General features: G+C 63.6%; 89 protein-coding genes and 15 pseudogenes (1 of these 104 only partly in view). 58 read left to right on the top strand and 46 right to left on the bottom strand.

Annotated features, from left to right (window positions below; all coding sequences use genetic code 11):
* Positions 1-417 precede the first annotated feature (417 nt).
* The 3 genes from GXN78_RS34550 (at position 418) to GXN78_RS34540 (ending at position 3,242) form a co-directional block, all read left to right on the top strand.
* Positions 418-873 carry a hypothetical protein gene (locus tag GXN78_RS34550; protein WP_106559189.1) on the top strand — a complete coding sequence of 152 codons (456 nt, stop codon included), beginning with the start codon at positions 418-420 and terminating at the stop codon, positions 871-873.
* A gap of 122 nt (positions 874-995) precedes the next feature.
* Positions 996-1,817: a universal stress protein gene (locus GXN78_RS34545; protein ID WP_106559190.1), complete on the top strand. Its 822-nt coding sequence runs from the start codon at positions 996-998 to the stop codon at positions 1,815-1,817.
* A 546-nt stretch (positions 1,818-2,363) separates the two neighbouring features.
* Positions 2,364-3,242, top strand: coding sequence for a universal stress protein (locus GXN78_RS34540; protein WP_106559191.1), 879 nt, complete (start codon positions 2,364-2,366; stop codon positions 3,240-3,242).
* A gap of 183 nt (positions 3,243-3,425) precedes the next feature.
* On the opposite strand, the gene GXN78_RS34535 is transcribed toward GXN78_RS34540, so the two are convergent.
* From GXN78_RS34535 to GXN78_RS34515, 5 genes are all read right to left on the bottom strand, one after another.
* Positions 3,426-3,998 (bottom strand): N-acetyltransferase, encoded by a 573-nt coding sequence (locus GXN78_RS34535; RefSeq protein ID WP_239143009.1) that lies wholly within the window; start codon positions 3,996-3,998, stop codon positions 3,426-3,428.
* A 288-nt stretch (positions 3,999-4,286) separates the two neighbouring features.
* On the bottom strand, positions 4,287-4,814 hold the full coding sequence (locus tag GXN78_RS34530) for a hypothetical protein (RefSeq protein WP_106559193.1): 528 nt from the start codon (positions 4,812-4,814) through the stop codon (positions 4,287-4,289).
* 370 nt (positions 4,815-5,184) lie between these two features.
* Positions 5,185-6,087, bottom strand: a complete 903-nt coding sequence (locus GXN78_RS34525; protein ID WP_164256174.1) for a universal stress protein — start codon at positions 6,085-6,087, stop codon at positions 5,185-5,187.
* Between the two features lie 1,148 nt (positions 6,088-7,235).
* The gene (locus GXN78_RS34520; RefSeq protein ID WP_239143068.1) at positions 7,236-7,562 is read right to left on the bottom strand and encodes a PDZ domain-containing protein; all 327 of its coding nucleotides are present in this window, start codon (positions 7,560-7,562) and stop codon (positions 7,236-7,238) included.
* Between the two features lie 15 nt (positions 7,563-7,577).
* On the bottom strand, positions 7,578-8,705 hold the full coding sequence (locus GXN78_RS34515; protein WP_106561340.1) for an ABC transporter substrate-binding protein: 1,128 nt from the start codon (positions 8,703-8,705) through the stop codon (positions 7,578-7,580).
* 430 nt (positions 8,706-9,135) lie between these two features.
* On the opposite strand from GXN78_RS34515, the gene GXN78_RS34510 reads away from it, so the two are divergent.
* The gene (locus GXN78_RS34510) at positions 9,136-9,411 is read left to right on the top strand and encodes a hypothetical protein (protein ID WP_106561339.1); all 276 of its coding nucleotides are present in this window, start codon (positions 9,136-9,138) and stop codon (positions 9,409-9,411) included.
* Positions 9,412-10,072: 661 nt separating this feature from the next.
* The gene (locus GXN78_RS34505; protein WP_106561338.1) at positions 10,073-10,708 is read left to right on the top strand and encodes a YkgJ family cysteine cluster protein; all 636 of its coding nucleotides are present in this window, start codon (positions 10,073-10,075) and stop codon (positions 10,706-10,708) included.
* Positions 10,709-10,879: 171 nt separating this feature from the next.
* Here GXN78_RS34505 and GXN78_RS34500 read toward each other — a convergent pair whose 3' ends face one another.
* Both GXN78_RS34500 and GXN78_RS34495 read right to left on the bottom strand, forming a co-directional pair.
* Complete coding sequence (locus tag GXN78_RS34500) at positions 10,880-11,326, bottom strand: SET domain-containing protein-lysine N-methyltransferase (protein ID WP_106561337.1); 447 nt, start codon at positions 11,324-11,326, stop codon at positions 10,880-10,882.
* A 489-nt stretch (positions 11,327-11,815) separates the two neighbouring features.
* On the bottom strand, positions 11,816-12,088 hold the full coding sequence (locus GXN78_RS34495; protein WP_106561336.1) for a hypothetical protein: 273 nt from the start codon (positions 12,086-12,088) through the stop codon (positions 11,816-11,818).
* A gap of 86 nt (positions 12,089-12,174) precedes the next feature.
* Here GXN78_RS34495 and GXN78_RS34490 point away from each other — a divergent pair, with 86 nt between their 5' ends.
* Positions 12,175-12,417: a hypothetical protein gene (locus GXN78_RS34490; RefSeq protein ID WP_164256172.1), complete on the top strand. Its 243-nt coding sequence runs from the start codon at positions 12,175-12,177 to the stop codon at positions 12,415-12,417.
* 41 nt (positions 12,418-12,458) lie between these two features.
* Here GXN78_RS34490 and GXN78_RS34485 read toward each other — a convergent pair whose 3' ends face one another.
* From GXN78_RS34485 to GXN78_RS34465, 5 genes and pseudogenes are all read right to left on the bottom strand, one after another.
* Complete coding sequence (locus GXN78_RS34485) at positions 12,459-13,991, bottom strand: recombinase family protein (protein ID WP_106561343.1); 1,533 nt, start codon at positions 13,989-13,991, stop codon at positions 12,459-12,461.
* Between the two features lie 563 nt (positions 13,992-14,554).
* Positions 14,555-14,986, bottom strand: coding sequence for a DM13 domain-containing protein (locus GXN78_RS34480; protein ID WP_106561334.1), 432 nt, complete (start codon positions 14,984-14,986; stop codon positions 14,555-14,557).
* A gap of 51 nt (positions 14,987-15,037) precedes the next feature.
* A complete protein-coding gene (gene msrA / locus GXN78_RS34475) occupies positions 15,038-15,685 on the bottom strand; it encodes a peptide-methionine (S)-S-oxide reductase MsrA (RefSeq protein ID WP_239143067.1) in 648 nt (215 codons plus the stop codon).
* A gap of 99 nt (positions 15,686-15,784) precedes the next feature.
* Positions 15,785-16,445, bottom strand: a pseudogene (locus GXN78_RS41700) (thioredoxin family protein); the annotation flags it as partial.
* A 49-nt stretch (positions 16,446-16,494) separates the two neighbouring features.
* Positions 16,495-16,653 (bottom strand): annotated as a pseudogene (locus GXN78_RS34465) (pentapeptide MXKDX repeat protein); the annotation flags it as partial.
* A 364-nt stretch (positions 16,654-17,017) separates the two neighbouring features.
* Here GXN78_RS34465 and GXN78_RS34460 point away from each other — a divergent pair.
* Entirely contained in the window at positions 17,018-18,052 is a 1,035-nt protein-coding gene (locus GXN78_RS34460) for an IS630 family transposase (RefSeq protein WP_106561525.1), read from the top strand.
* Positions 18,053-18,180: 128 nt separating this feature from the next.
* On the opposite strand, the gene GXN78_RS34455 is transcribed toward GXN78_RS34460, so the two are convergent.
* Positions 18,181-19,005 carry an NAD-dependent protein deacetylase gene (locus GXN78_RS34455; RefSeq protein WP_164256168.1) on the bottom strand — a complete coding sequence of 275 codons (825 nt, stop codon included), beginning with the start codon at positions 19,003-19,005 and terminating at the stop codon, positions 18,181-18,183.
* A gap of 59 nt (positions 19,006-19,064) precedes the next feature.
* Complete coding sequence (locus GXN78_RS34450) at positions 19,065-19,517, bottom strand: hypothetical protein (RefSeq protein ID WP_164256165.1); 453 nt, start codon at positions 19,515-19,517, stop codon at positions 19,065-19,067.
* Positions 19,518-20,262: 745 nt separating this feature from the next.
* Between GXN78_RS34450 and GXN78_RS34445 the strand changes: the two genes are divergently transcribed.
* From GXN78_RS34445 to GXN78_RS34425, 5 genes are all read left to right on the top strand, one after another.
* On the top strand, positions 20,263-21,444 hold the full coding sequence (locus GXN78_RS34445; protein WP_239143007.1) for a hypothetical protein: 1,182 nt from the start codon (positions 20,263-20,265) through the stop codon (positions 21,442-21,444).
* Positions 21,435-22,571, top strand: coding sequence for a hypothetical protein (locus GXN78_RS34440; RefSeq protein WP_106560200.1), 1,137 nt, complete (start codon positions 21,435-21,437; stop codon positions 22,569-22,571). Before GXN78_RS34445 ends, GXN78_RS34440 begins: the two co-directional genes overlap by 10 nt.
* 60 nt (positions 22,572-22,631) lie before the next feature.
* The gene (locus tag GXN78_RS34435) at positions 22,632-23,288 is read left to right on the top strand and encodes a hypothetical protein (RefSeq protein ID WP_106560201.1); all 657 of its coding nucleotides are present in this window, start codon (positions 22,632-22,634) and stop codon (positions 23,286-23,288) included.
* A 21-nt stretch (positions 23,289-23,309) separates the two neighbouring features.
* Entirely contained in the window at positions 23,310-24,761 is a 1,452-nt protein-coding gene (locus GXN78_RS34430; protein ID WP_106560202.1) for a CsgG/HfaB family protein, read from the top strand.
* Between the two features lie 214 nt (positions 24,762-24,975).
* Positions 24,976-25,326 carry a MarR family transcriptional regulator gene (locus tag GXN78_RS34425; RefSeq protein ID WP_106560203.1) on the top strand — a complete coding sequence of 117 codons (351 nt, stop codon included), beginning with the start codon at positions 24,976-24,978 and terminating at the stop codon, positions 25,324-25,326.
* Positions 25,327-25,481: 155 nt separating this feature from the next.
* Here GXN78_RS34425 and GXN78_RS40975 read toward each other — a convergent pair whose 3' ends face one another.
* Positions 25,482-26,174 (bottom strand): hypothetical protein, encoded by a 693-nt coding sequence (locus tag GXN78_RS40975; RefSeq protein WP_181360672.1) that lies wholly within the window; start codon positions 26,172-26,174, stop codon positions 25,482-25,484.
* 126 nt (positions 26,175-26,300) lie between these two features.
* Positions 26,301-27,086 (bottom strand): DUF4158 domain-containing protein, encoded by a 786-nt coding sequence (locus GXN78_RS34415; protein WP_164256162.1) that lies wholly within the window; start codon positions 27,084-27,086, stop codon positions 26,301-26,303.
* Between the two features lie 222 nt (positions 27,087-27,308).
* Between GXN78_RS34415 and GXN78_RS34410 the strand changes: the two genes are divergently transcribed.
* A complete protein-coding gene (locus GXN78_RS34410; RefSeq protein WP_106560205.1) occupies positions 27,309-28,673 on the top strand; it encodes an ISKra4 family transposase in 1,365 nt (454 codons plus the stop codon).
* Between the two features lie 361 nt (positions 28,674-29,034).
* Positions 29,035-29,142, top strand: a pseudogene (locus tag GXN78_RS41695) (3-oxoacyl-ACP reductase); the annotation flags it as partial.
* A 9-nt stretch (positions 29,143-29,151) separates the two neighbouring features.
* Here the strand turns inward: GXN78_RS41695 and GXN78_RS34400 are convergent.
* Complete coding sequence (locus tag GXN78_RS34400; protein ID WP_106560206.1) at positions 29,152-29,415, bottom strand: VF530 family protein; 264 nt, start codon at positions 29,413-29,415, stop codon at positions 29,152-29,154.
* A gap of 79 nt (positions 29,416-29,494) precedes the next feature.
* Here GXN78_RS34400 and GXN78_RS34395 point away from each other — a divergent pair, with 79 nt between their 5' ends.
* Positions 29,495-29,752: a hypothetical protein gene (locus tag GXN78_RS34395; protein WP_106560207.1), complete on the top strand. Its 258-nt coding sequence runs from the start codon at positions 29,495-29,497 to the stop codon at positions 29,750-29,752.
* Between the two features lie 144 nt (positions 29,753-29,896).
* Here the strand turns inward: GXN78_RS34395 and GXN78_RS34390 are convergent, their stop codons facing one another.
* Positions 29,897-31,333: a DUF6880 family protein gene (locus GXN78_RS34390; protein WP_106560208.1), complete on the bottom strand. Its 1,437-nt coding sequence runs from the start codon at positions 31,331-31,333 to the stop codon at positions 29,897-29,899.
* 239 nt (positions 31,334-31,572) lie between these two features.
* Here GXN78_RS34390 and GXN78_RS34385 point away from each other — a divergent pair, with 239 nt between their 5' ends.
* From GXN78_RS34385 to GXN78_RS34370, 4 genes and pseudogenes are all read left to right on the top strand, one after another.
* Positions 31,573-31,884, top strand: coding sequence for a hypothetical protein (locus GXN78_RS34385; RefSeq protein WP_106560209.1), 312 nt, complete (start codon positions 31,573-31,575; stop codon positions 31,882-31,884).
* A gap of 428 nt (positions 31,885-32,312) precedes the next feature.
* Positions 32,313-32,444: pseudogene (locus GXN78_RS34380) on the top strand (SAM-dependent methyltransferase); the annotation flags it as partial.
* A 100-nt stretch (positions 32,445-32,544) separates the two neighbouring features.
* Entirely contained in the window at positions 32,545-35,007 is a 2,463-nt protein-coding gene (locus GXN78_RS34375) for a hypothetical protein (protein WP_106560210.1), read from the top strand.
* On the top strand, positions 35,004-36,545 hold the full coding sequence (locus tag GXN78_RS34370; RefSeq protein WP_106560211.1) for a metallophosphoesterase: 1,542 nt from the start codon (positions 35,004-35,006) through the stop codon (positions 36,543-36,545). Before GXN78_RS34375 ends, GXN78_RS34370 begins: the two co-directional genes overlap by 4 nt.
* A gap of 98 nt (positions 36,546-36,643) precedes the next feature.
* Here GXN78_RS34370 and GXN78_RS34365 read toward each other — a convergent pair whose 3' ends face one another.
* Positions 36,644-37,078, bottom strand: coding sequence for a hypothetical protein (locus GXN78_RS34365; RefSeq protein ID WP_106560212.1), 435 nt, complete (start codon positions 37,076-37,078; stop codon positions 36,644-36,646).
* Between the two features lie 120 nt (positions 37,079-37,198).
* Here GXN78_RS34365 and GXN78_RS42085 point away from each other — a divergent pair, with 120 nt between their 5' ends.
* From GXN78_RS42085 to GXN78_RS34350, 3 genes are all read left to right on the top strand, one after another.
* Entirely contained in the window at positions 37,199-37,321 is a 123-nt protein-coding gene (locus GXN78_RS42085; protein ID WP_258187260.1) for a hypothetical protein, read from the top strand.
* A gap of 16 nt (positions 37,322-37,337) precedes the next feature.
* Positions 37,338-38,153 (top strand): SOS response-associated peptidase family protein, encoded by an 816-nt coding sequence (locus tag GXN78_RS34355; RefSeq protein ID WP_164256158.1) that lies wholly within the window; start codon positions 37,338-37,340, stop codon positions 38,151-38,153.
* A gap of 146 nt (positions 38,154-38,299) precedes the next feature.
* The gene (locus GXN78_RS34350; protein WP_164256155.1) at positions 38,300-38,542 is read left to right on the top strand and encodes a hypothetical protein; all 243 of its coding nucleotides are present in this window, start codon (positions 38,300-38,302) and stop codon (positions 38,540-38,542) included.
* Positions 38,543-38,737: 195 nt separating this feature from the next.
* Here GXN78_RS34350 and GXN78_RS34345 read toward each other — a convergent pair whose 3' ends face one another.
* Positions 38,738-38,917: a DUF3606 domain-containing protein gene (locus GXN78_RS34345; RefSeq protein WP_106560216.1), complete on the bottom strand. Its 180-nt coding sequence runs from the start codon at positions 38,915-38,917 to the stop codon at positions 38,738-38,740.
* 151 nt (positions 38,918-39,068) lie between these two features.
* Between GXN78_RS34345 and GXN78_RS34340 the strand changes: the two genes are divergently transcribed.
* From GXN78_RS34340 to GXN78_RS34325, 4 genes and pseudogenes are all read left to right on the top strand, one after another.
* Complete coding sequence (locus tag GXN78_RS34340; protein WP_146163175.1) at positions 39,069-39,263, top strand: hypothetical protein; 195 nt, start codon at positions 39,069-39,071, stop codon at positions 39,261-39,263.
* A 192-nt stretch (positions 39,264-39,455) separates the two neighbouring features.
* Positions 39,456-40,307 (top strand): non-homologous end-joining DNA ligase, encoded by an 852-nt coding sequence (ligD, locus tag GXN78_RS34335; protein ID WP_239143006.1) that lies wholly within the window; start codon positions 39,456-39,458, stop codon positions 40,305-40,307.
* 546 nt (positions 40,308-40,853) lie between these two features.
* Entirely contained in the window at positions 40,854-42,443 is a 1,590-nt protein-coding gene (locus GXN78_RS34330) for an adenylate/guanylate cyclase domain-containing protein (RefSeq protein WP_164256154.1), read from the top strand.
* 277 nt (positions 42,444-42,720) lie between these two features.
* Positions 42,721-43,430 (top strand): annotated as a pseudogene (locus GXN78_RS34325) (site-specific integrase); the annotation flags it as partial.
* A 112-nt stretch (positions 43,431-43,542) separates the two neighbouring features.
* Here GXN78_RS34325 and GXN78_RS34320 read toward each other — a convergent pair.
* From GXN78_RS34320 to GXN78_RS34295, 6 genes are read right to left on the bottom strand one after another with little or no spacing between them, the layout of a single operon-like run.
* On the bottom strand, positions 43,543-44,541 hold the full coding sequence (locus GXN78_RS34320; protein ID WP_106560219.1) for a site-specific integrase: 999 nt from the start codon (positions 44,539-44,541) through the stop codon (positions 43,543-43,545).
* On the bottom strand, positions 44,538-45,482 hold the full coding sequence (locus GXN78_RS34315) for a tyrosine-type recombinase/integrase (RefSeq protein WP_106560220.1): 945 nt from the start codon (positions 45,480-45,482) through the stop codon (positions 44,538-44,540). The genes GXN78_RS34320 and GXN78_RS34315 overlap by 4 nt, the downstream gene beginning before the upstream one ends.
* Positions 45,479-46,717 carry a site-specific integrase gene (locus GXN78_RS34310; RefSeq protein WP_106560221.1) on the bottom strand — a complete coding sequence of 413 codons (1,239 nt, stop codon included), beginning with the start codon at positions 46,715-46,717 and terminating at the stop codon, positions 45,479-45,481. Before GXN78_RS34310 ends, GXN78_RS34315 begins: the two co-directional genes overlap by 4 nt.
* 45 nt (positions 46,718-46,762) lie before the next feature.
* On the bottom strand, positions 46,763-47,620 hold the full coding sequence (locus GXN78_RS34305) for a tyrosine-type recombinase/integrase (RefSeq protein ID WP_106560222.1): 858 nt from the start codon (positions 47,618-47,620) through the stop codon (positions 46,763-46,765).
* A complete protein-coding gene (locus GXN78_RS34300; RefSeq protein WP_106560223.1) occupies positions 47,617-48,522 on the bottom strand; it encodes a tyrosine-type recombinase/integrase in 906 nt (301 codons plus the stop codon). The genes GXN78_RS34305 and GXN78_RS34300 overlap by 4 nt, the downstream gene beginning before the upstream one ends.
* Positions 48,519-49,766, bottom strand: a complete 1,248-nt coding sequence (locus tag GXN78_RS34295; protein ID WP_106560224.1) for a site-specific integrase — start codon at positions 49,764-49,766, stop codon at positions 48,519-48,521. Before GXN78_RS34295 ends, GXN78_RS34300 begins: the two co-directional genes overlap by 4 nt.
* 179 nt (positions 49,767-49,945) lie before the next feature.
* Here GXN78_RS34295 and GXN78_RS34290 point away from each other — a divergent pair.
* A pseudogene (locus tag GXN78_RS34290) lies at positions 49,946-50,770 on the top strand (IS91 family transposase); the annotation flags it as partial.
* Positions 50,771-51,438: 668 nt separating this feature from the next.
* Positions 51,439-52,218 (top strand): HEPN domain-containing protein, encoded by a 780-nt coding sequence (locus GXN78_RS34285; RefSeq protein WP_106560225.1) that lies wholly within the window; start codon positions 51,439-51,441, stop codon positions 52,216-52,218.
* A gap of 40 nt (positions 52,219-52,258) precedes the next feature.
* Here GXN78_RS34285 and GXN78_RS34280 read toward each other — a convergent pair whose 3' ends face one another.
* Entirely contained in the window at positions 52,259-52,597 is a 339-nt protein-coding gene (locus tag GXN78_RS34280; RefSeq protein ID WP_239143005.1) for a nuclear transport factor 2 family protein, read from the bottom strand.
* 508 nt (positions 52,598-53,105) lie between these two features.
* Between GXN78_RS34280 and GXN78_RS41690 the strand changes: the two are divergent.
* The 4 genes and pseudogenes from GXN78_RS41690 to GXN78_RS34265 form a co-directional block, all read left to right on the top strand.
* Positions 53,106-53,453, top strand: a pseudogene (locus tag GXN78_RS41690) (peptidoglycan DD-metalloendopeptidase family protein); the annotation flags it as partial.
* Positions 53,427-54,134, top strand: coding sequence for a serine protease (locus tag GXN78_RS41685; protein ID WP_239143066.1), 708 nt, complete (start codon positions 53,427-53,429; stop codon positions 54,132-54,134). The pseudogene GXN78_RS41690 and the gene GXN78_RS41685, both read left to right, overlap by 27 nt.
* 61 nt (positions 54,135-54,195) lie before the next feature.
* Complete coding sequence (locus tag GXN78_RS34270) at positions 54,196-54,645, top strand: Sbal_3080 family lipoprotein (protein ID WP_164256147.1); 450 nt, start codon at positions 54,196-54,198, stop codon at positions 54,643-54,645.
* Positions 54,646-54,699: 54 nt separating this feature from the next.
* Positions 54,700-54,999 carry a hypothetical protein gene (locus GXN78_RS34265; RefSeq protein ID WP_106560228.1) on the top strand — a complete coding sequence of 100 codons (300 nt, stop codon included), beginning with the start codon at positions 54,700-54,702 and terminating at the stop codon, positions 54,997-54,999.
* Positions 55,000-55,078: 79 nt separating this feature from the next.
* Here GXN78_RS34265 and GXN78_RS34260 read toward each other — a convergent pair whose 3' ends face one another.
* Complete coding sequence (locus GXN78_RS34260) at positions 55,079-56,074, bottom strand: ABC transporter substrate-binding protein (protein WP_106560229.1); 996 nt, start codon at positions 56,072-56,074, stop codon at positions 55,079-55,081.
* 808 nt (positions 56,075-56,882) lie between these two features.
* On the opposite strand from GXN78_RS34260, the gene GXN78_RS34255 reads away from it, so the two are divergent.
* From GXN78_RS34255 to GXN78_RS34245, 3 genes are all read left to right on the top strand, one after another.
* Positions 56,883-56,975: a YHYH domain-containing protein gene (locus tag GXN78_RS34255; protein WP_239143065.1), complete on the top strand. Its 93-nt coding sequence runs from the start codon at positions 56,883-56,885 to the stop codon at positions 56,973-56,975.
* 138 nt (positions 56,976-57,113) lie between these two features.
* The gene (locus GXN78_RS34250; protein ID WP_106560231.1) at positions 57,114-57,737 is read left to right on the top strand and encodes a tyrosine-type recombinase/integrase; all 624 of its coding nucleotides are present in this window, start codon (positions 57,114-57,116) and stop codon (positions 57,735-57,737) included.
* Positions 57,738-57,989: 252 nt separating this feature from the next.
* Positions 57,990-61,454, top strand: coding sequence for a DUF6531 domain-containing protein (locus GXN78_RS34245; RefSeq protein ID WP_106560232.1), 3,465 nt, complete (start codon positions 57,990-57,992; stop codon positions 61,452-61,454).
* A gap of 212 nt (positions 61,455-61,666) precedes the next feature.
* Here the strand turns inward: GXN78_RS34245 and GXN78_RS34240 are convergent, their stop codons facing one another.
* Together GXN78_RS34240 and GXN78_RS34235 are read right to left on the bottom strand one after the other, a co-directional pair.
* Positions 61,667-62,845, bottom strand: a complete 1,179-nt coding sequence (locus GXN78_RS34240) for an IS91 family transposase (protein WP_106561490.1) — start codon at positions 62,843-62,845, stop codon at positions 61,667-61,669.
* A gap of 12 nt (positions 62,846-62,857) precedes the next feature.
* Positions 62,858-63,778, bottom strand: a complete 921-nt coding sequence (locus GXN78_RS34235) for a site-specific integrase (protein WP_106561491.1) — start codon at positions 63,776-63,778, stop codon at positions 62,858-62,860.
* 265 nt (positions 63,779-64,043) lie between these two features.
* Here GXN78_RS34235 and GXN78_RS34230 point away from each other — a divergent pair, with 265 nt between their 5' ends.
* The 3 genes from GXN78_RS34230 (at position 64,044) to GXN78_RS34220 (ending at position 65,701) form a co-directional block, all read left to right on the top strand.
* Complete coding sequence (locus tag GXN78_RS34230; protein WP_164256144.1) at positions 64,044-65,021, top strand: RHS repeat-associated core domain-containing protein; 978 nt, start codon at positions 64,044-64,046, stop codon at positions 65,019-65,021.
* A 12-nt stretch (positions 65,022-65,033) separates the two neighbouring features.
* Complete coding sequence (locus tag GXN78_RS34225; protein WP_106561499.1) at positions 65,034-65,309, top strand: hypothetical protein; 276 nt, start codon at positions 65,034-65,036, stop codon at positions 65,307-65,309.
* A 158-nt stretch (positions 65,310-65,467) separates the two neighbouring features.
* On the top strand, positions 65,468-65,701 hold the full coding sequence (locus tag GXN78_RS34220; RefSeq protein ID WP_146163247.1) for a hypothetical protein: 234 nt from the start codon (positions 65,468-65,470) through the stop codon (positions 65,699-65,701).
* 38 nt (positions 65,702-65,739) lie between these two features.
* Here the strand turns inward: GXN78_RS34220 and GXN78_RS34215 are convergent, their stop codons facing one another.
* Positions 65,740-67,476, bottom strand: a complete 1,737-nt coding sequence (locus GXN78_RS34215) for an IS1634 family transposase (RefSeq protein ID WP_164255907.1) — start codon at positions 67,474-67,476, stop codon at positions 65,740-65,742.
* Positions 67,477-68,836: 1,360 nt separating this feature from the next.
* On the opposite strand from GXN78_RS34215, the gene GXN78_RS34210 reads away from it, so the two are divergent.
* Positions 68,837-69,910, top strand: a complete 1,074-nt coding sequence (locus GXN78_RS34210) for a M4 family metallopeptidase (protein ID WP_106561086.1) — start codon at positions 68,837-68,839, stop codon at positions 69,908-69,910.
* Between the two features lie 19 nt (positions 69,911-69,929).
* Positions 69,930-70,292 (top strand): protealysin inhibitor emfourin, encoded by a 363-nt coding sequence (locus tag GXN78_RS34205; protein WP_106561087.1) that lies wholly within the window; start codon positions 69,930-69,932, stop codon positions 70,290-70,292.
* Between the two features lie 151 nt (positions 70,293-70,443).
* Here the strand turns inward: GXN78_RS34205 and GXN78_RS34200 are convergent, their stop codons facing one another.
* Complete coding sequence (locus GXN78_RS34200) at positions 70,444-71,178, bottom strand: hypothetical protein (RefSeq protein WP_146163216.1); 735 nt, start codon at positions 71,176-71,178, stop codon at positions 70,444-70,446.
* A gap of 97 nt (positions 71,179-71,275) precedes the next feature.
* Entirely contained in the window at positions 71,276-71,848 is a 573-nt protein-coding gene (locus GXN78_RS34195) for a type IV secretory system conjugative DNA transfer family protein (RefSeq protein WP_164256140.1), read from the bottom strand.
* A 70-nt stretch (positions 71,849-71,918) separates the two neighbouring features.
* On the opposite strand from GXN78_RS34195, the gene GXN78_RS34190 reads away from it, so the two are divergent.
* Positions 71,919-76,601, top strand: a complete 4,683-nt coding sequence (locus tag GXN78_RS34190; RefSeq protein ID WP_164256137.1) for a GDSL-type esterase/lipase family protein — start codon at positions 71,919-71,921, stop codon at positions 76,599-76,601.
* Here the strand turns inward: GXN78_RS34190 and GXN78_RS34185 are convergent.
* The 3 genes and pseudogenes from GXN78_RS34185 to GXN78_RS41680 form a co-directional block, all read right to left on the bottom strand.
* Positions 76,544-79,525 carry an adenylate/guanylate cyclase domain-containing protein gene (locus GXN78_RS34185; RefSeq protein ID WP_106561090.1) on the bottom strand — a complete coding sequence of 994 codons (2,982 nt, stop codon included), beginning with the start codon at positions 79,523-79,525 and terminating at the stop codon, positions 76,544-76,546. The two genes, GXN78_RS34190 and GXN78_RS34185, sit on opposite strands and share 58 nt — an antisense overlap.
* 101 nt (positions 79,526-79,626) lie before the next feature.
* Complete coding sequence (locus GXN78_RS42080) at positions 79,627-79,758, bottom strand: hypothetical protein (protein ID WP_258187292.1); 132 nt, start codon at positions 79,756-79,758, stop codon at positions 79,627-79,629.
* Positions 79,752-80,627: pseudogene (locus GXN78_RS41680) on the bottom strand (transposase); the annotation flags it as partial. The pseudogene GXN78_RS41680 and the gene GXN78_RS42080, both read right to left, overlap by 7 nt.
* Positions 80,628-80,954: 327 nt before the next feature.
* Between GXN78_RS41680 and GXN78_RS34175 the strand changes: the two are divergent.
* A complete protein-coding gene (locus tag GXN78_RS34175; protein ID WP_106561092.1) occupies positions 80,955-81,083 on the top strand; it encodes a flagellar biosynthetic protein FliQ in 129 nt (42 codons plus the stop codon).
* A gap of 13 nt (positions 81,084-81,096) precedes the next feature.
* Positions 81,097-81,690, top strand: coding sequence for a flagellar biosynthetic protein FliR (locus GXN78_RS34170; protein ID WP_239143004.1), 594 nt, complete (start codon positions 81,097-81,099; stop codon positions 81,688-81,690).
* 740 nt (positions 81,691-82,430) lie between these two features.
* On the opposite strand, the gene GXN78_RS34165 is transcribed toward GXN78_RS34170, so the two are convergent.
* Both GXN78_RS34165 and GXN78_RS34160 read right to left on the bottom strand, forming a co-directional pair.
* Positions 82,431-83,708: a pentapeptide repeat-containing protein gene (locus tag GXN78_RS34165; protein ID WP_106561091.1), complete on the bottom strand. Its 1,278-nt coding sequence runs from the start codon at positions 83,706-83,708 to the stop codon at positions 82,431-82,433.
* Between the two features lie 542 nt (positions 83,709-84,250).
* A pseudogene (locus GXN78_RS34160) lies at positions 84,251-84,622 on the bottom strand (response regulator transcription factor); the annotation flags it as partial.
* 472 nt (positions 84,623-85,094) lie between these two features.
* Between GXN78_RS34160 and GXN78_RS34155 the strand changes: the two are divergent.
* Positions 85,095-85,997: pseudogene (locus tag GXN78_RS34155) on the top strand (IS4 family transposase); the annotation flags it as partial.
* 31 nt (positions 85,998-86,028) lie between these two features.
* Here GXN78_RS34155 and GXN78_RS34150 read toward each other — a convergent pair.
* Both GXN78_RS34150 and GXN78_RS41675 read right to left on the bottom strand, forming a co-directional pair.
* Positions 86,029-88,080 carry a recombinase family protein gene (locus GXN78_RS34150; protein WP_106561492.1) on the bottom strand — a complete coding sequence of 684 codons (2,052 nt, stop codon included), beginning with the start codon at positions 88,078-88,080 and terminating at the stop codon, positions 86,029-86,031.
* Complete coding sequence (locus GXN78_RS41675; RefSeq protein ID WP_239142847.1) at positions 88,061-88,234, bottom strand: hypothetical protein; 174 nt, start codon at positions 88,232-88,234, stop codon at positions 88,061-88,063. The genes GXN78_RS34150 and GXN78_RS41675 overlap by 20 nt, the downstream gene beginning before the upstream one ends.
* 309 nt (positions 88,235-88,543) lie before the next feature.
* On the opposite strand from GXN78_RS41675, the pseudogene GXN78_RS34140 reads away from it, so the two are divergent.
* A pseudogene (locus GXN78_RS34140) lies at positions 88,544-88,816 on the top strand (IS4 family transposase); the annotation flags it as partial.
* 336 nt (positions 88,817-89,152) lie between these two features.
* Positions 89,153-89,449 carry a hypothetical protein gene (locus tag GXN78_RS34135; protein WP_146163182.1) on the top strand — a complete coding sequence of 99 codons (297 nt, stop codon included), beginning with the start codon at positions 89,153-89,155 and terminating at the stop codon, positions 89,447-89,449.
* Between the two features lie 425 nt (positions 89,450-89,874).
* Here the strand turns inward: GXN78_RS34135 and GXN78_RS34130 are convergent, their stop codons facing one another.
* From GXN78_RS34130 to GXN78_RS34120, 3 genes are all read right to left on the bottom strand, one after another.
* On the bottom strand, positions 89,875-91,110 hold the full coding sequence (locus GXN78_RS34130; RefSeq protein WP_164256131.1) for an IS4 family transposase: 1,236 nt from the start codon (positions 91,108-91,110) through the stop codon (positions 89,875-89,877).
* A 103-nt stretch (positions 91,111-91,213) separates the two neighbouring features.
* Complete coding sequence (locus GXN78_RS34125; protein WP_106560443.1) at positions 91,214-91,657, bottom strand: HAD-IA family hydrolase; 444 nt, start codon at positions 91,655-91,657, stop codon at positions 91,214-91,216.
* Positions 91,657-93,435, bottom strand: a complete 1,779-nt coding sequence (locus tag GXN78_RS34120) for a M4 family metallopeptidase (RefSeq protein WP_164256128.1) — start codon at positions 93,433-93,435, stop codon at positions 91,657-91,659. The genes GXN78_RS34125 and GXN78_RS34120 overlap by 1 nt, the downstream gene beginning before the upstream one ends.
* Before the next feature lie 239 nt (positions 93,436-93,674).
* Between GXN78_RS34120 and GXN78_RS34115 the strand changes: the two genes are divergently transcribed.
* Both GXN78_RS34115 and GXN78_RS34110 read left to right on the top strand, forming a co-directional pair.
* Positions 93,675-94,130, top strand: coding sequence for an NAD(P)H-dependent oxidoreductase (locus GXN78_RS34115; RefSeq protein ID WP_343231037.1), 456 nt, complete (start codon positions 93,675-93,677; stop codon positions 94,128-94,130).
* Between the two features lie 536 nt (positions 94,131-94,666).
* Complete coding sequence (locus GXN78_RS34110) at positions 94,667-96,295, top strand: hypothetical protein (protein ID WP_164256125.1); 1,629 nt, start codon at positions 94,667-94,669, stop codon at positions 96,293-96,295.
* 119 nt (positions 96,296-96,414) lie between these two features.
* Here the strand turns inward: GXN78_RS34110 and GXN78_RS42300 are convergent.
* Positions 96,415-96,522, bottom strand: a pseudogene (locus tag GXN78_RS42300) (cupin); the annotation flags it as partial.
* Between the two features lie 245 nt (positions 96,523-96,767).
* Between GXN78_RS42300 and GXN78_RS34105 the strand changes: the two are divergent.
* The 4 genes and pseudogenes from GXN78_RS34105 to GXN78_RS34090 all read left to right on the top strand — a co-directional run.
* Positions 96,768-97,451 (top strand): hypothetical protein, encoded by a 684-nt coding sequence (locus GXN78_RS34105; protein WP_106560447.1) that lies wholly within the window; start codon positions 96,768-96,770, stop codon positions 97,449-97,451.
* Between the two features lie 86 nt (positions 97,452-97,537).
* Positions 97,538-98,074: pseudogene (locus tag GXN78_RS34100) on the top strand (IS5 family transposase); the annotation flags it as partial.
* Positions 98,075-98,249: 175 nt separating this feature from the next.
* Positions 98,250-99,081 (top strand): annotated as a pseudogene (locus tag GXN78_RS34095) (tyrosine-type recombinase/integrase); the annotation flags it as partial.
* Between the two features lie 144 nt (positions 99,082-99,225).
* Positions 99,226-100,011 (top strand): annotated as a pseudogene (locus GXN78_RS34090) (IS91 family transposase); the annotation flags it as partial.
* Between the two features lie 404 nt (positions 100,012-100,415).
* Here GXN78_RS34090 and GXN78_RS34085 read toward each other — a convergent pair.
* Positions 100,416-101,813 carry a trypsin-like serine protease gene (locus tag GXN78_RS34085; protein ID WP_106560449.1) on the bottom strand — a complete coding sequence of 466 codons (1,398 nt, stop codon included), beginning with the start codon at positions 101,811-101,813 and terminating at the stop codon, positions 100,416-100,418.
* Positions 101,814-101,846: 33 nt separating this feature from the next.
* Entirely contained in the window at positions 101,847-102,920 is a 1,074-nt protein-coding gene (locus GXN78_RS34080; protein ID WP_106560450.1) for a hypothetical protein, read from the bottom strand.
* Positions 102,921-103,638: 718 nt separating this feature from the next.
* On the opposite strand from GXN78_RS34080, the gene GXN78_RS34075 reads away from it, so the two are divergent.
* The 6 genes from GXN78_RS34075 to GXN78_RS34050 all read left to right on the top strand — a co-directional run.
* Entirely contained in the window at positions 103,639-106,152 is a 2,514-nt protein-coding gene (locus GXN78_RS34075) for a DNA phosphorothioation-associated putative methyltransferase (RefSeq protein ID WP_239143003.1), read from the top strand.
* Positions 106,153-106,598: 446 nt separating this feature from the next.
* Entirely contained in the window at positions 106,599-106,769 is a 171-nt protein-coding gene (locus GXN78_RS34070) for a hypothetical protein (protein WP_164256122.1), read from the top strand.
* A gap of 170 nt (positions 106,770-106,939) precedes the next feature.
* Positions 106,940-107,587 carry a hypothetical protein gene (locus GXN78_RS34065; protein WP_146163183.1) on the top strand — a complete coding sequence of 216 codons (648 nt, stop codon included), beginning with the start codon at positions 106,940-106,942 and terminating at the stop codon, positions 107,585-107,587.
* A gap of 258 nt (positions 107,588-107,845) precedes the next feature.
* Entirely contained in the window at positions 107,846-109,753 is a 1,908-nt protein-coding gene (locus GXN78_RS34060; RefSeq protein ID WP_239143002.1) for an AAA family ATPase, read from the top strand.
* Positions 109,750-111,303, top strand: coding sequence for a hypothetical protein (locus tag GXN78_RS34055; RefSeq protein ID WP_106560452.1), 1,554 nt, complete (start codon positions 109,750-109,752; stop codon positions 111,301-111,303). The genes GXN78_RS34060 and GXN78_RS34055 overlap by 4 nt, the downstream gene beginning before the upstream one ends.
* On the top strand, positions 111,297-115,343 hold the 5' portion of the coding sequence (locus GXN78_RS34050; RefSeq protein WP_106560453.1) for an FtsK/SpoIIIE domain-containing protein. 1,356 nt of this gene lie beyond the right edge of the window; 4,047 of the gene's 5,403 nt are visible here — the first part of the coding sequence; the start codon lies at positions 111,297-111,299; the stop codon falls past the right edge of the window. Before GXN78_RS34055 ends, GXN78_RS34050 begins: the two co-directional genes overlap by 7 nt.

Here is a 115,343-nt window from a genome sequence, read left to right as displayed (position 1 = left end):
TCACTGCATCTCAGGTTCGCAGCAGCCGGTCGAACGATTGCGCCCCTGCGGTCCGAACTTGGAGCCCTGCAGGAGGCATGCTTTCGCACGCGAATGTTCGGATGGCTTGAGGAGAATGACGAATGACTTTTATTGCACCTTCGATCCAATATTCTTGCTACCACGCGCTGCTTAGATTCGAAAGGCAGTCGCAGGTCCAGTCATGGACCCGCGGCTGCGCCGAATGCGAACGCGTAGTCTGTGTCGAGTGGTTGGTCTTTCGGAGGTACCTAATTGGCATGCACCGTGAGGCCATTGTTCGAATGGCTGCACGACCGCTCGTACACTGGGTCGCATTTCGACCGGGGACGACGATGGTTCGAAGCGTCGCTGGGTTGGAGAGTGTCCGGTCGCAATGAAACTCAGATTGGTGGACTCATGAGCAGATTCGATGGCGCGCGGAATGAGAAGATGATTGAGACGGGGTTTGGGTTTCGAGCGTCGTTTCTCATTCATCAGCTTGAATGGATGGCCCTCAAAGGGATTGTTTGCGATATCACTCTCAAGAGCGGGAAGCCCCACATCGACGTCACCATTGAGCCAAAGTTCAGTTATGCACTGAGGTATGGCGCTGGCGCGCAGGATGTACGGGAGATGCTGTCGCAGATCAAGTTGTCAAACGGACAGACACTTGACTTTGCTGATATCTGGACCATCCACCCCATGCCGAAGGGTGGGGTCGACCCTGAGAAACTTGCCGCCGTGGATCTGAGCTATGCGGAGGAGAAGTCGGGGCCAAATGGGGAGACGATCCGGGAGATGATTTCCGCCACGTACCACTGTGAATCACGCGGAGAGGAGGATCGCTACCTCCGGCGGTTCTTCGCGTCATAAGGGCACCGCTCGGCTTGGTGCGGGTTGCGCACCGGAGGATCTGAGGGCGGCGACGCATCGCGCGTGAGGCCTTCGCGCAGGTCGCAGCGCACGACCCTCCGGCGGCCGGCTTCAGGCGGGCGTTGCCTGCCCATGCCAAAATCACACTCGCGACGCTCGCCGCGCACGCAACGGCGCATCATTCGATCCGGGTGAACACCCAGGTCCTGGCTGGCTCGCTGCTCGACGAGATTCTTCGCGAATCGGCGGCAGGTGATCTCCTCGTGCTGGGTGCCCGTGGCTCAGGTCTGGTCCGGCGCGCGCTGCTGGGCACGACAGCGCGCCGTCTGCTGACCAAATGCGATCGCCCCATCCTGGTGGTCAGGCAAGATCCCGCGGCCGCGTACCGGCGGATCCTGGTGCCGGTCGACCTCAACGACAACGCCGATGCGACCCTGCAAGCCGTCCTCGCCCTGGCCCCAGAGGCCGAGGTCCATGTGCTACACGCCTACGAGCTTGGATACGAGGGACAGCTGCGGCTGGCGGGCCTCAGCGAGTCGAGCATCCGTGCGTACCGGCAAGGGGCCACAGCCAGGGTATGGACCCGCCTGCGGGCGATGCTGGCGCGTCATGAGCTTGGCACGCCACGTTTTCATCCGCATCTTGAGCGCGGCCAGGCGGGCCGCTCAATCCTGGCTCGCGCGACGCGGATCGACGCCGATCTGATTGTCATGAGCAAGCGAAGCCGGTCAAAGCTCGAGGACATCATTCTCGGCAGCGTGACGGAGCGGGTGGTCATTGACGCACGAAGCGATGTGCTCTTGTGCCGCTCTTGCCGGGTGACCAGCCCGCGGCTTGGTGAGGTGTCCGGCCCCGGTAGCGCCCGACTCGACCAGCTGGAACTCCCCCCCGAAGTTCAGTCCGAAGCCCGGATGGTCGACATTGCCGGGTACTGGCATTCCTGATGCCCGTCGCTGGCCAATGCACATGTCTGGCACTACGTCGAGGCTGGTTCTCTATCTGGCAAGGAAGGTGGGGGCTTGGTTGCCTATTGTGAGCGGACTTCTTAACATACTTGCATGAGCTTCCTGGCTGTCCCTCTCGGCACTCTTGCAACCGTCCTGATCTTTCTGACGGGGACGGCCGTGCTGGTGCTCACGGCGGCAAGCAGGGCGAGATCTCGCCAGCTGGCCGCACATTCCTCAGCCCGGCGATAGGCTTTCTTCCTCTTTAGCGCAATCCACCAATCGCCGGGCCCAAGCCCCCGCGCCGCGGCGGCCACCGCTTTCCGCGGTTCGGCCGCATTCGTGGGAGTGCCCGTGCATGCCGCTTCTGACGATATGCGGATGCTCACTTGGCTGATCTCGAACAGCCGATGAAGCCGCACGGCGGGCAATGGCCGCGCGAAACCGGCGTCAACTGCACACCCTAAGGCCACTGGCCTCAGTTTTTGTCATGCCTTCCCCCGCGCGTGCTGCGAGGGGGTGGTATCTGTTTGCCAAGGAATCATCATGACCATCAGATCAGTACTTGCACTCACGGACTTCTCGGCGCAGGGGGAGCAAGCACTTGACCGCGCTGCGCTGGTTGCCGTTGAGCATGGTGCTGAACTTCGCATCATGTATTTCGTCGATGTGCCGAATCCGAATCTCAGAGATCCTTTCGAACGCCTGGCGCAGCGTGCACAACAGTTGGCTCGGCGCCACGGGATTTCCGTAGAAGCTGTCTCCAGGCCGAGCGACACCGTCGATCGAGTGGTCGAGGAAAGCGCCTGCGCCGATTTGCTCGTCATCGATCATCGACACCATCGCATCTTGATGAGGTTCTGGCAGGGGTCAACGTTTGACCAGTTGGTGCGCCGCTGCCAATGCCCGGTGCTGGTGGTCACGCGGGAACCATCCTCGCGATATCGTCGCGTGCTTGTCGCCGTCGACGTCAGCGATGAGTCGAGGGAGCTGGTGCGGTACGCCTGCGCCTTCGACGTCGAATCGGAGCTGGAGCTCTTCCACTCTCAAAGCACGCTGCACGAAACCATGGAGTCTCGGCGCCATGCCGAGGAACGGCTAGTCCGGCTCTCTGAGTCGCTCGGCCCGACCAGGTATCGGGTGAGGACCTCCGTCGGGCACGGGGACCCCTCGCGCCAAACCTTCGTCCAGCAACAGGCGACGGGCGCGGACCTGGTTGTTGTCGGCAAGAACAGGGTTTCGACGTTGGCTGACTTTCTGTTCGGCGGGTTTGCGCAGCGGCTCCTGAGTTGGGCGACAAGCGACGTGTTGGTCGTGCCCCATGACCATCGCACCTCCTCTCGAGCCGCGGCGAACCTTCGTATCAAGGCCGAGCTGGGTGACGGACGGGGCGCATTCTCCGTCGTCCAGCGAAAGACGCTGTGACATATTCGAAGCGAGTGGGCGGGGGCGCGCGAGGCAGGCAGCGCAACAGGTCGATGGGCACTTGTTCGCTGCCTCCCCCAGACAGCCAATGAGAAGTCCAACGAATCACGCGGGCGTCGTTTGGCGGAAGCCGCCGGGCAGCATTGTGGATTGCGCGCAGTAGCGGCCCGGACAAGTGAGCTGCTACGACATTCTCACCGCTTCCTTGAACTGGCGCTGCGTCCATCCACCCCCAAGCAGGAACATGCGCGTCTCGAATTGGGCGAGCGTCGAATCTGACACCTTGCGTCCCAGGTACGTCAGATGCTTATGGCGAAGGTCAACGAAGCCCGATTCGTAGTGATGGGCCAGGCTCCGCCAAAGGGCATGTGCTGCGTGTGACTGCCGCGCGCCTGTCATCAGGCATAGTCCGGAATCCAGGGCCCATCGATAGATGCCGGAAGCCAACCCGCGTCGCTGGTAGTTCGGTTCGTACCGGGAATGCGGTGCTCTCACGTAGCGGTCCGCCTGGCGGCCCAGCTCGACCAATCGATTGAAGACGGTGTAGCCGGCCAAGCACCCACGACGGACGTCTTCGACATACACATAGAACTCTCCGTCTGCCTCACGAAACCGGATCCGTAGTTCTGGATCCTCCAGCCGGATGGAGGGAATGCCGTGAAGGCGGTCGCCCGGGGTGTTGATGCGTTCGTAGACAGGGGCCAGTGCGCCGCTCGTACTCGTCGCTGCCGGATCAACGTCGATACGCAGTGCCATGGGGCGTCTGACCCAAGAAGCGAAAAGGTTCGGCAATACAAATGTCAACGGTCTCTCCATACCGTACTGAGCTGCTGAAGTAGGGGCCGGAGGTCAAACGCCCCGAGCAGGCCGACGTGACAACGGGTGGTCAAGGTCGATGCCGTCGTGCGCAGCGTGTCTTTTCCTTTCGGTAGACACGGCTGAGGCCAGAGGCGCATGCTCTCCAGCCTCGCCACGGGTACGCCGGCCTGCGCTCGAGCTTGATGATTCCTTTGTGAGACAGGCCGGATGGCGCTGGCTCGTGCACTAGGCGTCGCTGATGCCGTAGCGCAGCAGCCAGCTCCAGATGACCGCCGATGCGTTGGTCATCGCCTGCGTCGCCTCTGAATAGCCCATGAGGTCGGCGAGCCGGGCTTCAGCCCGGATCACGATGTCGGAGTTTTGAACGTATGTTTCCTTGATGCTTGCGCGTCGTCTGTCGAGTTCCTCCAGCAGCGCCGTGGTATAGCCCCTTGGGCTCTTCAGGCGCAGAAACATGATGGGCTCGACCATTGCATTCAGTTGCGGATCGACGAACGTATGGATCTCCGGCGCGCGTGAGATGACCTGATTTCCGTACGCAGCCTTGACTACCTGCTGCGCTTCTTCCAGCGAGGCCTCATTGGCGGCGTAGATCTTCCCGCCCCTGCCTTCGCAAACGATCTCATACCGGTCTGGCCGGGAAAGCCACTCGACCAAGCCGCGCGTGGCAAAGATCGCCAGGCCTTTTGCCCCCGGCAGCAGCTGTTGCCGCAACGGGTAGATATCGAACTTCTCTTGATACTCAGCAAACATCCTGAACCTCCTGACGTTCTCATTGCGGAATCTCCGCACACGCACGCCTCCTGGTGGCCAGCTTGCGGAGATCGATGGCGCCGTCGCGAGCGCAACTCGCACTACGGCGCCGACAACACACCCGACGACTCGGGCCTAATGAATTCGGCGTCGAGTCGTCTCGGCGGAAAAGTTGTCCGCTCCCCCTGGGACGACAGGCCAGTGTCCGATCCGCGGCGCACCCGCGCCCTGGCTGGCCTCGGAGACGCCCGGGAAGGGTAGCTGCGGGGCGAGCTCCCCGGACGGCGTTTTTGCAGACCCCCGGTGCGCTGCCGCCACCCCTCGGCAGCGTTCCCCAGAAAGGTCGCTCGGTGACCCTGACGTGCAGCGCTCATAGTGCTTCCTTTCCGATGTGCAAGGGCGCTTCTCGCATCCGCTCTTTCGCGAGGGACGAGCCTGGCGTGTCGATGGCGCGCGTTGAAGCGCGGGCATCGTGAGGCACGATGAGAACGTCACCCGTGGACCGCTCCAGGACGCGCTTGGCCATGCTCCCGAAGATGAAGTCCTGTAGCGCCGAGCTTTTGCGCTTGCCGACCACCAGGAGCTCGGCCATCGTGCACTGCTGCTGGGTGGCGGCCTGGCGCGCCGGGTCGCCGTGTCTGATCGTGGAACGCAGGTGGTCGCGCCGCGCGTCCCATGAATCGGTAAGCCAGCGCATCCCGTCGATGGCTTGGCGTACGCAATCCTGTCGATAGGCCTTGATGATGTCTTCCGAAACGCTTGCGTAGCGCAGCTTGCCTTCAGTGAGCGCGCTGACGAGGGCATGGAAAACTTCCACCTCGGCGGCGCTGTCCAGCGACGATGCAAGCTTGACAAGGTCCTTGGCTGCCGGCGTGAAGTTGACGGCCACGAGGATGCGCCTGTACTTTGCGCGGGCCGGGAGCCTGGTCACGAGCACGGGGCAGCCGACCAGCCGCAGCAGGCGTTCGACCGGTTGACCGTGAAAGAACGCCGTGGCGGTGCGTTCGTACGCATGCTCCAGGACGACGAGGTCGACCCAGCGGGCCTCGTCTGCAACGTCTTCCAGGCGACCGGCCGCTTCCGTCACCTTCTTGACCAGCACGCCATGCCTGGCGGCTATTTCCGAGGAAAGCTTGGCGAGGCTGCTGGCTGCGTCGACGCGAAGGCTTCGGGCGGCGGGTGCGTACATGATTTTGAGGAGCGCGTCGTGCTCCACTGCGAGCAAGGCGGCCCGCTCCACTGTTCGATTGCCACGCGCCGACAGGTCGGTCACGGCAAGGATTGATCGAATGTTCATCGTTATCTCTTCCTGCGTGAGAAGGGCTGGCCAACCGCCATGCGAATGGCAGCAAGCCGGGGAGGGGAGGGCGGTTCTTCGCTGGGGCGGTACAGGTCGGCGCCCTCAGGCTGGGACTGCGCCGCCGAAGCAGCTTCCCGCTGTTCATCGCTCCCGCGTGGGCGGGCGAACCGGCGACGCTCATGGTGGAGACGGACATGCCGCACCGTCCAGCCATGCCGCCGGTTCTGGCCGGGCAGGCGTTCAGTTCCTGGCGAAGGTGGAACTGCCCAATGGGAAGTTGCACATCTGGCCGATCGGGTGGCGCCTCAAGAGCGCTGCGCCTTACTGCCTGGGCTGCGTGCCTCGCATACGCGGGCGGTACGCGTTGACGGTTGGATGTCTTTTGGGGCTGAGCGAAAGCTCTTGCAAGGAGTGTGGACTCCCCGCGAATCGTTGCATGCATGTCGCACTCCACTCGAACGCGACCGGCCGCATGTCAGGGGGTCGCTACCGCGCGGGTCTGGTGCCCGACGGTCGAGGGTTTGCGCAAAAAGAAAGGTTGACCGCCGGGCTTAAGAATGTGCGAGGGTCTGCTGAGACCCTGCCGTCATCACCACGAGCAAAAGCGCGCCCATGTCGCTGCCTGCCGATGACAAGCGATCGAGAGCTGTGAGATTCTTGCCGGGGATGTAAGCCGTGACTTGCATGCATCGAGTGTAAGGCGACATCGGTAAACCTTCAACAGAAGCCACACACGGTTTGCCAGATAGAGATCCTATTCCGGCACTGAACTCGCAAGGTCAAGTATCAGTGCGGCGAACGGCCCGTAGAAGCTGTGGGCGGCGAGAGTGATTCGCAGCCACAATGAGGACGAGGCGCGCCTGATTGCGCAGCAGGGTGATGGCGACCGGGTTGCTGGGTCAGCAGGAACTCACGAAATCGATGGCGCAAGACCATCTGCGCCGTCCAGCAGATGGCCGGTCCTCGTCGCACACTGCGTGCGCGAATCGAAGCGCAGCATCCCCAGGTTCGTCGCCTTTGCACATGTTCAGAATGCGCTGGCGATTCGATGAGAGGGCCCAACGGCATGGCGTAGCCGGCTTTCGTGAGGTGGGAGATGAGGGCGTTTGAAAGCGCGGCCTTCAAGGCGAAGCGGGCCTTGCAGTAATTCTCACCGGCACGTAGGCCAGCCGCAGGTCGCGCATGACCAGCAGTGCGACCGTGTGGCCGGTCGGCAAGCGCGATAAGGTGTGCCGAAAATCCTCCACACTGTCGAGACGCTGCGAGTTGATCGCAAGAACGAGGTCTCCGGCTCGGATGCCCTCGCTGCGAGCAAGCCCCGTGGAATCGCGCACGAGCAGCCCGCCCCCGATCGTCCCCGGGGAGCAGGAGCGAATGGTGCCGGCGATTGAGCTCGCCGGCTGAAGGGGCGAGGTGCTGGAGCCGGCCGGAGGCTCAATGAGCGTCACCTCCAACCGAAAAGCTCAGCGAAGGTATCGCCCGTCGGCCTTGAGCATCGACAACTCGGAGAATGTCAGGCCGCGGTGCTCGCCCGGCCGGTACGACACCGCAATGCCGCCGATGTCGAGCGTCTTGAACGACTCGAGGCCCTTCTGCAGCGACTCTGCCGTTGGTTTCGGTCCGGCCCGCTTCAGCCCCTCGACCATGACCTTGGCCGCCACATAGCCCTCGAGGCTGGCATAGCTGAACTCGATTGCGCCGATCTTCTTCATGGCCGCTTGGTACTCGGCAATCACCGGCATCGCGCTGTTCCACGGGGAAGGCACGACCTGGGAGATGACCACGCCGGCCACGTCCTTCTGGATGTCCTGGAACAGCTTCTGACCGTTCAGGAACGAGAACGAATAGAACGCCGTCTGGCCGCCAGCCGCGCGGTATGCCGTGATGAACTTCGCCGCCACTTCGTTGGTCGCCGCCAGCACCACCGCTTTGGGCTTGAGCTTGGCCAACTCCGCGGCACGCTCGGCGGCGTCGGAGCCATCGTTCTTGATTGCCACGCTGCCGACCATTTTCTCGCCACGCTCGGCAATGAACTTTTCCGTGCTCTCCTTCGCCGAGCGTGCGCCGGGGTTGTCGTTGTGCGCGAACGCGATGCTTGAGATGCCGACCGTGAACAGGTGGTTGACGATGCGGCTGTACTCCTCGTCGAAGCTGATGCGCACCGGGAAACCATATTCGGAGAACTTCGCCACCGGCCCCGCGCCGGTGTAAGGGCCGATAACGGGAACCTTGAGTTCGTTGGCCGCCTTCAGGACGCCGACCGCCGACGATGTGCCAATGGGCATGAGGATGCCAACGGCGCCATCCTTGACGAAGGTCTTGACGTTCTCGGAGCCCTTGGCGGGGTCGTAGGCGTCGTCGAGCTGGCGCAGTTCGACCGGCCGGCCGTTGACGCCGCCGTTCGCATTCAGCGTCGTCAACATGGCACGAATGCCGACCAGGGGCTCGGTCGACAAAGACGCCAGGGGGCCGGTCTGCACGAAGGTTTGCCCGATCACGAGCGGCTGGGTCTGCGCCTGTGCCGCCGGCGAGAATCCCAGTACGAAGACGGTCACGGCCGAAGCCAGCAGATGAATCTTTTTGTGTTTCATGGCACAAGCTGTTGATCAATTCATCTTAAAGCGCGAGCCCTCCAGCCAAGATTCGCTCTTTGGTCACGGCGGGGAAGCAACTGTGCAGAAATGCACGTAACCCTGCATTGACTTTTTCCTCGGCGCCTTCCGCACTACAGGCCGTTTTGTCCGGTGCCCCCGTGAACTCCCCTTAGCCGACGCAAAGAGTCTCGAACTACGGAACCGCTGCAAAAGTGCGCCCGGAGTTACTACGCCATCTCAATGCTGAAAGGCGACATTACTTTACTCCCACAATTTTTGTGTTGGATGCCTTGTTATGTTTTTTCATTCTCTCCCCCCTGAAAGGCCGCCCGCGCAGGGGAGAAGAGGGCGCCACCACATCGCGACAAACTGACATGGCCTGGCAGAGCCGGCACACCGACGTCTCGCCGTTCGCAGGAGGTCCTCCATGCCATTCCTCGCCTCCTCATTCGCACGGCTGCCGACCCTGACCTGTCTGCTCGCCGACCAGATGGAGTCGCGCAAGAACATCGCCCGCCATCTGGGCGTGAGCCTGCGTACCCTGCAGAGATACCAGGCCAGCGGCAACGCGCCCCGCGCGGTCTACGCCCTCTGGTTCGAAAGCAGATGGGGCATGGCCGCCCTGCACGCGCAGCGTTCAACGAAGCCCAGCACGCCCGCGCCTGGGTCGCCTCGCTCGAGCGCGAGCGCCTGCGCGGCGTGATCCGGGCGCTCGAAAACGCTCAGGGGCAGGCCGCGGCCAACTCGGCGGTGTTTACGTGACCTAGGCCGGGCAGGGCGTTGGGGCAGGGGCGCGGGAGCTCGGCTGGGAGGTGCGGGTGCAGGCCCCGCAGCCACCGCCACCACCGCCGCCACCGCCCGCGGTCATCGTGAGCATGACCGCCTGCTTGGCCTGCTCGTCATAGATACTGCGACCATCGCGCTTGTGCCCGACTACCAGGCGCCTGGCCGAATCCGAAATCAACTCTGACATTCCGTGCCCACGTTGTAAATGGGCACGAAGCCTCACACTTCGTCGCGCTCGAAGGAAGGTCGTGGTTTATTGCCCGCATACAGAACATCCACACCCGCTTGGACCAGGGCAATGCGCCGTGGAAGGACTACGCCGGCGCCGCGCAGGCCATCGGGGCCGCCATGAAGACACTTGGTTTTCGAAGTGGCGGCTGAATGTCGTGCCGGTGGGTGGCATTGCGCGCGGCCTTGCGTGACGGCATCGCGCGCGACGTCGGCGCCCCAACCACCGAGGTGCGCACGTGCACGATCGTTCCAGCACTCGCAATGGATTGGCGCCCCCGTGGGCCTCCTTGTGATTCGCCGCGCTGCGCTTTGCAAATCCTTGCAGCGGCTGACGGTAAGCTCCCGGCATGACGGCCGACATTGCTTCAACGAACCTGTCTCAACAGCAGCGCGAGCGCCTGCCGCTTGCCATGCAGCGCGCCCAGGCCAAGCTGGCCAGCCTCGCTGTCGATGCCAGTGCCGGGCCGTTGCTCAAGGCCTCCCAGAAGGCAAAGACAGTGGCACAGCGGGTGATCTGGCTGCAGCGGGCGGCCTCGGCCTGGGCCAAGCCGATGGAAGCGGTCTCGGCATGCCGGACCAGCTGCAGCCACTGCTGCCACATCCCGGTGACGATCTCGCTCGTCGAGGCACAGCTGCTGGGCCGGACCGCCGGCCGGGTGCCGAGCGCGCCACGGCACAGCATTCGCGTCACCGACGAGAGCTCGATGGAGGCCCTGGCCGCGATGGAACGTCAGCTCCAGGCGGGGCCGCTCGCGCCTTGTCCGTTCCTGCGGGCAGGGCGCTGCTCGGTCTACGAGCTCCGACCGATGGCGTGCCGCACCCTGCTGAACCTGGATGACGACGACCTCCTGTGCCGCCATGCGGAAGGAGCGCCGGCCGATGTGCCCTATGCCGACGCCACGAAGCTCAAGGCCTTTGCATTGATGGCACAGCCCGGTACGCAGTATGCGGACATCCGAGAGTTTTTCCCCGGGGTGTCTTAGGTCTAGCTGGCGGTTGAGCGGCCTCGCCATGCGGTGAGAGGAGCGTCTAGATGCCACGCGTCCTGCGACGGGCGCTTGCATGCATCACCTCGCCTGGAGCATGTTTGTGCAGCCAGAAGGACGGCAATGCTGGAATAGCGTGCCCTTCCGCGTGAAGGCAGGCAACGCCAGTCAGGCCGACGCCGCCATCGTTCCCCGGCATTCGACAGATGAGCAGGCGCAGGGATAGGCCTCCGGCGCATGGGTCGTGTCGATGGTCAACGCGTAGTCGAGGCACAGTTCTTCGCCGGCGCGCACGTCGCACAAGGTGATGATGTCCAACCGCAGCGTCCCGTCGAGCGCCCATGCCTCCACCGCTTCGCAGTTCGGGCTGCAGCTGTGGTTGAGGTGACGCAATGCGTTGCCGCCCTGGGCACCATCGATCACGGTGCCATCGGACAGACCGAACAGGTACGTCAAATGGCTTTCCCAATCCGTCGCCTCCACCTCGGCCGGAGACATGCTCCGTCCCTCATACGCGCCCAGCCTGGTGTTTGCCTGCAGTGGCAGCGCTGCAAAGAGCCCGACGCCATGGATCTCGCTGGTGCGAACGTGGAAGAGGGGAGTGGGGCACGGCATCGGGCTTGGAAGTGGAGATTGGCAACAACGCGCGATTATCCAGCGGCGGGAACGAAGGCCATCCGCAGCAATGAAGAGTTTGAGGAAAGGCGATCGGCAAGTTTTGGCGTCCGGCAGCCGAGAAAGCTCAGCAGCACCAGGTGACAACAGCCTGTACCGCGGGACGTATGTGCGATCGCTGCTTGCGTGTGTTCTGCTGGCGCAGTCATCAGGGCATCGCCGCGCCCCCTCACACTCGCACGCCTGCCTCACTTCACCAGAGCACGCGCACGCTGCCCTGTGCGTTGTTCTTGACGCGAGTATCGTCACCCAAGGCCCACAGCTTGCCAACCTCGCCGCTGATCGCCGGCGTCAGCGCGAGCGCGGCCCCGGTCGCCGACTCGGGCGAAGGCGCTACCGGCGGCCGTCCGAATTGCAGTGCAGCCGGCCGGCTTGTAGAACTTCGTGATATCCGTGCCGCGAAGCCCTCGCCAAAGGTGCGACCGATTTTTAGGACCAGACAATCAGCTGGTCGGGAATGTGGATGCCATGATGCTGGCGCATCGCATCCACAAAGAGCAGCCAGGCAGTTCGATCTGCAGGCCCGTGCGTGCACATGAGGCACTCCGGTGTGCCAGCCAACTGCTCGGTCGCAGTCGTATGAACATCGACACCGAATCGCTTGCTGAAGCGGCCCACGCACGATCCATCGCCAGCGTTGACCCATACCGTTGCGCGGTCCGGGGCGACGGTGATTTCGTGGGCGGGGCCGATATGATTCATCGCGCCGATTCTGACAGGCCGGCCTCGGTGCGCCTCTGAGCAAGGAGCGAAATGTGCCCGCGACACCTGAAGAATTGAAGACCCTCGTGGATGCGTACGACCAGGCGCATCCGTCCCTCGCGCGCGCGATGGCCGAGCTGCTGGTCCGGGGCAATGTGATCCTGGAGGACCACAGTCTGCTTGAAAGCGAGGTCGGCGACCGATTCGAGGCGTTCGTCTTTCACGTGCTGGCCGAGCACAGCATCGGCAAGGAAGCCTTCGCGGCGACGCTGATTGCGTACGAGCGCCTGCGCGACACGATCGATCAACTGGACCAACTGCCGCCATGAACCTCGCGCACTTCAGTCGCAGATCAGGCCCGATGATCGATCTACCGGTTCGCCGTGACTTGAGGTTCCGCATAAGTCTCGACGCCGCCAGAGAAAATGGCCGGCAGCATCACGCCAGCCAGTCTGACGCGCACGGCCTGGGCAAGCTCCACGCCCGTGGCAATCGGCTCGAGGTACGGAGGTAGTTCTTCATCGAGCCACGGCGCCGTGTCCCGATACTCCTTGGGATCGAGCAGTACGAACCGGATCGCGCTCTCGCTGTTATCCATCTGGGCGAGCAGCACCAGGTGCGCGATCGGCCGCCGCGACTTCAGTACATGCCACCGCTGAACGCCCCGGTAAGTTCGTGGCCAGAGCACCTGCAGGCGGATCTTCACGGTCTCTCCCAACACCAGCACCCGGCTTCGGGGGTGTACCCGGCAGTCCATTCCAAGCTGCCGCAGCAAGTTCGCGATGTCGGAGGTCATGCGGTCGCCCACCTTTCTGCCGATCAGCTTTCTTCGCTCGTGGAGGGCTCGGACTGCCACGGGGTCACGGCCAGCCAGCTCCAGCGCGCGTGACACGGACCCAAATGCGTTGGTATAGGCCTTCTTCGAACGGAGACCCAACGCTTCGAGATCGAGCGCGTTCAGCTCGGGGTGCTCAGCCAGCCTGTCGCGAAGCACTTGGATCAACTGCTCCTTGTCTCGTCGAAGTCGGCGGCGGGTCCACAGCTTGTCCTGCACCCGTTTCCACAGGTCTGCCGAGACCACCGGCTCGATCACATGGTTCGCGCGCGTGGCGGGACGCTTCTTCATGGCCGGGGCTGCGGTGTAGCGCTCGCTGCCCCACACAAAATTGCCGGCCAGCGCCTCGCAGCGCAGGAGTCGATGGACCCTGGATTCTGTGAACGGCCGCCCGTTTTGTGCGACCAGCCCCTGCGCACGCAGCTGACGGGCAACGCCCCTGATCGTGGCGTTCGTGTCGGCGTACATGCCGAAGATCCGGCGGGTCAACGCGACTTCCGTCGGCGGACCAGGCACCCACGCGATCCGCTCACTCTGCATGGCCTTGGACTGTCCGCGAGCCAGCGGCCGCCTATTGCCGAATCGGTCAATGGCGACGCGTGTCAGGCCAATGCAGGGGAGAGGTCCCATCTGGTAGCCGAGGTGAACTGCGCGGTCCTGGCCGGCACGACTCTTCACGCCCAGGTCACGGGCATACTCCGCCGCCATGGCGCGCTTGAGCGTCTTCAGGAGCGCGGTCATGGGTTCCTCGTCCGAGCCAAAGGCCTCCTGGACGTAGATCACCTTGGCCCCGTGCAGCCGACAGGTGTATTCGTAGTAGGCGGCCGCATCGATGTCCTGGAAGCGTCCCCAGCGGCTCACGTCGTAGACCAGGACCACGTCGAAAGGCCGAGGCTCGTCCAGCACGTCTCTCAAGAGGCGCTTCATGCCCTCCCGGTTCGAGATTTGCAGCCCACTCTTGGCGGCATCTTCGTAGATCCGGATCACTTCCATGTGGTGCGCCTCGGCATAGGCATGAATCGCGGCCAACTGCGTGCCGATGGACAGCTCTTGTCGGTCACTGGACATGCAAACGTAGGCTGCGGCGCGCGTAACTTGCTCTTGGTCGAGGTGGGCCACAAGCCGCACGCTAGCGCTCGTTCGCAAGTTGCGCAACTGCAAAGCGACAAAGTTACCCCGCCGCCGACCGGTGGACGGCGTACGCCAACACTACCCAAGCAACGGGCAGGACGTGGCCCTCGTGAATTGCATAGGAGCGGCGGCCGCGAGTCCAGTGTATTGGAAGCTCGCAGAGGCGCGTGCAATCATCGAGTCCATTGCCTTTGACTGAGCGGCCGCTTCGGAGGAAACCGAACACACGGAATTGGCCCGCTGCTGCAGAACAGTGGCCGGGACGCCAGCCGACAGCGAATTTGCACGCCCCAGCCAAGGGCTGCACCGCGTTGGAGCCGTCGCTGTACTGGCCGATTCCTTGAGTGGACTTCCGTGGGTACGCGCCAGACCTTAGGCGTCGAGTCGCCTGTGTGCAGGAGGCAGGGCCCGCGTCGCGCTGCTCCAGACGTGAACAAGGTTTCTGGGCCAGTAGCGCCGCCCATCCGCTTGCACTTAACGCGCGACCTCCAACAACGCCATCATCGATACTGAGCCGCGGTGATGAACTGACCGAACGATTCGCACCAGACGATGACCGTGTTGTAGGCCGCCGGATCGGCCGATGCCGGCATCGGCACGATGAAGTTCTCGAAGGTTTTCACGTCGCCCACGCGCAGCATCTTCGGCTTGAGCCGCAGGAAGTCGGCCTCGGTCTGGACGAACTCCGGCGCGAGGTAGAGCTTGTAGTCGGGCCCGGGCGCAACCCTGCCTTGCAGTGACACCGCGCTGCGGCTCACAGCCACCGTGCCTTCACCCCAGTGAAGGGCATCGCTGTCTGTCAAGTCGCGCCTGAATCGGCCGGTGAACTGCGCTTGTGCGGCCAGTGCAGTGACATCGGCCTGCGCGGGTGCGCGCGGCGCCGTAAGGATGGGCAAGGCATAGATGCCCGCGCCAAAGCCCAGGCCCGCCATGACCGCATGCGAGACGATAAGAAGGAGAATCCTCTTCACGCGTCGATTGCGCTACTGCAAGGTGCCGGTGGCACCCACCAGCACAGGCTCGGCGCGATAGCGGTCGGGAAATACGCGTTTCAGGTTGTCGACTTTGGGCAGGTCGTTGATCACGATGTAGGGCTGCCGCGGGTTGCGCGTCATGTAGTCCTGGTGATACGCCTCCGCCGGGTAGAAAGCCTTCGTCGGCTCGACAGTGGTGGCGATCGACCTGCCGAACACCTTGGCCTTGTCAAGCTGCGCAATGTAGGTCTTGGCCACCCTCGCCTGGTCGGCATTCGCCGGAAAAATCGCCGAGCGGTACTGCGTGCCGCTGTCCGGCCCCTGGCGGTTCAGCTCGGTCGGGTTGTGCGCGACGGAAAAGTAGATCTGTAGCAGTTGTCCATAACTGATCTGCCGCGGATCGTAGGTGATGCGAACGGCCTCCGCGTGGCCGGTCCGTCCCGAGCCGATCGCCCCGTACCTCGCCGTGGCTGCATCGCCGCCGGCATAGCCCGACACGGCGCTGGTCACGCCCTTCACGTGCTGGAAAACGCCCTGCACGCCCCAGAAGCAGCCGCCGGCGATCACGGCCGTCTCCGATGCAGCGCCTGGCGCGGCGGCCAGATCCTCCGCCGGCGCCGGAATGACCACGGCCGCCTCCGCTGCGAGCGAGGGCATGGCATGCCACACCGCCGCGCCGCCGAGGAGCGCGAGCGCGACAATTGCGAGACGTCGCGGCGAACCGGGGTTCGATGGATTCTTCATATCGGCCTTGCGTGATTCTTCCAGGAGTTGCTGGATCACCTGCTCCGATTTTTCGTACTCGCCTTCGCCCAAGTGATGAAAGCGGATGCGGCCCCTTGGCGTCGACGAAGTAGTGCGCCGGCCAATAGTTGTTGCCCAAGGCGCGCCAGATGGTGTAGTTGTTGTCGATCGCCACCGGAAAAGCGACCTCGAGCCTTTCCACCGCGCGATTCGCATTGTTGATGCTTTTCTCGAAGGCGAACTCGGGTGAAGCACGCCGACCACGACCAGGCCCTGGTCTTTGTACTTGCGGTGCCACTCGCGCACGTGAGGCAGCGCATTCAGGCGGTTGATGCACGAGTAGGCCAGAAGTCGACCAGCACCACCTTGCCGCGCAGCGCCTCGGCAGTGAGCGGTGGCGAGTTGAGCCATTCGACGGCGCCGGTGAGCGGTGGCATCGGCCCCTCGATCGGAAGCGTTGGGAGCTGAGCGCCGACGGCATTGGCCTAGACGGTCATGAAGCCGCTTCGCACGGGCGCCGCCGTGCGCAGCGGGGCAGCCGGCGCGTTCTCCATGGGAGGGGGCGAGGTCGCTGGAACAGGCTCTTCTCGACCGACGCGCCGCCGCTGCCCGATGACACCCGCGCGAGCAGGCCGGTGTCGACTCCGAGCGCGACCGCCGTGACGCCGGTCAGGAGGGTGAACAGGATCACGATTGATCTCCCCGGGCGCGCGTGGCCGCTACTTCTTCATCTCGTCCTTCTTCATGCCGCCTTTCGCCATGCTGTCTTTCTTCATACCGTCCTTGGCCATACCATCCTTCTTCATCTCGTCTGCGGCGAAGGCCGAGACGGAGCCGACGGCCATGCAGGCGGCCAACAGGGTTGCGGTGAGCCTGTTCATTTCTGTGTCCTCTAGGGTCAGGTTTCAAATGGCATGGTTCAAGCGAACGCGGCCGCGCGTTTCAACAACGCCGAGTCCGCCATGGGGACTCAGCTGCCGCCGAACCAGTTGTAGCCTGGTTTGGCCAGTAGCCGCCAGGGTCCTCTATCTGTATGCGGACCCAGGTGCTCACGGCCGCACCCGCAGACAGTGGATGTGGATGGTTTTCTCACAGGGAAAGTGTCCGTCCCGAACAGGTGCGCCAACGGTGGGCAGCAGGCGCCGGACAGGACGCCGGGGCCGCAATACGCAGCGGCTTACTCATGAGTCAGTAATTTAGCGGACGATTGTGAAACTTGCTCGGCCTCATAGAGTCCAATGGCTGATGAAACGAGACGGTCGCACTCTGGCCCACAACACGCTTGAGGAAATGCGTGTTGTGGCTGTTCAGCGCATGAACGAGGGAGAGCACCCCGCGGCTGTGGCCGCATCCTTTGGCATGAACCGATCGTGGGCGTACAAGTGCAAAGCGGCGGCGCGCGGACGTGGCCGTGGACTGAAGGCTCTGCGGTCGACCAAAGGGACGGGGCGGCCTCGAAAGCTCACCAGCGCCCAGGAGCGGCAAGTCTTTCGATGGGTCAATGGCAAGCGCCCCGATCAGTACGGCTTTGACTTTGGACTGTGGACCCGGCAGATCGTCCAAGAACTTCTGCTCGCGCGCTTTGAAGTGAGCCTGTCGCTCGCCTCGATTGGCGCGCTGCTTGCACGCTTGGGGCTGACCACGCAAAAGCCACTGCAACGCGCCTATCAGCGCGACCCCGCTGCGGTTGCTCGATGGAAAAGCGAGATCTTTCCCGCGATTGCCACCGAGGCGCAAGCCAGTGAGGCGGAAATCTTGTTCTGGGATGAATCCGGATTCCGAGCCGACTCGGTGCATGGCAAGACGTGGGCCAAGAAAGGACAGACCCCCGTCATTGATCGGCCGGGGCAGCGTCAGAGCATCAGCGCGGCGTCCGCCGTCACCGCAAAGGGCGCTTTCTGGTTTGCGACTTATTCCGGCGCGTTGACTGGTGAGTTGTTTGTCGAATTGCTCAAACAGTTGATGCGAAAGCGCAGAAAGCCGGTGCGCCTGATTGTGGATGGACTTCCCGCGCACAAGAAGGCCATCGTGAAGGAATACGTAGCCAGCACCGCCGGCAAACTCACGCTGCACTTCTTGCCCGGCTATGCGCCTGACCTGAATCCCGACGAGTTGGTCTGGAGCCATGCCAAGCGCACAGGAGTTGCTCGCTCGCCTTTGAAAGCGGGCGAGAAGCTGCAGTGCCGAGTTGACGGTCAACTGCAGGCCATCGCCGAAGACAGCGCCTTGGTTCGTTCCTTTTTCAGGCATCCATCTGTCTCCTATATTTCTGACCTATGAGTAATGCGAGGGGAGAGCCCCCTTCATTCGGTCATCTTGAAAAGCCCAATGCGCGACAACCACTTATCGATGTGAACCATGCCGCACCAGTGGCAGCGGTCGCCACGTCGATCGCTGAGCCTTGACGCTCATGCCACCAACTGCTCCGCCAGGGCCGTCAATGCCTCGCCCACCGGCTGCGCGACCTTCAACGCCAACAGATCGTCGGCACGCGTGCGTCCGAGGTTGATCGCCGCCACCGGCTTGCCTGCGGCCACGGCCGCCTGCACGAACCGTAAGCCCGAATACACCATCAGCGACGAGCCGGCGACCAACACGGCATCGGCTTCACTCAGTGCCGCATAGGCGGCTTGCACGCGCTCGCGCGGCACGCTCTCGCCGAAGAACACCACGTCGGGCTTAAGCATGCCGCCGCAGACCGGACAGGTCGGCACGTCGAAGGTGGCGAAATCCTGGTCTTCGACGTCTGCATCGCCGTCCGGCGCGGCACGGGCTTCCAGTGCGGCCCACGCGGGGTTGCGCGCACGCAGCGACTGCTGCATTACGGCACGCGGCGTGCGCGTCTCGCAGCCGAGACAGCGTACGGTGTCGATGCGGCCGTGCAGGTCGATGGTCTGGCGGCTGCCTGCGGCGGCGTGCAGGCCGTCGACGTTCTGCGTGAGCAGTAGTCCCACGCGGCCCGAGGCCTCGAGGCGGGCCAGCGCGCGGTGCGAGGCGCCAGGCTGGGCTGTCGCCATGGTCGGCCAGCCGACGAGGCTGCGTGCCCAGTAGCGGCGGCGCGTGAGCTCGTCGCCGGTGAAAGCTTGGAGGGTGACCGGCGACGGCCGCTTCCAGTCGCCGTTGACGTCGCGGTAGTCGGGGATGCCCGAGTCGGTGCTGCAGCCGGCGCCGGTCAGCACGAAGAGGCGCGGATGGCGCGCGGCGAAATCGGCGAGCGAGGTGGAGGCGTCCATGGCAACCGAGCATACGGCGGCCGGCGTCGCCGCGCAGGCGGCGGGGCTCTCCGCGATGTTCAGCGGAACTGCTTGCGCAGCAGGGGTTTGTGCCTGGCGATGTGCGCGAGCTGAGCCTCGGCAAGGAGGCCGCCCAGATCCACGCCGTCGCCGTTCAGCACCTCGTTGGCGTGCACCAGCGCACGGGCCACCACCTCGTCCTCGCTCACGCCGAGCTGCGCAGCGAGGTCGAGCGCCACGCGCTTCATCGCGCGCTGCGACAGCATCCACATGGCGCCGAAGGCGTCCCACGCAGCGGCCGATTCCTTGAAGTGTTCGCGGTCTGCCAGAATCTCGTTGAGCGGCTTGGCCAGCAACTCGTTGACCGCGTCGAGTTGCTCGGCCAGCACCGCGTGCTGCGCCTGCGCGTCGCGCAGCGCGTCGGCCGCGCTATCCGCCGGCGGCGGCACCGGCGCGGCAAAGCTGCCGTCCGCGTTCGCCGTGGGGATCTGGAGCTTGTCGGTCAGGGACATGGCGTTGCCTTTCGTGGGGCGGCGTGTTGGGGTTCATGCGCCAGTGGCGCGCGGCAGGCGTTGCGTGCTTTGACGACACCGAAGAGTGTAGTGACCGCGCCGCACGGAACCGCGCCGCGCCCGTCGTTGTGCCTCACTTCGGCAACAGCATCTTGTCGACCACGTGGAGAATGCCGTCCGACTGGGTCACATTGGTCCGCTGGTGAAGGCGCTTGGTATCACATCGAACTTATATGGCTGCATCCGCGTAAGCGTGTTACATGCAGCGGGATCAGTGTCGGCAAAGGCCGCTTTTGTGGCATCGAGAACAATGAAGACGACCGGTTGAATCCGCAGCCCCACAGACGACGGTCGATGGCCAAAATTCGAGGAGTTTAAGCTGCCGTTCTCCGCGATGAACAGGGGCAACGCCATCTGACGGCCAGCGCCAACGACGTCGCCACAGGGGTGATGGTCCTTTCGGCGGAGATTGACACGGTCAACCGCCGAAAATTCGAAAGGTCTTCGATATCAAGCGCTTGTGCTGGAGCACCAATCTCCAAGTTTCCGTGACAAATGCCGCACGTCACCATCGGGATGTGAATTCGCTCGTCATTTTGGCAATGATTGCCAAAATGGCATGTAACATCGGCGTTACGAACATCGATGCGGTGAGCGCTGAATCCGGAACCTTCGTTTTCGATGGGTCCTTCCAGTCAAGGCTTGCGCGGACGGCGAAATCTCGATAGTGACTGGAGACCTCTGTTTGAAAAGTTTTGTTCGCGCGCTTTGCGCATGCTTGCTCTCGGCTGCTGCGCTGCTGCCGATCATCTCGTCTGCACAGGTCACCCAGGTTGCGTTCGCCGGCTTGGCCTACGCGGGTGACGCAGCATCCCTCGAAAAGCGCTTTCCCTTTTCACGCGAATACGAAAAGCGCCTGGAGGCGGCCGACGCTCGCGTGGATGCCCAGATCCGCGCCGCGATCGCCAGGGCCGCGCCACGCAATTTCGAAGTTCTTCCCGGCCTCATCGATGAACTGAAGGGCCGCGACCAGGCGATCGTGACCTCCCTCGTGGTGAACTCCGAGACCGTGTCCGTCGAGACCTTCGGCGAGCTGCACAAGCTGTTCGTGCTCATTCGCGGGCAGGCACTGTTCTTCGATTTCAAGACGCAAACGGTCATCCGCTCGTATCCGCTCAGCTTTGCCTACATCGACGTCTTCGACCGTCAGCCGACGCAAGACGACATGCTTGCGCGGGTGCGCAGCGTCTACGAAGGGGCAGCGGGCAAACCCGGCATCTTCGCGCGCTATGCCGAAGTTCTGGCCAACGCCACGATTCCCTCCCAGGTGTCGCGCTTCCTCAAGGTGACCGACGTTACTGTAAGCGACGCCGTCTCGGCGAGCCTGCCCGCCTACCTGAAGGAAAGTCCCGGCGTCGCGCAGACCTGGGCAGCGGACATGGTGAGCGAGGCGATCTCGACCCGCGCCGGCGTTCCGATCATCCCGTACACCAAGGGCTATGCGGTCGGGAATGTGTTTCCGATGCGCGTCTCCGACGGCACGGTCTTTAACCTCAAGCTGCCGGAACCCGACTACGCGATCTCGGTGGACCTGACCAACGTGAAGAAGGTCCAGTTCGGCCAGGTCCCCGCAGGCAGCAGCTTCATCTACGGCACCTTTGCCACGGTGAAGATCGAGTTGCCGGGCATGGGCACCCGCTACCTGGACTCTTCGTTCAAGAACGGCGAGACCAAGGTCGTGCCGGCTACCCAGACCTACGTGGACGACTTCCCGGCGTACTACGACTCTTGGAACGCGCTCTTCCGGCGCGTGGCCGAAGCCATGGCCGGCAAGGACCAGGCTTCCTGGCTCAAGGCCGCAGCGTCTGCGCCCGATATCACCTCCCAGCTCCTGAAAACCAAGGAAATGATCCAGCAATGCAAGTAATCCGCAATCTCACGTTGGCCGTGTTGGCGTGCTTCGCCATCACTTCGATGGCCCAGGTCCAGCAGGCGCGCGGCAAGGCCACCGTGACCTACCAAGGCAGGAGTGCAACGGCCGAGGACAAGGCCAAGGCCACCCAGGCCGCCCAGCTCAAGGCGGTGGAGTTCTACTACGCCGAGGCCGGGGAGTCCGAGTCCGAGAACTTCGACGCCGTGCGCGAGAAGATCATCTCCAGCCCGGACCGGTACATCCTGGAGTCCACGGTCCTCGGAGAGGAAGACAGCGCCGACAAGAAGCAATACACGGTGGCCGTGCGCGTGGCGCTGAACGTGGCCAACCTGCGCAACCTGGTGAAGTCGAACTCGGCGGTGGCCAAGGCCGGTGCCACCGAGAAGTCGCCCTTGGCCTTCCTGTTCGTCTCTCGGCAGGTCGCCTCCGTGAAGTCCTTCGACGACCGCGTCTACAAGCGCGTCGACGACAGCGTGAGCGGCGGCCGATCCGAGTCGAACGTCAGGACGGGCGCCGAAGGCGAGTCCATCCGCGGCGGCCAGATCCGCACGAACGAGTCGACCTCCAGCAAGACGGACATCGCCGCCAACCGCACGCGCACGATCGAGACCGGCGGCAGCACGGTCAAGCGCGCCAGCGAGGCGACCTTTCGGCTGATTCCCAGTGCCAACCTGAACCAGGTCTTCACCGGCCTGTTCAGCAAGGCGGGCTTCCGGGTCGCCGAAGCCGCCTACATCGAACCGATGTCCGGCGGCGCGTTCAAGGTCGCCAATGTCGAGAACGACTACCAGTCGGGCAACGACCTCCAGTCGGCGACGCTGCAGTCCATGGTCACGGGCATGCGCAATGCCAAGATTCCGTACCTCGCCTACGGCACGCTGGACGTAGGCGCCGCCGACAAGGATCCCGCGACCGGCCTGGTGCGTGTGTCGGTCACGGTCAATGCCAAGCTGCTCGATGTGACGCAAGCCTTCCCTGAAACCAAGGCCGCCGTCGGCCCGGTGCAGTACGCCGGGATCGGCCCTTCGGAAGACGAAGCACGCGGCAACGCACTCAAGCTGGCGGCCAACAACGCCGCTCGCGAACTGACCAGCCAGATCACGGCCCTGCGCGTGCAGTAGATCTGGGTGTCAGACGCATTTTTTCCTATCAACAACAAGCATTCGAACGGATTCCAGCTCATGAACAGAACTCACACCACCATCGCTGCAGCCGCCATCCTGGCCACTGCCCTGACTAGCGCGGCACATGCCCAGTTTTCGATGCCCTCGATCCCGGGCGTGAGCAAGTCCAGCGGCGCGGCAGCACCCGCTGCCGACCTGCCGAGCCAGCAGGACGCCCTGGTGCGCGGCTACGTGGCAGCCAGCAAGGACGTCCTGTATGCCAACGCCAAGCTGGCCGAGGCACTCGGTCTGAAGGACGAGGCGGCCAAGGTCAAGGCAGAAGCAGACAGCTTCCAGGAAGGCGCGACCAAGGACAACGCCGAGGCCGCCAACAAGGCAGTGGCGACTTCCACGGACCTCGTTGCCAAGAAAATTGCGACGCAGCCCGCCATGGATGCCCAGTCCAAGGCCGTGTACAGCCAGGGCCTGGTGCTGCTGGCCACCGGCGTGACCAAGTACGTGGCGGTCGGCAAGGACGTGACGAACATGGGCAACGGCCTCAAGGGCGCTTCGCCCCTGCAACTGCCCAAGCTGCAATCGGCCGTCTATGTGGTCACGAAGTTTCCCGACGCGATGACGAGCGTCTCCGGCGCCATGAGGAACGCCGTGTCCTTCGCTCAGTCCAGCGGCGTGCCAGTGCCCTCTGACGCCAGCGCCGCAGCGGCCGCTCTGTAAGTGGCCAGGAACCATCTCCCGATGCGCCAACTCCTGTGCGTGACCGCGGTCGCCGCGGCAGCCCTCCTGGCCGCGTGCGGCAAGCAGGAGCCCGAAAAGGCGCCGGCGGCACCGGCAGCCACCAACGTGGCTGCGCCCGTGCCCGATGCAGGGAAGGTCGGCAACGTCGCCGCGACCGCGCAAGGCTTCGGCTCCACAGCCGGGGAGGCCGTGGCCGAAGCGATGAAGCTCGCGCTGCTCCAGGTCAACGGCGCAGCCCTTCAATCCGCCAGCGTCTCGGCCAAGTACGGCCTGGACGTGAGCCTGGATCAGGACGCCGCATCGCTGCGCGCCAACGCCTTCGCCGAAGTCGTCGCCCAGCGCTCCGGCGGCGTCATCCAGAACTTCAAGCTGGTCGAACTGCAGGAGCCTTCCGTGTTGGGGGGCAAGCGCTACAAGGCGACCATCGAGGCCCAGATCGCCAAATTCACCCCTTCTGCGGAGATGCAGAAGCTGAAGGTCGTCATCGGGCAGATTCGTTTCGACGGTCCCAGCTTGCCCATGGGGGACCGCACCGTGTCCTCGGCCGAGGTCGGCGCCACGATTCGCCAGCGCATCAGTGACGCGCTGGTGCAGACCGGCCGCTTCGCAGTCCTGGACCGCGAGTTCAGCGCCGACATCGAGGGCGAGCTGGACATGATCAAGACCGGCCAGGCGCCCAGTGCCGAGCTGGCCAAGCTGTCGCAGGCCGCCAGCGCCGACATCATCTGGAGTGGGCGCGTCAGCAGCCTGGCGTACAACCGCCATGCGCGCCAGCTCAAGACCAGCGACCGCGAGCTCGTGAGCTATTCCGGGGGCTGGGCCCTCACGGAGAAGCTGGTGAACGTGGCCACCCGCCAGGTGATGGCCTCGGACTCGCTGCGAGGCCAGGCCCCCTCCGTGGCGCCCACCACGCTGAGCGCCGGCGTGGACTCTCACAAGATCCTCGAGGACATGACCACCGACATGGTGAACCAGGTGGTGACCTCGGTCCTGCGACGCACCTTCCCCGTGACCGTCGTCTCGCGCGATGGCACGAACGTGGTGCTGAGCCAGGGCGGCCAGGCGTTGAAGGAGGGCAGCCGCTACCAGATGGTCGCCATGGGTGCGGAGATGAAAGACCCGCAGACCGGCCAAAGCCTGGGACGCGTCGAGCAGCCGTGCTGCGAGCTCGTGATTGAACGCGTGACACCGAACCTGTCCTATGGCCGGCTGGAGAACGTGCGCTCGAACCTGGAGCAACTCCCGGTGGGCGGGCTGCAGCTGCGCGACGAACTCAAGAACGTCGCAGTTGCCAAGGCGCAGCCGACCGCAGCCCCTGCGGCTGGAGAGCCGCAGGGCACGGCTCCCCAGGCAGCGGCAGCCGTGGTGGGCGCGGCGGCGTCCACGGGCAAGGTCGTGCAACCCCGTCCCGCGCCGGCCGCGGCACCCGCGAAGAACGACGACAAGTGGTGAGCATGGCGGGGCCCGCGGCCCTGCCTTTTGCAGCGGCCTGGGCGCCCCGCGAGGGGGCGACTGGAAGAGCCCGCGGCCGGCTGCTGCCTTGATTTCGGGGCAGCCAGCGCGCATGATCTCCCGCGCCTGCTCGCAGTGCAGGCGCTGTCGTTCGGCCTGCTTCCTTCAAGGTTTGGCTCGGATGGTTTCAACCGAACCCGCTCGTCGCGCCGCCATGCTCAAGACCGCAGGATCCGCCGCAACGTATCTGCAATTCGTCCGCCTGGCTCGCGCCCTTCGCGACATCCCGTCGATGGACGCGATGGAAGAACGGATTCTCAATGGCTTGGCGGCGAAATGGGCAGCAGGCGAGAGCGTGCGAGTCCTCGAGGCCATGGACCTGGATGTCGCGTCGTCACCAACGACGGTGCACCGCCGGCTGCGGTCCCTGCGCGAGAAAGGCCTCATCACCTTCGCCGACGATCACGGCGACAGTCGCATCAAGTACATCGTTCCGACGGCTCAGGCCCGTGCGTATTTCGCCAAGCTGGGGCAGGTGATCGACAAGGTCGCGCGAAAGAAATAGTCCGCTGGTGGGCATCGTGCCGCGTATTCGAACCCAACCCTCTCCGCCGGAGACCTAGCATCTATGCGAGTCTTCAGGCGATTGGTGTCTTCTACACCATAGAGCAGGCCAGTCATCTAGCCGATTGCCTCAATATTATTAAAGTGCTGCGGTTGCTATTGCAAAAGAACGCACTTGCCGAACTCGCATCGCACCGCCATCAGTGTGCCGTTGGCACACGGAACGGTGTACGTCTCGAAGATGGTGCTCTTTGAGAACAGCGTGGCGTATGGCGTTTCGGCGCAACGATGATCCTTTGCCAGGCGTTCTGCACCTGCAGCGCCGCCTGCAGTACCCATCAACGTGGAATGGGGAACGGGAGATCTGTCGGGAATGACGAAAGACGCCGTCGGCGCGACCTGCGAAGGGACAGTGCTGCGCGCGCCAAGGATTTGATCCAGCGTGCCAGCAGGCTGGGGTCCCGGCTCCAGCGCTACCGTAATGAGCGCTGGATAGTCGTAGGCTGAGCCGGTCGCCACGTCGACGCCGACTCCGATGAGCCCGCCAAAGAGGATGTTTCCGAATGCCATGCCTTTTGTGCTCGACGTAGCCGAGGTGGTGCCAGGCTCATAAGCAGCTTTTTGGCAACTGATCCCGAGGTTCTCGTAGCTGCGATGAACCGTCGTTGAACCCGGAGTGGTGACGTACCACGTTCCTTTGTCGTTCACCAGCTTGCAGGTCGCTCCAGCGACAGAGCTACCGCCAGATCGTGTCTCGACTGTCACGCTTTGGTTGGCGCCACTGACGATAGAGGCACAACCGACCACTTGAGTCAATGCGGCAAGTGCAAGGTACGGACGAAGATTCATTAGAGCTCCTCAGGTAGTTTGCTACCTAGAGTAAGCGTTAGGCATGCATGGTCCTATAGGCGTTTTGTCATGACGTGCAGGGTTGCAATGTCCCGAATCACTTGGCGGGCGGGCTCACTTTTACGGCTACAAAGCTACCGTCCAAAATATGCGATCACATTGTTCCAATGCGATGGAATCCATTGCCCAGTTGTGCACCCCCAAGGTCTTGAGAGCGCGGATCTTCTCCAGTGTATCCACGGTCGTGCTCGGGGCGTTGCGCTGGGGTGGCGTCTTGAGCCACTCCAGATGGCTGCCCGAGGTCGCGGGGGAGGGTGCATAGGCCCAGTCGATGGCTTGGCGCAGCGCCGCCTTCCCAATCGCCGCCTCGATCGTTGCGGCCATAGCCGCCTCCGTGGCGTCGAATGCCTTGCGGGCCCAGTCGGCAATTCGGCGTGAGCCCGGAATGATGATTCGCCTGCTGTACAGCCAGATGCGTGCGGTTCGCACCAGGTCGTCGGGGTGAGCGGCCTCGAGGGCAGCGACCGCGAGAACCTGTTCGAGCTTCTGCAACTGGACCTCATCCAAGTCGCCCAGGCCAAGATACATGCGGGCCCAGGCCTGGTGCTCGTACAACGTCTGGCGACGTTCATAGAGTGATCGCAGGCTGGCGATGCTCACGCTGAGCGACCCCGACGCTTCGCACACTGAACGCAGCAGGACCTTCGGTACCGTGGCGAATCGGTCCATCGGGCGGCCGCTCGCCCGCAGAAAGAGCAACTGGATGGCTGCTGCGACGCGGCGGTCGTCGCGGAAACGTTCGCAGACCCCGGAGATGTCGTGCTTGCTCAGGCTGAAGAACTGTTGGACATCGAGCTCGGACATCCTGGCGGGAAGGGTCTCCGCGCCAATGAAGCGCTGGGCGAACGTCACGGCAGGATCCTCCATAGGGATGGGGCCCGCCAATCTACTCCTTCGGCGCGCGTTGTGGCTGCGGGTTCCTGTCACCCCGTCGAAAGCGTGCGGGCGTCGGCGACAACTACGACGAGAGCGTTCGATTTGGTGGGGTGGGCAGCCACTAACATTGTGTCACGGCCAGAGGCGCCGCCCTCGCCGGCAGAGAATGTCGTCCCTGCTCGCTTGGAGATTTTGGCCATGCGCATAAAGCTCAGTCTGGCGGTCTGTGAAGGAGAGGTCGATTCGGATCCGGAGCCGCTGCTCACGCTGGAACTGGATTCGCGACCGAGCATCGAGACGCTGGGCTTGAGCCTGGCGAATGGCAAAGCGGCCCTCGCGCAGTTGCAGTCCCAGATTGTCAAGCGGCAGATCGAACTGATCTCGAAGAGCCAGCGGCGATGCGACGCCTGCGGCCTGAATCGCGCCGTCAAGGATTACCACGAAGTCCATTACCGCAGCTTGTTTGGCCGGGTTGCCGTACGAGTACCGAGGTGGCAGCGCTGCGCATGCTCTGCCCCCGCTGAAATCGCTATTCACCGCCGGCCCTGGCTGTCGGCAGAACTGGAGTACGTCCAGAGCCGCTTGGCCGCCACGATTCCCTACGCCAGATCATCCGAGTTGCTGGAGCTGTTGCTTCCGGTGGCCGCAGCCAACGCGCCAAGCACGGTGCGAGAGCACACGCTGCGCATCGGACGCCGACTGGATGCCCAGGGGCTCAAGCCCCGGCCAGAGGTTGCCAGCATGGCGAGCAAATCGAACGTCACCACGGTTGGTCTGGACGGCGGATACCTGCGGCTCTGCCACCCCGACGAGGAGAAATCGTTCGAGGTCGTAGCCGGCCGAGCCATGCGCGTGGACGTTGGTCAGCGCAGCGTGGCGTTCGTTCGAACCGTGGATCCAAACTCGCACGAGCGCGTGCGAGGTGTCTTGGCTGCTTTCGGCCAACACGACAGCTCGATGGAGGTCTTCACCGACGGTGAGATTCAACTTCGCCAGTGGCAACTGTCGACGCTGCCGCGCGCGAGGCACATCCTGGACTGGTACCACCTGCGACGAAGGGTGGAAAAGCTCAATGCCCTGGTACATGGTCGGCCAACGGCCAGCCAGCTCAGAACTGCTGACCACGACTGGTTGTCCGGGCTGGTCGGCGGATTGAAATGGCGGCTGTGGCATGGTCGAGCACAGGAAGCGACGCGGCGCCTCGCCGTCATGCTCTACGTCCTGGGCAAGTCGACAGCGTGTCGCAAGCCGGCCGCGCGTCAGATCCGAAAGCTCACCCTCGAACTGCTCGGCTACCTGCGCAACAACTCGGACTCGCTGCCCAACTATGGACGGCGATATCGAGCAGGCCGACGCATCTCGAGCGCCTTTGTGGAGTCTGCGGTCAACCAGATCATCGACAAGCGCATGTCGAAGTCGCAGCAGATGCGGTGGGATCAGCGCAGCGCGCACCTCCTGCTGCAGGTGCGGGTGCGCGTCGTCGATGGCCAACTGCGCGATGATTTCGCCCGCTGGTATCCAGCATTTCCCTCGAATGACCCAACACTGTCACTCTTGGCGTGACCCCACCAAATCGACCGCTCTCGCCGCCCATCGGGGCGCCGTATCACATCTGAATCCGTCGGGTGGAGAAAATCGCAATGAAATCAACGAGTTACTTTACACATTTTGCTGGCTCCTCTCGGCGGCCCGTCAGACCATCACAGGCGCAGGATGTCCCTTGCCTTGGCCTTCGCGGCCTTGTGTTCCGCGCGGGCAACACCAGGCCCTCGTTCCTGTCGACGTGCAGGGGACCGCGAAATCGCGGTCGTGGAACTGCCCGGCATCTGCGCCTTCTGCGTGCCGCGCCGCCAGCGTCGAGCGAGTCAGGTCGGCGCCGCGCGCAAGTGCCACTTACTGCCAAGTCCAGGCACGAGAGACGTATGGCCGCGACACCGCCAGCGCGGCGCTGTTCCCGGCGAGCGACGATGCTCGCTTCATCACTGGCACCGAGTTGGTGGTCGGCGGCGGCATGACCGCGCGCTGCGTCTGAAATGCGCTCTCAGTCAGGAAGCCGCTGCCTGCGCCTGTCTTCCCGAAGCATGTACAAATAAAGCCCTTCCACCTTCTCTCGTGCCCACGGCGTCTTGCGCAGAAATTTCAGGCTCGATTTGACGCTGGGGTCGTGCGAGAAGCAGCGCACCGGTATTCGCACCGCGAGATCGTCCCATCCGTAGCGGGCTTGCAGGGCGAGAACAATGGCCTCGAGCGTCACGCCGTGCAGGTGGTTCCGCGGCTGGGCTGGATGGGGAGAGGCGTCTTGCATGGGGACATTCTGCACCCCCCCGCATCGACCGCCGTGGGCGGAAGACCGCCATAGCGAACATTGGAGCGAGAATTGCAAGATGGCTACTGCAAGGTCTTTCGAGACCACCGACTACAAGCTCTTCCCCTCGCCGCGCAACGTGCACCGGGTCGTGTTTGAACATCAAGTGTTCGTGCCGCAGCCGTACGCGCTGATCGACCTCCCAAGCTATGCCCTAAGGGGCCGCTACAGCCTGTTCGCCGCCTGCCGACTCTCCGACGGCAAGATGGGCCAACTCGTGACCCTGGAAGAGGCGGATGACATTGCGAAGTTCAAGGCGAAGTTCGTTCCGGATTAGCCCTTACGCCGTACTGCTTTGCTACCGTCAATGCGACGTACTCACCGTTGGCCCGAAGACGGGGTTGAGTGCGGGCCCCGCGATAGGGTGCTCGGCAGGCACGCCACGATCGCGCGGCGGATCTAGAGATGAGGAACTCTGCCTTCAGAACTCTAACCCTTCGTCGCGACCATCTTCCATGTCGGAGACGCCGTCGCCGCTGGCGTCCACCTGCGCCCAGAACGCGTGCTTGCGTCCGTGCCGCAATCGGACCTCCGTGACGAAGCTCTCATGCGATTTCAGCAATCCCAGGTTTGGGCTCGAGGCGGCGATCTCGCCCAGCCGCGCCCAGTAGCGGGCGCCGTGGCGATAGGCCTTCGCGTACGCGCGATCGAGGATTCCCAGCAGCAGTGCGCGATATACGACTGTCTCGCCGAGCCAGCACGCGTGTGTCCGAAACGCCTTACTCAATGATTCCAGCGAGCCGTAGTACTCGCCACTGAGACGGTCCGCGTCCGCCACCACCCTTATTTCGGCCGCTTCGACGTCCCCCAGTTCGATCAACAGGCTCGCGGCCGTTACCAGATCCTCGTGTTTCACCGCGAGTCGCCGGACGCATTCCTCCGCTTCGGCGCGATCGCCGTCCGGCATATGCGCAAACCAGCACTGCAGGTAGAAGAACGAGGGGCTGCGCTCGAACACCTGTCGCCGAACTGGGACGCTTTCCTTGAAGCGGCCCAGTCGCTCCAGCACGTGCGCGAGCAGACTCCGGCGGTCGTCTTCCCTGTCGTTCCAGGGTTCCCGCAACCATGTCAGTGCGTCATCCGGACGCTCGGCGCGCAAATAGGCCTGAACAAAGGACTCCCGCTGCAGGGCATTGGGCTCGGGGCTGTACCGCAAGACCGCGCGGACTATGACATCCGGATCGCCGAGTGCCTCAGACAACAGCGACAACGCCGCAGAGATCGTGTACACCTCGTGAGGCAGGCCGCGCGACTTGGGTGCACCGCTGAGAACATCGGTCAGCCGTGATTCGAAGCGAGCAATCAATGTGCGAAGCCCCGGCTCCGGAAGAAGCAGGTTTGCGCTTCGCAGCAATTCTTCCCGAGCTCCGTAGTCATCTGCGAGGTACAACCCCATGAGCCGTTCGGGCCAGGCATCCGGGGGCGTTTCGCAAAGTGCTGCGGCCTGCAGCCAGTGGCGGCATGCTGAGCGCATCGTGTTCCCGATGTCGGCTGCGGAATCGTCGGCATGTTCGAACCACACCTCGTCCGTCTTAATGAAGGCCTCGAACAGGGCCAGGCCGGCCGCGGGATCCTTTGGGACCAATTCACGTCCCACTTGGTCCAGCCACGCCTGGAGCATCTGGCCATACGCGGGCGCGTCGCGGTAGCTGTAGTACTGGGTCGAGCGTTGCCAGGCCATCAACGTCTTGCGGAAGCCTGCGGCCAGCTTGTCCGGTCGGTCGGCCAGCTGAAGCCGAAGCAGACGTTCCTTGACCGCTTCGTCGACCTCTGCCAGTTCGAGCAGAACAGCCGCCAGCTTCAAAGCCGGCTGGCGATGCACAAAGGCTTCGAGGGACTCCGCTGGGGTTTTCGGCATGACGGCCGTATTGTCTCAACAGCGACAGATCGCGGGCCCGCCATTCGCCGTTATGTCAATGGCCCCATGGAGCCTGAAAAGCCCGAACGGCAGGGCAGAAGAGGGCGCCACCTCACCGCGACAAACTGACATGGCCTTGCAAGGCCGGCGCCGCCGGCCTTCGCGCACGTCACCCCTCGCTGGAGCCTTGCCATGCCCTTCCTCGCGCCCTCGTTCGCACGACTGCACGACTGCCGCCATTGGACTTTCTGCTGGCCGACCAAACCGAGCCGCGCAAGAAGATCGCCCACCATCTGGGCGTGAGCCTGCGCACCCTGCAGCGCTACGCGGCCAGCGGCAACGCCCCGCGCGCGGTTTATCTAACGCTGTGGTTCGAGAGCCGCTGGGGGCTCTCCACCCTCAACGCGCAGGCCGTCAACGAAGCCCAGCACGCCCGCGCCTGGATCACCTCGCTCGAGCGCGAGTGCGAGCGCCTGCGCGGCATGATCCGGGCGCTCGAAAACGCTCAGGGGCAGGCTGCGGCCAACTCGGCGGTGTTTAGCGCGTTCTAAGCCGGACAGGGCGTTAGCAGGGGCGCGGAGCTCGGCTGGGAGGTGCGGGTGCAGGCCCCGCTGCCACCGCCACCACCGCCACGCCACGACCGCCCGCCGTCATCGTGAACATGCCCGCCCATTGTGAGATGACCGGTGATGCGGGTCTGCGGCTCCCAGCGTGAGGGGTTGGCAATGCAGTATGTGGGGAGGGCAGTTGCCCGTGAATGATGGCGCGCGACAGCCTGCTTCGCAGCGATTGCCGCCGCTGGCACGGGAACGTCATGCGCACGGTCTAAGCCGATTCGCGGTCATTGAATCTCTGTCGCTCGCGTGGCGCGAACGACCGGACTGGATCGGATTGCGGACATCGCAGTTGTCGTGGCCGAACTAGCTCAGAACTCAACCTACGCAATGACCGCTGTTGAAGGCGGGAAGTGGCGCTCCGCGAGATCGAGGCGCGCGATGCCAGCCTGCTTCAGTTCGCGACGGACCTCGCGACGGAGGCGATCGCCAGCCGTCATGGCGAAGGTCCAGTGGCCGGCAAGAGCCAGGCGCATGTGATCGTAGCGGCGGGATAGCTGGAACGCGGCTCACCCCTTCAAACGAAGGAGGACACGGGCCCGCTTGCTTGCTAGCATCGGGCAGCGACGCGGGACGTCGCTGCCGAGGGGGAAAAGAATGTCCATCGCAATTCCCAAGGTCAAGAATCTGCATCCACCGAACGCACTGCTTTTGCTCGGGGCTGTTGCGTTGCTGGTGATCGGCCTGTTTCTGTTCGTGCCGCAGATCATTCCAGGGCAGAAGCCACCGGAAACTGCGGGGCCTCCGGTTGCAGAGCGCGACAAGGACGAGGCCGAGCTGGCGTCGCGCGGCGCGCCCGATCGCGACACCGGCTCCACTGCCCCGCGCCCCACCGGGCCAGCGACCCAGACGCTGCCATCGCCGCCGACCTCGGTTCCTGGCACTACCACCCAGCCGCCGCGGGACCTCGCGCCCGCGCCGCCGCCTGTTGCGGCCGTCGGCCCGGCACCGGAAGCCGTGGCGCGGCGTGCCGCGCAAGCAAGAGCATTTGAGCAGGCGCGTGCCCGCCAGACAGAGCGTGCGGTGGCCCGGGCGGCAGCCACCGACGAGCGCGAGACATGGATGGCGGCAGTGGCGCCACCGCCGCCCGCCGCACTGGTGCTGCCAGACACCGGCACGGCATCGGTGGCCTCCCAGGATCAAACGCAGACACCCACCGCAACGCCCGGTGCGAGCGACAACGAACCCGTCGTGTGGAACTACTGGCTCACGCGTCCTTCGCCGCCTGTTGCTGCGACACCTGCCGCGCCAGCGACCCAGGGAGCCAGGCCGCGGCCTGAAACGGGCGAACTCGACCTGCAAGCCCTTCATCATCTGAATCTGCGGTTGTCGACGCTCGACCTGTCGACTGTCCTTGGAGGCGTGGCCGTGGTGAGCGCATCCCCCGCGTTGAAGGAAACGCTCGAGGCTGCGCTGGCCGAAAGCTCGCGCAAGCTGCTCGAGCTGGATGTGCTGATCACGCCGTCGGACGAACAGCGGCTGCGGATCCCGATGAATGCCAGGCGCCTGGGGATGACCATCGACCTCGACGGCATCCGGTCATCGGGCTACGCCAGTGCTGCCGGCACAACCACCGTGACGGACGCGGAGATCCAGAAAGCCACGATTGCGGAGTTCGGCTTCGACTTCCGCATCCTGGTCGCAGGAACGCACCAGGCCAGCGTGACCATCGTCGACAAGCGCACGGCACTGCCGGTGCAGTCGATGGTGATCAGCCTCAAGTCGGGGGTGCCGTGGCCGAACAGCGTCGCGGTCGATGCAAGCCCACAAGGCTACTTTCGTCCCGCCGGCGCGCCTCCTGCCGATCTTGTGCTGGTGCTCGACGCCCTCGGAGGGGAGGCCGAGGGCACCGCCTATACCAGCCTGACAGCCAAGCTCTACCACCGGAAGACCGGTTCGCCTGCGTTGAAGGAGGGCGGCGACTACGACGTCACCACCTGGATCAGCAAATACGACCTGACAGCGCTGCAAAGGGCCTCGAAGGGCTATCGAGAGACTATCGGCGACAACGCCAATGCGCAGGCACTGCTGGAGAAAGGCGCCGAGTTCGGGAGCACGCTGTTCAATCCGTTCGACGACGTCGAAGAAGGCGCGTTCACACTGCGGGATGCCAAGGAAAACAGTCGAAGGGCGGCGAAGGCCAGGCAGATCATCGTCGACACCGCCAACGATCCTGCCGCGAAGCTGCCACCGTCGATGGTGGTCCAGATCGTCAAGGATGGCCTCAAGCGCAAGCACGCGGCTCCAGTCCTGCCGATCGGTGCCATGGGCATCGCCAAGGAGCCCGGGCAGACGCCCATCTACCTGGGCGAACGGTTCGCGCTGTCGTTGAGCCTGACCGACCAGGACTACAGCGCCAGCCGCCCGTGCCCGCGCGACTGGTATCTGGCGCTGCCCGCATCGACGCAGCTCAAGGATGAGGCACTCATCAAGGCGCTCGACGGACTCAAGCCGATGGCAGCGGGCTGGCAAACGCACGTTCAGCTGCAGACGCTGGAGCTCTCACCGCTGAAGACGTGGCTTTTCGCGCCGGACGAGCGTTCGAAGAACCTGCCCTTCGTGCTGAGTTACCTCGGTCATCACGCAAGCGGCTCCCTCTCGCTGGCGAAGAACACGGCCGGAATCGGGCCGGGCGGCATCCGGCGCAACTTCCAGGGCTCTTCGATTGCGATCCTGAATGCGTGCGACACAGCCATGGACGAGATCGACGTCGGCACGCCGATCGGATCGCTGGCAGAACGCCGCGTCGCGGCCATCGTGGCGACGACCTCACCCATCGGCGGCGACCTGGCCGGGGACTACTTGGTGTGCATGTCTTCGGTGCTCGCGGAGCATCAGGACGACCTGACCATTGGCCAGGCGCATGCGCTGACCACGCGCTGCCTGTTCGCCAAAACCGGGGACAAGCCGGGGCTCTTCAACTACACCGGCTCGGCGCTCAAGTACCTGCTGATCGGCAACCCGTTCCAGCATATCTGCGCGCCCAACCCGGGAGGCGCGCCGGTCCTGCTGCCGGCCACCGCAACGCCCATCGACAACGACGAGGACCAACCCACATGATGACGAACCTGCTGCGCTGGCTGGCCCTTCTGGCGATGATGCTGTGCCTGGCACCGGCATGGGCGGCGAGCGATCGCCATGTGTTCTTCGTCAGCGATCTGCACGTCGGCGCCGGCAAGGAAGGCAAGAAGTGGAAGCAGGTCGAGGACTTCCGCTGGCAGGCGGACTTCGATTCGTTCCTCGACTGGGCAGGCGGCCAGCCGGGCCCCGGCACCGACATGGTTTTCGTCGGAGACACCTTCGAGTTGTGGCAATCGCCGACCATGGTCTGCTCGGGCGATTTCTCCAACCCGCAGTGCAGGATCGACGATTGCAATGAAGCCCATTCCGAGAGAGGGTGCACCGAGGACGAGGCGCTGGCGCGATTCGAGCACGTGCTGAATGCGCATCCGGATTTCGTCGATGCTGTCCGGCGGTTTGCGGGCAAGGGGCGCAATCGCGTGTTCTTCATTCCCGGGAACCACGATGCGGCGCTCCTGTTCCCCAAGGTGCGCGCGCGCCTGCTGCGCCCCTTCCAAGGCCAGCCCGTGTCGGTGATGCGGGCCGGCTACTGGATCAGTGCGGACGGGGCGATCTTGTCGGACCACGGCCACCAGTTCGACGACCTGAACACGTTCAAGGACTGGCCCGCGCCCTTCGTCACGAACGACGGCGTCCAGCGCCTGCGCAAGCCCTGGGGCGAGAACATGGTCCAACAGTTCTACAACCAGTACGAGTTCGTCTTCCCGATCGTCGACAACCTCTCGGACGAGATGACCGGCATCAACTACGCACTCGAGCAGGCCAACCGTTCGCAGAAGGTGGTTGCGATGCGGAAGCTGTTCCGGTTCCTTCTCTGGCAGCAATCCACACGGCAAGCGGGCATCCTCCTGGGAGACCCGGGCAAGGCCCCGGTATGGGACCACACCAAGGTGAAGGAGCAGCCGCCTGCGTTCTTCGTCGAGGCCCTGAAGAAGCAGCCCGAGCTGTATGCCGCAGCGACCGAGGCGCTGGCCAATGGTGGGCTGGAATTCGATCCGAAGGCACTCAGCGAGGAGGACATCGATGCGATCTGCATCACGAAGTCGAAGATCGAGGGCGCGACCGAGTGCCCCACCACCGGACAGCTCGGCGCCATCTACAAGAACTGGGCCCTCGGCAGGGAAAAACTGGAGGTCATGTATCTGACACAGGAATTGCCCCGCCTCCCGCGCAGGCCGGGGCCGGTGGCGCTGTACGTGTTTGCACACACGCACAGTGCGTTCGAGCCGACGCCCCTGTCGCTGGGCGAGATGAAGGGTGGCTCGGTCACCCTGAAGCACGCCAACACGGGCGCGTTCCAGCGCGTGGCGTCGCCGCCCCAGATCGCGGCCATCCTGGCGAAACCCGAGATGGCCGGACGGACGGTCCTGGACCTTCAGCCGGAGGACCTGCCCGCTTGCTACAACGCCATCTGGGTCAAGCCCTATCAAGCAACGCCGGACGCGACGCTCGTGCGGTGGTCGAAATCGGGTGACGGCGCGTTCGCCGCATCGACCGGGCCGTGCCTCGGGCAGTAGATGCCGTCATACGCGACAACATCCTTCCTCGCTCCCATCACGCACCGCGTGCGATGGCCGCGGCCTTCTAGGGCAGGCGGTCAGCAGGTCGAGCTGGCTCATGTGATTTCTGCGGGTGGCTCGTACGGGCCGCCGCGCCTGGTCGGCCGGCGCACGAGCGCGCTGCCAATGTCGCGAGCTTGGCGCTCACGCTCCCGCCGGCGCGACTCCGCAGGGTCTGCGGCGGCTGGCCGTCCCTTCGGACTCAGCTCGCACCACCAGGTCTGCGGGAACATGGGGCCGGTGCCTTTGGCGCCGCGGGTCGGGTAGATCTCGATGCCGGTGAGCAGCACGCCGCGCTCGTTGATCGCGAGCAGCTTCACCTTGTCGAGCAGCGGAAGCACGTAGCTCTCCCTGTCCCGGCCCAGCAGCACGGCGACACGCTTCATGCCCTTGCGATAGACCTGCAGCTCGCCATGCGCGGGCTCCGCCTCGATGTCATCGCGGTGCAGCGGTTGCCCCTCTCGGCGGCAGCGGTAAACGATCGCGAACACATGCGAAAATAGTGGATGGATGTACAGTCTGTATGAACGTACAGTATATGACATGGACAACGTCCCCGCTGACATCTGGATCGCCGCCTGCGCGCATCGGCTGCAGCAGCAGGGGCGCACGTGGACCCCCTGCACCTCGAAGAGGTGGCGGCCGACCTCTGGAAGGATGAGCGGCTGCGATCGCTGCCGCCCGGCGCGGCTGCGGTGGCCTGGCTCGGGCCCGTGCTTCCGTTGCCGTTCTGAGCCGCTACATTCCGACATGTGCAACCGCTACGAATCCCCGGAGATCAAGGAGATCGAGCGCTTCTGGCACGTGGGTGCGCGACAGGCGCCACCGTGGGTGCGCGACATCTTCCCCCGGTCGCCCGGGCCGTTCATCCGCCGCCGGCGCGATGCCGCAGGCTACGAGCGCGAGCTGGCCGTGGGCCAATGGGGCCTGATCCCCTGGTTCGCGACCGAGCCGAAGCTCAAGTACCCGACGAACAATGCGCGCAGCGAGGAGTTGGCGGAGAAGGCCAGCTACAAGGATCCGTGGAAGCGGGGCCAGCGCTGCATCATCCCGGCCGCCAGCTTCGATGAGCCGGACTGGGGTCCGCACGACCAGCCGTTCCCAAGGTGCGAGTGGTGGCGCTTCCGACGCGCCGACGGGCAGCCCTGGGGCCTGGCTGGCCTATGGAACGTCTGGGTGGACAAGGCCACGGGCGACCAGCACGACAGCTTCACGATGCTGACGTTGCGAGCCAACGAGCATCCCCTCATGCGCCGCATGCACAAGCCCGAGATCGACCCGAAGACGAAGCGGGTATTGCCGCTCGAGCTCCAGGACAAGCGATCGGTGATCCCGATCGAGGCGGCGGACTTCGACCAGTGGTTGGAGGGGACCGTGGAGCAGGCGCAGCAGCTGCTCAAACTGCACCCGTTGAGATCTTCGACGCCGCCCCGGCGCCCCGATCCCCCGGCAGCCGAGCCCGCCGGAGCGCGCCAGGCCGAAGGAGCCGCCGCTGGCCGAGGAGCCATCGCTCTTCTAGGCCATCGAGCCGGTCGACCCACGCTGCCTGGAATCGCACTACTCTAATCGCGCGTTAGTGGTTGCACCTGCCTACGAATCGGCCTGCCGAGGCGACTCATGGAATAGCGCTCCACCCCGCTGCGGCTCATGGATCTTCCAGGAGCCGCCATGAACAACCCGGTTCCCCACGGATTTTCGACTATCGCGGCTCGGTGATCCGTATCGAGCTCACCGCCGTCGGCGATCAGCTCTCCGTTGGCGCCGCCGTGGTCACTGATGGCAAGCTCGTGGCCCGTGTGGCCTTGACCGCAGGCGATGGGAACGGCGACTGCCTCGTGGCCCTTATCGACAAGCTCGCCGACAAGGCGAAGGAACTGGTCGATCGCGCACAGGTCAGTGGCGAACCCGCAGCGTCTGGGGCCGCAGCGGGTCAACTGCTGGAGGCGACCTGCTGACCCGCTCCTGGTCGACGGAGGCGAATATCTCCACCCAGCCGTTGAAGACAGCCTCAGGGTTGCAGGTGCACGGCACCGCGGCGCCTGCGCAGGCGCAGCCCCCTTTGGTCGTGACCTCCGAGGGGCGATCCGTGTGGTTCTCGCACACCCAGCCCGACCAGGCGCAAATTGGGCAGCCCATGGCGGAGGGCGCGGCTACTTCTTACCGAGGTACTCGCGCACCTTGTCGGCTTGGTCGCCAACTTCGGCAACAGCTTTGCGCAGTTCTTCTTCGCTCACGCCCAGGCTCTTGCACCAGTCGCGGACCTCGTAGTCCTCGTTCACGTTGATGCGGGCGCGATCCTGGCCGCCCACTTTCGTCTTGTCGTCTGCCATTCGTCTCTCCGATTTGTGGTCCGACACGGGGCAATCTGCCGCCCCGAACGAGTAGGCGCTGTAGGTTTGTGTCGTCGATCTGTTGTCACGTCGGCCGACAATTTCAGCGTGCGTCCATCGCTACCTTAACCCCCGCACTCGGGAGACCCCCATGAAGCGGAGACAAAACGATTTGGCCGCCGGCCGCGCCTTCAGGCGCATGGCGCTGTTCCTGGCCATCCTGATCATTGGCGGGGTCACCGCGCTCTTTATCTGGGTGAAGGAGCCGCCAGGCACCACCAACCCGCCAGACGGCGGGCCAACGGCGGCAGGCGCTTCATCATCTGGTGGTCCGACGGCCAGGTAGTCGGTGCAGCGCGCCGTCCGCTCGACTTCTGCCAAGCCGACATCGCCAGGTAGGAAAACCCTACGGATGCCAGTCGGCGCCGCCGAGGGTGAGATGCCGGCAAGGCTTGCCCCCATGCTGGCCACCCTCGTCGACAGGCCGCCGCCGCGAGCTGAGGACTGGATTTAAGAGATCAAATTCGACGGCTACCGCATGCTGGCGCGGGTCGACGCCGCCGGCGCCGCGCGACTGATCAGCCGTAACGGACTGGACTGGAGCTCGAAGATGCCGCACCTGGTGCGGGCGCTGGAGGGCATGAAGCTGCGGCCTGGCTGGCTCGATGGCGAGGTCGTGATGCTCAACGACCGCGGCCTGACCGACTTCAACGCCCTGCAAAACGCCTTCGACAACTCGCACACCCAGCGGATCATCTACTTCCTCTTCGACGTGCCGTTCTATGACGGGTTCGACCTGCGCGGCGTGCCGTTGGTCGAGCGCCGGGCGCTGCTGCAGTCCATCCTGCGCAAGCCTCCGCCTCCGATTCGATTCAGCGAGGCCTTCGATGCACCGCCGCAGGACATCATTGCCTCGGCGTGCGAGCTCGGCCTCGAGGGAATCATCGGCAAGCGCAAGGCGAGCCGCTACCCGTCACGGCGGTCGCCAGACTGGATCAAGCTGAAGTGCAACCAGCGGCAGGAGTTCGTCATCGGCGGCTATACCGACCCCCAAGGTTCCCGAACGGGCTTCGGCGGTCTGCTGGTGGGCTACTACGACGACGCCGGCGCCCTGATCTACGCCGGCAAGGTCGGCACCGGCTTCAACGAGCAGATGTTGCGCGATTTGGTGAAGCGGATGCAGGCGCTGGGCACCGACAAACGACCGTTCAAAGACAAGACGGAGAACGACCGCCGCGCGCACTGGGTCGAGCCGAAGCTCGTGGCCGAGGTGGTTTTCACCGAGTGGACGGCGGACGGGTACATCCGGCACCCGTCATTCAAGGGCCTGCGCACGGACAAGCCACCACGGTCTATCAGAAGAGAAAAGAATACGGTCGCCGCCGTGTGAATTGCAAGGGTGGGCGTCTGAAACACAGGGTTCTGTGGCACATGATCTGATCTTTCGAGATCGTCAGAAGCACATCGGTGCCTTCATTCCACGTCGTCGGGGCGGAAGGTCAATCAGGCCTCGAGTGCTACGCCCAAGTGGGCTTGCCCAACCTTGTTCGGCTAGTAGGGAATCAGCCGTCGCACGAAACGTTGCAGTTTGAATCTGAGGATGTGCCGCTTCATTTGCTCTTTGCTCGCGACGGCCAAGAAGCAACGGCGACCGCTAGATTTGGAAAAGGAGGGGCAACCCAGGTAATGCGCCGTACCCAACCTGCGGCCGGTCAGGCCGCTCATCCGTAAGGCGGACGCCGGCCATAGGCGGAACTTTGTCGCCCCCATCCAGTTTTCCTGCCTGCAAGTTCCGAACAAGGGCAAAGGGACTCAACAGCAGTTCTTCCGATCGGCCAAATCCTTACCGCCAGTCCCCCCTAGACTCCGCCACCCCTTTTCTTTCTCCGTTGAACGGCGGAGGATGTGCGATCTTTTGCTGCACCGAGGTGAGGGAATGTCGAGGCAGTTGGGAAGCCCGAGGTTTTCGACCGTCGCCGCCGACGGCGATCCATGGCTGAGGCGGCCGCTCGAGGCGCGAGCTTTGTTCGTGTGGCGCAGCGCAGCTGTCGCCTTTGTGGTCCTGGTGCTGTATGTGTACTTCCGCTGGCTGCCCCAGTGGATGGATGGACGGCTGACCCAGGCGCTGGCCGCCCAGATGAAAGCGGGATCCGCGCTGCCTTATGTTGGCGCCGTTTGGGCCGCTGGCGTGATGGGGATGGTTTGCGTGTCGTCGTGGTGCGCGATCGCCTTCATCATCCTCTGGAAGCGCTCACGAGATCGTTTCGGAATTCTCTTGGTCGTCTGTTTTGTCTCGATCGGAGTGTTTAACTCGACCGACATCACAGCGTTTGTGGGGCAGCATGTACGAGATCCCACGGCGCCGCTGTCGTTTCTAGTGGTCCTTGCCGCCAACGCGCTGACGATCACGTGGATATTTGTGTTTCCAGATGGCAGGTTTGTGCCACGTTGGGCTGCATGGGCGGCCAGCGCCTGGGTTGCCTGGAACGTTCTGCGATTCCTTTTATACGTCATGGGTACGACGCCACCCTTGATGCTCATGAAAATGGTTGCGGTCTCGTTCGTCGTGATCAGCATGTGCACCTTGGTTGCTAGGTACTTCGCTGACTCGAGCGCAGTACAGCGCAATCAACTGAAATGGCTGCTGCTGTGCGGCTTGGTTGCCTTAATGACCTACCTTGCATTCTTTCTGGTCAAAGCCGCTCCCCTCGACAATGAAGGCTCTGGTTTCCTTGTCGCGGTCGCCTCTCAGGCGACGCATGCGGCCGTCATGGCGGCGGTCCCGGTGGCCATGTTCATCGCGATATTCCGCCAGGGCTTGCTGGATGTAGAGCGATGGATCAGTCGAACGCTCTTCTATTCGGCGCTGACGGTAGTAGTGCTGGCTGCATTCTTCATCTTGAGCGCTGTGGCATCAAGGCTGCTCAAGGACGCTGCCGGCCAGACCTCGGATCTGGTTCTGGTGATACTGGCTCTACCCATGGCGATGGCCTTCATGATTGTGCGCTCCAGACTTTCCAAGCTTCTGGACAGTCTGCTGAGCGAGCGGCGCATTCTGAGCGTGATGTTCATCGACATCGTCAACTCAACGGTGCTGGCCGTCGAGATGGGTGACGAGGGCTGGAGTGACAAGCTCGAGCGATTTCGTGCTGTCGTAAGGAGAGCCTTGGACAACTTTGGCGGCGTCGAGATCGACACCGCAGGCGACGGGTTTTTCGCCACCTTTGCGGGCCCGGCTGGCGCGATCCGATGCGCAGAATGCATCATCAACGAAGTCCAGGAACTGGAGATCTCGGTGCGGGCCGGCGTGCACACTGGTGAAGTCACTCGTCGCGGTGATAGCGCGGTCGGAGTGGCGGTGCACGTGGGTGCGCGGATCATGGGGCTGGCCGGCCCAAGTGAGCTACTGGTCTCCAGTGTCGTTCGCGACCTGGTGGCTGGCTCGCGTATTGGGTTGATCGACCGGGGAGATCACACGCTCAAGGGCTTGCCTGGGACGTTTCGGTTGTATGGGTTAACTCGCTGAGCCTGCCGCTCTGCGTTGTAGCGATGAACCCAGACGCCTCCGCTTCAACTGCTCATGGTTGTGTGAGATTGTCGATGGGGCGTTGCGTATGCCCTGGCTCTTGGGCGCGCAGTTGAACCTCGTACAGCCGCCTGGCCCGGATGCCTGGGTTCGGCCAAAGGACTAAACCGCTCTCGCGGTAGGCGCTCCGCGCCAAGCTGAGGTGTTGCATTTCCTGAGTTGCTGCCACCGTTGACGGCGAGGCAATCCCGCCTCGTTCTTCGACGGAGCACCAACCATGGACACGATCATCTCGGCGGTCAGCCCGCTGCGTCAACGCATGCTCGAGGACATGCGCATTCGCAAGCTGGAGCCTCGAACGCAGGAAGCCTACGTGCGCGCCGTGCGCAAACTCGCGGCGTTTCTTCATCGTCCACCCGACACGGCAACCGTGGAGGACCTGCGCAACTTCCAACTCCACCTGGTCGACTCGGGCACTTCACCCATCACGCTCAACGCCACGCTGACCGGCCTGCGGTTCTTCTTCGACATCACCGTCTTGAGCTGATGGCCAAGATGCAGCCGGTCAAGCTGCCGCGCACGCTGCCGGTGGTGCTCAGCCCGCTCGAGGTCGCACGCCTGATCGCCGCGGCGCGCAACGTGAAGCATCAGGCCGCACTGTCAGTGGCCTACGGCGCAGGCCTGCGCGCCAGCGAAGTCATCGGCCTGAAGGTCACCGACGTGGACAGTCAGCGCATGACGCTTCGGGTGGAGCAAGGCAAGGGCCGCAAGGACCGCTACGCCATGCTCAGCCCGGTGCTGCTGCAGCGCCTTCGCACGTGGTGGCGCATCGCCCACGCCCAAGGCCGCATGCTGCCTGGTGGTTGGCTGTTCCCGGGCATGAACCCGACGGACCCTCTCACCGCGCGCCAACTCAACCGCGCTGTACATGCTGCCGCCGAGGCGGCCGGCATCGACAAGCGCGTGTCCCCGCACACGCTTCGGCACTATCTACCCTTCCTGACTATGTCTCGTGAAGGACGCGCACGGACCGGTATGACGCGATTTCGGTGGTTGCGCCGCGCAACTGCCGCGCGCTTGCCCGACATAGTCCGGCGACCTATAGGCTGTTGAGGAACTCCATGAGCTGATCGCTGGGCCGATATCGACTCGGTCGCCCCTGAAGGGGTGTGGCTTTGGCCAGAGCCTGTTCCTTCATCGCGAGGGATGCGTCGAGATAGATCTGCGTGGTCTCCACGCTCTCATGCCCGAGCCAAAGGGCAATCACGGAGCGTCTCACGCCGGATTGCAGAAGGTCCATGGCCATGGTGTGCCTCAAGCGATGGACGGTAACGCGTTTCTGTCGCAGCGACGGACAGGCGCTCGATGCCGTCGATCGATGTTTGTTCAGCAGGTACTGCACACCATGAACGCTCAGGCGTTCGCCCTTGGCACTGGGAAACAGGACCTGCCCGTCGCCGCGCTGTCGCTCGCGCAACCAGGCGGTCAAGACGGCCTGCGTGGGCTTGGCCAGCGGCGTACAGCGCTCCTTGCGGCCCTTGCCGATTACGCGCAGGTGTGCCCCTGTTCCGAGGACAAGATCGTCGCGCGTGAGCGCGGTCATCTCGGACAGCCGCAAGCCGGTCTGTACCGCCACCAGCATGAAGGCGTGATCGCGCCGCCCGGACCATGTGTGCCGATCCGGAGCAAGCAGCAAGGCGTCGACCTCCGCACGGGTCAGGAACGGGACCAGGGTGCGCGTATGGCGCTTGCTGGGAATGGCCAGCACGCGCTGGATCTGTGCCGAGTGCGCCGGCGCCTCGAACGCCGCAAAGCGAAAGAAGGAATGGATCGCGGTGAGTCGCAGATTGCGGCTGCGAACACTGATGCCGCGCCGCTTCTCCAGGTCATCGAGGAACGCCACAATCAAGGGCGCATCGATCTCCTCGAAGTTCAGGCGTGACGGCGGCTTGTGCAGCCGCTTCTCCGCGAACTTCAAGAACTGGCGGAAGGTGTCGCGATAGGAAGTGATGGTGTGCGCACTGGCCTGGCGCTGCAGCATCAAGCGCTGTGTGAAGAAGCGCTCCAGCAGCGGGGCAAGGCTGGCGGGTTGGATCATGGCCGCCCCTCCCAGCAGTGTTCGAGGCGACGCATGGCCTCACGCATCAGTTCGGGGGACGCGTTCAGATACCACTGCGTATCGGCGACGTGGACATGCCCGAGATAGGCCGACAGCACCGGCAGAAGGCGCTCAGGGTCCTGGTCCCGTTGGTACCAGCGCACGAGCGTATTCGTCGCGAAGCGATGACGCATGTCATGCAGGCGTGGCCCGTGGCTGTCGGACAGGCCGCGCAGGCCGATCTGCCGCGACAGCGCATAGAAGGTCCGATGCACCTCCGCGCCATCTAGGCGATTGCCCCGGTTCGAGACAAATACATACGCCGACACCGGACGGTCGGCCCAGTGGTGGCTGCGCTTGGCCAGGTACTGCCTGAGCACTTGGCAGGTGGATGTGTGCAAAGGCACCAAGCGGTCCTTGCCAAGTTTGGCGCCGCGAATGGTCAGCACAGCGGAATGCAGGTCGACGTCTGGAAGCTTGAGGTTGAGCGCCTCGCTCAATCGCAGGCCCGTGACGCTCAGCAGTCCGAAGAGGCAGTGGAACAGCTGCGGTCTGATCGCGTCGCGCTTGTGACGGCAGGGCATGACCAGCGCCTCGCGCAGCAAGCGGCGAATCTCTTCGTCCGAATACAGATAAGGTCGAGCCCGCCGGGGTTGGAACGGCAGCAAGCCCGGCGGCGGAATCTGCGTGCGCGGATCAATCGCACTGCGGTAGCGGGCGAACCCGCGAACGAAGCTCAGTCGTTGCGCCCAATGGGCCGGCGTCGCATCTCTGGGCTGCTGCGCCCAGGCGAGAGCCAACTCTGAGGTGATGTAGGCCGCGTGGCGCTGGCGCATGAAGGCGGCGAAGTGGTGCAAACCCTTGCCGGCCTCCCTGAGCTTGAAGCCCAGATCGCGCCGCATCGTCAGATACTCTTGAATGGCTTGATGCAGGGTGTTCATGGCGCACTCCCCGGCCACGGCGGCGCCAGTTCGCGCAGCGCCTCGAGATCGACCTTCGTGTAGATCATTGTTGTCTGAAGATGGCGATGTCCCAAGAGGTCACCGATCTCGCCGAGCGAAGCGCCGCGGCGCAGCATCTCGGTGGCCAGTCCATGACGAAACTGATGCGCACCGAAGGTAGGGGCATCGACATCGCTGCGCTGCAGGCGATGCCGCACGATCGAGGTTATTGCACCGCCCCCTTGGAAGGCGCACGCCGGCGCTCGCACGCGCAGAAAGACGTACCGGCTGGCACTGTGCGGTCGGTCTCTCTTCAGATAAGCGGCGATTGCCTTACCGACGTCGGCAGGCAACGGCAGTTCGTTGCGATGGCCACTCTTGCCGTGCACGCTCAGCAGTCCCGCCTTCCAGTCGATGTCCTCGAGCTTCAAGGACGCCACTTCGCCGGAACGCAGTCCCAATCGCGCAAGCAGGAGCATGATGGCGTAGTCGCGACGCCCGGTCGCGGTGCGCCGATCGATGCTGGCCAGCAACTGACGCACTTGCTGCGGAGCGATCGCGCGCGGAATTGACGCCATCGACCAGTTGGGGACGACGGGCACAGCGGCCGCCAGATCCGCATCGACATCGCCGCAATATCGGACGTAACGCAGGAACGAGCGCAGCGCGGTGGTCATGAGCTTGGCGCACTTCCTGTGCAGCCTCGGCGCCTGGTGTCGAACAAAGCGCACGACGTCGGAGGCGCTCAAGCATGAGAGCTTGGCCGCCTTCGCGCCGAAGCGATACTTGAGGAAGTCGCGGGCGAACCGAACGTAGTAGACAATCGTCGCTGCGGCCAGGGCACGCTCCTCGCGCAGGTACACCTCATATGCGCGGACTCGGTGCTCCACCGAGAACGGCTCAGGCACCGCGAGTCTCTCCTCGGGAACAACCCCCTCTCGTCGCAGAAACTCCACCAAGTGCACGAGCGCCGCATGGTCACCACACCTCGGTTGCAGGCGTCGAGCGCGATACCTCAGGTATCGCGTCAGATGGTCGGTCGTGATGTCTTGCAGCGCCACCGGCTTCCGCCCGAGCCATTGGCTGAAGCACGCTCCGAGCAGCACATGGCGGTGAATCCACGCCACCGAATACCCCGTGGCACTCAACGAGTCTGCAAACATGACCAGATACGGCGCGATGGGCCCTTCCGGCACTCGCGACAGGACTACTTGGCTGTTGACGACGACCTTCATGGTGGACCCCTTTGCCCCACCGGGGCTGTGTTGAGGGGTCCCAGACTATGTCGAGCTTCTCGAGCGCAAGTCCGCGCAGCACAAGGCCGCCGGCCATGCACAAGACATAGTCAGGAAGGGTAGATAGTGCCTTAGAACATGTGGCGAGACCTGCTTGTTGCGGAGCGACGGGCAAACGAGGCTTGCGGTATCGGCGTGGCTTCGTAGGACGTACGCGACACCCCAACGACTGAAGGGTTCGCCGCGGGTGTTGACGAACACTTCTGGCGAGGCAACCTCGCCGCGCACGGCCAACCAAGCTCGCAATGCCGACGCGGTCGGCTTCCAAAGGGGCAAGGCTCGCTCGCGACGGCCCTTACCAAGCACGTGAATGCTCTTGCACTGCGCCGCGACGTCGGACATACGCAACCCCGTCAATTCCGAAACCCGCAGCCCGGCGCAGACCGTCAGATGGAGCAAGGCCCGATCGCGAATCCCTTCGCGGGTCGTCGGGTCCGGCGCATCGAGCAAGGCTTGGAGCTCCGTTTTTTCCAGGTGGGCGACCAGCCGGGTGTCGGTCTTCTTGTATGGGATCGCGAGGATGCGGCGGATCTGCTCGAGCGCGCCGGGTTCACGATGTTGCACAAAGCGGAAGAACGATCGGATCGCCGCCAGACGGATGTTGCGCGTTTGCGCCGAGTTGCGGCGTGCACTCTCGAGATGCTCGAGAAACGCGGCGATCAAAGGCGCGTCCAGCTGCTCCAACATCAGAGCCGATGGCATCGTTCTGAGCCTGCGGGCAGCGAACTCGAACAGCGACTGGAAGCTGTAGGCGTACGAATCGCAGGTATGCGCACTGGCGGCACGATGGCGAGCCAGGTGCTCGCGCAGAAAGGCCTCGATATGCGGCGCGAGGGAGTTCATGAGTGACCTCCGCCCAGATAGGCCTCGCCGGCTGCGGCGATGTCGGTCAACAGTTCCGGCGTCGATTCCAAGTACCAGTAGGTCGAGTCGATGCTGACGTGGCCGAGATAGGTGGTCAGCGCCAGCATGTGCTGTCCAATGCGTTGGCGGCCGGCAGGCGTTGACTGCAGTGCACGCAGGGCGAACGTGTGCCTGAGCTCATGGAGCCGTGGGCGATGCCCGCGCAATGGCGCTATACCCGCAGACTCAGCCAGCCTGCCGAAGACTCGGTACACGGTCCCATATTCGAGTGGCTGACCGTTGTCGTCGACGAACACGTGGTCCGTGGCGAGGTGTACGGTGCTACGCTGCGCCAGATACCGGCCGAGTCCCGCCACTGCGGTCTCATGCAGCGGCACCAACCGGATCTTCTGGAACTTGGTCTTGCGGATCAGCAGACCGTCCGGCGTCACGTCGCCGTAGCGCAGGTGCAAGGCCTCGGAGATCCGCAGACCGGTTGCGGCAAGCAGGCTGATCAGCGTCGCATAAGTCTGCGGCCGAAGGGCGTCACGTGCAGACAACTGCGTCGCAGCCAGGATCAGTCGATCGATCTCTGCGGCTGTGTAGATGCGAGGGACACGGCGGGTCTTCCTGTGGCCGAAGTGATTGGACGGTGGCAGGTCGTGTCGAGGGTCTTCCAGGCGCACGTGCTCCGCAAACTGGCGGACGGTCTGGTAGCGGGTCTGCCTTTGATCCGATGACGGTGCTCGGCTGGCCCAGTCGATCAGCGTTGCTGTGCGGATGTGTCGTTCCCGACGGGCGGCGGCGAACGCAGCAAAGCTACGCAGCAGGTACTGCGCGTTGCTCAAGACGAAGCCCGCACTGCGTCGCAAGGCCAAGTACCGGTCGATGGCGGCGATCATGGATGCGCCCCCGGCCAAGGCTGGGCGACGCCGCGAAGCAAGGCAACATCGACCTTTGCGTAGTAGGCGCTCATATCGATGCTGCGGTGGCGCAGGACCAAACCGATCTGGTCGAGAGGAACGCCACTGCGCAACATCTGCGTGGCCGCCGTGTGCCGCAGCAGATGGGCGCCCTTGACCGGGGCCTTCACGCCGGCACGCTGCAGGGCGTGCTTGACCACCGATGAAACGCCGTCGCCGTCGGCAAAAGGTGTGGACGGTGCCCGGCTGCGAAGGAACACGTGATCCGAATCGCCGCCGGCGGGGCGGCGCGCAAGATAGGCGAGCAGCGCGTCGCCGACTTCTTGGGGCAAGGGCAGCCCCACCTCATAGCGGCCCTTACCCGTCACCCGCAAGGTGCCGTTGCGCCAGTCGATGTCGCCGAGACGAAGTCGAGCCACATCGCCCGCGCGCAGGCCCAGCCGCGATAACAGCAACACGATCGCGCGGTCGCGCAGTCGCCCTCGCGTCGTCCCATCGCACGCCGCGATGACGCGCGCCAGTTCGTCTTGCGACAGACAGCGCGGCAACCGTGCCAACCGCCAGCTGGCCACGGCGGGAACAGCCAGCGCAAGGTCGTCACGTGACTCGCCCGCGAAGCTGACGTAGCGCAGGAACGCCCGCAGCGAGGTGATGAGCTTCTGCGTGGTTGGAGGCCCGCACCTGGCGGCACGGCCGAGCAGGAAGTCCCGTACTGACTGCGCAGTCCAGCTCGCGACATCGGCGCCGAGTTCGTGGATCAATTCGATGGCGCCGCGGCTGTACTGCCTCAGCGTCGGGTCGCTTGCCCCGCGATGCACACGCAGCCAATCCCTAAAGGCGGTCACCAGCGCCGGCTCTGCGAACTCAGCGTCTGCGATCACAGGGCACTTGCAGACTCCGAGTCGAACCAGGTGTCGGTGGAACAACTTCGCGCCGAAGCTCGCGTGGTACCCGGTCGCTCCGCCGTTCGATCGCGGACAGCGACAGCGAGCAAAGTGGCGGCCGAATGCCGCCAGCGTGCCAGCATCGACATCGGGCCAGGCGCCACCCTCAACATAGACGAACCAGCCCAGGTGAGCTGCCGACCTCAGGTAGCGAACCGCGCTCGCGTGAGCGTAGCCATCGCGTTCGAGCGAGTCTGCGAAGCCGTCGATGTACGGGGCACTCGGGCCGGCACGCAGGCGACGAAGCGTCTTGGGGGCGCAGAAGTAGCTGTCAAGCATCGAGATCTCCTGGGTTGGGTTGAGCCATGAATGGCTCGACGACCGTACCCGGGTGGTCTGAAGAAATGGTGAGCTGCGCGCGGCAAGCGCACGCTCGAGTCCAGGGCAACACCACGCCTTCGACTTCCTCGAACTCCCCGTATCGGGAGACTCTCCATAAGGCAGGTTCTGGAGAGCTCTCCAGAACCTGCCGCAACCGCCACTGCCCCAAGTGCCAGAGCGCCGCCGCGCAGCGTTGGCTCGACGCGCGCCAGGCCGATCTGCTGCCGGTGGAGTACTACCACGTGGTGTTCACGCTGCCGGCGCCCATCGCCGACATCGCGTACCAGAACAAGGCCGCCCTCTATGGGCTGCTGTTCGACCTGGCTGCCGAAGTGTTGATGACGATCGCCGCCGATCCGAAGCACCTGGGCGCCAGGATCGGCGCCACGCTGGTCCTGCACACCTGGGGCTCGGCGCTGACCCACCACCCGCATGTACACGGCATCGTTCCTGGTGGCGGGCTCGCGCCTGATGGGAAGGCCTGGGTGGCGTGCCGTCCGGGCTTCTTCCTGCCGGTGCGGGTGCTGTCGCGCTTGTTCCGGCGGCGCTTCCTGGAGGAACTGCTGCGGCGGCACGGCGGTGGCCAGCTGAAGTTCTTCGGCGAACATGCTCAGCTGGCCGACGCGCGGGCCTTCAAGGCCTGGCTTGCGCCGTTGCGCAAGGTCGAGTGGGTGGTCTACGCCAAGCGACCCTTCGCCGGCCCGCAGGCCGTGCTGGCTTACCTATCGCGCTACACCCACCGGGTGGCGATCTCCAACAGCCGGCTGCTTGCGCTGGACGAGCGCGGCGTGAGCTTCCGGTGGAAGGACTACCGCGCCAAGGGCAAGACGCGCTACAAGGCCATGACGCTGTCGCCCCAGGAGTTCATGCGCCGGTTCCTGCTGCATGTGTTGCCGGACGGCTTCCATCGAATCCGCCACTACGGCCTGCTGGCCAATGGCTCTCGCAAGGCGAGTCTGGCTGCCGCGCGCGAGTTCTTGATCACGGCGACCGTGCCGACCGCTGCGGCTCGCAGCGCCGACGGCAGCACCGAGACTCACGCAGTAGACCACCCCACCTTCATCTGTCGCACTGCGGCCACGCCATGGCCATCGTCCAGACCTTTACTCACAGTGCGGCGATCCGCGCACCTCCACCGTCATGATCGGTTGTGCATCCCACCCGCGCTCGGTGCCGATAAACGGTATGTGCTCATCGGCAGGGTCGGTGCGTGTCTGCAGCAGCCATCAGTTCAATGCAGCCGCTGTAGCGCGCCCCTGCATGCGCGACGCAGAACTGCGAAGGCTCGCTTCCAGCCAGGCTCGGCATGCGCGCATCACTCGCGCGACAACCCAAACCACCTCGCGTCTGCCCAAATCCCCATAACGTCGGCGCCCCGGACATCCGCTGTGGACTCGGTCCGCGGTTTCCTCCCTCGAGGCTTGTGAGACACCTGCCCTCCGGTCGTCGTCATCATCGCGCTGCGCCAGTCTCCGGGCAGGTATCTCACAACCCTAAACAACACCGGACGTTCAGGCCCTCGGCCCAAATGTGGTCGTAAGCGGCCGGTCGGCTTCAAGGCAGAATTCGCCGCAACCGGACGTTCAAACAGCAAACCCGCACGAATGAGCAATCCGCTATAGGGCGCGTGATGGACAAGAAGAAGGATCAGTTGGACCGCAGAATCAACGATTTTGCTACGCGCTCGTTTCGAGACATCGCGGATGGTGACTATATCGCCGCCAGGCTTGCCTATCGCGCGGAGCTCATGCCTCAGGCAATGTGGTCTGCACAACAGGCGCTAGAGAAATACCTGAAGTACATCCTTCTCGTGAATCGCATCCCAGCAGCAGATGTGCGCCATGACGTCAATGCTGCCTTGCGGCTCGTCGAGCAGCTGCCGTGGAAGCCAGTCCTCCGGCCGCAAAGCCGAAAGTTCCTCGAGCACATCGCCGCCTATGGCGAGTATCGCTACCTGGACGTGTCCTACTTCGTGGTTGGATACCCCATTCTTGAACTCGACATGACGGTATGGGACATCCGCAGGTATTGCCAAGTGCTTGATGTTTTCGGAAAGGCCTTGCCGCCGGTAGAGAAGCGGCTACTGGAAGAAGCTCATTCGATGTTGAGGGGAAGCAGGAAACGTCCACCGCATGAGTTCCGTCTTCATGGCGGGTACTTGGAGAAGGTCATCGCCAACCCGAAGCATCCGTCCAGGAGCGCGCTCCTTTGGCAAAACGCCTTCTTCGGCAACCGCCGGCGGCCGATCGTGAAGCTGCGACTCAATCTCAATGCCGCAAACTCGCCGCTGTATTTGTACCCGGACATGCTTGAAGAGCTGTTGAAGTACGTGTACATCCCCAAAGACCTACGTAACGCATACCGGGAGCACCTTAGGCAAATAGCTGCAGACCCATCGAAACGACCGTAGCCAAATTCGGACATTCCATGAACACTTGGTCAGGGCGTGGTCAGGGCATGTTAGAAGTCGCCGTGGTGGCTTGAGTCATGACGGCGGCCCACGCACCGTCGATGCGCTTCCAAACTTCCACTACCCATAGCCCGCCGCTGAAAAAGCGAGTGACTGCAAGGTCGCCTTGCTGTTCGTGTTGCTCGCGTTCGCGTGGGACGTGGGGCCGCTGCTTTTGCGTTTGAAGGTTGCCGATCCGTTCGGCCCGAGACATGAACTGGCCGTTCTGCTGGACAGTCGTGAAGTCGCTCGCGGTGTACTTACCCCACTGCGCCGAATCGACGGCATAGAAGGCTTCGTCTCGTGCACGCATAGCGGCTTGAAGGTCAGGAGGGAGCATGTTTGTGCCAGTCATGAGAGCACTGTAGCGCCCATGGCCGAGGTCTGCTGTGGGCCCCGCGCTCCCGGAAGTGCTTCGCCTGCAGTGGCCAAGAGCAGAAATTCGTCACGAGCCTTCAGTTTTTCTATCGCCCGGCTTCGAAGCCGCGCTAGCAATGGCTACAGTGCGGCTGACAGCGCTCACCAAGTCCTCCACTTGCTCCCTCGCCGTCTTCGAGTACGTGCCTTTGGACGCCGACATTTGCCGGGCGTGCCTCGGACTGCGCAGGGCAGAATGCTGGCAGGATGGGACACTGACACATGCAGAACAGCGACGGCCACGCCACCGTCACCCACAAGAGGAAAGAGGGATACGGATGAGGACATCTCGAGCCACTTCGGCCATGAAGATAGTACCGGCGGTGCTTTGCGTCCGGTTGAGTGCAGCGGTAGCGCTTTGCATAGGCCTAGCGGCCTGCGTCGCCCCACCGCGGCCAAATGTGCCATCGGCAAGTTCCGGGCAATTCGGGTCGTATGTCTGGCCGGCGTACGGAAAGACCATCGCTCGGTTTGATGGTCGTACCAACAGGGGCATCGACATCGCTGGGAACGTCGGAGACCCGGTTGTTGCGGCGGCCGCCGGACGGGTCGTCTATGCCGGCTCGGGTTTGAGGGGCTACGGCAACATGATCATCATCAAGCACGACGACACGTTCCTCACTGCGTATGCGCACAACAGCCGCCTACTCGTTCGTGAGCATGACGCGGTGCATGCCGGCCAACGGATCGCGGAAATGGGCAACTCAGACGCCGACACGACGAAACTGCACTTTGAGGTAAGGCGTGCCGGTATGGCAGTCGATCCGGAGCCATATCTCCAGATCGCAAAAGGGCGTCCCCCATCATCGCCGACTGCCCAGACTGACGAAGTCGCCAAACCGAAAGGGAAGGCGACCGGATCTGGTTTCGCCGTTACTGGGGCTCAAGTTGTCACCAACGCCCATGTCGTAGAGGGATGCAAGAAGATCGACGTGGCGGATCGTGGCTCCGCTCGCGTCAAAGCATTGGACGCGAAGAACGACCTGGCCTTGCTCGAAGTGGATGCGGTCATGGCACCCGCGGCCACCTTAAGCCAGACGCGACTGCGCCAGGGCGACGCAGTGACAGTCGTTGGTTTTCCGTTGCGTGGCCTGCTCGCCGCTGGGCCTCAGGTTACGGCGGGCAACGCAACTGCGCTCGCGGGTCTGGCCAACAACACGGCGATCATTCAGATCTCGGCGCCGGTACAACCCGGAAATAGTGGAGGCCCGGTCCTTGACTCGAGTGGGAACGTCATCGGGGTCGTGACGAGCAAGTTGAACGTCCTCAAGACTGCTGCCGTTACGGGTGACATCGCCCAGAATGTCAACTTTGCTGTGGCACCTTCGACGCTGCGCGGTTTTCTCGAGGCGAATGACGTTAGGTACAACGCTGCGCCATCGACCAAGAGCCTTGGAACCGCAGATGTCGCGGACATCGGCAAGAGGTTCACAGTGCTCGTGGAGTGCAAGACGGAATGAGGTGCCACCGAAGGCGACCATCGGCGCCAACTGGCATGCAATCCTTTAGCTTTGGAGATCAATGAGAGCCATGCGTCCTTTTATCCTCGGTGCTGCCGCACTCCTGACGGCGTGCGCTAGTACGTCAACGGTCAGGCCCGTTTCGGGAGCCAAGTTTGAGACCGTTTGTATAGAACGCAACGCTGACGTGTACGTGGAGGACTTGTTACCTGCGATTGAAGATGCCTTCAGGCGAAATGGCATTGCTACACGAGTGTTCGATACCTCTCCGGCACCCTGCCCATACCGCGTGACTTACGCTGCGTCGCGGCGATGGGACCTGAAGCCGTTTATGTCGGACGCAAGAATATCGCTCTATCACGACCGTGAACTCGTCGGCGAGGCCACTTACGCCTTGCCGTCTGGCGTGTTCGGCGGCGGTGGCATCAACCCGGACAAGTGGCGAGGGGCTTCCTTCAAAATCGACCCAATATTGGACAAGATGCTGGCAAGCCTGAAGTCCCCTGGCTAGGGCGTCTGTCGGCCAGAACCGGACCTTCAACCGACCGTCTCAATTGACCCTCGCATGGCACACGTCAAAGACATCGAGAGCCTGTACAACTTCATCGGTTACGTGGTGCTGACGGCCCCCGACCGCTTCCCACGCCGAGACTACCTTCGGGAAGACGAGCAGATGACCTTGGAGAAAGCGTTCGCGGAACTCCGCCGCGGAATCGACCTGGTCAAAGCGCAATCTCCCGACCTTCCAAACGCTGACAAACTGACGGGCGTCCTTGAGGACGCCTTGGCGCTGTACCGCGCAGGCGAGGAGACCCGTGGCGCCCATCGGCTCAACGACCTTGAAGCGATGATTTTCAAGGGCTGACCGCAGTCGGCCAGGAGCCGACATTCGCAACAGTCGGCTGCAGGCAAAGAGGCCGGCGGTCAAAGCGCCCCGCAGCCTCTCAACGTACGACCTCGTCGGCGCGCAACAAGAGTCTACTGGGCACCGCGACACCGACCGCAAGGGCAGTCTTCAGGTTAATCAGCAGTTCGAACGTTTGCGGCTGCTGGACTGGGAGGTCGGCGGGCTTGGCGCCCTTGAAGATCCGGTCGACGTAGCCGGCGGCGCGGCGCGCCAGCGCGGCGATGTCCGCCCCGTACGTCAGCAAGGCGCCACCGGCATGGTGGTAGCGCTCCACGCCGATGGTCGGCAGGCGTGCCTGCGTCGCTGCGGTCACCAGCTCGGCGCTCGAGTAGACATGCCAGGGCGCTGGGAGGATGAACAACGCGTCGGTGCGCGTGCGCCCTAGTGGCGGGATGACAGCCGCGATGTCCTCGACACGATTCAGCTCGACCCGCCGGATGCGGATGCCGAGCCGTGGCGCCAGCGCCTCGATCTGCGTCAGCTCGTTGCGGTTGACCACCCAGTCGGGCATCCACAGCACCGCGACCTCGCGGGCCTGCGGCAGCAACTCGCGCAGCAACTCGAACCGCTTGCCGTGCAGCTCGTCGTCGACGGCCGACATGCCGGTGAGGTTGCCCCCGGGGCGCGCCAACGACGGGACCAGGCCGCTCATGACCGGATCGCTCACCCCTGAGAACACGATCGGGATCGCGCTCGTCGCACGCTTCGCGGCCATCGCCGCGCCGGTGGTAAGACAGAAGAAGAGGTCGACGCCGTCCGCCACCAGTGCGGCGGCGTGCGCGTCGAGACCCTCCGGCTTGCCCCCGGTGTCCCGCCAGTCCATCACATAGTCGCGGCCCTCCTCGTAGCCCTGCTCCCGCATGCCGGCGAAAAAGGCATCGAAGACCGGCACGGCGCCGGAGCTTGGCCGCGGAAAAAACGAGATGTAGCCGATGCGCCGCGGGCGGTCGGCTGGCCAGACGCCAAGCGCGACGCCGGCGGCCGCACCGAGGACGATGAGCCGGCGTGCAACGACGGCCGGACGCGGATTCATGCGCTGAGACTACCTCCGAACCGCCCTCACCGCGAAGCGGGTGCGGGACGACGGAGCGCTCCGCTGGTCGGGGTGGTCTTCGCAGATCCAGCCGCTGCCTTAGCACAAGGGGCTGCTCGAACGCCAAGCCGTCGTCTCGCAGATGGGTGCTGGCTATGGTGTCGGCTTGCGGGCTGCCGGCATTAGCCCATTCGCCGGCCCCTTCCGGCAGGTTGCGCATCTCAAGCGAGCTGACTGTCGGGCTCCGCGCCAGGGAAGCGCTGCTGCGCCTTCTCGGGTGACAGGCGCGTTATGGAATGGGAGCATAGGGCGCATGAAGGTCGAGGAATGCCCGCTACCTTCGCCAATGACGCGGCCCTGAGCTGCTAACTAATGCTTCGTTGGCCTGCGGCCGCTTTGCGGAGTCGAACTAAGGTCGGCGTACGTCTGCTCCGGGCCCGATGCCGCGGCACCATCAGCCGCCCCATGCGGCCGGACCCGGCTCCGGACATTCACGGTAGCCTTTCACCATCTACCCTCCAAGAGTTTGAGGAGGCTCTTCGCAACTACTGGTTGGCCGAAGGTGGTTGCGATTGTGACTTCTTCGACGCAGGCGGAAGGCCGCCGGCCGCTGACCGCTGACCGCTGGCCCCTCGAGGGCCACAGATTTGGCTCGAAGAACGAAAGACTTCGTCCTCCCGCGACAAATGTCTCTTCGGTGCAGGCAAACCCTGAGGGCACCGCCATCGACGCTCATCGATGCTCTCTGAGCCCGCTACTGGGCGAGGAAAAACACATGAAGAGATTTCTGGTTGCGGTCGTTGTGCTGATGATGAGCGCTGGAGTTTGGGCCCACTCTGGCGGCACCGACCGGCAAGGTTGCCACGTCGACCACAAGAACGGAGGACGGCATTGCCACTAGTTGCGCTAGGTCACTAGGACCTGCGGTCTTCGATTGGCCGAGCTGGCCCGCCTACGCGCCCGCTTCGGGCCCACGAAGCTTCGACCCGCAAATGCCGCCGGCGCAGACTGGCGCTCCATTCCACTTCATGAGCGCATCATGGAAGCAGCAACCTCGGCCTGTGGCCGCGAGCCGTGGAACAAGGGTAAGCTGATCGGTCAGAAGGCCCCCTTCAGGCTCAAGGAAATTTGGGCCATCCGGGTGCGGCTGGAGCTGCAGGGCCGGATGCGCGACCTCGCGCTGTTCAATCGCGGCATCGACAGCAAGCTCAGAGCATGCGACCTGGTGCAACTACGGGTCCGCGATGTTTCCAACGGCGAGCGCGCGGCTGCCCGCGCCAAGGTGATGCAGCAGAAGACCGGGCAGCCTGTCCAGTTCGAGCTGACGGGGCCGACGCGCCTGGCCGTGGAGGCGTGGATTGCGGCGGCGCATCTGAAGGCGGGAGATTTCCTGTTCCCGAGCTGGCTTCATGACTCGCCGCACATCGGAACCCGGCAGTACGCTCGAATCGTTGACAGTTGGGTTGAGGAAATCGGACTCGACAGCTCAGCCTACGGCACCCACTCAATGCGAAGGACGAAGCCATCGTTGATTTACCGGCGTACGAAGAACCTGCGTGCGGTGCAGCTTCTCCTCGGCCACAGCAAGCTTGAAAGCACTGTTCGCTATTTGGGCATCGAGGTCGAGGACGCGCTGGAACTGGCGGAGCAAACGGATGCTTGACGGCCATTGGCGGCCCTGCACAATGCGTGGGGCCGCCGGCCGCGTCCGGCCAACAGCGGAAGTTCGTCACGGCCTCCCAGTTTTCCTCCAAACTGCTTCCAAACCGCACGCGAGCTGGCTTGTCGAGCGGTCTTCCTCTACCGTCTAAATCTGGAATAACCCGTCGCACCCACTAAAAAGTCGAGATTGACGCAATCCCCTTCTAGCAAGTAGAGTGCTGCGGCCACAGCACGCACTGCGGCGGAGGAAAACATGAAGAATCAAGAGTCCGCACACGGTGCGCTTCGTGCGCGCAACTCCAACATGCTTGCCTTGTGGGCTTACCGTATCGCGCTGGTCGTAGTCTCACAGCTTTTTCTTCTTTCAAGCGCGAGCGCAGCCTTCTTTTCGACCCAGCAATGGGTCACATATAGCTTCGCATTCCCTTTTCACATCGTTTGGGGCCCGGGGCCGATGCCCGACGCCAATGCGTGCATTGCAACCTACAACGCGTGGAATGCAGAGATTCAAGCTGGAAGCTTCTTTGTTGCCGGGGTCGAGTACGTCGGATTCAGCAATTCGGAGCCATGGATTTGCTACCACAACTCTATAAGACCAGATGGCAGCAAGCAACCAGGTAGCATGCAAGTTCGTGCGGGTGGAACTGCTTGCCCCGCAGGCAGCACACTCACTAGCACTTACTATTGCGACTGCAACGCCGGGTATGTCCAAGAGGGCAACGGATGCATCGTCCCTAAGTTCGATAGCGCGCTTTCATGCAGAGCTGACGGTCTTCAGAAGGGCCATCCAATCTTGCCCGCGACAGCTGAGAAATATCGAGCCGAGCTAGATTGGTCGGATCGTGGTGCTGCCGCACTGTCCTTCGAGCGCTATCACCGCAGCAGGTGGGTGACAGGCGCTGTAGGGCCGCAGGCCGGAATGGGGAAGTCTTGGTCACATAGCCATCATTTCAGCCTGTCAATCACTTCAAACAACATTGACGCAACGGCAGTCATTGCTTTCCCCGACGGGGATGCGCAGACCTTCACCAAGCCGTCCGGCTCCTCAGCATGGAGCACTAGCAATAGTGCCGATACGCTTACGGAGGCCGGCCCAAACTCGCTGGTCTACAAGCGCGCCAGCGATGATGTGACATTCAATTTCGATGGAGGTGGAAAGCTGCAAAGCAGGTCGGAACGCAATGGCTGGGCGACTGCCTATGCGTACGATGCCTCTGGCCGACTGGCCACCGTAACTAATCCATTTGGCCGCGGCTTGACCTTCGGATACAACGGCGGGGGGCAACTTATCAGTGTCACGACGCCGGGCGCCCGCACTATCGGCTACGGCTATGACACTCAGGCCCGTCTCGCCTCCGTCCAATACTCTGATGGAAAAAGCCGCGGCTTTGTCTACGAGAACGCGTCCTTTCCGCATGCTCTTACCGGCATCCTCGACGAGAGCGGAGTTCGATGGGGCACCTTTGCATACGACAGCATCGGGCGTGCCGTCTCGACCGAACTCAATGGTGGTCTCCAGCGCTATCAGGTCAGCTATGGGGTTCCCGGCACTGCGACCGTCACCGATCCATTGAGCACCAACCGAACGTATCAGTATGGGCACAATTCCGGCAGGATCGCGGTGACGTCGGGGACCCTGCCGTCCGGAGAAGGCGAACGCGATGCCAGGACGCGCATCCAGGACACAAACGGCCTGGTCACCAGCGAGACCGACTTCAAGAACGTTCGCTCGGATGTCGTCTGGGATGTCGCACGTCGTCTGCCGACCTCTGTGACCCGGGCGGCCGGCACCCCCGATTCCCAGACCATCACGACGCAATGGCACGCAAGCTTTGGACTTCCTGTGTCGATCACCGAGACGGGGCGGACCACAGCTCTCAGCTATGACGGACAGGGCAATCTCACGAGTAGGGCCGTCACCGACACGTCCAACTCACCCAATACAACGCGCACTTGGCAGTGGACCTATAACACCCAGGGCTTGGTGACAACGGAGGCCGCGCCCAACGGAACTGTCACAACCTTCGAGTACGACACATCCGGCAATCTGACAAAGTCGACCAATGCGCTGGGCCATGCCACGCTCTACGCCTACGACAGTGCCAACCGCTTGCTCACCCAGACCGAAGCCAATGGGCTTGCCAGCACCTACACCTGGGATGCGCGTGATCGAATGCTCACAACGACAGTTGGAGCCGGATCACCTGGCGCTCAAACCACTGCATTAACATATCTGCCGACCGGCTTGGTTGGCACGCTGACCTTGCCCAGCGGCCTGGTGCTGAGCTACACCTACGACGCGGCGCATCGGCCCACGGGTTGGAGCAACAACCGTGGCGAGACAGGCGCCTACACGCTCAATGCCATCGGCAATCGCACCGCCGAGCAGATCAAGGACAGTACGGCCGCCGTGGCCTGGACGGTTGCGCGCAGCATCAACAACATCAATCGAGTGACCTCGCTAACCGAGGGCCCTAATCAGACATACAGCTTCCTTTACGACGCTAACGGCGAACGAACCCGCGAAACTAACGGATTGAACCAGAGCACCAGCTACGGATTGGACAATCTCCGGCGTGTTAAGACCATCACCAACGCGGTCAATGTCGCCGCTTCGTTGAGCTACAACGCGCTCGACGCGGTGACCAGCGCCATCGATTTCAAGGGGGTCGCCACCAGTTACGGCCGCGATGCGCAAGGCAATGCGACAACTGAAAACAGTGCCGACACAGGATCTCGCGGCACACAGTTCTATGCCCAGGGCCTGCCCAGCCAGATTGTTGATGCGCTAGGCCAAGCCACCCAGATCCAGCGCGACGCTTTGGGCCGACCAATGCAGATGAGCTTCGCCGACGGCAAGACAACCACCCTGAGCTATGACAGTTCCCAGGCCGGCATGGGCTACCTGGCCAGCATCACCGATCGCTCCGGCACCACCAGCTACACGCGGGACGTGTTCGGGCGCGTCACGAGCAAATCTCAGCAGCTAGCGAGCGGCATCACGCAGCAGGTCGGCTATGCCTACGGCGCCGCGGGCCAGATCGCAGCGATCACCTACCCGAGTGGCGGCGTGCTTGGCTACCAATACGATTCGACCGGCCGGTTGGTGCAGGTGACATGGAACGGCCAGGTGCTAGTGAACAACATCCAGTGGAACCCGATGGGCCAGCCGACGGCCTGGACCTGGGCGTTCACGACCACCTCGCCGCCCCTGAGCGCCAGCCGCAGCTACGACACCGCGGGGCGCATGACCGCGACCGAGTTCAGCAGCTACGTTTACAACGCCGCCGGGCGAATCACTAGCCTGACGCAGAACCTCTACAAGCCTGCCGACACGGACCCTACGCACGATACGATCACCAGCGGGGACGTGACTTGGAGCGTCAGCTACGATAGCTTAGGGCGCATTACGGGGTTCTCCGTGCCGGGCGCAAGCCCAGCGAACAGTGCCACCTTCTCCTATGACTTGAACGGCAACCGCACTGCGAGCACGCGGAGTGTCAACGGGCAGTCCACCAATCGCAGCTATACGGTGATATCCGGCACCAACCGCCTGAATGGCTTCGGGCAGTCCGCCGGTGGAACGACCACCAACGGAGAGCATTTATCTGACGCCGTGCCGACGCTGATCGAGCGCGCTGGTGTTGCGGCGGCAGATAAACGTCGATGGACTGAACCGCCGCTCGGCGATGGCGTGCGGGGCTGTTGGGGAATGTAAGGTTCAGACGCGGTGACGGTAGTACGTGCGGGGTGTGGAGGGGTGAGCGTGGGTGCTCAGGCGGCGACTGGTGACGGCCGTTGGGCGGTCGAGGCGCAAGCGATGGGTCGTTCGCAGCATAGCGATGGTTCGGTCACACACGTCGGGACGATCCGCACCGCCGTCGCGATGTCGGTGGACAAGTTCTTGGACGGTGATGCGCCGGCCGGGTATCACGGCGGACCCCGGCATGCAACGGCTTGCGGTGCAGCGCAGCCGCGCTGTGGTGGCAACACCTGCACGGTACGCCAGTGCCCCAAGCGGCAGTGCGGGCAGCACGAGACTTCGATGCCCGTGACGCGCTGCAGGAACGTGGCGGCGTCCTCTCGAGCCTGGGCATTGGCCGCGGGCATCGACAGCGCCAAGCGGGCCTGCGCGAGCCGCTCGGCCTTGACGGCCGGGCTCAGCAACCCGTAGTGGCGGATGCGCTTGAACCCCGGCGGCAGCACATGCTGCAGGAAGCGAGCGATGAAGGTCGGCCCGTCGATGAGGACCGTTCGCTTGCCGCCATGATCGTCGGCGCGTACGCGCAGTCGCACCCCGTTGGCATCGATGCCGACGATGCGCTCGTTGGAGACTGCCACGCGGTGCGTGTAGCGCGACAGGTAGTCCAACACCGTCTCGGGGCCAGTGAGCGGCGTCTTGGCATACACCACCCAGTCGTGACGCTTGAGCTCGGCCAGCCGTGCCTGGCGCATCGCCGGCGTGTTGGCCGGATCGCGGGGCAACTCGCCGGCCTGACTCGCGCGGCGCAGCGCGTCGACGAACTTGCCTCTGAACACGCGTGACAGCGCATGCACCGGGAACAGGAACGTCGGGCTACGCTTGGGTGCACACCACAGGCCATCGCCGTCCAACCCACCGCAGGCCATCAGCGCGTGCACATGGATGTGGCGGCGCAGGTCCTGCGTCCAGGTATGCAGCACCAGGGTGAAGGCAGCTGTTGCACCGAGCCAGCGCGGGTTCGCGGCGAACTCGCTGAGCGTGGCCGCTGCGCATTGCATCAGCGTGCGGTACACCCAGCGCGCGTGGAACTGCGCCAGGGCGTTGAGGGCGTGCGGCAGCGTGAAGACCAGGTGGCAGTACGGTACCGGCAGCAACTCGGCAAGCTGGGCCTGGCGCCAGGCGTCGCGGGCGTCGTTCTGGCACTGCGGACAGTGCCGGTTGCGACACGAGTGGAACAGCCGCTGCTCCTGGCCGCACTGGTCACAGCGCTGCAACTGACCACCCAGCACCGGTGTGCGGCAAGCGACGATGGCGCGCCAGGCACGCGCCTGCGGCGTGCTCAGCGTGTGCTGGCGCAGATAGGCCGGCCCGAAGGTGTGCAGCACCTCGGCCAGGGTGGCGCTCATCGCGCAGCGGCTTCAGTGCAGCGGCGGTCGCGGTGGCGTCGGCGGTGACGACGGCGCCTCTGGCTCGACCTTGGGCAGATGGGCTAGCAGCGCCAGCGCGCTGTCGCCTGCGCTGTGGCCGGGGCGGGCCATGCGAAGGTAGCGGCTGGTGGTGCTGAGCTTGGCGTGGCCGAGCAACTGGCTGATGCTGTTGAGGTCCACGCCGGCTTCCAGCAGATGTGTGGCAAAGCAGTGGCGCAGCGTGTGGATGCCGCCGACCTTGGCGATGCCCGCAGCGTTGCGCGCGGCGTAGAAGTAGCGCCCGGCGCTACGGGTGTCCAGGTGCTGGGAGGGGTTCAGCCGCGCAGGGAACAACCAGTCCTCGGCCTGTGCAGTGCGTCTGCATTGCCGCCAGTACAGCCGCAACTGCTCGAGCAACTCCGGGCTGAGCAGGCTGTAGCGGTCGTGCCCTCCCTTGCCCGCGATGACGTGAATGCACATGCGGTCGGGCGAGGAGTCGATGTCGCAGCCGCGCAGTTGACACAGCTCGCTCACGCGCAGCCCGCTGGCGTAGGCCGTCATCAGAAGCGTGCGCGCCTTCATGGACATCGGCGCAGCCAGCACCGCTGCCACTTCGGCGCGAGACAACACGTCGGGCAGCCGCTGCGGGGTGTGACCCATGGGGATGCGCTGGCGTCGCTCGTTCTGGCCGAGCACCTCGCACACCAGAAACCGCACGGCGCTGGAAGCCTGATTGACGCTGCTGCGCGCCAGATGCCGCTCGCGCACCAGGTGCAGCAGATAGGCCTGGACCTCCTGGTCGGTGATCAGCTCCGGGGTTCGGCGGTAGTGACGGGCCATCTGCGCGACAGCCCTCAGGTAGGACTCTTGCGTGCGTGGCCTGAAGCCACGCAGCACCATCGCATCGATCATGCGTTGACGTAGTGGTGTCATCGTCGTCTCCGAGTTCCGGGGAACATTCCCCGCAACCAAGGTACAACTCACCTCCGCGCAACGCGATCTGCCCTCGTCGCACACATCCACCGCGTCAGCGGTTTAGTCCAACGTCAGCTATGGCTACAACGCAAATGGGGATCTGATCAGCGATGGGCTGCGCACGTACGCCTACAACGCCGAAGGGCGACTGAGCGATGTGACGACGGGTGCGACCGACGCCAGCCCGACCACGCGTTATGCGCATAACGCGCTGGGCCAGCGAGTGTTCAAGACCGAACCTCTTTATCCGCCAGCCCAAGGCGATGAGAACGACCCTGGCTTCTGGCAGAGCCTGGTGGCGTTCTTCACTCAACTGTGGAATCCGGCCGCCAATTCAGCCGAGCAGTTGGGCTTTTCTTATGTCTACGACGAAGAGGGAACGCTGTTCGCTGAGGTCGGAACAGGAGGGGCAAACAGCGGGGGCGTGACTCAGCACATCTGGCTTCCTACGGTTAATGGCCCGTTACCTGTCGCGACCGTCATCGACGGCATCCTGTACGCGGTGCAAGCCGACCACCTGAATACGCCGCGACGCATCACGGCGGCGGACGGGCAGGTGTTATGGCAGTGGCGGTATTCGTCTTTTGGGGACGAGCAGCCCACGACCGCAGCCAATCGGTTCACCAGCGCGACTACCACTCCATCTACGGGCACGACTGGCGCATCGATAGTTACCTACAACCTTCGGTATCCCGGACAGTATGCAGACAAGGAGAGTGGGCTCTTCTACAACTACTTTCGGAGCTACAGCCCGACGACCGGCCGATACAGCCAGCCCGATCCGATCGGGCTGGAGGGTGGATGGAACAGGTTCGGCTACGTTGAGGCGAACCCGCTAAGCTTCGTTGATCCCGAGGGCTTGCAGCGGACTTGGCCACGGCCCAACAATTCGGTGCCGCTGGGCACACCGGGCAGTGGGCAATCGGCTCCAAAGCCATTAGATCCGACCGATCCACTTGGCCCGTCTTACATGCCCGGACCGAGTGCTGCAATTCCTAGTTGGCTGCGCGGCTGGTTGACGCCGAGTTCAGCATTAGATCAATGTGAAGCCGATTGTGACGCAGACTACGATGTTGAACAGCAGAAATGCGAGGCTTGGTGGAAGACTACCGGACGAGACCCGGGCGCGTATCGTCTTTGCATTTCGAATGCGCGTCGCACTCACATTCAATGTATTCAGAATTGCAAAGATTGTTCATGACGGAGGCAGAGGATGAGTATCGACAATACAACTCGTGATTTGATCGCCGACTGTCTAGCCCGTATCCGTAACGGGGAGGATTGTGCTGCATTCGACCTTGCTTCAGTTTTCTTAGGTCATGCGCATGAGCAAGACATCGGCATCAACCTCGCAATCGTTGAGGCCCTTGCCACTTTGGCAAGCATGCACGGCTGCGACGAGGCCGGCGACTTTCTCAAGACTCAATGGGCTGACATGCAAACCATTCTTCGACGGCGCTTGGCGCGTGCTGGCTTCAGTGCGGGTTAATAGCGACCACGGGACACGCCTGGCAGAAACAGACGTTGCCGTTCCGAGGCATCCTGCGAACGCCTGCTTTCTTGAAACTAGACGACCGCTAAGGGCCGAGGCCGTGTGAAAACGGGTTGCTCGCCTCGATTGTGGCAACGCCACTGAAGGGCAGCCACATGAAGCGATTCATCGAAGGCGAGGAAGGTCATCAGGTCACTCTGCTGCCAGAGTGCCTTATCGACCATATCGGCGAGGACAACCCAGTGCAAGTTGTTAGTGAGAAGTTTCAGCTGAGCGGGATTGGCGTGGGGCAGCGCGCGGACGGGCGCGCGCAACGCCACGTCGTTCTCGGGGCTGAATTGATCGCTAGTCCGAAGTTCCCCGAAGCGGCGGACGAGATTCCCTTGTGACTCAAGCACTTGCTTGAGTTGGCGAGGAAGTTTTCTGTCTACGGTTTGATGTTTTGCACGAGCGCGAGCGCGCGCAGGTGCAGCGGCTGCGCGTTGGTGAGGAGCTCGAAGGTGGGCGCCTCGGGGCCAGCCTGTGGGGTTCGGCAGGTATTGCGCACGATGGTGGCGAGCTCGGCCATCAGGGTAGAGAAGCTGTGCACGGGCGTGCCGTCGTCCAGGGTGTGGCGCGCTGCCTTGGCCAGCGCCGCCTTGGAGCGCGTAGCCGGTGCCACGGGGTCACGCGTGGCCTTGGCGAGCTGCTCGGTGTCGGCGAACATCAGCGGCGCCCAAGCCTCGCGCATGTGCCACTCGACGTAGTAGGCCAGCATGCACAGGAAGATGTGCGCGCGCACCCGATCGGCGGTGCGATGGTGGATCGGACGCACCTTCAGGTCGATGGTCTTGAGCGAGCGGAACGCGCGCTCGACGTTGGCCAGCGACTTGTAGTTGCGCACGCAGTCGGCCGAGTCCATCTGCGCCGCGCTCACCGACGTGCGGATGATGTAGATGCCATCCAGCGCCGCCTCGGCGGCAATGGCGTCTGTCTTGCGCGCGAAGGTGAAGGCGTTCTCGCCGATGGCCAGCTCGAAGTGCTTGGCCATCTTGTACTGGTTGACCACCTTGCCCACGCGCAGCGCGATCTCGTCCTGGCCGGCGAGCTTGCCGCCATCCACCCGGGCCTTGATCTTCTGGAGGTTGGCCTCGGTGGCCGCGAGCAGTTCCTCACGCTTGTGCGTGCGCAGCTTGGCAAGCTCCGGATTGCGGCACGCCACCAGGCGCTCGCCGGGATAGTCCGGCGAGCTGAGCTCGAGCAGGTTGCGCTCGTCGAACAAGCCCAACTGCAGGTGGCCCTGCTCGACCAGCGCGCGAATCGAGACGCTCTTCAATGCACTGATCCATCCCACGCCTTCGGTCTCGCGCAGCTCCTGGATCGCCTTGCTGGAGATCATGCCGCGGTCGCCCACCATCACCAGTTGCTCGACGCCGAAGTCCTCGCGCAGCCGCTGGACCTCGGGCAGCAAAGTCAGGCTGTCGGCGACATTGCCCTCGTGCACCGACACGGCTAGCGGGCAGCCGCGCGCATCGGTGAGCAGGCCGTAGTTGACCTGCAGCATGCCCTTCTTACCGTCGCGGCTGTAGCCGAGCTTGGCCAGCGGGCAGCAGCTGCCCTCGAAGTAGCTGGAGGACAGGTCGTACAGCACCAGGGCGCCAGCGCTCAGATGGCGCGAGGCGAGCTTCTTCTGGATGCGATCCTGGCGCTCGAGCAGCCAGTCCATCGCCGCATACAGGTCGTCCTCGTCGGCCTGTGCGATGCCGAAGTCCTCGGCCAGTGTCGTGGTGTGCCACCAGCGGGTGGTGGCGAGCTTCGTGTGCGGGGCGACGATGCGCGCGACCACCATCGCCAGCACCAGGTCGCGTTCGCGGCACGGCTTGGAGGCCAGCAGCGAGGCCATCTCCAGGCTGGCCATCGCGGCGCTTGCCGCCTGCACATGGCCGTGGGGGCGCGAGCGCGTGATCTGGAACGCCGAGGCCACGGGCACGAAGGTCTCGCCCTGCAGCGAACGCCGGATGATCTCGATGAGTTCATCGGGCAGGTGCGACAGGTTGCCCAGAGTTTCGTTCTTGACTTTGCCGTCCTCGCGGTAGCTGCGCCGCAGCAGATGGGTGCGATAGACCTGGTCCTTGTAGGTGCGCGTCGTAGTGACGACGTGAGCGGTACCTGTGCGGGCTGCCATGGGCAGCAATCTAGCCCAAGCACCATCAGTTGTCAAGTATATTTAGTGACTACATGTAGCATCCAAAAAAATCCTCCCAGAAGGAGGATTCATCAGCAGCGACAAGCACTTGTCGCCGTTGGAGTGACTACAGAGGTGGGGAACTTCGGGCTAGTCAATGCGCGCGGCACGGGTTTGGACCGGCGCTTCGGCGCGAACGGGCCTCGCATGCGCAGGAGCGTCCCATCCTGGCGCAGCGCGCGGACGTCGAGCAGCAGGGGCGCTCAGATGAAGGTGCAGCACTCGTGGCACTTCTCGAAATCCCCGATGGCCTTCTACTGGAAGGTCGTCGCGGTCTACGCCGGGCACATTTCACAGCTGCTCAGGTAGCGCCGCTCCAGGGAAATGAACGACCGCTTCGGAGAAGAACGTACCGCCGGTTTGGGCCCAGAGCCGCCTCACAGCAGACGTCACCAACGCCCGAAAGCAGTCACTGGAAGTCGGTCTCGCCATCGCCCGTGTTCCGTTGGACGAGCTACTCAAGCTGTCATCGGTCAGGCCCAGCCGCTGTCCGGCTTGAACAACCGGTACCAGGCGACCCATGACGGCCTGGACCGTCTGGAGTCGATCGGTTTCGCGCATGGTCATCGTGATCGTCGCCGCAGATGTACGACACGCTCCCACGCAATTTTTTTTCGATGCCTTGTTATGTTAAGTGGCCCGCGCGGTCCTGAGGACCTGAAAGCGGGCAGGGCAGGGCGCGCACCCGTTGAGAAGACACTCCCGCCGGGGCCGGCGCGGTCGCCGGCCCGCAGGAGGTCCTCTATGCCCTTCCTCTCACCCCCGGCGGCGCGCGTGCCGCCGCTGTCGTTTCTACTGGCCGACCCGAGGGGAGGCCGCCTTCACGGATGATCACGCGCTCCGTCTTGGCATCGGGAGGGTGATGCTCGCTCAGGAAGTGGCCAACGGCGCTGTAGAACTCAGCGGCGAATTGCTGCATGCCGGAACCATATGGTCCCAGTGTGAAATGATCGTGCTCGCGGGAGTAGTGGCCATGGTCACCTCCGATCATTGTCATTTGCATCTCGCTAGCCAATACAGCAACAGAGCGGCGGAAATTCAAGAGGCGCGGACGGGATCACGCGCGCAACTCATGTGTCCGACCACCATCCTCATCCCTACTATTGGGGATGCGGGGCTTCACCCATCGGGCGTACCGTCAATGCCAAGCGCTGTAGGAGCAGCGGCGCTAACGGGATCGCGGTGGCAGAACGGGACACCGCATTCAATCGCTTCAAGCCTCGTACCGACCGGCCAACAGCGGCCGCTGGTCGTGATCTGCGTCCCTCGGCCGCTCAATCTGCAGCCAAAGAGCATTCGCATGTGCACCCAACACCATCGGCATTCGATTTTTTGCGTCATTCCCCCATACGTGCTCGACGAGATCGCGCAGAAGGGTACGCCGAAGCAGCGCGCAGCGGCCCTGCGTACCAAGTCCGTCGACAATACATTCCGCGCGTTACGAGTTGCGAGTCAGGCATCACGTTTTGCGCCGCAGCGCAGCGCAGTTCCCGGCGCGGTGGAGCTTGTACAGAAACAGCGTGCGATCTACAACGCTGCTGCCACGCAGAACTTGCCAGGGACCCTCGTGCGCGGTGAAGGTCAAGGCGCGACCGGGGATCCCGCAGTTGATGAAGCCTATGAGGGTCTCGGCGCCACTTTCGATTTTTTTGCTAAGGTCTTTGATCGCAATTCCATTGACGATTCGGGCTTGCCGCTCGATGCCACGGTTCATTTCGGCCAGGACTACAACAACGCCTTCTGGAACTCGGTGCAGATGGTGTTCGGCGACGGCGACGGCGAGATCTTCAATCGCTTTACGATCGCGCTCGACATCATCGGTCACGAGTTGTCGCACGGCGTCACGGAGGATGAGTCGCAGCTCCAGTATTTCAATCAGTCCGGTGCGCTCAACGAATCGATGTCCGATGTATTCGGCTCATTGATCAAGCAATTTGCGAAGAACGAGACCGCAGATAAAGCGGATTGGCTGATCGGCGATGGACTCCTCGCCGCTGGCATCAACGGCGTGGCACTACGCTCGATGAAGGACCCCGGATCGGCGTTCAACGATCCGCTGCTGGGACAGGATCCACAGCCCAAGCACATGAGCAAATTTGTCCATACCTTCGAAGACAACGGTGGCGTGCACATCAACTCGGGCATTCCGAACCACGCCTTCTATCAAGTGGCCACCCGCCTTGGCGGCTATGCGTGGGAGAAAGCCGGGCGGATATGGTATGACGCCTTGCGCGATCCCCGCGTGAAGCCGAACACGGGATTCCGGCGCTATGCTCGCATCACCTACGATGTCGCCGGCCGATTGTTCGGCGTTGGCGGACAGGAGCAAGCGGCTGTACAGCAAGGCTGGGCGGCTGTTGGAATCGAGCTTTGAAATTGGCCGGGAGTGCTAGGTGCAGATTGAGTTTTCCCAGATCGGCGGTGTTGCTTACCTCCCAGCCTTGCAGAAGCCGGTGGTAATCGATGTTGATGCCTTGAGCCCGGACGCAGGTGATGAACTGAAGAGGCTCATTGAGGCAGCGCGCTTCTTCGAGCTGCCGTCGACCGTAGGCGCGCCGAAGAAGGGCGCGGCCGACTATCAACATGACGTTGTGACTGTCGAGGACAACAGAAGGCGTCACACAGTCAAGATCCTGATCCCTAGCGAGGACGTCGCGCTGCGCGAGCTTGTCCAGGCGATCCGAAAGCATGCAAAGGCCACGCGCATGGCCCGCAATACCTCTTCCGGCCCAGCCGCTGGCAAGCCACGAAAGTAGCAGTTCTGAGGCATGCAAACTGCTCACCGGCGGCGATGAGTGAGGGTGGCCGATGCTTCACGCACATTGATTCCGGGCCGAGACGAGCGAACTCATTAGTGCGTTGGATCGCCACCGACGCCACGGGCGCACAGAAGGTCAGTTCGTCACATCAGCTCCCGCAGGAACTACCCAGTTCGGTCATACTGGATTTGCTTGGTTTGATCTTGTATTCCTCAACGAGTTTCTTCGCGATTCGATCTCGAAACATTCCGAGGTCCACGTTTGTGTCCGCGCCTGATTGAGAAACCTCAATGATCGTGCGCTTGCCGGGGCCGGGCACGTGCCATTCTTCGACCGTGAGTTTTTCCAACTTCAATCGCGTTACTGTGCTCTTGCAGTCTGCGCGCTTGGTCTTCAAAGCTTTGGGAATGACCGGTGGCGCATCCTTGGATTCGACCGTACAACTGCGCGAATAGGCGTGTACCACGTTGGTGAGGCCATAAAAAGACACATCGACCTCATCCTTCTTTTCGTCGGTCGCACCGACAGGACAGGTCCATTGTGCGAGGCTTGGGGTGGCCGGTAGAGGAACCTGCCCACGGTGCTTGTACGTCAGCTCGTACTTCTTCTTGTTCGTTTTTTGACGCTCCCGAACGATCGCCTTAAAGCCATTCGGAAGATTCGGCGGTGCGGAGACGGTGGAGTACCAAATGTTGAAGGTGTCCTTGTCGCCATCGGCCAGTTCTAGCTTTGCCCAAGTCTCCGCCGCCGACTTTGGGCCTCCGTCCGCCGGATCCCATCGGATCGCGTATTCAGCTGGATGGGGGTCGACAGCATGTGCCGCGAACGTCGTCGCCAGCAGGATGGAACTAAAGAATCGGCCGACGCGAAGATGGCAGGTCATCTGGTGTCCTCCCAGTGGGGTTAGCTATCGTATCGGCACAACTCTCACATTGCGTCCCCAGCGCGACGGATGCGAGAGGCGTGGACTGAGTGCCCGTTCAGCGTCTGCCGTTGCAATCGCTTGGAAGAAGGGTCGTCGCCGAGAACGGCTTGCTTGCAGCCCCATCGATCATCAGCTTGACCGCGATATCGTGCGACGGAAGGTGAAGCAGGTCTTCCGCTTCGAAGACGGGCGACAGCTCTCGGGACATGATCGGCGCATCCTCAGGCCCGAGACGGAAGACGATCAACGTCCCGACGTTCGCGAGCACCGCATGGCGCACGTCGGGAATGAGTTGGTGCAGGTGTTGATGAGCGAGCACGAGGCCCACTCGGTACTTGCGTAGTTCCGACACCATGCTCGCCACCGCGAGCGTTGTGAAGTTCTGGAACTCGTCAATGTAGATGAAGAAAGACCGACGCTTGTCTTCACGTATGTCCGCGCGGCTGAAGACGGCATCCCCGATCGTGGAGACGAGGAGGGCGCCAAGGAAGTTTGCGCTGTCATCGCCGAGTTCGCACTTTGCAAGGTTCACGATGAGCACCTTTCCCTCGTCCATCATGCGGCGCATGGAGAGATCGATCGGCGGCAAGGGCCCGCGCGCCGCGCCAGGGCTTGCGCGGTTGCTCATCAGATTGGAGGTGGTGCCCCGCACTTCTGCGTGGCAGCATGACTGCCCTCTCGAATACCTGGAGCACAGCATGCACAAGGATCTTGTGGTCAATACGCCCGCCCTGGCGGGCAGCAGTGAGCTCCTGGTGATCGCGCCGATCATCACCGGATTCGTGCCGGCATTGGACGCGGTGACCTACACCTCGCGTTCCAAGCTGTTGCTTCGCGCGCTGCATGCGGGTCGCAAGAACGCGCACGAATACAACCTGTTCCGCGCCGTCTCCGATGCGGTGGAGCGCGTGGGCGTCATCCACACCCTGCGCCTGGCAGTGCTCGACCCGAACGACGCCAGCCCAGCGGGCAGCATCCTGCTGTCCGTCAGTTTCGACGGCGCCTACGAAGCCTATGTGCGCACCATCTGGCAGAAGTCCGCACGGCTGCTCGACCTGATCTTCTGCAACACGGACAAGCACGTGACCGGCTGGGACCATTCGTATGACGACTGGAGCCGATGGCTGCTGTCACGCCAGGTCGACACGCCCTTCTACTACGGCACGCCCTCGCACACGCAGGGCGACAACACCGCGCTGCGCATGCAGGATCGCTTTCAGCGCCGCGAAGGCGATACCGACCTGATCGTGACGAAGACGGCCATCGCGGATGCCGAGCACATTGCGTGGGAACTGATCCGCAACGACCGCGATCCGCAATCGGGGCCATTCACGCGGGCCCCTTCCGAAGCCGTGGCCGCCGGCGAGCGCGAGGGCGTGCGGCAGGGCCTGCAAGGCCTGGCAGGGATATACCGGCTGACGGACCTGTATGCCCCAGGCACGCCCGATGGCGACGTGCTGCTGGACGCGGCCCGCGAACTGCTGCCGGAGTTCGTGCGCATGAGGATGTCCACCCGCTACAGCACCATCATCGACGACGTGGGCGGCGAGCGCCTGGCCAAGCAACTGCAATGGATGGCACGGCCCCGCCCGCTGCCGACGGTGCGCGTGGCGCCGCCGCTGCCCTCGGCCCCAGTTGCCCTGCCGGCGGGTGCGCAGGCCGGCATTATGCGCTCCGTCGACGGTGCGACGCGTGCCTGCGTCTGCCTGGTGGCCTTCGATGGGCCAGGCGCCGCGGCGGCCTTCCTGAACGAGTTCAAGCCGACGGCAGAAAGCGCCCTCTTGAAGGGCCAACCGTGCCTCAACGTGGGCCTGACCTTCGAGGGCCTGCGGGCTTGCGGCGTGCCCGAGCCGGTGCTCGACCAGCTGCCGATCGAGTTCCGCCAGGGAATGCAGCGCCGCGCCGGCCTGCTGGGCGATGTGCAAACCAATCACCCCAGGCGCTGGACGCTGCCGGTGCTCAACTGGCCTGCTGCCGCCAACAATCCGGCGGCGCCTGCGCCGACCGGCGCGCCCGGCGTGGCGCTCGAAGCGGTTCACGCCCTGGTGCACCTGCGCACGGTGGCGGAAACCGAAGCACAGCTCGGCCAGCAGTTGTTGACGCGCTTCGCCGCCGCGGGTGCCGGCGTGCGGCCCCTGTCGGTTCAGTGGCTGCGCCGCAATTTCAGCCCGGCCACAAATGAGGCGGCGGATCATTTCGGCTATTCCGACGGTCATTCCGACCCGGTGTTCGACCCCGACAACGCGTTCGACTTCCCAAACCAGGTGCATGTGGGCGAAGCGCTGGTGGGCCATGCCAATGCTGCCGACGCTGCGCCCCAGCTGAGCGCCGAACTCGCCCCCTTGCTGCAGGACGCGAGCTACCTGGTCGTGCGCAAGCTGCGACAGAATGTGGACGCGTTCAATGCCGCAGTGCAGGCCGTCCAGGCCAAGCAGATCCCGGGCCTGGACGCAGAACTCGTCAAGGCCAAGCTGATGGGCCGCAAGGTCGATGGCACGCCGCTGGTGGCCAGCGCTCTGGGCGGCAATCCCAAGAACGACTTCAACTATGACGGCGACCTGACTGGCTCGGCCTGCCCGTTTGCAGCGCACATCCGGCGAGCCAATCCGCGCGTGAGCGACGGTGCCCAGTCCACCGAGGTGCAGAGCCTGCCCGGAGCGCGGCCACCGCGGCTCTTCCGGCGCGGCATGTCCTACACGGACAGCTTGCCGGCTGGCGATGTCGAGAAGGGCCTGTTCTTCATGGCCTACAACTCGCGCATCGGCGAGCAATTCGAGGTCGTGCAGCGTTGGCTCGCGTCCGGCAACAGCTCGGGCGCGCCCTCGGGCGCGGCCGATCCGATCTGCGGCGTGGCCGAGGCGGGCCGCCAACGCTTCTTCCGATTCGAGCATGCAGACCAGGTCATTCACATGCCGCTGGACGGCAAGGACGAGCTGGGCGCCGAGCCGAAGACGCTGGTGCGCCTGTGCTGGGGCAGCTACTTCCTGGCCCCGTCGGTGGCCGGCGTCGGGCACCTGGCCACGCTGGCCACGGCAGCGGCCGGTGCCCCGGCCCCGGCCAAGCCGGTGCCGGTGCCGGTGGCCTGGAGCGTGGACGAAGGCGAGGCGATCATCAGCCGGATCCTGGCGATCGAACAGCAGGCCGAGTCGGAAGAGGCGCAGGAGCACCGGAAGGAGGCGAAGAAGCTCCGCGACGAGGCGCTGGAGCAGTGGAAGGCAGCGCTTGAAGATCCGGAAAGCCGCCGCGAATTCGAGACCGCATCGGTATGGGCCGCCATTCGCAGCAAGCACGGCGGCCTGCTGCGCACCGCTTATGGCGTGCTGGTGGCAGACGGCCAGTTGGTGCGGCAGGTGCTGACCGATGTCGAACGCCGCTACTCGGTCAAGGGCTACCAGGAGCGCCTGCAGGACACCATCGGCCCGATCTTCCTGGGCCTGGACGATGGCAAGGACTACAGCGACCAGGCCTCGGCTTGCAATGGCGCCATCCAGCAGCTCACTTTCGACGACGGCTACAAGAAGGCGCGCCGGCACACGCGCGACCTGCTGAATTTCTGGATCGCCGACGCCGACAAGCGCTCGCTCACCTATGGCGAGTTGCGCTGGGAGCTCAACATCGACATGCGGGAAGTGGCAGAGCGCGTGCTGGCGCGGCTGCTCGAAGAGTGGTTCGGCCTGTCGACCGCGGGCAACTTCCTCACGCCGGATGGCTTCAGCTGGGCCTTCGACCCGAACCAGCCCGCGCGCTACCCGGGCGCGTTCTACACGCCGTCGCGCTACACCTTCCAGCCGCAGCCCAAACCGCTGGTGGAGCAGATCGCGCGGGCGCATGGCCAGCACCTGCGCCAGCGCATGACGAGCTTTCTGCAAATCCAGGACGGCAACATCCAGGCGCCGGTGACGCGGGCGGTGCTCGACGACCCGGCGCTGAAGGGGGCCGATGGCACCAAGGACTACGACCTGGCCGCGCGCACCATTGCCGGCGCGATCATGGGCTTCGTGCCGACCACCGACAACAACCTTCGCCGCATCGTCGACGAGTGGCTGCGCGACCAGACCGTGTGGGACCTGCGCGCCCGCGTTGCCGCGAACAGCCTGGCCCAGCCGCAGGCCGGCGACGCAGCGCTGCGCGAACCCATCGTTCGCGCGATGATGCTGCGGCCCATGCCCGAGTTCATCTGGCGCACTGCGCTGCAGGACCATGTGCTGACCGACACCGCTGGCAAGGCGTTCGAGGTGCGTCAGGACAACCTCGTGGTGCTGGGCCTGATCTCGGCCACGCAGCAGGGCCTGGAGCGCGGCGAGCGCAGCGAGGTGCCGGTCTTTGGTGGCGACCGCACCGCCGCGCCGGCGCCACGACATGCCTGCCCCGGGTTCCGCTCTGCAATGGGCGTCCTCGCCGGCGTGCTGTCGGCCATCATCGATTCGCCGCACACGCTGCGCCCGGCCGCGGTCGGCGCGCTGTTGTCGTTCGAGGGCCCTGTGACCCCGCCTGACGGGCCTGCAGCCCCAGTGGCCGCTGGCAGCCCCCGGCTCAAGCACGTGGCCAGGTATGTGGGGGCGCCAACGGGGGGCGGCGCCGCGGCCGCGGCTGCGTTTCATCCCGCCGCCGCCAACAAGGGGGTGATGCTGGGCTGGGGCGATTCCTGGCTCAACCTGAACCATCCGTTCACCACCCTGGAATGGGACCTGGCCCGGTCGCTCGGCGCGCGGGGATGGAATACCAGCGAGTTCTCCGACTTCTCCGACGGCGGGCTCACCCTGCGCGAGATGGCTGAGGTGGCGCCACGCAAGGGCTTCTACCGGCTGGTGCGGCAACGCTCGCCCAAGGCAATCCTGATCGACGGCGGGGGCAACGACGTGCACGAAAGAGACAGCCCCCAGGGCCCATGGTTTCCCTCGGCGCTGTACCACTTGGCCAAGCCTGCGGGCTCCAACCCGGCACTGGACCCGGTGGCCGTGACGAACTTCGTGCACGGGCTGTTGCGCGGCCGCCTGCAGACCGTGCTGACGAATCTGGTCGACGTCACCGGCGGAGCGATCCCGATCTTCGTGCACGGCTACGACCACCCGATTCCGGACAAGCGCGCCTTCGTGATCGGCGGGCCCTGGCTGGATCCCGTCAACGGCTCACCCTATTCGGCCGCCCAGGGCAAGGAGTTCATGAGGCTGCTGATTGACGAGCTCAACAAGATGATCAAGGAGGTCGCCGAGACGTTCACCGCGCAGAAGGTGCACCACCTGGACCTGCGGGGAACGCTGGCCGCGCAGCCGGGTGATTACACGCAGTGGTGGCTGAACGAGCTGCACCCGACCAAGGCGGGCTACGACGCACTGGGCGCCGTGGCCGACGCCTTCATCACGGCGCTGGTTTCGCCGTAGCCGCGGGGCTGCGGCTCCTTGCCTTCGATCAGCGCGCGCGCCAGCTGCGCATGCCAGTCCATGTGCATGGCGCCGAAGGCTTCGAGCGCTGAGCTGGCATGGGCCAGCGCCTCACTGTCCCGGCCGTTCAGGCGCATCAGGCGAGCCCGGCACAGCGTGTTGAGCGCGGTCTCGCGGCGCGAGCCGCGCACCGAGGCCCAATGGTCCGCATAGGCCATCAGGCGCGCGGCGCGTCGCGCGTCGGCCTCGCCGGCGGCCGCCAGGGCGAGCGCGCGGCAGCCGTCGCCCATGCCGAAGCTGTCGAGTTGCCGCGCGCGTGCGAAAAGCGCTGCCGCCTGCCGCCGTGCGCCAGCCATGTCGCCGGTGCTCGCCAGGGCCTCGACCAGCCAGCCGTGGTAGATGGAGGTCATGAAGCGCCCCCGGCGCTGCTGCAGCCACTGCACGGCCGCCGCCAGCTTGCGCAGTCCGTCCTCGTCCGCGCTGGAGCGCCAGCGGCCATAGCCTTCGCAGGCGCGGCTGATGGCCAGCGGCAGCAGGGCCTCGGTGGCGTGCGCCCGCCTGGCGCTCTCGGCACTGACGGCGGCCAGCTCGGACCAGCGGCCCTGCCACACCAGGACCACCATCGCCCAGCTGCGAATTGAGTTGGCAATGGGGTGCGTGGAGTCACCTGCCAACGCCATCGCCTCGTCGAACTGCGCCTGGGCCTCGATGAAGTCGCCCAAGTCGCCGCAGATGCCGCCCTTGCTGGCCAGCGTGAAGGCCGAGCCGACGGCCACACTGTCGCCCTTGCGCACACCGCGCCGCTTGGCGGCCAGGGCGCTGTCCATCAGGGGCAATGCCGCCGGGTAGTCGCCTGCGGCTGCCAGAGTCTGGCCCAGCGTGGCTTCGATCTGCGCAGCCAGACGCGCGTCTCGCGCTTGCCGGGCGATCAGCAGCGCCTCGCGCAGATGGGCGGCGGCGCGACGCAACTGGCCTAGCCCGAAGCAGATATGGCCCAGCCAGTAGGCCGAGCGTGCCACAAGATCGGGATCGCCCAGGCTGCGCGCTCGCTCCAGGCAGCGCTCGAAGGTCGGCAGCACGTCGGGCAGGGCCAGCGGGTCGAAGATGCAGGTCAGGCCCAGCTCGTGTGCGAGCAGGCACCAGCGTCGCACCTGGGCGTCCTGGCGCAGCCCGTCGCGCTCCAGCGCGTCCAGCGCTGCTTGGTAGTGGCGACGCGCCACGTCCATGCCGAACGCTGCCATGGCCTGGCGTGCGGCGCTTTCTGCATGGTCGGCCGCTTCGCCCCACAGTTCCGCCGCCCTCGCGTGGTAGGCCAGCGCTTCGAGGGCGGCCGCGTCCGCTTCGAAGGCGGCCAGTGCCCGCGTGGCGCGCCGGTGCAATGCGCGCCGCTCGTACAGGGCCACGCTTTCGTACACCGCATCGCGCGTCAGCCCGTGCCTGAAGCGGACCGTTTCACCGCTGGACGCAATCAGGAAGTCGCCTTCGGCCAGGGCCGCCCAGTCAAGATCGCTTTCGCGCCATCCGCCCACGGTGGCCAGCAGGCGGCGCGGGAAGGAACTGCCCAGCACGGCGGCCGTGCGGATCATCTCCTGCTGCTCCAGCGGCAACAGCGACAGGCGCGAGGCCACCAGTTGCGTGAGCCAGCCGGGGTGGTCCGCATCGCGCACCAGGCCGCGGCGCGCCAGCCGGGATTGCGCCAGCTCCTCGACGTACAGCGGCACGCCGCCCGCCTGGCGATAGATGGCCGCCGCCGTGTAGGGGTCGGCCGCCGGCAGCCAGCGCTCGACGATTTGGCTGGAAGCGGGCTCGTCCAGCGGTGGCAGCACAAAGGGCGCGGCGCCATCCTCGGTGTCGGGGGCGTCGTGCCATGGCCGCATCGCCACCACCGCGCACAGGCCCGTCACCTCGGCCAGCAGTCGCGCCAGCAGCTGGCGCGAGGCGTCGTCGGCCCATTGCCAGTCGTCGATGAGCAGGAGAAGCGGCGATTCGGTCGCTGCCGCGCGCAGCCATTCATGCAGGTCTTCGCCGGGAGATACCGACATGACCCAGCCTTCGATCATCTCGGCAAAGGGGCGCAGCGCGCGCGAGCGTGACTCGTCGGCGCAGCTGCCGCGCAGCGTCCGCCAGCCGGCTAGCTGCGGCAGGGCGCCCAGCTCTTCTAGCAAGCGGCTCTTGCCGATGCCCGGTGGACCGACCAGGTCGATGCGGCGGCGGGCACTCGCGCCTTGCGACGCCTGGATGGTCACGGCCAGCGCCGCCAGCACGTCGGCCCGCCCGGCCAGCGGCGTCAAGCCCTGACGCACGGCGGCGGCCGCGTCGACGCTTCGCGCCGAAGGGGCCCGCGAAACGATCGGTGCCGCCCGAACGGGTGCGGTACGGCCCGGCAGCTTCAGGTCGACCTGCGCGCCGATTTCAAAGTGCCGGACGTAGGTGCCCAGCGAATCGAGATCGGCCAGGACGGACCCGGCCGGGGCGAACTGGGCCAGCCTGGCGGCCGTGTTGGCGGCGTCGCCGACGACGTCGTAGCGGCCACGCTCGATATCGCCGTCGGCCAGTAGCACCACGCCGCCGTGCAGGCCCGAATGGATCTGCAGAGGGCGCAGGTCCTCGGGCAGCGACATCGGGTATTCGCGGTCCATGTCTTCCTGCGCCTCGAGGGCGGCCGACGCGGCCCGAAAGCAATCGTCCTCTGCAGGCGCAGGCAGGCCGAAGATGGCCAGCACGCCATCGCCCTGCGTGCGCACGACGCGTCCCTTGCGCCGCTCGACCGCTTCATGGCAAACCCGGCGCAAAGTGCCCAGGACCTCGGCGAACTGCTCTGCCTCCAGGCGCTCCGCCAGCCGGCTGGACGCGCACAGATCCATGAACAACAGCGTGAGGTGCCAGCGCTGGCCGGCAGCTTCTAGGGGGGTGTTTTCGATCATCGCGCGGTGGCGGGAGTGGCCCAGGGACCGACGGCGACGATTCTTCAGTTCTGCCGGCCCAGCGTCAAGGCGTGGCGGGTGGTCCGGCTCACGGCTGCGCGTCACCGCTTGGGGTCAGGACGCGCCAGGAACTGAAGAAAGCGTACCGAGGAAGCCGCCGGATGAGCCTGCTCGTAGATCTCGTTGGCGGCCTTCAAGGCATCAGTCGAGCGCCCCGATGCGGGCTTCAGCACCAGCCTGTCTTCGGACTCTTCGGCAATGACCACAGCTGCGAGCTGGACAGAAGCTCTTGACGGCGTCGCGCTGGCCCGCGTTGTCGGCTTCCACCCCGCACTTCCGGAAGCGGGACGAGCATCGCGCGGTCACTCCGAAACACCGGACGCAAGGCGCCGGCCTTGCGCAGTGCGGGCAGGTCGGCAGGGCTGATGGACGCCTTCGTCGCAACACCACATTCCCTGCCGTCATCTGCCCCGCGCCGGAGCTGTTCGTCACCCGCCGAGAAGGGCAGCAGGCGCAGCGGACCGATCGACGGCGACGTGTCGTCGTCAACCTCGAGATCGATCTTTGGAGCCAGGAGGGCTTCGTAGTCGTCAGCCGATTCGGCCAGCGGCAACTTTCTGAGCAGCGCGACGAGGTAGCGGTAGGGCTCGATGCCGTTGGCCCTGGCCGTTTCGATCAACGAATAAAGATTGGCGCTCGCGTTGGCGCCGCCCACGGTGTCGGCAAACAACGATGACCCTCTTCCGACCGCGAAGGGCGGATCGCGTTCTCCACCGGGTTGGAGCCCAGCGGCCATGCACCGTTGTCCACGAAGCGGACCAGCTTGGGCCATTGCCCGTGCAGGTAGTGCAGCGCCTCGCCCAGCAAGCTCGTTGGCGCGACAGCGTACAGATTCGAGCAGTAGTCGTTCGATCTCGCGCAGCACCGCGGCGCTGTAGCGAGCACGCAGCCGCTGCCGGCGTTGTGCTGCCCATTGCCTGGCCAGCGCCTCGGCGCGGCACAACTTGGCGATGAGCCTGATGAACCGGGTGGCGAGTTGATCGGGTGAGCGAGCCGCCTTCGGGATCGCTTCTTCGGCCCTGATCAGAGGCCGGCGCGCATGCACCTAATTTGGTGCACCAGATTAGGTGCAATATCTTGTGGGACGTTTTATCTTGCCATTGCCTCGACGTCGTCCCGTTCGACGCGGAATTCGAGCTGTCGCGTCATCACATTAATTCACTTACTCAGAGCGATTGCAGGAACGCGATCAGATCGGGCTTCGGGCGCCAGGGCTTGGCCCGCCGCCGTTGCTCCCTGGACAACTCGGATTCGAGCACCTTGACCGGTAGCCTCACGCACTTTTGAAGCGCTGTCTATCGCCGTCTTCGGATTTACGGCGCCACCTATCGTGATCAGCGTGGTCCAGGTTGTCACGCAGGTGCAAGAGATGTCTCTCACCTTCGTGCCGAAGCTCTTCGCAGCCGGCGTGGTCATGATCGTGGCCGGGCCGTGGATGCTGCGCAAGCTCACGCAATTCACCGTCCACCTCTGGAGCGGCATCCCTGCGATGTTCTGAGCCAGAGCGCACGGTGACCTCCCCCTCCTTGCCTTCGGCGTCCGCGCTGCTCGCGGTCGCTGCGCCTGATCTCGCTGCGGCGCAGATCGCAGCCATCGCATTGCTGACGCTGCGCATTGCCGCGACCTTCGCCATGACGCCGGTGCTGTACGCGGTACCGCTGCCGACCTCGGTCAGGATGCTGCTGGCGCTGAGCCTGTCGCTGGCCCTCGCTGCGGGTTTGTCCGCGCCCGCGCAGCCATGGACGGGATGGCACGCCTTCCTTTCCGCAGCCAAGACGGAGCTTGCGCTGGGTGCAACGCTGGGCCTCGGGATCCTGCTGGCCTTCGGTGCTTTTGCCATTGCCGGCCAGTTGCTCGACGTGCAACTGGGCTTCGGCATGGCGCAGGTGGTGGATCCCGTGACCCGGCGTCCCGTTCCGATCCTGACTTCCGCCTTCGAATACTTCGCGGTGCTGATGTCTTCCTGGTCAATGGGCATCACGCGCTCTCGCGTGAGCGTGCTGCCGGCCGTTGCGACCGTGCCCGTCAGCTGGATGCGCTGCCCGAAGGCGCCGACCGTCCAGTTGTCACCGTTGTCGTCGTTCAGCAGGCCCTGGCTGTTGTAGGTGCGCACGGCGCTAATGTCCAGCCCGCGGCCCTCCAGTCGGTCGTCGAGGTCCTGCAGGACCAGGTTGCCGTTGGCGATGTTGACGAAGGCTTGTTCGCCGCTGCGGCCCTGGCCGGAAGAACCCAGGGTGCCACGCTGCCCGAGCGTGGCCAAAGACGTCAAACTCAAGCCCAGGCTGTTGCCGCTGACGATCGCTACCATTTTTCTGTCCGTTTCTTCGGTTGAAACGAACCGGCATTCCCCAGCCTGCCTTGCGCCCGAGCCACCAGGTCGGACTTTCAAAGTCCAGGGACATCCCTGGCGGCTGCCCTCCACGCTGATCGTGGGTTGGCGCACGGTTCTGGCAGTACATCCAGCCGCGCGCAAATCTGTTTAGCGACCGATTCGGATGAGTGCGCAGTCAGCGGCTCCAGCGTTGTCGTGAAGCCAGGCGCTGGGCCTGGACATCGACAAGGGGGAAGTCGTACCGTTCGTGCGAATCGGTGCGCTTTGCCCCAGAAAATCTTTTCCCAAGATCACTTACCCTGTCAACGCTTCATCCAAGGCCTCACGGCCGCGGACGCATGACTCGGGGCCGCCGTGGCTTTCGGCCTTCGACGCATGACTCACAACATCCTGCCGGTGTTGACCGGCGCACCAGAAATTCGGACACCCCCGGGCGCAGGGTGAATCTACAGCGCCTTGTGCCCACGGAACGTGCCCTCGCCCTCCTGTCGTCGGCCTGACGACTACCGCTCGCTACTCGAACGGCCGTCCGAAGTACGTGAGAGCCCAAATCGCAAGCAGATAGACGCTCAGCAAGGACTGAACCCCTGCGGTCGTGCGTACCCAACCGGTCGCGCGCAGCGTGTACTCCCGTGGTTGCACGCGAGAAATCCATGTTCCAACGTTCAGGTCCTTCCAGCCAAAATGAAAGGCCGACTGCAAGCTGAAGTACAAGGCCATTACCCACGACCAAAGCCAGGAAAGAGCCGGATTTCGGTGTTCAGCATTTGCATCTGTGCCTGGAAAAGGGGCGCGTAGAGCAATCGGCGTGGGCTTGTCAGTTCCCTCTTCGCGCTTAACTCGGTCCGTTGCCCAGACGGCCCAGATCGCGCTGCAGGGAGAGCCAACTCCACCCGTAGTAAGGGGCGTACGCGCGATGGCGAAAAGATAGGCAAAGGAGGCCCCAAACCAGATCAATACGATCCCCCACAAGGCGTGAGACGGGGAGTTGCCATACTCTGTTGTCAAATCAAACAAAACGTAGTGCCACCGACACTCGAAGCCACTCATTTCTCTATCCTCCGCCCGCTTCAGGGCGGCCGTGATCCCTCTTTCGCCATCGCTCAGCCCGCTCTCCTTCAGAGTCTTCCGGATCCGAACAAACGCCGCAAAAGTGGAAGGCGAATCACGGCGCGAAATAATGATGTCCGGTAGGCCTTTCGCGAATGCTATCCCCTCTGCGTCCGGTGCTCCAAATTCCTTTTCGATCAGAAAGCGTGCGCCATGCAGGAATGCATCGGAGAACTGCGCGCCCTTGAGGTTTGCACCTGTCAAGTTTGCGCCAGTCAGATCTGCGCCATAAAGGATCGTCTCGGTCATGTCAGCCCCCGCGAATCCTGCGCTACGTAAGTCGGCTTGTTCCAACGCGGTGCCCTTCAGATTCGCCCTTTCAAGACGCGCCTTGCGGAAACTGCTGCCACGTGCGAACCTTAGCCCCTTCAGATTCAGATCGTTGAGGTTCGCATCGCATAGTATCGCGGCGGGCGCCGACCGATACCCACTGCCAGAGTTGAAGAACATCGATTCAACATTCTTCGGCTCCAAGTCTCGCTGGATCACTGAAAGTTCTTCTGACGTTGGCCGACCGCCCTCCCTGTACTTCCCGGTGCACTCCGGGAGAGTCGGGCTGAGAAATGGCCCTGCGTATCTCAATGGATCGCATTTTTTCGAAAGTGCGTTGAAGCCCGCGTACAGAAGAGATGCTCCGACAAGCGTAAGCGCGAAAATCTGCAATGCAGTTTTGCCGTTCATCTCAGCCTCTGTAAATGAAGTTTGCGCAACCTTACTACTGCTACATCAGCTATGACGGAGTATCTTGAACAGGCGGAGGCAGGGTATGCCACATACCAGCGCACGCGGATCAGCATCGCTTCCGGCTTGATGACCTAGCGCAGCACCGCGATCAGCGCTTTTGGCTGGTCATTTCTCGCTACCGCTTTCCGCGCTCGCCTAGTGGGACCGACCCCTTCAACGCGATCCTCAAGTCAGGCATAGTACTTTGGATAGTGGAGACAAAGGTCCTCCGCAGCCATAGTCCGCCCTGGGCATTCGTCCGGAAGCGACATTGATCCCTCCTGCTTGGAGGCTGGAGGCTGACCTTCCAGAATTACCGTGCCCCTCGGGATTCGCTGCATCCGGGCGGCCCTAGGCGGAGCCCGCGCGCCAGGCTGAACGCAGGGGCCTCTACCGCGGACAAGCATTGGTCGACAACCAGATCTGGCCGATCGCCGTAGGTCCTCGGCAGCAAGACTTGCGGCGATGCGATGCCAAACGTCGCCGCGAAGCGCAGGTCAGTAGCGACGGCCCACGGAGATGGCGCGGATCGCGTTCACGATCTCGATCAGATCGCATGCCTTGTTGAGGTAGCCGCTCACGCCCTGCCGGATCAGGTTCATTGCGTAATGCTCCTCGGGGTAGCTGCTGAAAATGAGAATGCCGACATCCGGTGCCTTGGCGCGGATCATCGCCAGTGCGTCGATGCCGCTTTGCCCGGGCATCGAGAGATCCATTACCAGGACATCGAGCTCGACCGAGCGCACCAGTTCGATCGCCTGGCGCCCGCTGGCCGCCTCCCAAGCCACGCGTATGTCGACGTGTTGCAAGAGAAAATGGCGCAACCCAGAACGGACAATCGCATGGTCGTCAACGACCCCAACTTTGATCATCGCATTTCCTGCATCTTGGGGAACGGCCGGACATCATTCAGCCGGGGACCCTGTCCTGAGGATACCGTAGTGCACTCCGCGCGAGTCATTCACTACAACGGGTAATCGACTAGCGGGGAACCTTGCGGCAGCCGCGAACTTCCCAGATGCCTTCATCGGGCTCTTGCCAGATGGCGCTCCGCATGACTTTGCCGAACGCATCCAGCTGCCGTTAGGCGTGCGCGGCATTGGTCGCGCGCGGCAACCAGTGCGAGCAGGTATGGTTAGCCGCCGCGATAGAGGTCAGCGGCAGTACGCTCGCCGCCCAGCTGATTCTTTCGCGCGGCTCACTGCTGTCCGGTTAAATGACCCGCGCCGAACCTGAGATCAAGCACTGGCGCGGGCCGCAGGCCGATTTTGTTTGGTGCCGACTTGAACGTCGATCGCGAGGAACCGCGTACTTTCCGGGGTCTGACAGCCCTGGGGAGCACGCGTGTACGTCGGCAAGACCTTGTTCGCTCAACTCATGGAGTTCGTTCCATGGACCAGCTTCGCCCGAATCGTGAATCGCTATGGTGGCAACTCGGGCGTTCGCACACTGACCTGTGCCGAGCAGTTCCGCGCCATGGCATTCGCCCAGTTGACGTGGCGAGAGAGCCTGCGCGATATCGAGGTCAGCCTGTCCGCCAATGCCAGCAAGCTCTATGCGATGGGTTTTCGCGCGGCGGTCAAGCGATCGACCCTGGCCGATGCGAACGAGTCGCGCGATTGGCGCATCTGGTCCGACCTGGCGGCGGTGCTGATCCGTCGCGCGCGCAAGCTCTACGTGGGCGATGCGGTGCTCGGCGTGGAATTGGACAACACGGTCTACGCCCTGGACTCCAGCACCATCGACCTGTGCTTGAGCCTGTTCTCCTGGGCGCCGTTTCGCTCCACCAAAGCGGCGATCAAGCTGCACACCCTGCTGGACCTGCGCGGGGCCATCCCCGCGTTCATCCACATCAGCGACGGCAAGTTGCACGACGTGAACGTGCTGGACATGCTGGTCATCGAGGCCGGCGCGTTCTATGTGATGGATCGCGGCTACGTCGACTTCGCGAGGCTGCATGCACTGCAGCAGGCCGGCGCCTACTTCGTCACGCGCGCCAAATCGCCGATGGACGCTCGGCGCGTCTACTCGGCTACCACCGATCGCAGCACCGGCATCATCAGCGATCAGCAAGTGATGCTCAATGGGCACTACTCGGCGAAGAAGTATCCGCAGCACCTGCGACGCATCCGGTTCAAGGACCCGGAGTCGGGCAAGACTCTCGTCTTCCTGACCAATCACATGGCTTTGCCGGCGCTGACGATCGCTGCGCTCTACAAGAGCCGCTGGCAGGTCGAGTTGTTCTTCGACTGCCTTTCATACTGCACTCCTTCGTATGTCATTGAATATCAAGGGCCAGCTGGCCCGCGACGTGAGTTGACGGGCCTGGCTCGGCACGGGCGGCGAGAAATTCATCGAGATCGGCCTGGCGAATGGTCCACGGCGCGTTGCGGCAGGCTTGCTTGGCCGCAAGGTCCTTCTGGCGGATCAGTCGCAGCACGGTGGTCGGCGTGACGTGCAAAGCGGCGGCGACCTCATCAACGGTCAGCTCACCACGTTCCTGACGTTCGCCCTGGCGGTACGGCGCGATGCCGTGGCCATTGCGGATCGAACAGATGCGCGTAGCGGTCCAGGTATGCCCGTGCGCCGTGCGGTGGCCCAGTCGATTGATGGTGGCGGCTATGCGCTCGTCGGGCTGCAGGCGAGCCAGCGAAGCGATCAGCTCGATCGTCTCGGCGCTCGTCACGTAGCGATGCGCACCCGTGGGCGTCTTCTTCAACCACAGCTCGGTGTGATCACCGCCTTGCCAGTGCACGATGAAGCGCACCGAGTCACCCTCGGAGGTCACGACGATCTCCTTGATCACGGTGCGCACGATGCGCTTCCTGACATCGGGCGTGGTGTCCGGGTGGTCCCATAGCCGCGGCACATCCTCGGCCAACGACATGAGGGCTTGCTTGGTTTCGTCGCTGAGCGCATCAGGGCGCTGTTGCATCAACTCCGCGACCTCTGCCTCGAGCCGCGATTGCACGCTCAAAGCGTCGTTCCAGCGCCGCTCCAATGACCCAGCGACAAGACGGTTGGCGGGGTCCACGGCATCGTACTGGCGCTGCGCACGGTCGACCTCGTAGCGGGCCCGCTGCAGCGCCAGACGCTTCTGGGCCAGCCGTTCGTCCTCGACGCTTTGCAGCTGATCGATGGCCTGCAGCGCCGCTTGCAGTCCCAGCGGCTGCAGGCAGCGCAGCACTTGCTCGCCCACCAGTCGATCCGCGCCGAGGCCGCCGAACATGACACAGCAGGCATGGTCGCGGCTGAGGATACGCGTGGTGCATTGATAGCGGATGCTGGTCGGGCCTGGATAGGCTACGCACAGCTTGGCCCCGCAATGTCCGCAGCGCAGCAGTCCCGACAACAACGCGCTGCCGCTCCTGATCGAACCGCGCACCGCGCTGCCGCGTCCATTGGTGTTGTGAGCCATCAACTCCTGGTTGCCACGATACGCGTCCCAGTCGATGTAGCCCTCGTGATGATCGAGGATCAGCACCGACCAGTCCTCGGGCTTGCGATGGGAGGTTCGCACGGCACGCTTGCGTCCATCCTCGATGCGCACGCTGGTCTTGCTGCGACCGTATGCGTAAGCACCTGCGTAGATCGGGTTCTGCAGCAGGCTCAGCACGCTGTGGTAGCGTGGGACCTTCCACACGATTCGTTCGGCGCCGCCGGCGCTCGTCACAGCCGGCATCTCGATGCCTTGCTTACCCAGCCAGAAATACACGCGCCGGGCGCTGCCGAGTTCGGCGAATTTGCGAAACACCAGATAGATGGCCGCGCGCACGCGCTCGTCGGGATCCTTCTCGAGGCGGTCATCGAAGGTGCGCACGTAGCCGATGGGTACGCCCATAAAAAGCTCCCCGCGTTTGGCCTTTTGCTTCATTGCTTCGTGCGCTCGCTGCCGAAAGCTGGCCAGCTCCATCTCGCTGATCGTGCCCTTCATGCCCAGCAGCAGCCGGTCGTTCATCTGCGCGGGATCATAGATGCCATCCGCATCGATGAGCAACGTCCCCACGACGCTGCAGAACTCCAGCAACGTGTGCCAGTCGCGCCCGTTGCGCGCCAGGCGCGACGCTTCGATGCTCAGCACCGCGCCGACCTCGCCGTCGCACAGCAACCCCAGCAAACGCTCGAAGCCCGGACGCAGCGTGCCTGAACCGGAGCGGCCAAGATCGTCGTCGATGACCTCCACGCGCTCCCATCCCAGTTGCCGAGCACGATCGACCAGCGCGTACTGCCGACGCTGGCTCTCGAGGTTGTTGTGAACTTGGTCCGGCGTCGATTGGCGAACATACACGCACGCCCGCCGCGACAGATGCTCAGCGGTGATCTTGTTCATCGCGTTCTCCCTTGTTGATCGCCACGGCGACGACTCGCATCCACTGCACCATCTGCTGCAACAGATGGATCTGAACGTCCTGCGGCAGTTGTGGCAGAGGTTGCTCTTCGGCGTCGTCGAACAGCACTGTCTGGGCCATCGGGCGTGGCGGCATCGCGCTCTCCTGTAGGGTTTGTGCAAACCCGTGAGGATAGGAACGTCGATACCCAGCGGCGCAGCTCCAGCAGCGTTGCAAGCGGCAAGCGCGATTGCTCGACGATTTGCACGTCGCCCGCCGAAAGCTCGGTCATCCACGCGGGGACGGACACCGTCGTGCCATCGTGCCGCCGGATGACGTAGCAGGGCTCGCCGCAGACGTCGTGCACCCTGACCACCGCGAGGCTCCCACCCACAAGAGGGTGGAAGCGGTAGCGCACTACGATGTCATGCGAGAGATGTTGACGGGCAGAATGTCGCCCCCTTGTTCAAGTGGATCAAGCAGCACCTGCGCATCAAACACTTCATGGGCACCAGCGAGAACGCGGTAAAGACGCAGGTCTGGTGCGCCGTCGCCACTTACGTGCTCATCGCCATTGTCAGGAAGGAGCTTCAACTCGATGCCTCTCTCTACACTTGTCTACAGATCTTGTCGGTCTCGGTATTCGAGAAAACCCAGCTCTCATGCGCCTTACAGACCGATCTGTCCCATTCGGAACCGCCTGACCTCGCTAACCAGTTGAATCTGTTCAACTTTTAACCGGACAGCAGTGCGCGCGGCTACCGATTGATACACCCTTTTGCCTAAACACTCTTTTTCTTAACCGCGTCCCTTCACTCTGTCATAAAGTTCCGCTGCAACTCGGATGAGGGGGGACACGAAATTGCCTATGAAACTGCTCGCAGCGCTCTGCGACACTAAACTGCCTTTCCAAATTGTGGAGGCGGACGATATCGAGAAGTTGGCTGTCTTTTAAAGTCAACAGGTTTTGTGGATGCAGATATTCCTCCGATGCTTGTGGAGGGGGAAGGTTGGCGGTACGCCGCGCCGGCAGTGGTCGGAAAGGTGACCGAGAGGGGCTATGCAGCCTGCAAAATGCTTGAGCAGAGAGCTCTGACGCCGGCGGAAGCCATGCAACCAGAAACAGAGGTGAAGCACATCGAGCGGGACAATTGGCAAGTTTCCGTTCGCATTGCTCGGCTGGCTAACGACGGCTTGCTGTGGGGCTCGGGTGACATTGCTTACGAGGGCGGCTGCAAATGCCGACTTGCCTTGGCTCATGGCTTCAAAACTCGGGAGGAACTCATAGCTGCGTTCGAGGCCAAGGCCGGAAAGTGGATTGAAGGCTGCCTGGGGCGTTCACAGTCCGCGATGAGTTCTGTAAGCAATTGACCCGCCCTTTGGGTTTTGTTTAATTGTGAAAAGGGCTTCGCAACAGGCGGCAAACCATTTACCTTTACTGTTGAACCAGATTTACTTTCCTCTACGAACTCCGACCGCGGGCAATGCCGATACCGCTTCGCCCCTCAAAGCCGAGTCCGGATTCGCGATACGGCGCAGGCTGCTCAAGATAGCTGTGTAGCCCTAATACTGTTCGTTTATGGCATAAGCTCCTGAATCGACGCGGTATATGGGAATCGGCTGGCTTGGGCCGGGGTCCAGGCGGGCCGATGATCTCGGGGGTGCAATCGATGGGCACGCGCGTCGGCGCGTGGTGGTCGAATGATGCGTAAGGCGAGTGGCGCCGCTTGACCATCCGCGGCGAGCGCTTGTTCAGCGTGCGCGTGGCGCGGATCCGGGTGCAGGCTTCGAGCAGTTCATTGAACCATCGTCGTCGACGCCTCGGGCGCGCTGGGGGGAAAGGCCCCGGAGCCGGGCTGTGCGCGGCGAAGCAGCTGCACATGCCCTGTGAAGGACAGCTCGGCATGTGCCATTCGATGCCGCGTGGCGCCCTGATGCAGCAGCCAGCGCACCGAGTAGTGCGCCAGCACCCAGCCATAGAACTCCTGGCGCACGAGCTCCGCGGTCTTGCTGCGCAGCACGCGGCGGCTCTGTCGCAGGTGCGTCTTGAGCTCGTCGAATACGCCCTCGATCTCCCAGCGCTGGTGGTACACCGCTGCCAGCTCCAACGCCGGGGCGACCTGCGGGTCCAGCAACGTGGTCAACAGTCGGTAGCGCGGTTCTGCATCGGCCAGTCCCGGCAAGGCGTACTCGATGACGCGCACCACGATGGCTTGGCTCGTCGCCTCGCTGCGGCTCACACCGGTGGGATGGATGGCACTGAGGTACGAACCATCGTCGAGCATGCGATGCACGGGCATCTGGCGGTTGCCCACGCAGCGCCAGAGCAACTGCGCCCCGGTGGCTTGCGCCTGCTGCCAGTGCTCGAAGCCGTTGAACCCCCGGTCGGCCAGGCACAGCATGCCCGGCCCCAGCCGGGGCAACAGCGGCTGGAACAGCTCCCACTCGCCGCTAGGGTAGGGCCCCAGGTTGGCACACAGGATCGCGTGCGTCGCGCACTCCACCAGGACCATGCATCGTGCCTGCGGGTAGCCAGCGCGGCCGATTCGGCTGCCCGGGTAGCCGAAATGCGCCGCGTTCTCCGCCTCGTCAGGCAGCTCGAAGGTGCTGCCGTCAATGGCGACCAGCCTCAGGCCGGCATAGAACGCGTGGGGGTGCGCCTGGGCGTCAGCCATGGGCACGCAGCAGCGCTCGACCAGTTCACGCATCGGCGCCGCGCCGATCTTGCTGCGCAAGCCGCTGATCGAGGACTTTGTCACCCGGGGTGGCTCGGCAGCGCCGGCCGCCCAGGCCAGGCCCTGCGACACGGCCGCGAACACTTCCTCGTACGCGGCCTCGGGGTACAGGCTCAGGGCCATGCAGTAGTACGCCCCTGCCACCGCCGGAAAGCTGCGCACGCGCTGCGAGTTGCAGCCGTGGGCATCGAGCACCGCATTCACCAGCTCGGCCGGCACGACCCGCGCCAGCAGGCTGGCACTCAGAAAGTCAGCCAGCCTTGCCCCACTTCCCAGGACCGCCTTGGTTCTCGCCATGCTCGACTCCGTCGTTGCGACGGCAGTCATTATGCATCAAATTATTCTATCCGAACAGTATTGTGTGTAGCCCCCACTTTGGCCCGCTCTCCCTCGTGGTCATCTAGGCGCTCAGCGTCACGAACTCCCGGATCTGCTTCGACAGTGCGGGCAGGTCGCCAGGCGGCGGCAGCACGCGCAGCGCGCGCAGCCCCGCCTGCTGTGCCATCAGGGTCTCGATGACGTTTTCGCCGCAGAAGAGGCACTGGCTGGTCGGCAGCCCGGTCTGTGCAACGGCCTTGTCGAAGATGGCTCGCGATGGCTTCACTGCACCCACCTCGGACGAGAAGATCACCAGCTTCTCCTCGAAGGCCGACAGCTTGAAGTCCGTGGGCAGCAGCTTCAGGATGGCCACCCGGTCGGGAACGCCTTCGGTGTTGGAGATGATGCCCAGGCGCAGTTGTGCCTGGTGCAGGTCCTTCAGCAGCGCTTTGGCGCCGGCAATCCACTTCCGATCGGACGTGACCAGCGTGTCGCCGAGGTCGAAGAACACGACGGCAATGGCCATCAGTTGATCCCAACGGCGGAGAACGCGCCCTCGATGGCCGTGATCCGGCTCGCCAGCTCGGCGGCAGGCAGGGCGCGGAACAGCGTGCGCGCGCTGTCGAGCACGGCGCGCCGGCTGTCGGCGAACTGCGAGGTGCGCGACAAGCGCTGCGTCAGGGCCAGGTAGAAGATGGCCGCGACCTCCTGGGGTTTGAAGGCGAGCTTGCCAGCTTTCTTGGCGACCAGCACGTTGAAGGCGGCCTTGTTGTGGATGCCGCTGTTGATGTGCACGCCGCCGTTGTCGCCGTTGGGCGTGTTGGGCAGCACCACAAAGCTCTTCATGTTGTCCGGCTGGTTGAAGCGCGTCGGGTCGCTCATGTCGCGGAACGGGGCACCACTAGGCGTCAGCCCGGCACCGATCAGCCAGTTCCAAGTGACGGGGTTGGGGTTCGCGTTGTTGGCGATGATGATGCCGAAAATATCCGAATACGACTCGTTCAGCGCGCCGGACTGCTTGGCATATTCCAGCCGCGAGGTCTTGTCGGTTACGCCGTGGAACATCTCGTGGCCCACCACGTCCAGCGCCACGGACATGGACAGAAAGGTGGTGCCGGCCAAGCGTTGCCCGTACACCATCTGGCGGCCGTTCCAGAACGCGTTGACCCATTGCTTGCCGTCGGGGCTGTCGCTGCGGTCCACACAGTTGATGCTGGATCGCATCAGCCCGCCCTGGTTGTCAATGTTGTTGCGCTTGAGCACGTTGCGCAGAAACAGCGACACGGCCTCCGCGTTGGCATGCGCGCTGACGGCCGAGGGCGAGAAGACCGGCGGATTCTTGATGGGCTTGCCCGGCAGCAGGGCTTCGCCGGTCACCGGGTCACGGAAGCCGAAGTCGAAGGTCTGCACGTTCAGCGTCGAGTCCTTCATCAGGTTGACGTTGCCCGTCTTGTCGGTCTCGAAGGTGCGTGTCTCGCCCAGCCCGTCGATGCCCGTGCCCGAGGTCGCGGCCGTGGGCGTGCGAGGGGTTGCCGTGACGACCTTGCCGGTGTGCGCGTCCACGACATAGTCCATTAGAACGGGCGATGGGCCCTTCTTGTCGGGCACGACAGGCACATCTTCCAGGATGAACACCAGCCGCCATTTGGAGGCGCCGTTGTCGTAATAGTAGTTCAGGCGCGGCACTACGCCGTCCAGCTTCTTGCTGTAACCGGGGTAGGCCTTGACCGCGCTCACCGCGTTTGCGGCCGAGATCGACGCGACGGGCTTCACGCCTATGGGCGTGCCCAGCGCCGAGTTGATGCCGATCAGCTGGTTCTGCATGTCCAGCTCCACGGTCACCAGCGAGCCGTAGACGGGGATCTTGCCGAAGGTCTGGCGGAACTTGACGGTCGTCGTGCCTGTCAGCGGGATGGCCTCGGTGCCCAGGCTCTTGAACTCGCTGGGCACCTTGTTCGCCACGGGCAGGGCGAACTGCGGCGTGGCGTCACTCGCAAGGGCTTGTTCGAGGTAGCCGCGCGCGGCGGTCTCGGGGTCCATGGCCTGCGGGCCAGCCCCCCCCGCGAACGCGAAGACAGGTTGCGCGGCCCGTGCGGCGGCCATGGCGTTCACGGCGGGCTTGGAGGAGGCATCCAGGCTATGCAGAGCAAAACTCTTCAGTCCGTTGCTAGCCACCGCGCCCTGGCGGAACTGGGCCGTGGGCCGCTTCGCCGCGGTCTTCTTGGCAGGAGCTTTCTTCACTGCCCTCTTGGCCGTTGTCTTTTTGGCGGCGGTCTTGCGGGGGGCGGACTTTGCGGTGGTCATGATCATCCTTCGCCTCTTGAGGCTGCGTCCAGTCACAGGCTCGGCCCCTCCACGTAGCCCGAACCTGACGGCTCAGACCTGTGGTTGTACCTGAATAAGCCAAGCAGGGCCTCCATACACTTGAGGAGCGGCCGTTGTTGAAGATGGCACAGGGGGCTTGAAACGCCCTGGCACATGCGGCGCGCGCCTCTGCTCTCCTGCGTACGGCAGCACGCCTTGCTCCCTCGAATATTGAGGTCGTGTTGTGTTCCGAGATTGGCGAACTTCCTCTCTTCAATCCCGATCTTGAGTCCCATGTGCCATCCAGCGTCGCGCGACTGCGGGCCGAGATTGCAGCAGCCGATGCGCTACTGATCGCCAGCCCTGAATACGCGCATGGCGTGACGGGAACGATCAAAAATGCGCTCGACTGGCTGGTCAGCTTTGAGCCGTTCGTCAACAAGCCCGTTGCCGTGCTCAATGCGTCGCCGCGGACACATCACGCCGATTCGGCACTCCGGGAAACGCTCAAGACGATGTCGGCTGTCATTATCGAAGCGGCGTCCGCCAGCATCCCCTTGCTCGGAGCCAATATTACCGAAGGCGAGATGGCCAGGCTACCTGGGATAACACAGGCAATTCGCGAGTCGCTTGCCTCTCTGTACAAGGCGGTGGCACTGCGGCAGTCGGACGATGGCCCCGCGTTACCGGTTTAGCGAAAGACCGCTGCTAGCCCGATCCGACGGCAGTTGGCCATGAGCGGTCCTCGGGTCGCGCCAATCGTGCGTCGCTTCAAGACCGACTCCGGTCGTTCGACGGCGCGAACCGAGCTGGCGGTTTCGACCCATTGCTGACGTTCGCTCCGCCTCGGTGGACTGCCGGTAAGCCGCCGTTCAGCGTGGGCTGTGAGCGGCTGGCCAACCGGCGCGAGGGAGTGGTTGGCTACATTGCTGGGCGTGACCTTTGCGATAATCCAGGAGGCCCGTGCCACCAGACCACCCATGGATGCGCGACCAGGTTGCACCCCGATGGGGAGTTCTTACAGGGCCCCAATGCGCAGCAGATGGTCCGCAGCGCCACGCGGGTATACCCCTCGCCCTCGCGGCAATAGACGGGTCCTGCCGACTGCGGGAGGGTTGCGGGTGGCTGGCGGCGACGTTATCGTCGGGGCTGAAGGCCATGCGACGCGAACCGATAGCTCGCGGCCGGTGGAGCGTGGCCCATTCAGGGCGCATCCCGTGGAGGAGTTGCGATGACGTTTAGATTGTGGATCGCGCTCGGCGCGGTCATCGTGTCGGCCTTCGTGGCCGTGCAACGTCCTGCCTTCGCGGCCGAACCGGCCGAGTTCGCCCCGGGCTTCACCCATCCCTGCCAGACGCAGGGTGGCGCGCCCGCGGAGGACAGGACGCGCGCGCTTGTCTGGCATCGCTGCCGCAACACCGACACGGTGATCGTGTTCATCCACGGCTTCAACTCGAACAATCGCGAAGCCTGGCTGAGCGCGAACGGGACGTACTGGCCCGAGCTAGTGCGCTCCGACGGGATGTTTGATCGTGCCTCGATCGTCCTGCTTCCGTTCTACACGGCGCTGACAAGCGGGGACTACTCGCTCTTCGACGCCAGTCAGGGCATCTGGAACGAGCTCGCACGCAGCGATCCGCAGATCGGACGTTCGGTGCTGGACCACACGAACATCGTGTTCGTCGCCCACAGCACAGGCGGCGTGTTACTTCGCTACATGCTGGCTCAGCGCCAGGGAGAAGCAAAGCTGCGTCGCAAGAGGATCGGGCTGTTCCTCGTGGCCTCGCCGAGCGAGGGCAGCGAGGCACTATGGCGCCTGAATCCCGTGGTGTCGGTGGTGCCCAGTAACAAGATGCTCTCACAGCTTAAGCCCGGCAGCGACTTCCTCAACGAGCTCCTGCAGACCTTCCAGAACCTCGTGGGCAAGGACGACGTCACGCGCGGGTGGAAGCTCTACGGCCGGGAGTTCGCGGAGACGAACCCGATCACCTGCGCCTTCGTCAACAAGTTCACCTGCATGTGGACGGATCTAATGGTCGTTTCGAGGACATCGGCCATGCGCTACTTCCCCGACGGACTTTCCATCCCAAACAAGGATCACCTGTCGATCGCGAAACCCGACAGCGCGAACGATCCGATCCATATCGAGTTGCGGTCCTTCTTCGATGTCAATATCGGGAATTCGGTGATGCGCTCGGCGATCCCGATCCCGTACTACTACATGCTGACGCAGCAGTCGCTGGCGCCCGTGCGCACCGCGGCGACGCCTGCGGATGAGTCGCCGGAGGGTGCCCGGTTGTGGCGCTGGACCGTCACGGACGGCAAGTGCTACAGCGCGGAAGGCGTGAGAATGGCCGGCGGCTGTCAGAAGCAGTTCGACATCCGTCACCTGAAGGAACGCGGCATCGACGTCAACCGGGTCGTCTTCTGCAGCGTGTCCTCGAACACGGCAGCCGAATCCTGCGCGGAGGCGGCGGCGCCCTCGGCAAACCCCGCCACGCTCAAGGTCGCCTTCAACGACTCGTCGGGTCAGGCGGTCACGACATGGGACGGCAAGGAGACGGCGCCGATGTCCGTCAACGCCGGCGAGAGCAGGTTCAAGCTATTCGAGGTCCGACTGGATCGGGCACCGACCAGGGCGGCCCCTCCCGGTACAGTGGACTTCCTCAGGAACACCGACTACACGCAATGGATGCCCGTAGCTGAGCGGCAGGGCGCGCGCGTGTTGAAGGTCGTCGTCTTTCCGAACCAGCCCTTTGAGGTGACGCCGGGATTCGAGACCGACGCTTTCAAGGAGTCTATGCTGGTGCTCGTCGACCTGTCGACGCCGCCGCGTCAGGTCCGCTACCGCCCGCGGTAGCGTGCAGGACACTCGCGGTCCCGGCGGTGCAGGCGCGATCCGGCTCACGCTGCATAGGCACGCCGCCCGCTAGCGAGGCCTGCACATGATCCGCGGATCTCGCGGCCTCCCTTGGCCGCGTCGCCCGGACGTGCGCTTATCACCATCAGTCTGACCACAACCATCGTGTTGCTGTTGAAGGTGTGGCAGGTTCCGGTTCCTGCCGAAAACGCAACGGAGCCGCCTTCGGTGCGTGCTAGACGACGAGAACCAGCTTGTCGCCCCGACAAGGGTTTGCGTAAAGCGTCACGCTCCGGCCGCCGCCACCGGAACCACTCGGACATCAGGCGCTCTGCTACGGAAGTCGACGTTGCCGAACGTCAGCTGTTGGCCGAGTCCGTGTGTTCGCCCGTCCACTCTAAAGCTGACCTCGAGTGCCGGCTCCACTGGGTTGGGGATGTGCGCCCAGGGTCGCCGCGCGTAAAAGACCGCCATGCACAAGCTCCACCTCGACGAGCGTTGGCTTGAGGAAATCGCCGCGATCCGAGACTCGGTCACCGAGGAGAGCGGGCTGATCCGGGACGACGGCGCGCGCTACCGCATCTGTCGGCTGGGTCCGGCGTTCACGGTCGAGTTATTCCCGAGCTTCAGCAGGGCAGACGAGGGCATCGAGCTGGTGTTCGACCCGCAGGACCTCTACTGCCACAGGGTGGGCGGGCACGCGTCGGGTCGGTACCCGAGCACGCTGGACAAGGTGACGCGCAACGTGCATGGCATCGACGCCGCGATTCGCGGCGTGCCCAGGATGAACGATGTGCGCGAGCGATTCGAGCCTCAGATGCTGCTGGTGTTCTGCGTGGCCGAGTCGCTGCGCTTCGATCGCATCGCTGTTGTGATGGACCAGATCATCCGTGCGGGCACGGGTCGTGGCGGGCAACATCACCGCCCAACCCTCGAAACGGGGCCGCTGTTCGAACTGTTCAAGAACTGGGGCAGCGTCGGTGCGGCCGTGTGGCGAGCGGTGTCGGCGGGGGCGCGCGCGCTGGGCGCGCTGCCACTTGCCCGATTGACCCAGGAGCAGCGCGAGCACACCGAGGCCGTCGCACTGCTGCACGGCGACATGAGGTGGCGTGACGCGGCCCTGGCGGTGCGCGCGATCAAGCCGCCAAGTGCGTGAGCCTCTAGGGAAACGCTGATCAATAGTTCGCGACGGGCACGGCCCGTGCATGCGTGAAGACAGAGCAACTCCACAGCACCACCGAGATGAACCAACGCAGTTTTGCAAGAGCCGAGTACGCGATGAAGAAGAAGCGCACGCGCCACGAGAAGTTTCTGGCTGACATGGAGCGCGTCGTGCCGTGGTCTCGTTTGATCGCCGTGATCGAGCCGCTGTACCCCACGAGCGGACGCGTCGGCCGACAGCCGATCGGTGTTCCCCGGATGCTGCGCATGTACTGTTTGCAGCAGTGGTACGGCTTGGCCGACGAGGCGCTGGAAGATGCGCTGTACGACAGCCAGGCGCTGCGCGACTTCGTGGGCATTGACTTGTCGCGCGAGGCGGTGCCCGACGCCACCACGCTGCTGAAGTTCAGGCGACTGCTGCTGGACAACGACCTCACCAAGGCCCTGTTCGAGGAGATCAACGCTCATCTTGCCGAGCAGGGCCTTCTGATGCGCGCGGGCACCATCGTGGACGCGACCATCATCGCAGCGCCCAGCTCGACCAAGAACGCGGGCAACACGCGCGATCCCGAGATGCACCAGACCAAGAAGGGAAACGCCTGGCACTTTGGCATGAAATGTGGTCGACCACATTTCATGCCTTGGGACTAAACCGCTGACGCGGTAGTGCCTAATCACAGGCCGAGCGCCAACCCACCGCCTGGGGCGCATTGCCCGCGAAGTTCCCGATGGGGAACGATGCAGTTGCTGTTCGCAGCACTTTCATCCGTTCCACTTGCAAAGGAGCTTCGCCATGACACCGCTACGCCAGCGGATGCTCGAGGACATGGGCATTCGCAACCTTGCCGAGAACACCCAGCTGTCCTACCTGCAACAGGTCTCGCTCTATGCGGGACACTTCCACCGCTCGCCTGAGGAGCTCGGACCGGAGCAGGTTCGGGCCTATCAGGTGCATCTTACGAAGACCCGCAAACTCGCTCCGAGCACAGTCAGCATCGCGACGGCGGCGCTGCGTTTCCTGTACAAGGTGACGCTCAAGCGCGACTGGGCGCCGGACGACATCCCCATGCCCAAGAAGGTGTTCAAGCTGCCTGTGGTGCTGAGCCCGCAGGAGGTCATGCATTTCCTGGCGTGTGTCGACAACCTCAAGCAGCGCACGATTCTCACCACCGCCTATGCCGCCGGCCTGCGCGTGTCCGAGGCGACGCATCTGAAGGTGACCGATGTCGACAGCCAGCGCATGGTGCTTCGGATCCATCAAGGTAAGGGCCGCCGTGACCGATACGTCATGCTCTCGCCGCGGTTGCTGGAGACGCTGCGCGAATACTGGAAGGTCGTGCGCCCCAAGACCTGGCTGTTTCCGGGCGACATCCCCGGCCAGCCGATCACGCGCTTTGCCGTAGAGCGGGCCTGTCAGAAGGCACATCGCGCCGCCGGAATACCCAAGCCGATCACCCCGCACTCGCTGAGACATGCGTTTGCGACGCACCTGCTGGAATCCGGCACCGATGTGCGCCGCATCCAGCTACTGCTCGGTCATCGCAGCTTGGCCACCACCTCGCGCTACCTGAAGATCGCCACCACCCACGGTGTGCGCGACGACCAGCCCGCTGGATCTGTTGCCCGAGGCCCCGCCGCAGCCGTCTGAGCCGACGCCGCCTCCGGTGTTCTGTGGCCATGCGCTCAAGAATGATGGTGGCCGACAGCGAGGCCGGCATGCGCTTCCTCGACGAGTAGCTGCTGACAGAAGCGTCATTGAGCCGGCAGCGATGCGAGCCACCGGGCTCGAAGTGGCGGACATCTTCCGCCAGGTCGGGCCTGCCTACCGTCAGGATCACGCTGACGCGCTCAGCGGTGGGCAGCGCCGTGTCATGCGCGACATCGAGCGCTGCCGCACGGCCGCGCTCGGCGGCCATGTTGAGCAGTGCGACGCCTGCGGTCACCAGCGCATCTCGTTCAACAGCTGCCGCTCGAGGCACTGCCCAAAGTGCCAGTCGCTGGTTCGCGCGCAGTGGCTCGAAGACCGGCAGGCCGAGCTGCTGCCGGTCGAGTACTTCCACGTCGTCTTCACGGTGCCGCAGGAGATCGCGGCCATCGCCTACCAGAACAAGGCCGTGGTCTACGACATCCTGTTCCACGCCACCGCCGAGACCTTGCGCACCATCGCCGCCGATCCCCGGCACCTGGGCGCCGAGATCGGCTTCATCTCCATCCTGCACACCTGGGGCCAGAACCTGCTGCATCACCCGCACCTGCACTGCGTCGTGCCCGGTGGCGGGTTGGCCCCGGATGGCCAGCGCTGGATCGCCTGCCGCCCGGGCTTCTTCCTGCCGGTGCGGGTGCTGTCGCGGCTGTTCCGGCGTGTGTTCCTGACGCAGTTGCGGCAGGCCTTCGACGAGGGAGAACTGCGCTTCTTCAACAACCTGGCGGCGCTACAGGACCCCGATGCCTTCGCCCGCTACCTGGCGCCCATCGCCCATGCCGAGTGGATCGTCTACGCCAAGGCGCCCTTTGGTGGCCCGCAACAGGTGCTGGACTACCTCGGGCGCTACACCCCGGTCAATTTCGACCGCCGCTTAACAACCCCGCAGAACTTGTTGAGCATTGCCTCTGCCGTTCCATACACGACCAGGAACTGGGCATACCATTGAAGTCGTGGTAGCTCCCGCGCGACCAACCACTATGCATCCGCCAGGTGTTCCATGTCGAACTGCTGTCTCTGTTCCGGTGTGAGTTTCGCTAGTTCGGCTTCGTATAGCTTGTCGATGGCTTCCTCTTCCGAGCGAAAGTGAGCATCCGCAGATTTTCGATGCTCCTCCAGGAGGGAAAATTCCTCCAGGAGGTAACGATATGGGCCCGCCAGGCGAGCGCCACGACCGCGAAGGAGATCAAGGAGCTTGTTGGGAGACGGATGAGGCATTACAGAATCATCCTATCGGAAAGGGAAATAGCTCGCGACCTACTGAGTGATGCGTGGTTTGAGCCAGCCAAGATAGGCGTCAATACGCGTGTCGAACCCCGAGGTGCAAGCGTCATCACCTCCAGATGTAATACCGGCCAGCATGAGGGCGCTGCTCCCTTCGATGAAGCCTGGCCCTCCGGAATCGCCGAAGCAGGTGTTAGTGCCAGGGACAGAGAAAGACACCGCGAGATCATCGTAACCTGAAATCGCCCAGGACGCCTCGCGCTTGATTCCCAGGCCGATCATCTCGTTGTTTAACACGTTGAAGCCGAAGCCAACGAAAAGTATCTTCGTCCCCTTGGCCTTGACCTCTTTCCAGGAAGGCGTGCCAGCATGCAGCTCGGCTGGGGTTATGCCGCCCTGATTGACCGGCGTCTTGAGGCGAAGCAGTGCGATGTCGTGGCGCAGTGTCTTGGGGTCAAAGACCATATCGCCGCTGTCCGGGTAAGACGCACGCGTGACCTCTATCGGCGCGAACAGAGCCTGCGAGTACACGGATCCGAAGGAGGCTTGCACCTTCCCACTGTCCAGCTTCTCCTTTGTCATATGGCCATGCACGCAATGGGCCGCCGTGACAAGCATGCTGGGCGCCACGAGCGTCGCAGTGCAATGAGGCAAACCGTCGAGCATGACAACCGCCACGTTCTTGTAGCTCTCCGTCTGGGTACCGCCTCGGATGTAGCCACGCTGTCCGCTCCCAAACAGAAGCGGCGCGGGCTCAACCGAAACAGTCATCTCGGTAGTCGCGGCTCCTTGATCGCTGCAGCAGCCTCCCTTGCTTCTGGCTGCCGCAGCGACAGCAGTGCGAAGGAAGTAGCTCTGGCCTGGTCGGCTCATGATGACGGGGAACGGGCTACCCGTTGTCGACAGCGCTACTACTTTACCGTCAGGCCCCATCAACTCGTCGTCCTGTTTCGAGCCACTCTGCGAGCGGGAGATTTTGACGAAGTAAGGGACGTCCGGCCTTCCTTCGTCGAAGTGGATGCGGACCACCGCCGTAGCGACGGCGTCGACCGAGGCTTCGGTGTCGTGCCCACTAAACCCGATACGGCGGCCAGCGAGGCACGTGCCCGTCCGATAGTGGCCACCGCTCGCGGTTGCGGCCGCGTCGAGTCGATACGTCAGAGTGGATGGAGACTTACCGGCGAGGGCCGTCACCGACGCGCGACCGTTGGCTGAGCTTTGCCTTCCATAGACCTCGCAGCTGTTGATGTCTTCGTCACCGGCTACCTGCGCCCTTGCGGCAGCCTTCCCCCCATCGACCTTGGCAGCGCCACTGCCAGGCCTGGCAGTAACGGCCCCGTCTGGGACGAGCGTCAAGGTGACCTCGCTCGCCGCCGCAGCACCCGAGAACAGCAGAAGAACGACGAGCAGGACGGACGTGCGTTGACTCATAAATGCCTCCAATTCGCCGAAACGACGAGTTTGCTACTTGCAATTCTTCGGGTCGGCCATGCACTGCGCCAGCCGCTGCTGCTGCGCAATAAGGTCAGCCTCGGCCCTCACCTCAGCGACCTTTGCAACCGTAGTTTCGCCCTGAGCAATCGTCAGAAGCGAATTGGCGGCCCCGACCGCGTTGGCAGCTCCCGAATTGCTGACGTATTGAACGTTGGCGATGGCTCCTGACTCGTTGAATCCAACGGCCAGAACCTGCTTTCCGAAGAGTGTGGTGCGAGGGACCGGCAACACGTAGTCGGTCCCGAGTTGAGCAATCAGAACCCGCCCTGTCCACAGCGATGCTGTGCACCCATTTCCTGGCGTCTCCACGCCCACTTCGATCTGGATCCAGGCCGGCTGTCGCGCGTGCAGCACTAAGTCTCCGTCAGAGCGAGTGTAGACCACCGGCTTGGGCGGGGGCGGCTCCTTTCGGCTCGCTTTGGCGCAGACGCCACCCAGGGCGCCGCCAAGGATCTTCTCGCTTCCCTTGCTTGAAGCGTCCGGATTGATGGTCTGTCTCTCCGGCGCAGTGGGATCGACCTCGCTCTCGTAGGCCACGGTGACCGGCTTGCCACCGCCGAAGTCCTTCACGAACGCACATTCCTTCTGGTAGGTCGAGGGGGGCGGTATGGGGCCAGCAAAGGCAGCAAGCGTGCTCGCGAGCGTGGTAGCTGCCTTGAGTACCGCTTCCCCCTGGCCTGTTATGGTGGTGTTGACTGACTTCAGCCGACCGTCCTCGTAGACCTCAAACTTCACGTCCGAGTCAGTGAAGGTCCCGCGCAACCCAGCCAGACGAAGTGTTTGGCCGCTTTTGGTGTCTGCGAAGTGAGTCACTGTCGGCGTCACGGTATTGGCGACATACAGGTAGTCCTTTGAGTCGCACACGACCGTACGGACTACCCGCACTGTTACCTTGCTGGCCGCCTTGTAGTAGGAGACCTCTGCGTCAGGAATACTGCCGCAACCCGAACTGCTCAGTGCCGCAACTACAACCGCGGCCGTTATGAGTGCCTGGCGGCACGCAGTCGCGCGCACGCCCTCCAAGACCAGATTGGTTCGGATCATGATGCTGAGACTCCTTATCATTGGAATGTTGTGCGGCAGAGTCGTCGGCGGCCAGGGAAGCCGCAAACCTAAGCCTTACAAAGTCAGTGTGTTCTCCATCAGTTCAATAGGCATCATTCGTCAGGCCGATTGACTTTCGACACAGTTCACTGTAGGGGCAATGAGCAACAGAAACTCGGACCGCTCCATCCGTCAAAGAACGATGGCGTCCATGTACGGACGTGAGCCTCTTCTGAAGGGCCTCTGCACGTTCCGTCCCAAGGGTGTCGATGTGCTGCTGGCCGACGCGCGCTTCTGAATAAGTCTGGCTACTCCCAGCACCTCGTCGGTGTCGGCGCATGGGTGTTGCGCAAGGCGAAAGTCGCCGACCCTCGCATCGCCGTCGCAACCGGCGTGCTGAACCAGAAGCAGCCCAGGAACCATTAGCAATACAGCCGGTAGGCCATCGAGCGGCTAGGCGCTGTGTGATTCGCCTTACCGGGCGAAGTAGCATGAGATGGGGCGCTGGACAGTTGGCGCAGCCGGGTTTTGGAACTACGATCCTCCAATGACCGACTACACCTCAGGGCTCAATCGGATCGCCGGCGAGCGCAAGCGGATAGTCGATTCGCGCGAACAGCGCCGTCGCAGGGACGTTCGCAGAACAAAGTGCGATGCTTCAGGTTTGAGGGCGTAGGCTATGTCTGGTGTTGGGAAAAAGGTTGGCGATGACCTGTACGTGCATCTGTCCGCCATCGCCTGTCTGCCCAACGCCGACCATCAGGCGCAGCTGCAAGCTGCGCTGGCAGCGCTTCCAGTCGATGTCCGCCAGCGAGTGAACGTTGCAAAAATCAACCTGCGCACGGCTCGCATCTCGTTGCTTGAGTACCCCACGTTTGAAGACGATCCGTTTCCCGCGCTTGCGAGCAGCTGGAGCAGGCAGGGCGGTAGCGGCTCGACCCTCAGGTTGCGGACGTACAGCGACTCGCTGAATCCGCCGCTGCTTCACAGGAAGGAACTGCTCGTTCACCCAAAGCATCCGCGGCGGGCCAAGTGGCGAGCAATTACCGAAACGGCAGAAAGTCTCGGGCTCTTCGACGATTCCAGGATCATAGGCTTTCAGCTCAACTGGGAGCGTGCGATCGCGAGCAGGGGCTTCCAGCTTGTCGGAGAACAGTTCGTGCCGATCGCAAACGCCATCGATGCGATCGAGTCGCCGGATTCGTCCGCCGCGCGCCCTGTCCAGCGACATTTGACCGCACTTTCCAGAACGGCGATCTCGGCGCCTGTTCAGTTGCTGCTGCGGCACGGCCTACTGGCGCGCGAGCGACGGTTCTTCGACTACGGGTGCGGTCGTGGCGATGACGTGGCTGCCCTAGTTGCCGATGGATTTGCCGCCTCCGGCTGGGATCCGCACTTCGCCGCCAACGAACCGATGAGCTCGGCCGAAGTGGTCAACGTTGGCTTTGTCATCAATGTCATCGAGGATCCCGCGGAACGAGTGGAGGTTCTACACGGCGCGTTCGAACTCACGCGGGGTGTTATGGCCGTAGCGGTGATGCTCTATGGCCCGGGATCGGCGGGGCGTCCTTTGGGAGACGGCTTTGTGACATTGCGAGGCACGTTTCAAAAGTACTTTAACCAGGCTGAGCTGAAAGACTACCTTGAGCATGTGTTGCATCAAGAGGCTTTCCTTGTAGGGCCGGGCATTGCGTTCATATTCGCCAACAAGGAGTGGGAGCAGAGCTTCCTGGCGAGCCGGTACCGCCGCAAAGACATCGGCACTCGCCTCTTAAGCATGCAATCTCGCCTCCGATTACGTGCTCGCGAGCGGTCGCCGAGGCGCCCCGATCCAACAGTGGATGTTCCTGAACAGCCGCATCCACTTCTGCAAGCTCTCTGGCGCCTTGCACTGGATCTCGGCCGCTTGCCGGACGAAGACGAGGTGCCCGAACTGAACGAGGTCATCCGAGAGTTCGGCAGCCTGCAGAGGTCACTGCGCCATCTCCTGAAGTCATTTGACGATGCGTTGCTCGATCAGGCGCGAGCTGCTCGCGCGGACGATCTGCGCCTGTATTTTGCTCTCCAGCAATTCGCGAAGCGGCCGCGCTATCGGGAGCTGGAAGCGTGGCTGCAGCGCGACATCAAGGCGTTCTTCGGAGACTATGCCAATGCACAGGCCGCCGGGGTGCAATTACTCAAGGAAGCGGCCGATCCCTCGGTTGTACTGAAGGCCTGCCAGGACGCTGCGACAAGAGGGCTCGGCTGGCTCGACGGGGATCACGATCTCCAGCTTCATGTGTCGTCGATCGAGCGCCTGCCGTCAGTGTTGCGCGCGTACGTGGCGTGCGGCCTGCAGCTCTACGGAGACCTCGCAGACATTGATCTCGTCAAGATCCACATTGGCTCCGGTAAGTTAAGCCTCATGCAGTACGAAAACTTCAGCCAAAGCCCGACGCCCGCTATGACAAAGCGCATCAAGGTCAATATGAGGCACACGGACTATGAGGTGTTCGAGTACGGCAGGGAGTTTCCGAAGCCGTTACTCTTTAACAAGAGCCGGTTCATGCATGAAGAGGTGGAAGGATATGCCGAGCAACTCGCATTCGATGAGGCACTTGCGACCACAGGGGTCCTCAGCGACTCTGAGTTCGGCCTTTCACCTGACAACCTCCTGCAAGCGCTGCGCATGCTACGCCTTGAGATCAGCGGTTCGCGGCTTGTAAGAGGCACTTCGATTCCCGACCTTGACGATGCTTGCGGAGCCCGCTTCACCTATCGCCAATTGATCCAATGTGGCGAGACGCAGGCCGCGCTGGCCTTGCTCAACGTGCCACGCGAGGCAGAGTCGTTCAACGCACTCTATGATCTCGCTACGAAGCTACTGGATCCAGTTGTCGACTACTTCGGTACGATACGCGTGACCTACGGTTTCTGTTCTCCCGATCTGGCCAAGCACATCCATGCCAGAATCGCTCCCGAGCTTGACCAACACGCAGCGCACGAGAGGAAGCGGAATGGTCAGCTGGTCTGTTCGCGGGGTGGTGCTGCCTGCGACTTCGTCGTCGACGACGAGGACATGAGGGAAGTCGCCGACTGGATCGTCGAGAACCTTCCGTTCGACCGGCTGTACTTCTACGCTCCGGACCGGCCAATCCATGTCAGTTATGCGCCGTCGGAATCGCGGGAGGCCTTCGCCATGACGCCAACGGTGAGCGGGAAGATGGTCCCGCGGCGGTATTCGAGGCGTTGAGCACTTGGAAGAAGGAAATGGGCGTGGACTTCGTGCGCAAAGGTCGAAGTGCCAACATGGGCGGTAGTCGCCAGCCACACCGATCTCGGCACGCGGCGTTCTCCCATTGCTTGCTCGGAAGGCCCCGGCGGAGTCCAGCCGGCTCTCCGCGACGCAGACTGGCTAGCCAACTAATGTATAGGTAGAGCCAGCGCGGACCGTCGTGGCCTGCGGCCAGTTTGCCGCTACTACGCTACTACGGCGAGGCGAGGTGTGGTTTCTCCCAGTGCGCCTCAGCACACCTGTTCGAGACGACACGAATGCGATAGTCAACAGGACTCAGATCTGTGCGCGTCACGTGGGGCGTCAGCAAGTTCCGCAAACGCGCACCTGCAAACCGTCAGGAACTCTCCTGTCTGCATGTGAGAGACTGCTATTCTGCGCTGACGCCGGATTCAAGGAACAGGATGAAACGCAGCAGCAACACGTTGCTTAGTGAGGGGTTGTGGGCCCAGATTGCCGATTTGCCGCGTGACGACCAGCCTCTTCGCGCTGCAATCGCCTACTACAGCAAAGACCTGCTTAGTCTCCAGCATGGCGATGAGCTCGTCGTCGACGCATCCTATCTGCATCGCTAGCGGCTCGAACAGCGCGAAGCTATTGAGTCAACTGAAGAGGAAGGGTGTCACCATCTATCATCTTGCGGGCCTTCATGCCAAGGTCATCTGCGTTGGTGATCATGTCGTTGTCGGCTCTGCGAATGCTTCGGAGAACTCTTTAGTCGAAGTTGACTGAGGCGTCTGTGCTAATGAGAGATCCCTCCCTGCACAGCCAAGTGGAGGCCTTCATCGCCATTGCAAAGAGGAACGCGAAAGCACCCCTGGACTGGGACGAACTGGAACGGCTCGCAGCGATCAAGGTAACGGTTGTCCGCCGCGGAACGCCGACGAAGAAGCGTGGCGTGCGTTTTACCGACCGGCGCGGCCAGCGCTATTGGTGGCTTTCGACTCAGGATCTATCCAGAACGATTGAGGAGCGAGAAGGGCGGGAAGCCGGACAAGCCCTAACCCTGGCGAGAAAGAAGGTGAAAGGTGGAAATGCGGACCTATCGCAAATTCGCTGGCCTCAGAGCGGGCGCCCGGCAAAGGAAGCCCGTGTCGGCGATCTCGTGATCAACTGTCATGCAGATCGCTTTGGCGACGGCAACACCGCTTTTGTCTATGCACCAGCGGTCATTGTCTCCATCAGAAAGGGTAAAGGTTGGGTCCGTTTTCAGTTGCAGTGCTTGCTCGATACCTGGCGTGAGTTGCCATACAAGATTGCACGAAGCATCGTCCAGAGTATTGACGGGAAAGCTATCGGCCCAAAATCAGCGCGGGAGCTGAGCGCCGGCGAAAAGGAGGCCATCATGAAAAGATTCAGCACCATGGCTCAAGAAAAGTGCTCCTCTCGATAATCAAGCTTCTGAGCCCCGTTCGCACGGCGCGCTCCGCCGTGCTTGCGCCCCACCTTTGCCTCCAACGGGCCCATCGTTTGGTCGAGAACTTTTTGGCAGCCCCAACCAATTCCGTCCCCTACGCATTCGCTACGACAAGGCTGCCACGACTTCCTTGGTGTTACGCTCTGTAGCATTGAGAGCGCCGCCATCGGGCGTGACGCTGCCGGCATGGATGAATGTCTTCGATGGCCGGTGAAAAACGCTAGGAGGAGCAGCATGATGAACACGCCGCCGCAAAGCGAGGGCGAGCTTGGGGTCCCGCCGGCCAGCGCATGGGTCAGATTCCTGCGCAGCTATGGCCCCACACCAAACAACTTGACGATGTTTGACGAGTATGTGGCCGGCGCGTTGGGACGGGCGAAGGTTAGGCCTATCAGCCTGTCGACGCCGCTGCTGGACGCCATGGTGCAGCACATCGAATCGAATGCCCCGGGCTCCATGCTGATCGCGGGAACGGCAGGTGACGGAAAGACCTACCACTGCCGCGCTTTGTGGAGCCGAATCGGTGGCGATTCCAAAGATTGGTCCAGCAAGGGCAACATCAAAGAGCTTCGGCTTGCTGATGGCCGTTTGGCGGTTTTCATCAAGGATCTTTCCGAGTTCAACGGCGAGGAGAGCGACTTGCCGCTGGAGCGCCTTGAAAAGTCCGTGCTCGGTGGCGACGATTCCGAGGTAGTCATCCTGGCGGCCAACCACGGCCAACTTCTGGACAGGCTGCGCGATCTGGGAAGGCGCCAGGACCGCGTTCATCCGCTGCGCAAGCCGCTCCAAGAGCGATTCCTCCAAGCCGGTCCGGCGCCGGATCGGCTCGCGGTCTTCGACCTCAGCCGTACCACCAGCCGGAAGACTCTCGACGAAGTCGCCAAGGCGGTGGCGGGCCATCCCGAATGGGAGAACTGTAAGCGCTGTTCGCTGATCGCCAATGGGAAAGTTTGCCCGATCGACGAGAACCGCCGCCGCCTGCTCGGCGAAGCGGATGGCGGGCAGCTCGCGCGTCGCTTGGGTGATCTGGTCGAGATCGCGCGGCTCAACGGGCTGCATCTTCCCGTCCGCGACCTGCTGGCCCTGTGCTCGAACATAGTCCTCGGCTACTCCGATGCCAAGGAAGCGAAGGAGAACTTGTTGACCTGCGCAGATGTCGCCAGGATTCAGGAGAGCGGGGGCGTTGGCAAGGCGAGCATCTACGCCAACGCGTTCGGTGCCAACCTACCCAAGCGCAGGACTTCCGATCGGCCGGTCTTCAGGGCCATGGCCAGCTTCGGCGTGGGCGCGGAAACAACCAATGCCGTCGACGGGCTGCTGGTCTATGGCAAGGACGACTCGCGGCTGCAGTCCGATTTCGACCGCCTGATCGCGTCTGATGCGATTTATGGGGCCACGGCAACGTTTCGTGCGGCGCAGGACGCTTACTTGGAAGGGCACGAAGGCGCGCGGCTCGAAGGCGGTTTCTCCGAGTTCTTGGAAATGCTGGAGGCGCAGCGGCGCCGACTCTATTTCACGCTCCCCGAGGGCGAAGCCGGCTATCCACGCTGGTCGATGACGGCCTTCCGGTTTGCCGGGGACTACCTGGACGTCATCGAGGCGCTCAAGACCAAGAAGCCGGTGAGCGACGCTACACGGGGTCGCATCGCCAAGGGACTCAACCGAGTGATGACGGGTCTCCTGATTGAGAACGTCGACCGCATTTTTATCGCCAGCTCCGGAGGCTTCACCCAAAGCCGGGTGAGCGTGCTCTGCGACCACGAGACTCCCTCGCGCAGGCAAGGCGGCGTCGGCATGGCGATCCGCCTTGACGAAGAGACGGGGCGGCCGCAGCTCGATGTGTCGCTCGCTCCCGCGCAGGGCAACTCGGTCAGTTTCGATCTCACGCCCATCCGACACGAGTTTCTTTCGCGCGCCGCAGAGGGCGCGCTGCCAGCGAGCTTCTCCAATGAGTGCCTCGAAGATCTGTTGGCCTTCAAAGCGAAACTGCTCCGCAAAGCGGAGTTAGTCCGCAAGGCGGGTTTCGCGGGCGATGATGAAGAAGCCGGCGGCGAAGCCGCGGCGTTGACGCTCAACTTTATCGACATTGAACCTGGAGGCCGCGGGTTTGCGCGTCCCGTGACCGTGAGGGCGCCGCTGTGAGCGACATCATCAAGCGGCCCGAGATCAAGAGTGTCGATTTTTGCGTCGACGAGAACATCTGGGGTCATCGCCTCTACGACGAGCAACTCCCTCATCTGACGGTGCTGGAATTCCTGGGCGTGCTCGGGTCCAACCTCGACACGCCGTTGTTGCCCCAAGCGGGCATGGGCGGATCGGTCAAGTTTCAGCCTCAACGCCAAATCCGCCTGCGCGGGCTGCTGTTCAACAACCCCTACGTCGAAGCCATCGCCGAGATCGCGCTGCCCGACGAGGAGAAGTGGAAGCAATGGTTCGCCAAGTTCGCTGAGGGTGCGACGGGCAACGGCGATGGCGATATGGCGTACCTGCGCCGAGCCTTTTCGAGCTTCGATGATTTCGCGAAGGCCATCGAGCTGCTGCGCTCCTCATCCTTCGAATCGCGCAGCAACAAACGCTGGAGCTCGAAGTTCGCGTTCCCGTTCGGTCCTGACGCTCTCTATGAGGACTTGGAGATCGACGCGCGTGGAAAGATGAGCAATGACCGGCGCTTCTTCGCGCGCACAGGCGAGCTGCTCTATCTGATGCTCGCCAGGTCGGCAAAAGGGGCAATGCTCGGCCAGATCCTTTCCAAGCGGCTCTTCGACCGCGAAGCTTCGATGAACCGGCTCGCCAGGACGCTGCAAGGCGGAGCCCAGCTCGCCGAGGATCCCCGCGCCGTAGGTTATCTGCCCGAAGCCAAAAACGCGCGCTTCGATCAAATCTGCGATGACTGGCTGTCGATCCTGGCCACGGATATGCCGATCTACGATGCGTTGGAACACCTGATTGCTGTCACCGGCTTGAACATGCTCCTCTACTTCCTGGAGCGGGCCAAGCGGCAGGCCGGTGACGACGACCCGGTGGAAATAGTCTGTGAGATCGTTTCCAAAGAGCGCACGAAGGTTCGTGCGCTCTCGGGCGACAGCTACCAGTTCAACCAAGGGCTTCCCGCCAAGGCCGTTCGCGCGCACGTCGAGTCGATCAGGCAAGGCGCCCAATGGACCAAGGCCGCATACGGCGAATTCCCTGAGGCCGAGCGGATCAAGCTCATGCGCGAGCAGTTCCAGTGGCCGCCCGCCGATGGTGACGACGACGAGGACTTCTCCGGAAAGAGCCCGGATACGCTGGTTGCTGACCTTGTCGATCTCGCGCTCGCTCGTCATGAGCAGCACGTAGGTAAGATTCACGTGTCCTGGTCGCGCGCCATCGGGCTGAGTTCGCGCAGGCTCTCCCGCCGCAACCGCTACGCGCCCAACGACCGGCTGCTTAAGTCGATCGTGGTCGCCATCGTGGATGACCGCATGCAGTTCGACGAGTTCTTGACGGAGGCCAAGCGCCGCTATGGTCTGGTCATCGGAGACGCCGAGGGCTCGCGCCTGATAGACGCCAAGCTGGTCGACCAGGAGGAGCTCAGCGAAAACCGGAGCAACCTCGAAGCCCGGCTTGTCGGCTTAGGCCTCGTGCGCAGGCTCTCAGACTCCTGCTCATTTGTTGAAAACCCGTTTACGTTCAAGGGAGAGGCCGCATGCTGACCGATCGCATCATCGGGCGCGTCGGCGCGGACATCCTTTCCAAGCGCATTTCCAACCCCGGACACCCGGGCGACTCGGTCGCTCTGTTCCGGCTCGACAAGCTTTCATCGGGTCAGATCGCAGCCGTGGCACGGGCGATCCTCGCCAGCCCTGACTTGTTGGCCAAGGTGGACTTGATGATTCCGGAGGCGCTGGTCGGCGGCCAGGGCCTGCCTCTGGAGATCCTGATCCCGCATAACGCGGGCTTCGTGCGTAACAACGCCGAGACCAGCAAGGCGGCGATCCTGACCGCCAACGGCAACGAGCACAACCTAGCGGACACGCTAGGCCATGTGATGGCCATCGGTGCCAAGGAGATGCGCGCTGATTCGGAGCCGTGGGTCGAGGCCGCGTTGCATGTGGGAGGCTTGTCGCCCGTCCCGGATGACCGCGCGGTATTCCAAGCGGCCCTCAACGGCCTGCTCTCTTCCTCCGAGCTCTCGCTCGTGCAGCTTGGCGAGTTTTGCTCCGAGATCATCGAAGCCATTTCTACGCGCGGCTTACCCATCCGCGACGCAGTGGGCCACGCGCTGCCCAAGGCGGGCCTGCCGCGCGATAGCTCGTTCTTCGCCAATACCAAGACCTTTGCGGCTTCTAGCAAGCCTTGGCAGAAAGCCTTCGCCAAGCTCTTTGCCCAACGCGCGCCGCTGCTCAAGAAGCTGCGCCAGAACGGCCAGCCGTTGGACGCAGAGGAGCTGCGCGAGCGTATCGCTGAGCACGCATCCGAGATCGCGGACAGCGCACGCGAAGCCTTGGACGCCTTCGTCGCGGCGCCGGCGGGCGACTTGGACGCAGCGACCGAGCTCGCCAAGTTTGAGTGGGAGGGCGACGGCGTCTACCTTGCTTTCGACAAGCCCAAGGAGAAGCTGCTCGGCCTGTCCGACTCGACGATTCGGTTCTTTGATCACGACTGCGAGCCGGAGAACTCGCTGGATACCGAGGGCCGCAAGCTCCTGGAGGACTTGAAGACACGCGAGCGTCGGGCGGACTTCAACGGGGAGGACGAGGAGTTCTTCGCCAAACACCGTCGGCTCCTGGAGCAAGACTTCAAGCTCTGCGCGCGGTGGGAAAAGGCGCTCTATGGCAAACCCATCGAGTGCAACGACTTCTTCGACGGCTTTGCGCGCGTGGTTAACGGCCTGCACGCGGGGCTGCGCGAGCCCGAAGGCGAGCGTATCCTGCGCTTTACCGTCACCAAGGGCCGCAAGGAGTGGCGCGAGCGCTTCAACTACGACGCGGGGAGCTATTTCTCGGCGATGTACCGGGGCTTGAAGGAGCTGATGGGCTCCAAGGCCGACTGGAAGGTCGAGCGCATGGGCAACGCCAATCTGCCCGATCCGCTCTTCGACTACGAGGCGTTCTTCGTTACGGAGAAAGAGCTGCGCAACGACAAGAAGAACAAGGTCAAGCCCAACTCTTCCCTGGCGAGGGCCGCGCTCCAAATTAAGTTCGACGTAGCCTTGGTCCAGATTTCCAAGGGCAAGGAGGCGGTTTTGGCCAAGACGCAGCTCCTGTGGAGCTACCGGCCTACGTCGATCGGCTTGTCGATGGTTGCCGATATGCGCCGCCTCTTGGAGAAAGGCGCTGTGGGCAGCACGGAAGTGCCGCGCCGGCTGGTGAGCAAGAAAGGCGGGGTGCAAACCGTGTCGCTGCTCGACACGGGTACCTTGGAGGCGACCTTCGCCCGCGACGCCGGATCGCTAGTCCCACCCAGCAACAAGTTGCGCAGCCTCAGAGCGGAGATCAAAGGCCGGATCAAAGACCTTGCCGACGAAGGCCGCCTCACCAGCCAACAGCGCGACGAGATCCGTTCGGCTTGGGACAAGTTCGAGGAGGGCTATATCCAGGCGATCACGGACTTCATCGAAACCGGCCTGCACGGCGAGGCGGTTATGCGGCAGGCCGAGTCCTTCGCGGCCCTGCTGTCGACGTTGATGACCCATGCCCGGGGCGATGTCTGCCGGTCGAGGCTGGTGTCGGAAGTGCTCTCCATCGGCTCCGCTCGCGTGGCCGGTGACAACCCGGCTCTGATCATCCCGCCCTGGCACCCGGAGCGCATGAAGGCGTTGGCGGTCAAGTCGCGTCGCATCGCGGGTTTCGCCACGCACTTACTCTCGAGCGGCAACATCCTTTATGGTGATCGCGAGATTTTCATGCGCGAGCTCTCCGACGAGATCGCCCACCCGTTTTATCCGGAGATCGCCGTCCTTAGCAAGGCCGGCGCGCCGATGCTGGTGTCCGAAAGCAGCACGGTCAACGGCTACAGTCTGTTGGAGTCGCCTACGCGTGGTGCCGAGGACGCCATGACCGATGTGGACCCGGCCTCAGCCGCCAAGCAGGCCCGTGAGCTCTTGGAGCGCTATATCGGGTTGCAGCCGCACGAGGCCTCTAACCTCAGCGTAGTGCTTTACAACGCCGATGCCGCGGAGCTGCCGCTTGCCACCGTACGTGAGCTCTCGTCGATCCAGGAAGACGGCAAACTGCAATGCAGCGTGTCGGTGCGCCACTCCGACCCCGCGAAGCTTCGCAGCGTCTATGGCGAGTTGGTCAACAAGGCTGGCGATGACTCGGATATGCCTGTGGTCAGCGAGACCAGCGACAACTTCATCTCAAACCTGCGCATCTCGGTGACACCGATTTCGTCGACGCCCAGCGAAAGCGCGCAAGGCTTCAAGGCCTTCGACGTGGCATTCCTGCATGACGTGATCGCCCGCGCTGCTCAGTCGGAATGGCTGCCCGTGGCTTGGACCAACGAAAGGCCAAATTTGGAGCACGCCCCATCACGCTGGTCATATCGCAGTGTTTCAGGCGAGAACGAGCTCAAGTCGACGACTTTCCTCACCTGTCCTTGGCAGACGGCCTCCGGCTGGTCCTATGTGTCGGCGGTGGCAGCCGTTTGCCGTCAGACCGACGCCTTGCCGGACGAACGCTTCCTGCCAGCTCGGCGCATCTCGCTGCAAAGCCCGGCATTGGCGACGATGATTAAGGACGCGCATGACTTGGCCGAGTGGGTCGCGACCTATGACGAGCTGTTGGATAAGCGCCAGCTCCAGCACAACAACATCACCGTCGTCCGCTATCGCCGCGGCTCGACCAATGGCCGCAACATGATCGTCAGCTCGACTTCCGAGCTACGGCTGCTGGGTGTGTTGGTGCGCAGACGCCTGGGCGAGCTGAACCTGCAGCTTAACGCCGATGAGATCCAAGCGGCGGCTGACAAGGCCAAGCGGGACGCGCTGTCAGTCTCGGGCGACATCGTCCTGCGCGCGGCCAAGCGCGGCATTTCCGCCGGGGAAATGATTGGCCTTGTGCTGAGCCGCCACTTGCTCGCCGAAGAGTTCAAGCAGGCCGCCGGTGGCGGGCAGGTCTTGACTGCCTACTTCCTGCTGGACGACTACGCGAGCTGGCTCTCGCAGCCGGAGAGCCGTATCGCCGACGTTCTTGCCTTGAACGTCGAGGAGAGCGAGAAGGGCGTTCGCGTCGTCATCGCGATTGTCGAGTCCAAATACGTGGGCGCGGATGGCTTGGCGAAGGCGCGCCGTGATTCCAAGGACCAGCTCCTCGCGACGCTGGGTATGTTCCGGGAGGCTCTCTTTGGCGATCCCGGTCGCCTCGATCGCGACGTTTGGCTTGCGCGCTTGGCCGACCTGCTCATCGATGCGGAAATTCCGCCTGGCATGACCGGCTTGATGGAGCGCGCCCGCGCGAAGCTGCGCGAAGGCGACGTCGAGATCTCGCTGCGCGGCTATTCGCACGTCTACGTCCACACTTCCGATGCTGGTTCGACTTCGGCCTCCGATCAAGAATTGCTTGAAGAGTCGGATGGCGTCCAGGCTTGGCAGGAGGTCTTCGACCGGCCGGAGCTGCGCAAGCTCGTCGAGGCCTACGCGAAGGGAGAGGGCGCATTCGAAGCCCGCGCCGGCCTTGGCTCGCATCACCCCTGGGGTGGCCACGGCTTCAAGAAGCCGGCGGCGCGCGTGCCCTGGTTGGCGGCAATGGAC

The sequence above is a fragment of the Variovorax sp. WS11 genome (genome assembly GCF_010499245.1).
Lineage (GTDB): Bacteria > Pseudomonadota > Gammaproteobacteria > Burkholderiales > Burkholderiaceae_C > Variovorax.
Note: the sequence above shows the minus strand (reverse complement) of the source record. Positions and strands in the feature narration are given on the sequence as shown.

Excerpts from the sequence above, each read along its gene's own strand:
- GXN78_RS34245 (WP_106560232.1), top strand. The coding sequence starts at position 57,990 with ATGAAGAATCAAGAGTCCGCACACGGTGCGCTTCGTGCGCGCAACTCC.
- GXN78_RS34455 (WP_164256168.1), bottom strand. The coding sequence starts at position 19,005 with ATGGACGCCTCCACCTCGCTCGCCGATTTCGCCGCGCGCCATCCGCGC.
- GXN78_RS34410 (WP_106560205.1), top strand. The coding sequence starts at position 27,309 with ATGCGCATAAAGCTCAGTCTGGCGGTCTGTGAAGGAGAGGTCGATTCG.
- GXN78_RS34135 (WP_146163182.1), top strand. The coding sequence starts at position 89,153 with ATGCTTGAGCAGAGAGCTCTGACGCCGGCGGAAGCCATGCAACCAGAA.
- GXN78_RS34480 (WP_106561334.1), bottom strand. The coding sequence starts at position 14,986 with ATGGCGGGCCTGGGCTTTGGCGCGGGCATCTATGCCTTGCCCATCCTT.
- GXN78_RS34185 (WP_106561090.1), bottom strand. The coding sequence starts at position 79,525 with ATGATCGAAAACACCCCCCTAGAAGCTGCCGGCCAGCGCTGGCACCTC.
- GXN78_RS34440 (WP_106560200.1), top strand. The coding sequence starts at position 21,435 with ATGCAAGTAATCCGCAATCTCACGTTGGCCGTGTTGGCGTGCTTCGCC.
- GXN78_RS34065 (WP_146163183.1), top strand. The coding sequence starts at position 106,940 with ATGAGAGATCCCTCCCTGCACAGCCAAGTGGAGGCCTTCATCGCCATT.
- GXN78_RS34080 (WP_106560450.1), bottom strand. The coding sequence starts at position 102,920 with ATGATCCGAACCAATCTGGTCTTGGAGGGCGTGCGCGCGACTGCGTGC.
- GXN78_RS34070 (WP_164256122.1), top strand. The coding sequence starts at position 106,599 with ATGAAACGCAGCAGCAACACGTTGCTTAGTGAGGGGTTGTGGGCCCAG.
- GXN78_RS34460 (WP_106561525.1), top strand. The coding sequence starts at position 17,018 with ATGAAACGAGACGGTCGCACTCTGGCCCACAACACGCTTGAGGAAATG.
- GXN78_RS34110 (WP_164256125.1), top strand. The coding sequence starts at position 94,667 with ATGACGTTTAGATTGTGGATCGCGCTCGGCGCGGTCATCGTGTCGGCC.
- GXN78_RS34505 (WP_106561338.1), top strand. The coding sequence starts at position 10,073 with ATGACGGCCGACATTGCTTCAACGAACCTGTCTCAACAGCAGCGCGAG.
- GXN78_RS34150 (WP_106561492.1), bottom strand. The coding sequence starts at position 88,080 with ATGAACAAGATCACCGCTGAGCATCTGTCGCGGCGGGCGTGCGTGTAT.
- GXN78_RS34340 (WP_146163175.1), top strand. The coding sequence starts at position 39,069 with ATGAAGCGGAGACAAAACGATTTGGCCGCCGGCCGCGCCTTCAGGCGC.
- GXN78_RS34260 (WP_106560229.1), bottom strand. The coding sequence starts at position 56,074 with ATGAATCCGCGTCCGGCCGTCGTTGCACGCCGGCTCATCGTCCTCGGT.
- GXN78_RS34240 (WP_106561490.1), bottom strand. The coding sequence starts at position 62,845 with ATGAGCGCCACCCTGGCCGAGGTGCTGCACACCTTCGGGCCGGCCTAT.
- GXN78_RS34220 (WP_146163247.1), top strand. The coding sequence starts at position 65,468 with ATGAAGCGATTCATCGAAGGCGAGGAAGGTCATCAGGTCACTCTGCTG.
- GXN78_RS34175 (WP_106561092.1), top strand. The coding sequence starts at position 80,955 with ATGTCTCTCACCTTCGTGCCGAAGCTCTTCGCAGCCGGCGTGGTCATG.
- GXN78_RS34120 (WP_164256128.1), bottom strand. The coding sequence starts at position 93,435 with ATGACCACCGCAAAGTCCGCCCCCCGCAAGACCGCCGCCAAAAAGACA.
- GXN78_RS34370 (WP_106560211.1), top strand. The coding sequence starts at position 35,004 with ATGATGACGAACCTGCTGCGCTGGCTGGCCCTTCTGGCGATGATGCTG.
- GXN78_RS34375 (WP_106560210.1), top strand. The coding sequence starts at position 32,545 with ATGTCCATCGCAATTCCCAAGGTCAAGAATCTGCATCCACCGAACGCA.
- GXN78_RS34255 (WP_239143065.1), top strand. The coding sequence starts at position 56,883 with ATGATGAGCGCTGGAGTTTGGGCCCACTCTGGCGGCACCGACCGGCAA.
- GXN78_RS34200 (WP_146163216.1), bottom strand. The coding sequence starts at position 71,178 with ATGACCTGCCATCTTCGCGTCGGCCGATTCTTTAGTTCCATCCTGCTG.
- GXN78_RS34315 (WP_106560220.1), bottom strand. The coding sequence starts at position 45,482 with ATGAACACCCTGCATCAAGCCATTCAAGAGTATCTGACGATGCGGCGC.
- GXN78_RS34400 (WP_106560206.1), bottom strand. The coding sequence starts at position 29,415 with ATGCAAGACGCCTCTCCCCATCCAGCCCAGCCGCGGAACCACCTGCAC.
- GXN78_RS41685 (WP_239143066.1), top strand. The coding sequence starts at position 53,427 with ATGGCAGTCGATCCGGAGCCATATCTCCAGATCGCAAAAGGGCGTCCC.
- GXN78_RS34510 (WP_106561339.1), top strand. The coding sequence starts at position 9,136 with ATGCCATTCCTCGCCTCCTCATTCGCACGGCTGCCGACCCTGACCTGT.
- GXN78_RS34515 (WP_106561340.1), bottom strand. The coding sequence starts at position 8,705 with ATGAAACACAAAAAGATTCATCTGCTGGCTTCGGCCGTGACCGTCTTC.
- GXN78_RS34540 (WP_106559191.1), top strand. The coding sequence starts at position 2,364 with ATGACCATCAGATCAGTACTTGCACTCACGGACTTCTCGGCGCAGGGG.
- GXN78_RS34495 (WP_106561336.1), bottom strand. The coding sequence starts at position 12,088 with ATGAATCATATCGGCCCCGCCCACGAAATCACCGTCGCCCCGGACCGC.
- GXN78_RS34310 (WP_106560221.1), bottom strand. The coding sequence starts at position 46,717 with ATGAAGGTCGTCGTCAACAGCCAAGTAGTCCTGTCGCGAGTGCCGGAA.
- GXN78_RS34190 (WP_164256137.1), top strand. The coding sequence starts at position 71,919 with ATGCACAAGGATCTTGTGGTCAATACGCCCGCCCTGGCGGGCAGCAGT.
- GXN78_RS34500 (WP_106561337.1), bottom strand. The coding sequence starts at position 11,326 with ATGCCGTGCCCCACTCCCCTCTTCCACGTTCGCACCAGCGAGATCCAT.
- GXN78_RS34130 (WP_164256131.1), bottom strand. The coding sequence starts at position 91,110 with ATGGCGAGAACCAAGGCGGTCCTGGGAAGTGGGGCAAGGCTGGCTGAC.
- GXN78_RS34265 (WP_106560228.1), top strand. The coding sequence starts at position 54,700 with ATGGCACACGTCAAAGACATCGAGAGCCTGTACAACTTCATCGGTTAC.
- GXN78_RS34285 (WP_106560225.1), top strand. The coding sequence starts at position 51,439 with ATGGACAAGAAGAAGGATCAGTTGGACCGCAGAATCAACGATTTTGCT.
- GXN78_RS34485 (WP_106561343.1), bottom strand. The coding sequence starts at position 13,991 with ATGTCCAGTGACCGACAAGAGCTGTCCATCGGCACGCAGTTGGCCGCG.
- GXN78_RS34300 (WP_106560223.1), bottom strand. The coding sequence starts at position 48,522 with ATGATCGCCGCCATCGACCGGTACTTGGCCTTGCGACGCAGTGCGGGC.
- msrA (WP_239143067.1), bottom strand. The coding sequence starts at position 15,685 with ATGCCCTCGCTCGCAGCGGAGGCGGCCGTGGTCATTCCGGCGCCGGCG.
- GXN78_RS34250 (WP_106560231.1), top strand. The coding sequence starts at position 57,114 with ATGGAAGCAGCAACCTCGGCCTGTGGCCGCGAGCCGTGGAACAAGGGT.
- GXN78_RS34060 (WP_239143002.1), top strand. The coding sequence starts at position 107,846 with ATGATGAACACGCCGCCGCAAAGCGAGGGCGAGCTTGGGGTCCCGCCG.
- GXN78_RS34225 (WP_106561499.1), top strand. The coding sequence starts at position 65,034 with ATGAGTATCGACAATACAACTCGTGATTTGATCGCCGACTGTCTAGCC.
- GXN78_RS34125 (WP_106560443.1), bottom strand. The coding sequence starts at position 91,657 with ATGGCCATTGCCGTCGTGTTCTTCGACCTCGGCGACACGCTGGTCACG.
- GXN78_RS34345 (WP_106560216.1), bottom strand. The coding sequence starts at position 38,917 with ATGGCAGACGACAAGACGAAAGTGGGCGGCCAGGATCGCGCCCGCATC.
- GXN78_RS34105 (WP_106560447.1), top strand. The coding sequence starts at position 96,768 with ATGCACAAGCTCCACCTCGACGAGCGTTGGCTTGAGGAAATCGCCGCG.
- GXN78_RS34305 (WP_106560222.1), bottom strand. The coding sequence starts at position 47,620 with ATGAACTCCCTCGCGCCGCATATCGAGGCCTTTCTGCGCGAGCACCTG.
- GXN78_RS34425 (WP_106560203.1), top strand. The coding sequence starts at position 24,976 with ATGCTCAAGACCGCAGGATCCGCCGCAACGTATCTGCAATTCGTCCGC.
- GXN78_RS34435 (WP_106560201.1), top strand. The coding sequence starts at position 22,632 with ATGAACAGAACTCACACCACCATCGCTGCAGCCGCCATCCTGGCCACT.
- GXN78_RS34535 (WP_239143009.1), bottom strand. The coding sequence starts at position 3,998 with ATGGCACTGCGTATCGACGTTGATCCGGCAGCGACGAGTACGAGCGGC.
- GXN78_RS34280 (WP_239143005.1), bottom strand. The coding sequence starts at position 52,597 with ATGCTCCCTCCTGACCTTCAAGCCGCTATGCGTGCACGAGACGAAGCC.
- GXN78_RS34270 (WP_164256147.1), top strand. The coding sequence starts at position 54,196 with ATGAGAGCCATGCGTCCTTTTATCCTCGGTGCTGCCGCACTCCTGACG.
- GXN78_RS34550 (WP_106559189.1), top strand. The coding sequence starts at position 418 with ATGAGCAGATTCGATGGCGCGCGGAATGAGAAGATGATTGAGACGGGG.
- GXN78_RS34210 (WP_106561086.1), top strand. The coding sequence starts at position 68,837 with ATGTGCACCCAACACCATCGGCATTCGATTTTTTGCGTCATTCCCCCA.
- ligD (WP_239143006.1), top strand. The coding sequence starts at position 39,456 with ATGCTGGCGCGGGTCGACGCCGCCGGCGCCGCGCGACTGATCAGCCGT.
- GXN78_RS34295 (WP_106560224.1), bottom strand. The coding sequence starts at position 49,766 with ATGCTTGACAGCTACTTCTGCGCCCCCAAGACGCTTCGTCGCCTGCGT.
- GXN78_RS34390 (WP_106560208.1), bottom strand. The coding sequence starts at position 31,333 with ATGCCGAAAACCCCAGCGGAGTCCCTCGAAGCCTTTGTGCATCGCCAG.
- GXN78_RS34395 (WP_106560207.1), top strand. The coding sequence starts at position 29,495 with ATGGCTACTGCAAGGTCTTTCGAGACCACCGACTACAAGCTCTTCCCC.
- GXN78_RS41675 (WP_239142847.1), bottom strand. The coding sequence starts at position 88,234 with ATGCCGCCACGCCCGATGGCCCAGACAGTGCTGTTCGACGACGCCGAA.
- GXN78_RS34450 (WP_164256165.1), bottom strand. The coding sequence starts at position 19,517 with ATGTCCCTGACCGACAAGCTCCAGATCCCCACGGCGAACGCGGACGGC.
- GXN78_RS34320 (WP_106560219.1), bottom strand. The coding sequence starts at position 44,541 with ATGATCCAACCCGCCAGCCTTGCCCCGCTGCTGGAGCGCTTCTTCACA.
- GXN78_RS40975 (WP_181360672.1), bottom strand. The coding sequence starts at position 26,174 with ATGAATCTTCGTCCGTACCTTGCACTTGCCGCATTGACTCAAGTGGTC.
- GXN78_RS34530 (WP_106559193.1), bottom strand. The coding sequence starts at position 4,814 with ATGTTTGCTGAGTATCAAGAGAAGTTCGATATCTACCCGTTGCGGCAA.
- GXN78_RS34215 (WP_164255907.1), bottom strand. The coding sequence starts at position 67,476 with ATGGCAGCCCGCACAGGTACCGCTCACGTCGTCACTACGACGCGCACC.
- GXN78_RS34355 (WP_164256158.1), top strand. The coding sequence starts at position 37,338 with ATGTGCAACCGCTACGAATCCCCGGAGATCAAGGAGATCGAGCGCTTC.
- GXN78_RS34430 (WP_106560202.1), top strand. The coding sequence starts at position 23,310 with ATGCGCCAACTCCTGTGCGTGACCGCGGTCGCCGCGGCAGCCCTCCTG.
- GXN78_RS34165 (WP_106561091.1), bottom strand. The coding sequence starts at position 83,708 with ATGAACGGCAAAACTGCATTGCAGATTTTCGCGCTTACGCTTGTCGGA.
- GXN78_RS34085 (WP_106560449.1), bottom strand. The coding sequence starts at position 101,813 with ATGAGTCAACGCACGTCCGTCCTGCTCGTCGTTCTTCTGCTGTTCTCG.
- GXN78_RS34330 (WP_164256154.1), top strand. The coding sequence starts at position 40,854 with ATGTCGAGGCAGTTGGGAAGCCCGAGGTTTTCGACCGTCGCCGCCGAC.
- GXN78_RS34195 (WP_164256140.1), bottom strand. The coding sequence starts at position 71,848 with ATGAGCAACCGCGCAAGCCCTGGCGCGGCGCGCGGGCCCTTGCCGCCG.
- GXN78_RS34235 (WP_106561491.1), bottom strand. The coding sequence starts at position 63,778 with ATGACACCACTACGTCAACGCATGATCGATGCGATGGTGCTGCGTGGC.